Origin of the sequence: Enterocloster sp. 210928-DFI.2.20 (assembly GCF_020554465.1) — a bacterium.
Lineage (GTDB): Bacteria > Bacillota > Clostridia > Lachnospirales > Lachnospiraceae > Enterocloster > Enterocloster bolteae.
On sequence record NZ_JAJCHK010000005.1, the window covers coordinates 1 to 115343 of the forward strand.

The 115343-nt window shown below is 49.2% G+C and carries 103 protein-coding genes and 1 riboswitch (1 of these 104 running past the window's edge); of the genes, 29 read left to right on the plus strand and 74 right to left on the minus strand.

Going from position 1 to position 115343, the window contains the following annotated elements; genetic code table 11:
* Positions 1 to 20: 20 nt before the first annotated feature.
* Positions 21 to 449: a pyridoxamine 5'-phosphate oxidase family protein gene (locus LI015_RS06765; protein ID WP_227124457.1), complete on the minus strand. Its 429-nt coding sequence runs from the start codon at positions 447 to 449 to the stop codon at positions 21 to 23.
* Positions 450 to 691: 242 nt separating this feature from the next.
* Here LI015_RS06765 and LI015_RS06770 point away from each other — a divergent pair, with 242 nt between their 5' ends.
* A complete protein-coding gene (locus tag LI015_RS06770; protein WP_002564863.1) occupies positions 692 to 2674 on the plus strand; it encodes a sodium-translocating pyrophosphatase in 1983 nt (660 codons plus the stop codon).
* A gap of 85 nt (positions 2675 to 2759) precedes the next feature.
* On the opposite strand, the gene LI015_RS06775 is transcribed toward LI015_RS06770, so the two are convergent.
* The 3 genes from LI015_RS06775 to LI015_RS06785 are packed head-to-tail and all read right to left on the minus strand — an operon-like array spanning position 2760 to position 5232.
* Positions 2760 to 3170, minus strand: a complete 411-nt coding sequence (locus tag LI015_RS06775) for a prenylated flavin chaperone LpdD (RefSeq protein WP_002572595.1) — start codon at positions 3168 to 3170, stop codon at positions 2760 to 2762.
* Positions 3155 to 3748 (minus strand): UbiX family flavin prenyltransferase, encoded by a 594-nt coding sequence (locus LI015_RS06780; protein WP_002572596.1) that lies wholly within the window; start codon positions 3746 to 3748, stop codon positions 3155 to 3157. The genes LI015_RS06775 and LI015_RS06780 overlap by 16 nt, the downstream gene beginning before the upstream one ends.
* Positions 3745 to 5232, minus strand: coding sequence for a UbiD family decarboxylase (locus LI015_RS06785; RefSeq protein WP_119204540.1), 1488 nt, complete (start codon positions 5230 to 5232; stop codon positions 3745 to 3747). Before LI015_RS06785 ends, LI015_RS06780 begins: the two co-directional genes overlap by 4 nt.
* Positions 5233 to 5535: 303 nt before the next feature.
* Here LI015_RS06785 and LI015_RS06790 point away from each other — a divergent pair, with 303 nt between their 5' ends.
* A complete protein-coding gene (locus LI015_RS06790) occupies positions 5536 to 6414 on the plus strand; it encodes a LysR family transcriptional regulator (protein WP_119204593.1) in 879 nt (292 codons plus the stop codon).
* Here LI015_RS06790 and LI015_RS06795 read toward each other — a convergent pair.
* From LI015_RS06795 to LI015_RS06810, 4 genes are all read right to left on the minus strand, one after another.
* Entirely contained in the window at positions 6402 to 7169 is a 768-nt protein-coding gene (locus LI015_RS06795) for a cyclase family protein (protein WP_002564876.1), read from the minus strand. The genes LI015_RS06790 and LI015_RS06795 overlap by 13 nt on opposite strands.
* Positions 7170 to 7287: 118 nt before the next feature.
* Positions 7288 to 7878, minus strand: coding sequence for a hypothetical protein (locus tag LI015_RS06800; RefSeq protein ID WP_002572599.1), 591 nt, complete (start codon positions 7876 to 7878; stop codon positions 7288 to 7290).
* Entirely contained in the window at positions 7817 to 9085 is a 1269-nt protein-coding gene (locus LI015_RS06805; RefSeq protein WP_117626165.1) for a glycosyltransferase, read from the minus strand. The genes LI015_RS06800 and LI015_RS06805 overlap by 62 nt, the downstream gene beginning before the upstream one ends.
* 11 nt (positions 9086 to 9096) lie before the next feature.
* The gene (locus LI015_RS06810; RefSeq protein WP_002564879.1) at positions 9097 to 9606 is read right to left on the minus strand and encodes a DedA family protein; all 510 of its coding nucleotides are present in this window, start codon (positions 9604 to 9606) and stop codon (positions 9097 to 9099) included.
* 287 nt (positions 9607 to 9893) lie between these two features.
* On the opposite strand from LI015_RS06810, the gene LI015_RS06815 reads away from it, so the two are divergent.
* On the plus strand, positions 9894 to 11186 hold the full coding sequence (locus LI015_RS06815; RefSeq protein ID WP_227124352.1) for an MFS transporter: 1293 nt from the start codon (positions 9894 to 9896) through the stop codon (positions 11184 to 11186).
* A gap of 33 nt (positions 11187 to 11219) precedes the next feature.
* Here LI015_RS06815 and LI015_RS06820 read toward each other — a convergent pair whose 3' ends face one another.
* On the minus strand, positions 11220 to 12779 hold the full coding sequence (locus LI015_RS06820) for a hypothetical protein (protein WP_117626163.1): 1560 nt from the start codon (positions 12777 to 12779) through the stop codon (positions 11220 to 11222).
* 426 nt (positions 12780 to 13205) lie between these two features.
* Between LI015_RS06820 and LI015_RS06825 the strand changes: the two genes are divergently transcribed.
* Together LI015_RS06825 and hydA are read left to right on the plus strand one after the other, a co-directional pair.
* Positions 13206 to 13940, plus strand: a complete 735-nt coding sequence (locus tag LI015_RS06825; protein WP_002564882.1) for an isochorismatase family protein — start codon at positions 13206 to 13208, stop codon at positions 13938 to 13940.
* A 93-nt stretch (positions 13941 to 14033) separates the two neighbouring features.
* On the plus strand, positions 14034 to 15419 hold the full coding sequence (hydA, locus tag LI015_RS06830) for a dihydropyrimidinase (RefSeq protein ID WP_227124353.1): 1386 nt from the start codon (positions 14034 to 14036) through the stop codon (positions 15417 to 15419).
* Positions 15420 to 15545: 126 nt separating this feature from the next.
* Here hydA and LI015_RS06835 read toward each other — a convergent pair whose 3' ends face one another.
* Positions 15546 to 16097 (minus strand): DUF3795 domain-containing protein, encoded by a 552-nt coding sequence (locus LI015_RS06835; RefSeq protein ID WP_227124354.1) that lies wholly within the window; start codon positions 16095 to 16097, stop codon positions 15546 to 15548.
* A 252-nt stretch (positions 16098 to 16349) separates the two neighbouring features.
* On the opposite strand from LI015_RS06835, the gene LI015_RS06840 reads away from it, so the two are divergent.
* Genes LI015_RS06840 through LI015_RS06850 form a run of 3 tightly spaced genes read left to right on the plus strand, consistent with a single transcriptional unit; the run spans position 16350 to position 19186 of the window.
* Positions 16350 to 17375: a TRAP transporter substrate-binding protein gene (locus LI015_RS06840; RefSeq protein WP_002572603.1), complete on the plus strand. Its 1026-nt coding sequence runs from the start codon at positions 16350 to 16352 to the stop codon at positions 17373 to 17375.
* 3 nt (positions 17376 to 17378) lie between these two features.
* On the plus strand, positions 17379 to 17882 hold the full coding sequence (locus tag LI015_RS06845; RefSeq protein WP_002564886.1) for a TRAP transporter small permease: 504 nt from the start codon (positions 17379 to 17381) through the stop codon (positions 17880 to 17882).
* The gene (locus tag LI015_RS06850) at positions 17879 to 19186 is read left to right on the plus strand and encodes a TRAP transporter large permease (protein WP_002564887.1); all 1308 of its coding nucleotides are present in this window, start codon (positions 17879 to 17881) and stop codon (positions 19184 to 19186) included. The genes LI015_RS06845 and LI015_RS06850 overlap by 4 nt, the downstream gene beginning before the upstream one ends.
* Before the next feature lie 108 nt (positions 19187 to 19294).
* Here LI015_RS06850 and LI015_RS06855 read toward each other — a convergent pair whose 3' ends face one another.
* The 3 genes from LI015_RS06855 to LI015_RS06865 all read right to left on the minus strand — a co-directional run bounded on the left by LI015_RS06855 (position 19295) and on the right by LI015_RS06865 (position 22488).
* Positions 19295 to 20503: a dicarboxylate/amino acid:cation symporter gene (locus tag LI015_RS06855; protein ID WP_002564888.1), complete on the minus strand. Its 1209-nt coding sequence runs from the start codon at positions 20501 to 20503 to the stop codon at positions 19295 to 19297.
* Positions 20504 to 20658: 155 nt separating this feature from the next.
* Positions 20659 to 22080: a hypothetical protein gene (locus LI015_RS06860; protein WP_227124355.1), complete on the minus strand. Its 1422-nt coding sequence runs from the start codon at positions 22078 to 22080 to the stop codon at positions 20659 to 20661.
* Positions 22081 to 22170: 90 nt separating this feature from the next.
* Positions 22171 to 22488, minus strand: coding sequence for a YciI family protein (locus LI015_RS06865; RefSeq protein WP_002572606.1), 318 nt, complete (start codon positions 22486 to 22488; stop codon positions 22171 to 22173).
* Between the two features lie 267 nt (positions 22489 to 22755).
* Between LI015_RS06865 and LI015_RS06870 the strand changes: the two genes are divergently transcribed.
* Complete coding sequence (locus LI015_RS06870) at positions 22756 to 23031, plus strand: CD3324 family protein (RefSeq protein WP_002564891.1); 276 nt, start codon at positions 22756 to 22758, stop codon at positions 23029 to 23031.
* A gap of 181 nt (positions 23032 to 23212) precedes the next feature.
* Positions 23213 to 23806, plus strand: a complete 594-nt coding sequence (locus tag LI015_RS06875; RefSeq protein WP_002572608.1) for a DUF1062 domain-containing protein — start codon at positions 23213 to 23215, stop codon at positions 23804 to 23806.
* Here the strand turns inward: LI015_RS06875 and LI015_RS06880 are convergent.
* The 6 genes from LI015_RS06880 to LI015_RS06905 all read right to left on the minus strand — a co-directional run bounded on the left by LI015_RS06880 (position 23784) and on the right by LI015_RS06905 (position 34149).
* Entirely contained in the window at positions 23784 to 24266 is a 483-nt protein-coding gene (locus tag LI015_RS06880; RefSeq protein WP_195633261.1) for an NADH-quinone oxidoreductase subunit NuoE family protein, read from the minus strand. The two genes, LI015_RS06875 and LI015_RS06880, sit on opposite strands and share 23 nt — an antisense overlap.
* A 100-nt stretch (positions 24267 to 24366) precedes the next feature.
* Positions 24367 to 25914 (minus strand): DUF4454 domain-containing protein, encoded by a 1548-nt coding sequence (locus LI015_RS06885; protein WP_264468355.1) that lies wholly within the window; start codon positions 25912 to 25914, stop codon positions 24367 to 24369.
* Between the two features lie 58 nt (positions 25915 to 25972).
* Positions 25973 to 28390, minus strand: coding sequence for an ATP-binding protein (locus tag LI015_RS06890; RefSeq protein ID WP_227124357.1), 2418 nt, complete (start codon positions 28388 to 28390; stop codon positions 25973 to 25975).
* A gap of 19 nt (positions 28391 to 28409) precedes the next feature.
* A complete protein-coding gene (locus LI015_RS06895; RefSeq protein ID WP_002564896.1) occupies positions 28410 to 28778 on the minus strand; it encodes an Hpt domain-containing protein in 369 nt (122 codons plus the stop codon).
* A gap of 4 nt (positions 28779 to 28782) precedes the next feature.
* Complete coding sequence (locus tag LI015_RS06900; protein ID WP_002572611.1) at positions 28783 to 32010, minus strand: response regulator; 3228 nt, start codon at positions 32008 to 32010, stop codon at positions 28783 to 28785.
* Between the two features lie 3 nt (positions 32011 to 32013).
* The gene (locus LI015_RS06905; RefSeq protein ID WP_319638720.1) at positions 32014 to 34149 is read right to left on the minus strand and encodes an EAL domain-containing protein; all 2136 of its coding nucleotides are present in this window, start codon (positions 34147 to 34149) and stop codon (positions 32014 to 32016) included.
* A 329-nt stretch (positions 34150 to 34478) separates the two neighbouring features.
* Positions 34479 to 34575, plus strand: a riboswitch (purine riboswitch).
* A gap of 67 nt (positions 34576 to 34642) precedes the next feature.
* On the opposite strand from LI015_RS06905, the gene xdhA reads away from it, so the two are divergent.
* The 6 genes from xdhA (at position 34643) to glgD (ending at position 42521) form a co-directional block, all read left to right on the plus strand.
* Entirely contained in the window at positions 34643 to 37069 is a 2427-nt protein-coding gene (xdhA, locus tag LI015_RS06910) for a xanthine dehydrogenase subunit XdhA (RefSeq protein ID WP_002564899.1), read from the plus strand.
* Positions 37070 to 37079: 10 nt separating this feature from the next.
* Positions 37080 to 37970, plus strand: coding sequence for a xanthine dehydrogenase subunit XdhB (xdhB, locus tag LI015_RS06915; RefSeq protein ID WP_002564900.1), 891 nt, complete (start codon positions 37080 to 37082; stop codon positions 37968 to 37970).
* Complete coding sequence (gene xdhC, locus LI015_RS06920; RefSeq protein WP_002564901.1) at positions 37963 to 38463, plus strand: xanthine dehydrogenase subunit XdhC; 501 nt, start codon at positions 37963 to 37965, stop codon at positions 38461 to 38463. The genes xdhB and xdhC overlap by 8 nt, the downstream gene beginning before the upstream one ends.
* Before the next feature lie 26 nt (positions 38464 to 38489).
* On the plus strand, positions 38490 to 39830 hold the full coding sequence (locus LI015_RS06925) for a uracil-xanthine permease family protein (RefSeq protein WP_002564902.1): 1341 nt from the start codon (positions 38490 to 38492) through the stop codon (positions 39828 to 39830).
* Positions 39831 to 40173: 343 nt separating this feature from the next.
* Positions 40174 to 41382, plus strand: a complete 1209-nt coding sequence (locus LI015_RS06930) for a glucose-1-phosphate adenylyltransferase (protein WP_002564903.1) — start codon at positions 40174 to 40176, stop codon at positions 41380 to 41382.
* Positions 41376 to 42521, plus strand: coding sequence for a glucose-1-phosphate adenylyltransferase subunit GlgD (gene glgD / locus LI015_RS06935; protein WP_227124358.1), 1146 nt, complete (start codon positions 41376 to 41378; stop codon positions 42519 to 42521). Before LI015_RS06930 ends, glgD begins: the two co-directional genes overlap by 7 nt.
* 103 nt (positions 42522 to 42624) lie before the next feature.
* Here the strand turns inward: glgD and LI015_RS06940 are convergent, their stop codons facing one another.
* The 7 genes from LI015_RS06940 to LI015_RS06970 form a co-directional block, all read right to left on the minus strand.
* Positions 42625 to 43281: an HAD family hydrolase gene (locus LI015_RS06940; RefSeq protein WP_227124359.1), complete on the minus strand. Its 657-nt coding sequence runs from the start codon at positions 43279 to 43281 to the stop codon at positions 42625 to 42627.
* Between the two features lie 15 nt (positions 43282 to 43296).
* A complete protein-coding gene (locus LI015_RS06945) occupies positions 43297 to 43995 on the minus strand; it encodes a metallophosphoesterase (RefSeq protein WP_002564906.1) in 699 nt (232 codons plus the stop codon).
* Between the two features lie 62 nt (positions 43996 to 44057).
* Positions 44058 to 44729 (minus strand): Crp/Fnr family transcriptional regulator, encoded by a 672-nt coding sequence (locus LI015_RS06950; protein WP_002564907.1) that lies wholly within the window; start codon positions 44727 to 44729, stop codon positions 44058 to 44060.
* 348 nt (positions 44730 to 45077) lie between these two features.
* On the minus strand, positions 45078 to 45521 hold the full coding sequence (locus LI015_RS06955) for a threonine/serine exporter family protein (RefSeq protein ID WP_002564908.1): 444 nt from the start codon (positions 45519 to 45521) through the stop codon (positions 45078 to 45080).
* Positions 45518 to 46372, minus strand: coding sequence for a threonine/serine exporter family protein (locus LI015_RS06960; protein ID WP_002564909.1), 855 nt, complete (start codon positions 46370 to 46372; stop codon positions 45518 to 45520). The genes LI015_RS06955 and LI015_RS06960 overlap by 4 nt, the downstream gene beginning before the upstream one ends.
* A gap of 162 nt (positions 46373 to 46534) precedes the next feature.
* On the minus strand, positions 46535 to 46945 hold the full coding sequence (locus LI015_RS06965; RefSeq protein WP_002564910.1) for a DUF2500 domain-containing protein: 411 nt from the start codon (positions 46943 to 46945) through the stop codon (positions 46535 to 46537).
* A gap of 102 nt (positions 46946 to 47047) precedes the next feature.
* Positions 47048 to 48409: an MATE family efflux transporter gene (locus LI015_RS06970; RefSeq protein WP_227124360.1), complete on the minus strand. Its 1362-nt coding sequence runs from the start codon at positions 48407 to 48409 to the stop codon at positions 47048 to 47050.
* 162 nt (positions 48410 to 48571) lie between these two features.
* On the opposite strand from LI015_RS06970, the gene LI015_RS06975 reads away from it, so the two are divergent.
* Positions 48572 to 49195, plus strand: coding sequence for a TetR/AcrR family transcriptional regulator (locus LI015_RS06975; RefSeq protein WP_117626153.1), 624 nt, complete (start codon positions 48572 to 48574; stop codon positions 49193 to 49195).
* 181 nt (positions 49196 to 49376) lie between these two features.
* Here the strand turns inward: LI015_RS06975 and LI015_RS06980 are convergent, their stop codons facing one another.
* Together LI015_RS06980 and LI015_RS06985 are read right to left on the minus strand one after the other, a co-directional pair.
* The gene (locus tag LI015_RS06980) at positions 49377 to 51977 is read right to left on the minus strand and encodes an EAL domain-containing protein (protein ID WP_002564913.1); all 2601 of its coding nucleotides are present in this window, start codon (positions 51975 to 51977) and stop codon (positions 49377 to 49379) included.
* A gap of 14 nt (positions 51978 to 51991) precedes the next feature.
* Entirely contained in the window at positions 51992 to 53575 is a 1584-nt protein-coding gene (locus tag LI015_RS06985) for a sensor domain-containing diguanylate cyclase (RefSeq protein ID WP_118018073.1), read from the minus strand.
* A 262-nt stretch (positions 53576 to 53837) separates the two neighbouring features.
* Between LI015_RS06985 and LI015_RS06990 the strand changes: the two genes are divergently transcribed.
* Together LI015_RS06990 and LI015_RS06995 are read left to right on the plus strand one after the other, a co-directional pair.
* Positions 53838 to 54611: an acyl-CoA dehydratase activase gene (locus LI015_RS06990; RefSeq protein WP_227124361.1), complete on the plus strand. Its 774-nt coding sequence runs from the start codon at positions 53838 to 53840 to the stop codon at positions 54609 to 54611.
* A gap of 1 nt (position 54612) precedes the next feature.
* Positions 54613 to 55761, plus strand: a complete 1149-nt coding sequence (locus LI015_RS06995; protein ID WP_002564916.1) for a double-cubane-cluster-containing anaerobic reductase — start codon at positions 54613 to 54615, stop codon at positions 55759 to 55761.
* Here LI015_RS06995 and LI015_RS07000 read toward each other — a convergent pair.
* On the minus strand, positions 55756 to 55977 hold the full coding sequence (locus tag LI015_RS07000; protein ID WP_002564917.1) for a PF20097 family protein: 222 nt from the start codon (positions 55975 to 55977) through the stop codon (positions 55756 to 55758). The two genes, LI015_RS06995 and LI015_RS07000, sit on opposite strands and share 6 nt — an antisense overlap.
* 182 nt (positions 55978 to 56159) lie before the next feature.
* Here LI015_RS07000 and LI015_RS07005 point away from each other — a divergent pair, with 182 nt between their 5' ends.
* On the plus strand, positions 56160 to 56942 hold the full coding sequence (locus LI015_RS07005) for a nitroreductase family protein (protein ID WP_002572623.1): 783 nt from the start codon (positions 56160 to 56162) through the stop codon (positions 56940 to 56942).
* 15 nt (positions 56943 to 56957) lie between these two features.
* Here LI015_RS07005 and LI015_RS07010 read toward each other — a convergent pair whose 3' ends face one another.
* The 3 genes from LI015_RS07010 to LI015_RS07020 all read right to left on the minus strand — a co-directional run bounded on the left by LI015_RS07010 (position 56958) and on the right by LI015_RS07020 (position 60023).
* On the minus strand, positions 56958 to 57770 hold the full coding sequence (locus LI015_RS07010) for a sugar phosphate isomerase/epimerase family protein (RefSeq protein ID WP_117626150.1): 813 nt from the start codon (positions 57768 to 57770) through the stop codon (positions 56958 to 56960).
* Positions 57771 to 57970: 200 nt separating this feature from the next.
* The gene (locus tag LI015_RS07015) at positions 57971 to 59122 is read right to left on the minus strand and encodes a metallophosphoesterase (protein WP_002572624.1); all 1152 of its coding nucleotides are present in this window, start codon (positions 59120 to 59122) and stop codon (positions 57971 to 57973) included.
* Position 59123: 1 nt separating this feature from the next.
* Positions 59124 to 60023, minus strand: a complete 900-nt coding sequence (locus LI015_RS07020; RefSeq protein ID WP_002572625.1) for an AraC family transcriptional regulator — start codon at positions 60021 to 60023, stop codon at positions 59124 to 59126.
* A gap of 130 nt (positions 60024 to 60153) precedes the next feature.
* Between LI015_RS07020 and LI015_RS07025 the strand changes: the two genes are divergently transcribed.
* Complete coding sequence (locus tag LI015_RS07025; protein WP_002564922.1) at positions 60154 to 60645, plus strand: VOC family protein; 492 nt, start codon at positions 60154 to 60156, stop codon at positions 60643 to 60645.
* Between the two features lie 66 nt (positions 60646 to 60711).
* Here LI015_RS07025 and LI015_RS07030 read toward each other — a convergent pair whose 3' ends face one another.
* The 13 genes from LI015_RS07030 to LI015_RS07090 all read right to left on the minus strand — a co-directional run bounded on the left by LI015_RS07030 (position 60712) and on the right by LI015_RS07090 (position 76321).
* Positions 60712 to 61878 carry an ROK family transcriptional regulator gene (locus LI015_RS07030; protein ID WP_002564923.1) on the minus strand — a complete coding sequence of 389 codons (1167 nt, stop codon included), beginning with the start codon at positions 61876 to 61878 and terminating at the stop codon, positions 60712 to 60714.
* Positions 61879 to 62016: 138 nt separating this feature from the next.
* Positions 62017 to 63546: an argininosuccinate lyase gene (gene argH, locus LI015_RS07035; RefSeq protein WP_227124362.1), complete on the minus strand. Its 1530-nt coding sequence runs from the start codon at positions 63544 to 63546 to the stop codon at positions 62017 to 62019.
* Positions 63547 to 63585: 39 nt separating this feature from the next.
* The gene (gene dgoD / locus LI015_RS07040) at positions 63586 to 64728 is read right to left on the minus strand and encodes a galactonate dehydratase (protein ID WP_227124363.1); all 1143 of its coding nucleotides are present in this window, start codon (positions 64726 to 64728) and stop codon (positions 63586 to 63588) included.
* An 11-nt stretch (positions 64729 to 64739) separates the two neighbouring features.
* The gene (locus LI015_RS07045) at positions 64740 to 65579 is read right to left on the minus strand and encodes a carbohydrate ABC transporter permease (RefSeq protein ID WP_227124364.1); all 840 of its coding nucleotides are present in this window, start codon (positions 65577 to 65579) and stop codon (positions 64740 to 64742) included.
* Between the two features lie 13 nt (positions 65580 to 65592).
* Complete coding sequence (locus LI015_RS07050; RefSeq protein WP_002564927.1) at positions 65593 to 66495, minus strand: carbohydrate ABC transporter permease; 903 nt, start codon at positions 66493 to 66495, stop codon at positions 65593 to 65595.
* A 72-nt stretch (positions 66496 to 66567) separates the two neighbouring features.
* Entirely contained in the window at positions 66568 to 67968 is a 1401-nt protein-coding gene (locus tag LI015_RS07055) for an ABC transporter substrate-binding protein (protein WP_227124365.1), read from the minus strand.
* Between the two features lie 24 nt (positions 67969 to 67992).
* Complete coding sequence (locus LI015_RS07060) at positions 67993 to 69096, minus strand: mandelate racemase/muconate lactonizing enzyme family protein (RefSeq protein ID WP_002564929.1); 1104 nt, start codon at positions 69094 to 69096, stop codon at positions 67993 to 67995.
* A gap of 278 nt (positions 69097 to 69374) precedes the next feature.
* On the minus strand, positions 69375 to 70475 hold the full coding sequence (locus LI015_RS07065) for an iron-containing alcohol dehydrogenase family protein (RefSeq protein WP_002564930.1): 1101 nt from the start codon (positions 70473 to 70475) through the stop codon (positions 69375 to 69377).
* Between the two features lie 12 nt (positions 70476 to 70487).
* Positions 70488 to 71633 carry an amidohydrolase family protein gene (locus tag LI015_RS07070; protein ID WP_227124366.1) on the minus strand — a complete coding sequence of 382 codons (1146 nt, stop codon included), beginning with the start codon at positions 71631 to 71633 and terminating at the stop codon, positions 70488 to 70490.
* A gap of 19 nt (positions 71634 to 71652) precedes the next feature.
* Complete coding sequence (locus tag LI015_RS07075) at positions 71653 to 73065, minus strand: DASS family sodium-coupled anion symporter (RefSeq protein WP_002564932.1); 1413 nt, start codon at positions 73063 to 73065, stop codon at positions 71653 to 71655.
* A gap of 36 nt (positions 73066 to 73101) precedes the next feature.
* Positions 73102 to 74370 carry a sodium/glutamate symporter gene (locus tag LI015_RS07080; RefSeq protein WP_227124367.1) on the minus strand — a complete coding sequence of 423 codons (1269 nt, stop codon included), beginning with the start codon at positions 74368 to 74370 and terminating at the stop codon, positions 73102 to 73104.
* Positions 74371 to 74499: 129 nt separating this feature from the next.
* Positions 74500 to 75528 (minus strand): hydroxyacid dehydrogenase, encoded by a 1029-nt coding sequence (locus tag LI015_RS07085; RefSeq protein ID WP_002564934.1) that lies wholly within the window; start codon positions 75526 to 75528, stop codon positions 74500 to 74502.
* 91 nt (positions 75529 to 75619) lie between these two features.
* A complete protein-coding gene (locus LI015_RS07090; RefSeq protein ID WP_007038222.1) occupies positions 75620 to 76321 on the minus strand; it encodes an RraA family protein in 702 nt (233 codons plus the stop codon).
* Positions 76322 to 76491: 170 nt separating this feature from the next.
* On the opposite strand from LI015_RS07090, the gene LI015_RS07095 reads away from it, so the two are divergent.
* A complete protein-coding gene (locus LI015_RS07095) occupies positions 76492 to 77472 on the plus strand; it encodes a LysR family transcriptional regulator (RefSeq protein ID WP_002564936.1) in 981 nt (326 codons plus the stop codon).
* A gap of 115 nt (positions 77473 to 77587) precedes the next feature.
* On the opposite strand, the gene LI015_RS07100 is transcribed toward LI015_RS07095, so the two are convergent.
* From LI015_RS07100 to dapA, 17 genes are all read right to left on the minus strand, one after another.
* Positions 77588 to 77884, minus strand: a complete 297-nt coding sequence (locus LI015_RS07100) for a hypothetical protein (RefSeq protein WP_002572633.1) — start codon at positions 77882 to 77884, stop codon at positions 77588 to 77590.
* Between the two features lie 136 nt (positions 77885 to 78020).
* Positions 78021 to 79415, minus strand: coding sequence for an FAD-binding oxidoreductase (locus LI015_RS07105; protein ID WP_002572634.1), 1395 nt, complete (start codon positions 79413 to 79415; stop codon positions 78021 to 78023).
* The gene (locus LI015_RS07110; protein ID WP_002572635.1) at positions 79397 to 80611 is read right to left on the minus strand and encodes an electron transfer flavoprotein subunit alpha/FixB family protein; all 1215 of its coding nucleotides are present in this window, start codon (positions 80609 to 80611) and stop codon (positions 79397 to 79399) included. Before LI015_RS07110 ends, LI015_RS07105 begins: the two co-directional genes overlap by 19 nt.
* 24 nt (positions 80612 to 80635) lie before the next feature.
* Positions 80636 to 81424, minus strand: a complete 789-nt coding sequence (locus tag LI015_RS07115; RefSeq protein WP_227124368.1) for an electron transfer flavoprotein subunit beta/FixA family protein — start codon at positions 81422 to 81424, stop codon at positions 80636 to 80638.
* 9 nt (positions 81425 to 81433) lie between these two features.
* Positions 81434 to 81898 carry a DUF4867 family protein gene (locus tag LI015_RS07120; RefSeq protein WP_227124369.1) on the minus strand — a complete coding sequence of 155 codons (465 nt, stop codon included), beginning with the start codon at positions 81896 to 81898 and terminating at the stop codon, positions 81434 to 81436.
* 16 nt (positions 81899 to 81914) lie between these two features.
* Positions 81915 to 82637, minus strand: a complete 723-nt coding sequence (locus tag LI015_RS07125) for a FadR/GntR family transcriptional regulator (protein WP_002572638.1) — start codon at positions 82635 to 82637, stop codon at positions 81915 to 81917.
* Positions 82591 to 82914 carry a hypothetical protein gene (locus LI015_RS07130; protein WP_227124370.1) on the minus strand — a complete coding sequence of 108 codons (324 nt, stop codon included), beginning with the start codon at positions 82912 to 82914 and terminating at the stop codon, positions 82591 to 82593. The genes LI015_RS07125 and LI015_RS07130 overlap by 47 nt, the downstream gene beginning before the upstream one ends.
* 353 nt (positions 82915 to 83267) lie before the next feature.
* Entirely contained in the window at positions 83268 to 84371 is a 1104-nt protein-coding gene (locus tag LI015_RS07135) for an iron-containing alcohol dehydrogenase family protein (protein ID WP_117626141.1), read from the minus strand.
* A gap of 19 nt (positions 84372 to 84390) precedes the next feature.
* The gene (locus LI015_RS07140) at positions 84391 to 85992 is read right to left on the minus strand and encodes a xylulokinase (protein WP_227124371.1); all 1602 of its coding nucleotides are present in this window, start codon (positions 85990 to 85992) and stop codon (positions 84391 to 84393) included.
* A gap of 10 nt (positions 85993 to 86002) precedes the next feature.
* Positions 86003 to 87799 (minus strand): L-fucose isomerase, encoded by a 1797-nt coding sequence (locus LI015_RS07145; RefSeq protein ID WP_227124373.1) that lies wholly within the window; start codon positions 87797 to 87799, stop codon positions 86003 to 86005.
* Between the two features lie 3 nt (positions 87800 to 87802).
* Positions 87803 to 88591, minus strand: coding sequence for an SDR family NAD(P)-dependent oxidoreductase (locus LI015_RS07150; RefSeq protein WP_002572643.1), 789 nt, complete (start codon positions 88589 to 88591; stop codon positions 87803 to 87805).
* 11 nt (positions 88592 to 88602) lie between these two features.
* On the minus strand, positions 88603 to 89313 hold the full coding sequence (locus LI015_RS07155; RefSeq protein WP_002572644.1) for an ABC transporter ATP-binding protein: 711 nt from the start codon (positions 89311 to 89313) through the stop codon (positions 88603 to 88605).
* Complete coding sequence (locus LI015_RS07160) at positions 89297 to 90118, minus strand: ABC transporter ATP-binding protein (protein ID WP_002572645.1); 822 nt, start codon at positions 90116 to 90118, stop codon at positions 89297 to 89299. The genes LI015_RS07155 and LI015_RS07160 overlap by 17 nt, the downstream gene beginning before the upstream one ends.
* A gap of 3 nt (positions 90119 to 90121) precedes the next feature.
* Complete coding sequence (locus LI015_RS07165; protein ID WP_002572646.1) at positions 90122 to 91099, minus strand: branched-chain amino acid ABC transporter permease; 978 nt, start codon at positions 91097 to 91099, stop codon at positions 90122 to 90124.
* A gap of 11 nt (positions 91100 to 91110) precedes the next feature.
* Positions 91111 to 91986, minus strand: coding sequence for a branched-chain amino acid ABC transporter permease (locus LI015_RS07170; protein ID WP_002572647.1), 876 nt, complete (start codon positions 91984 to 91986; stop codon positions 91111 to 91113).
* Between the two features lie 73 nt (positions 91987 to 92059).
* Positions 92060 to 93301 carry an ABC transporter substrate-binding protein gene (locus LI015_RS07175; protein WP_002572648.1) on the minus strand — a complete coding sequence of 414 codons (1242 nt, stop codon included), beginning with the start codon at positions 93299 to 93301 and terminating at the stop codon, positions 92060 to 92062.
* 32 nt (positions 93302 to 93333) lie between these two features.
* A complete protein-coding gene (dapA, locus tag LI015_RS07180) occupies positions 93334 to 94269 on the minus strand; it encodes a 4-hydroxy-tetrahydrodipicolinate synthase (RefSeq protein ID WP_002572649.1) in 936 nt (311 codons plus the stop codon).
* Between the two features lie 469 nt (positions 94270 to 94738).
* On the opposite strand from dapA, the gene LI015_RS07185 reads away from it, so the two are divergent.
* The 4 genes from LI015_RS07185 (at position 94739) to yedF (ending at position 99522) form a co-directional block, all read left to right on the plus strand.
* Positions 94739 to 95452, plus strand: a complete 714-nt coding sequence (locus tag LI015_RS07185) for a FadR/GntR family transcriptional regulator (RefSeq protein WP_227124375.1) — start codon at positions 94739 to 94741, stop codon at positions 95450 to 95452.
* 469 nt (positions 95453 to 95921) lie between these two features.
* Complete coding sequence (locus LI015_RS07190; protein WP_227124377.1) at positions 95922 to 97643, plus strand: Na/Pi cotransporter family protein; 1722 nt, start codon at positions 95922 to 95924, stop codon at positions 97641 to 97643.
* Between the two features lie 295 nt (positions 97644 to 97938).
* Complete coding sequence (locus LI015_RS07195; RefSeq protein WP_227124379.1) at positions 97939 to 98607, plus strand: cadmium resistance transporter; 669 nt, start codon at positions 97939 to 97941, stop codon at positions 98605 to 98607.
* Positions 98608 to 98898: 291 nt separating this feature from the next.
* Positions 98899 to 99522 (plus strand): sulfurtransferase-like selenium metabolism protein YedF, encoded by a 624-nt coding sequence (yedF, locus tag LI015_RS07200; protein ID WP_002572653.1) that lies wholly within the window; start codon positions 98899 to 98901, stop codon positions 99520 to 99522.
* Positions 99523 to 99647: 125 nt separating this feature from the next.
* On the opposite strand, the gene LI015_RS07205 is transcribed toward yedF, so the two are convergent.
* The 12 genes from LI015_RS07205 to LI015_RS07260 form a co-directional block, all read right to left on the minus strand.
* A complete protein-coding gene (locus LI015_RS07205) occupies positions 99648 to 100637 on the minus strand; it encodes a nucleoside hydrolase (protein WP_227124459.1) in 990 nt (329 codons plus the stop codon).
* 106 nt (positions 100638 to 100743) lie between these two features.
* Entirely contained in the window at positions 100744 to 101784 is a 1041-nt protein-coding gene (locus tag LI015_RS07210; RefSeq protein ID WP_227124380.1) for an ABC transporter ATP-binding protein, read from the minus strand.
* Complete coding sequence (locus LI015_RS07215; RefSeq protein ID WP_227124381.1) at positions 101774 to 102604, minus strand: ABC transporter permease; 831 nt, start codon at positions 102602 to 102604, stop codon at positions 101774 to 101776. Before LI015_RS07215 ends, LI015_RS07210 begins: the two co-directional genes overlap by 11 nt.
* Positions 102605 to 102607: 3 nt before the next feature.
* On the minus strand, positions 102608 to 103474 hold the full coding sequence (locus LI015_RS07220; protein WP_227124460.1) for an ABC transporter permease: 867 nt from the start codon (positions 103472 to 103474) through the stop codon (positions 102608 to 102610).
* A gap of 133 nt (positions 103475 to 103607) precedes the next feature.
* On the minus strand, positions 103608 to 104948 hold the full coding sequence (locus tag LI015_RS07225) for an ABC transporter substrate-binding protein (RefSeq protein ID WP_227124382.1): 1341 nt from the start codon (positions 104946 to 104948) through the stop codon (positions 103608 to 103610).
* A 118-nt stretch (positions 104949 to 105066) separates the two neighbouring features.
* Complete coding sequence (locus LI015_RS07230; protein WP_227124384.1) at positions 105067 to 106014, minus strand: rhodanese-like domain-containing protein; 948 nt, start codon at positions 106012 to 106014, stop codon at positions 105067 to 105069.
* Between the two features lie 234 nt (positions 106015 to 106248).
* Positions 106249 to 107250, minus strand: coding sequence for an aminoglycoside phosphotransferase family protein (locus LI015_RS07235; RefSeq protein ID WP_227124386.1), 1002 nt, complete (start codon positions 107248 to 107250; stop codon positions 106249 to 106251).
* 6 nt (positions 107251 to 107256) lie between these two features.
* Positions 107257 to 108588 carry a TIGR04283 family arsenosugar biosynthesis glycosyltransferase gene (locus LI015_RS07240; protein ID WP_002564958.1) on the minus strand — a complete coding sequence of 444 codons (1332 nt, stop codon included), beginning with the start codon at positions 108586 to 108588 and terminating at the stop codon, positions 107257 to 107259.
* Between the two features lie 172 nt (positions 108589 to 108760).
* Complete coding sequence (locus tag LI015_RS07245) at positions 108761 to 109207, minus strand: hypothetical protein (RefSeq protein WP_118018197.1); 447 nt, start codon at positions 109205 to 109207, stop codon at positions 108761 to 108763.
* 69 nt (positions 109208 to 109276) lie between these two features.
* Positions 109277 to 110419: a sulfurtransferase gene (locus tag LI015_RS07250; protein ID WP_002564960.1), complete on the minus strand. Its 1143-nt coding sequence runs from the start codon at positions 110417 to 110419 to the stop codon at positions 109277 to 109279.
* Positions 110420 to 110719: 300 nt separating this feature from the next.
* Positions 110720 to 112090, minus strand: coding sequence for an MATE family efflux transporter (locus LI015_RS07255; protein ID WP_002572666.1), 1371 nt, complete (start codon positions 112088 to 112090; stop codon positions 110720 to 110722).
* Positions 112091 to 112241: 151 nt separating this feature from the next.
* Complete coding sequence (locus tag LI015_RS07260; RefSeq protein WP_054353863.1) at positions 112242 to 112604, minus strand: hypothetical protein; 363 nt, start codon at positions 112602 to 112604, stop codon at positions 112242 to 112244.
* 181 nt (positions 112605 to 112785) lie between these two features.
* On the opposite strand from LI015_RS07260, the gene LI015_RS07265 reads away from it, so the two are divergent.
* The 3 genes from LI015_RS07265 to gcvPA form a co-directional block, all read left to right on the plus strand.
* Positions 112786 to 113634 carry a MerR family transcriptional regulator gene (locus tag LI015_RS07265; RefSeq protein WP_054353862.1) on the plus strand — a complete coding sequence of 283 codons (849 nt, stop codon included), beginning with the start codon at positions 112786 to 112788 and terminating at the stop codon, positions 113632 to 113634.
* A gap of 204 nt (positions 113635 to 113838) precedes the next feature.
* The gene (locus LI015_RS07270; RefSeq protein ID WP_227124388.1) at positions 113839 to 114987 is read left to right on the plus strand and encodes an ATP-NAD kinase family protein; all 1149 of its coding nucleotides are present in this window, start codon (positions 113839 to 113841) and stop codon (positions 114985 to 114987) included.
* 35 nt (positions 114988 to 115022) lie between these two features.
* Positions 115023 to 115343, plus strand: partial view of an aminomethyl-transferring glycine dehydrogenase subunit GcvPA gene (gene gcvPA, locus LI015_RS07275; protein WP_227124390.1) — the beginning only. 1086 nt of this gene lie beyond the right edge of the window; the window shows 321 of its 1407 coding nt (coding positions 1-321); its start codon is at positions 115023 to 115025; its stop codon lies beyond the right edge, outside the window.

The window sequence follows — 115343 nt, forward strand, 5'->3', positions numbered from 1 at the left end:
CATAGAATTGGGGCGGGATTTTAACAAATCCCACCCCAACTATTGACAAAGAGCCAAAATTCATAAGGCGGGTTGCCGGAAAAATCAGCAATCACACCGTGGGGATTCTCCAGGTAAAAAACAACAAAAATGGGATTGTCGGCTGTATTATACTGGCCTTTCACAATCGGATTAGCCATGCAGGCTTCCTTTACCTCCATATTATCTTCAAAAACCGCCCTGCCGTGGAGACGAAGCCACGCATAAGCGGGATCAGAAACAGATACTTCCACCTCCGGATTAGCCTGCATGTCCTTGTACACATCCTTCTGGTTGTTGGTGCAGAACCACAGCTTTCCATCTTTCTCAAAACAGAACATGAAGGGACGGCACTTTGCTTTCCCATCCCTGCCAACGGTCCCCAGATACTGTACAGGATTTGCCTGTAAAAAATCCACAACTTTATTCATCATAATTCTCATCCTTCCTTTAACTTATTTTTTATACCAGTATTATAAAATGCGTACCGTGCGCCTGCAAGAACGCACTTTTAAGTGGGATAGTCACCTGACAGTGCTATAGTATCTTAAAGATACCATTTGTTTTACAATTATTTTAAGGTATTCTAACATTTTTTGTTGAAAAATCCCAGTAACTCTGTTACAATCCCATTAAGAAGATCTTATCTTAACCAATCATTTAGGAGGGTATTATGGAACAAATGTTATTCTTAGTCCCAGTAGTGGGGCTGCTTGGACTCCTGTTTGCTGTCATTTTAAGACAGCAGGTCGTCAAGGAGGATCCAGGCACTGACAAGATGCGTGAGATTGCTGACGCAATCGCAGAGGGCGCCAATGCATTTCTGGCTTCTGAGTACCGCATACTGGTCGTTTTTGTAGCTGTGTTATTCTTTGTCATCGGTTTCGGAACACGGAACTGGATTACAGCCGGATGTTTCCTTGTGGGAAGCGGATTTTCCACCATGGCCGGTTATCTGGGCATGAACGCCGCCATCCGCGCCAACAGCCGTACCGCTAATGCTGCCCGTACGTCCGGCATGCACCGCGCACTGGCCCTTGCATTCTCCGGCGGAAGCGTTATGGGAATGGCCGTGGTAGGCTTAGGCCTGCTGGGCGTAGGCGTTCTCTACATAATTACAAGAGACGTATCCGTTTTATCAGGCTTCAGCCTGGGCGCTTCTTCCATCGCACTTTTTGCCCGTGTGGGCGGAGGCATTTACACCAAGGCAGCTGACGTTGGCGCTGACCTGGTAGGCAAGGTAGAGGCCGGCATTCCAGAGGACGATCCCCGTAACCCAGCTGTTATCGCAGACAACGTAGGCGACAATGTAGGCGATGTGGCCGGTATGGGTGCCGACCTGTTTGAATCCTATGTGGGTTCCCTGATTTCAGCTCTGACACTGGGACTGGTTTTCTATCAGGAAGCAGGCATTGTTTTTCCGCTGGTGCTGTCAGCATGCGGTATCATTGCCGCAATCATAGGCTCCCTGTTAGTCAAGAGCATCGGCAATTCCGATCCGCACAAGGCATTAAAAACAGGCGAGTACAGCGCAACCGCTTTGGTAGTGGTCTGCTCCCTTATCCTCAGCCGCATATTCTTCGGCAATTTCATGGCTGCCTTTACCATCATTACAGGTTTATTGGTAGGCGTGCTGATTGGAGCTGTCACTGAAATATATACATCCGGCGATTACCGTTTTGTCAAAAAAATTGCCAAGCAGTCTGAAACCGGCTCCGCCACCACCATTATCAGCGGCCTTGCAGTGGGAATGCAGTCAACCGCAGTTCCTATCCTGCTGGTGTGTGTGGGTGTTCTGATTTCCAACAAACTTATGGGCCTTTACGGAATTGCCCTGGCAGCCGTAGGCATGCTGTCCACCACCGGAATCACCGTAGCCATTGACGCTTACGGTCCCATCGCTGACAATGCAGGCGGAATCGCCGAGATGGCCGGTCTGGACAAAAACGTCAGGGATATAACTGACAAGCTGGACTCTGTTGGCAATACAACCGCTGCCATCGGCAAAGGTTTTGCCATCGGTTCTGCTGCCCTTACAGCTCTGGCCCTGTTTGTTTCCTATGCTGAGGCAGTAAAGCTCACCACCATTGACATCCTTAACGCGCATGTTATTGTAGGACTTTTCATCGGCGGAATGCTGACATTCCTCTTCTCTGCCATGACCATGGAATCCGTATCCAAGGCCGCCCATCAGATGATTGAGGAGGTACGCCGCCAGTTCAGGGAAAAACCCGGTATTCTCAAGGGAACTGACCGGCCTGACTACGCTTCCTGCGTATCCATTTCCACCAAAGCCGCCCTTCGCGAGATGTTCCTGCCAGGTCTGATGGCAGTGCTGGCGCCTCTGGCAACCGGTCTCATCCTGGGACCATCTGCCCTTGGCGGACTTCTGACCGGCGCTCTGGTAACCGGTGTGTTAATGGCCATCTTCATGTCCAACTCCGGCGGCGCATGGGATAATGCAAAGAAGTACATCGAGGAAGGAAACCACGGCGGCAAAGGCAGTGATTCTCATAAGGCCGCTGTAGTTGGCGATACAGTTGGCGATCCCTTCAAGGATACCTCAGGTCCTTCCATCAACATTCTTATTAAGCTGATGACGATTGTGTCTCTGGTATTTGCTCCTCTGTTCCTGCAGTTTGGAGGATTAATTTAATCTCAAAGCCAAATTCTCTTTATGGCTATACAACAGTTAATGGGAAGGAAAATCCAAACCACGGATTTTCCTTCCCATTATTTTATTAAAATCCTGTTGATAAGGGGCTGTATCCTGCCCCAGCAATCCCCGACACAATCTCATCCGCCAGCCCGTCCAGAGCCTTCACCACCTCGTCTATCTGCTCCGGCTTCATGTTGTCAATATGGAAGCCTCCGGTGCACACCACCACCCGGCCGGTTTCCCTGCACAGTTTCTCCGCCAGCCTCCGGCACAGGGCCTCGTCCTTGTGGCCTGTCAGGTTCAGTATGGAAGATGTAACGCTTATGGTTCCGTTTCCTGTCAGGGACGGCCTTGGCACTGACTGGACCGTACATCCAATATGCGGCTTGTCTCCTCCTTGTATAAAGGCCAGAATATCCTCCCCTAAAAAAGCAGCGCCTGCCTCCATATAAGAACAGGACAGTTCCTTTCGTCCCCTTATAATCCAGTCCATCTGCGGTACTCCTTTCCCTCGATTCCAAACGGCTCCAGCAGCCTGGAAGCAATATGATATATCATCTCCTCCATATTCTCCGGCCTGTGATAAAAGGTCATCATGGGAGGAATTATTCTCACTCCGGGCATCATGGACAGCTCGTACATATTCCTCAGGTGTATGGGGCTTAAGGGGGTCTCCCTGGCTGCCAGGACCAGCGTCCGCTGCTCCTTGATGGTCACATCCGCTGCCCGCAGAATCAGATTTTCAGCATACCCTCCATGGATTCCGGCAATGGTCTTCATGCTGCAGGGCACAATCAGCATCCCTTCCGCGGCAAAGGATCCGCTGGCAGGCCCGGCTCCAATCTCATCCGGGCCCAGGACATGGTCAGCCAGCCCTTCCACCTGCTCCGCAGACAGGTCCGTCTCCTGGCCTAATGTAAGAACAGCACTGTGGCTCATAATGAGATAGGACTCATATTCCGGCTGTTCCCCTATTAACTCCAGACATTTTACCAGAATGGGCAGCCCGCTGGCTCCTGTAGCCCCTACTATAATCCTCTTACCCCCACGGTTGGCACCCGTGCTTCTCATGAAATCTTCCCCTCATTTTTCTGCTTTACCCATTCGGACGGGTCCAATTCCATGAACCTGGCCCGTACAAAGCGGTCCTTCTGGTCAAATGGGACCGTGCAGTCAAAAATAGTCTTACAAGCAATGCCATGGTCCCTGATGCTCGGTGAAAATGCCGGGTCATTGGACGGGTCCAGAGGATGGCATCTCACCCCCGGAATGGTGATGGTATCCACATCTCCCTGGAACCTTGTGTTCATGGCCCATAGCACATCGTTCATATCAAAACAGTCCACGTCCTCATCTACCAGGAAAATATGCTTCAATTCACTGAAAGCGGAAAAGGCCAGAAGGGCTGCCTGTCTCTGCCTGCCTTCATCACTGGCAACAGACTTCTTAAACTGAAGCACCGCCATGTATTTTCCGCCTCCGGCAGAACAGCAGTATACATTCTGAAGCCGGCCCGGCATGGCTTTTTCCACCATACCGTATATGCTGGCCTCTGTGGGGATTCCAGCCATGGACACGTGTTCCTCGCTGGGCCCGATGCAGGTCTGCATAATGGGATGCACCCTGTGGGTGACCGCTTTGACCTTGATGAGCCAGCACTGGTCGCTGGCCGGCCCTGTATATCCGGGAAATTCCGGCATAGCAAAGCCTGTATGGGTGTTCTGGTCCTCCTTGACTCTCACGTTGGGAACCACCTCTCCCTCAATGACGTACTCCGCATTGGCTATGGCCAGTTCATCCACGGTCAGGCACCGGCACAGTTTTACCGGCTCTCCCCGAAGCGCACCTGCCACCGACAGCTCGTCATACCCCAATGGCGTGGTGGGCGGTTCAAAGCAGGAACCAATCTCAATGGCCGGATCCACTCCGATGCTGATGGAGATGGGAAGCCTGCGGCCCAGCTGCTCCGCCCTCTCCGCCATGGCTCCGATATGTCTGGCACCTGGCGTAAAGAAAATGGACAGCTCATCCCTGCCCTGGATACAGAGCCTGTGGATAGTCACATCATGGGCCCCTGTATCCGGATGGGCGGCATAGCACATGCCCAGAGTAATATATGGGCCGGCGTCATAAGGCGTGTTAGTTGGCGCAGGAACCAGCTTATACAGGTCAAAATCCGGCTCATCAGCCCTGTGCACCACCTGCTGGCAGACCGGTTCCCCCTGGCACATCACAGGTAAAACCGGCTTCTCCACACTGCGGCAGAGCATCTTTCCCAGCTCCTCCGGCTTACAGTCCAAAAGGGCAGCCACACGCTTCCTGCTGGCCAGCACGCCGATGGCAACACTGGCATCGGGATGTCCCTTCACATTGTGAAAAATCATGGCCGGGCCTTCCTTGGTAGGCCGCTTTACCGTACCTCCCGCTCCCACATACCGGTACACCCCGGATAATTGCGCCATTGGCTCAACCTCCACGTCTGTTTCCAGCAGCTGCCCCGGCAGCTCTGCCAATAATTCCAGCGCACTTCTCAAATCCCTGACCTTCTTTGCCATATCATAATCTCCTGTCCGGCGTTTCTTACCATACGCCTGTTATCATTTCTTTTCTCATTGACGGATGTTTCATGCATCGTGCTTCTGTCACACAGCTTCTGTCACACAGCTTTTGTCACACGGCTTATACCTCACATCTTCTATCTCACATCTTAACGGAAAAGGACTGGAGAATCAATTCATCTTATGGTATAATTGTTTCCAAATTGGAATGTATTCACAAAGCAAACCGGAACATATAAAGAACAGGTATGAATCTGAATATGCCCTCTCATATGTCCCAGAAAGAAACGGATGACAGATATGACCTTTGAACAACTGGATTATTTTATTGCGGCCGTTCAATGCGACACCTTTTTGGACGCCGCGGAGACACTTCACATCAGCCAGTCCGCCCTGTCCAAACAAATCATGAAGCTGGAAAAGGAACTGGATATCCAGCTGTGGGACAGAAGCCGGCGCTCCGCCGTCCTGACAGAGGCAGGGCACATGTTCTACGAGGAAGCCCTGAACCTGTCCAAAGAATACCGCAGAACCCTCTTTCGAATCAGCGAATTCAAGGAAAAAGCAGGCCAGAGGCTGTCCATCGGCACCCTCCCCATCCTGTCCCAGTACCATCTCACAGCCATGCTGAAGGATTTTGCAGACAGCCATCCCCTCATCCATGTTTTTCTGGAGGAAGTTGAGGAACACGACCTGCTGCAAGGATTTTCCAACAACGCCTATGACCTCATCATCACCCGCAGCAACATGCTGGACAGTAAAACCCATACCTTCCTTCCATTGGCAGAAGACAGGCTGGTTGCAATCCTGCCTGAAAACCACAGACTGGCAGACAGATCCTGCATCTCCCTGAACGACATTGCCGGAGAGGGCTTCATACTGATGCACAGCTATACATCTATCTACCATTTCTGCATGGACCTGTTCCAGAAGGCTGGAATCCGCCTCCATCTGCTGCGCACAGCCCGCATGGAATCCATTATCAGCGCCGTGGCTGTCCATGAAGGCATCAGCCTGCTGCCGGAGGAAAATTTCAGGCTGTTCCAATATAAAGACATTGTCTCTGTTCCCATAGAGCCCGCCGGCAAACTGTCCATCGGCATAGCCGGAAAAAAGCAGGGACAGGTTTCATCTGCCATGGCCGAATTTCTCCGCTATGCAAAAGGTTATACGCGCTGAACCTGCTCCGGCACCACAGCCCACATACGGACAGGAAGTCCTGTGGCTCCCTCAATAGGAGGGAACACTGCAAACACAATGGCTCCGGCCGCTGGCACCTGGTCCAGATTGCACATGACTTCCACCTGCAGCTTTCCCTTGTCCAGCAGATAGCGCTCACAGGCCAGGTCCCCTGACCGGGCTGCCAGTACCGATGCATCCGTATCCAGCGTTTCGTGTCCGTTGGCAGCCGCGTTCCGCACCTCGTAGATGTATCTCAGTGCCTCCATGGACCACCCTGGAAAATGCTCCCCGCCCTCCTGGTCAAAATTTGAAATAGCGTCCATATCCGGCCACCGCCTGCTCCAACCGGTATAAAGGGCCACAAAAGCCCCATCCGGAATATCCCCGTACGCGGCCTCAAACTCCCTGATGTCCTCAACGGTCACAGCATATTCCACATCTTCTTTCACCTTTTCAGAGATATCAATGACCACCAGGGGAAAGACCATGTCCTTGACGCCGTACTGCTCCGACAATGCCTCCCCCTTGATAAAATGTCCCGGAAAATCAATATGCGTGCCGAACTGCCCCGGAAATTTGAAAGTCTGAATCAGACATTCCAATTCATTCCCCCAGTCATATACGGTTTTTGAAAGTTCCACAGCCCCCTCCGGAATTCCTCCCCAGTACGGGCTGTCGTTGTTGAGCGGGTGGGACAGCTCGACCCAGCGGCACCTCTTAAGCCTCTTTAAATCTTCCCATAATTCATACATATTCCGGTTCCTCCTGTCGTATTTTTGCTTCTTTTGTTAAATTCTAATGACTCCATTATAGCGTGTACGCTGGGTCATTACAAGAAAAATACGCCCACCTTTTATATCACCTTTTATATCATCCCGGAAGCACCGCATTCCTGTCCCCGGTTATACCGCAATCCTTCAGAGATATCTTTATATTGGTAAACGGCAGCGGGATACGGTAATGGTCCCACCGCCAGTTCAGGCAAACAGCCCTGGAATACCCGGCCCGGACTTCAATGAAATTCTTCTTTCCCTTTTCAGCCAGGTAAAATCCCAGGGTTTTCGGAACCCTTCTTGGCCCCAGAGGTCCGTCCATGGCCGCTGCCAGAGTCTTTCCGGGACACCCTGCCTCCTCGATCAGATTTCTCAGAAAATCCCGGCTCCTGCAGCCGTCCGGAACCCTTATGGCCTTTCCATTACAGCGTTCGATTATATTTTCAATGTAATCCCCGCGCCCGTCTGAGGTAACTATGACCGCTATGTCACGTCCCTCCGACAGTCTCCTGAGCAGCAGGTTCATCAAGAAGCTGTCCTCATGCCAGAAACCAATGACAGCGCCCCTGTCAGGCATATCTTTGGTCCATATATCGGGCATCTCCACTTCCAGCCGCACCGTCATCTCAAGCAGCCTTAAATAGCCGTAATATAGACGGCACAAGCATGCCTTTGCCATGTTCTTCATAACCGGCATCCTCCTTCTGTCCTGTCATAAGTCCGTACTGTTCTGCTGCCAGAGCTGCAATCCGTCCGGATTCATACAATTCTGCTGTCTTACGGGCCTCCTCCGACATTCCTGACCAGACCCCCCGTTCCAATACCAGCCGGGCTGCAGCGGCAGCAAAAGCCTCCGGGGCTTCTTCTGTCATATATCCGTTTATTCCCTGTCTGACCACATCCACAACGCCGGAGGCCCTAACGGCTGCTACGGGACAGCCCGCAGCCATGGCTTCCAGCAGCACAATTCCCTGTGTCTCAGACTTGGACGCAAACAGAAAAGCATCTGCCGCATTCAGATAATGCCGCACCCGGGTATTCTCAATCTTCCCCGTAAATACAATCTGGCGGCTGATTCCAAGCATTCGGGCCAACTCCTCCAGATGGCGTCTCTCGGTACCGTCCCCAATTACCATCAGACGGAAGTCCTGCCCCAGTATGTCCCTAAGACGCGCAGTACCCTGAAAAAGAAAATCCAGGTTTTTTTCCTTTTCCAGCCGCGCTGTGGTGGCAAAAAGGTACGGACACCCGTTCCCGTACATATTCCGGATTTCAGAAGAAAGCATCTCATCGTATTGGAACGAAACACGGTCCAGACCTGTGGGCAGTACCGATATTCTGGTTTTTGTACCCTGCTCCAGAAGATGGTCCTTCATCGTGGAGGTTGGGGCAAATACCAGGTCGCACTGATTGGAAAATGCGGTAATTAAGGCCGGAACCAGAATCTCCTTTCCATACCTGGCAATCCGGCTTACCGGATATTCGCCGGAAGCCATAGCCTCATATAACTTAAAATGGTGGAGATATTCCTCATACCGGGTGTGGTAGGTGTAGGCTACCGGTATATTGTATTTCTTTCCCAGATACAGGGCCGTCTGCCCTACCAGCACAGGATGATGGACATGAATCACATCAAAATTCCCCTCCCTGAAAAATGCTTCGATTTTTCTATCAAAACAGTTTCCCAGGATCATCCCTCTGTCCGCCTTTCGGTAAAAAACCTTAAAACGCACCACATCCTTCTCCTGCTCCGCTGACAGCTTCCCTTCCGGTTCAGGAGCAAATACCGTAACCCTATGGCCCAGTGACCTTAATCCTTCCGACAGCCGTTCAATGGAAATCGGCACTCCTCCTATAAATGGTTTGTAATTGTTGGTAAACATTGCAATATTCATGGGGCCTCCTTCTATGATAACAACTGAAACACATGGTCGCCCATCACATATCCGGCTCCAATCAGGAAAAAATTCCAGACAAAAATGCCAAGGGCTGAACTTATGGTATATTTAACAAAATTCATCCGGATGACACCGGCAGGAATAGAGATAATGGTACGAATCATGGGAATCAGCTTGCTGATGAATATTCCGGCTGCTCCCCTGGTCCTGAGCAGTTCGAAGTTCCTTTGGATAACCGGTTCATGTTTGGGAAAACGTTTCAGATAACGGTCCAGAAATAAGTCCCCTCCCATCCGTCCGATTCCATATAAAATCCAGCTTCCCAGAAGTCCGGCCGCCAGGCCAAGGGCCATTACCATGAAAAAACTGATCTGTCCTCTGGCTGCCCATATGCCTGCAAGCGGCATAATGATCCCGGCCGGGAATCCCGGAAGGTTCATATATTCCAGCAGTATGATTACAAATATAAAAACAGCTCCATATCTCAGAAAGTATTGTGTCAGCATCTGAACATCCATATGTGATTCCTCCTAATGGACCATATCATAAATCAGGAATCTAAACTTGCCCTCCAAAAAAAGCAAAAGGATTTCTAAAGAAGTTATAAGTAATTTCCTATACCCCATAAAATTATGGGGATAACTTCTCCATACATTTTCGTGTTAGAATATTTTTAACAAAACACAGCCTGATTTCACAAAAAAATCATGCACTATATACTCTCTCATGGAACCGAAATGAAAAACCCAGAGAAAACATCACAAAAAAACCAATTGCCAGACACTTTAAAAGGAGGATTTTTATTATGGAAGTGAAGAATCAAAACAAAAGTATGTACCATTGGGTAATCCTGGTCTGCTGCATCCTGACCCTGATGTTTGCCTACTCCACACGGTTTGGATTGGCCCAGCTGTTTACCACGCAAATCATTAAAGAGACCGGCTTTGCCACCAGCGCTTATTTCCTTTCAACCACAATTGCCAGTATCATCTGTGTATTTACCGGACCCATCGCCGGAAAACTGTTAAGGGGCAGATATATGCGTCCCACCTTCGTTGTCTGCGTCATCGGTACCATGGGCTTTTATTCCTGCTACGGTTTCTGCCACGAGCTCTGGCAGTTCTATCTGGTGGGCGCCCTTCAGGGATTCTTTGCAATGGGAGCCTGTACCATACCTGTGACCGTCCTGATCACAAACTGGTTTGAAAAGAACCGCGGACTCATGATCAGCATAGCCATGATGGGAATTAGCCTGGGCGGAACCTTTCTCAGTCCGTTTTTGTCCTGGACCATCGGAATGTTTGGCTGGCGCAGGGCCTATTTCATCCTGGGGGCTGTAAGCCTGTGCGTGCTGATACCCATTTCTGCCTTTATTGTCAGACGTTCCCCTGAAGATGTGGGGCTCTTCCCATATGGACATGGAGAAGAAAGTTCCGGTAAACATGGGAAAAACAAAAGCGTTCCGGCAAACAGCTGGAACGCCACACTGAGTGAAGCCAGGAAAACACCGATTCTGTGGATGTTTGCAGCCGGCGGATTCCTGATTTATTTTACATCCTGTATCATGGGACACATGAGCTACTACCTGCAGACCACTGGTTTTGACCCTTCTTCCATCGCAGCCTATATCTCTGTCTATTCCATTGTGGCTCTCGCGGGAAAGCTGGTTCTGGGGCATATGTTTGACCGTTTCGGACCCAAGGGAGGCATTCTCTTTGGCTGCGGCACATTTTTTATCTTCCTCATCTGCTTCATTATGGTTCAGGGAGGTCCCCTCATGCTGTATCTGTCAGCTGTTTTCTATGGATTTGGCACCTGCACGGCTACTGTGGCCATTCCCATCATGACCACCAGTATTTTCGGTTCAAAAAACTACAGTGAGATTTATGGTTTTATCTCCGCCTTCACCATGACCGGCGGCGCCATCGGCAGTTCCGGCATCGGCCTGGCATACGATATCACCGGCTCCTATAAACCTGCTCTGACCATCCTTGCCCTGCTCACTGTCCTGACTATTGTAATCATGTTCATATGCATCAATCTCAGTCAGAAACGCGTGGAAAAGCCGGCAGATAAGTGTGTGCAGATGCCGGCATAGAATCTGCCGTTCCGGCACAGAGTTCATCCCGCCTTATTTCTCCAGTCTTTCAATCAGCCGTTCCAGCACTGCCCTGACAGCCGCCGGGTCCTTTCGTCCCGGCGGTACCCTGCGCCATCCCTGTTCCAGAGTGGTATAGGCCGCGCCGCAGAGTGTGGGTTCCCGGCACAGTCTAAAACCCTCACAGTCCATCTGCACCATCCAGGACGTTCCCCTGCACCAACAGTTCATGGCAGGAAGACGGATGTCGTCAGCATCTGCGGCCAGAAACAGACGGTAGGCCGGAAACGCTTCCAGGCGCAGGGCCAGTTCCCTGAGCCCTCTGGCATAATGGGCCGGTGAAACCACCACCTTTCTTTTCCCCAGAAGGGACAGGCTGGTGCTGATAAAACAGGTGTCTGCCCTGTGTTCCATTTCTCCCAGCTGCAGAATCTGGATAAATTCTCCCTGTCCGCCTGTGAGCTGATTCTCCACCAGGCCCCGCAGCTGTCTGTTGATTTCCCTTAACCGGGAAGCTGCTGCACCTGTTATCTCATTATCCCTGAGAATATCATCAAACAGCTGTTCTCCGGCGCTCATGAAAGCCGGCGCCGGAAGATAGGAAAACAAAGTCTCACCGGCTCGCCCCTGTTCCCGCAGCATCCTGGCCGCCTCTGCACCCAATCCCATGGAAAGGTCTGAAAACATGGGACGGCAGCTGGTGAGAACCATCTCCACCACATTTCTGTGCTGAAGTATGGAATACGCATCCGTGTAGACCGTGGCGGAGGTCTGTTCCGGTGACATGGACATACCTGCAATGCTCATGGCATGCTCCAGAATAAAAAAGGAAAACCAGTAAATGTTCTCATCATAATACTGGTGATAATACCACCGGGCATTGCGATGGAATATAAGGGGACTGCACAGCTGAAAAAATGCCACAAACTTGTCGACCGAAACAGAAAAATGCAGGGCCGCCTTAAAAACAAATCCCCGGTCCAGCAGCCGGACCATCCGTACCACCCATTCCCTGGCATAAGCAGTATCCTCCAGCAGCCATCCGGTCTGCTCCGAATCCACATAAAACAGCTCTCCCGGCGTCTCCATGGCCTCTGCAATCTCCAAAAGATCGGAAATGGCCTGACGCCTTCCCTCTCCGCTGGTATATATGGCAATCTCCGCTGTACAGAGTGCCTCAGCGCGAATGGTAAATGCCTTTGGCACCGTAAAATGCCGGTCATTCAGCACGCGGTAAAGCAGCTCTTCTGTTCCCGACGATCCGCCAGTTCCTGATATACCCTCTGTCCCCCATATCCCCTCCGCCTCTGACAGGCTGCCGTCCCCCCTCTTTCCCCTCTCTCCTTCTTCCCTCTTTGGTTCCTCCAGAGGAACCAGAGAGCGGAGAGCATCCGTCAGGGCCATGGGGTTCTGCTCCAGCAGCATCCTGCATACCTCATCAAAATATACGGACTTAGCGCTGAGCCGTCTGCTGCCGCTGCGCCATTTGCTCACAAGGCTGGCGTCCACATGAAGCCTTCTGGCCAGGGCTGCTGTGGACAGTCCCAGGCGGTCCATCAGATAACCCAGCGTAGATAATTTTCGTTCTGTCATGGAAATCTCCTCCTCTAAAACATCCCTTTCATGGAAGCAGTGTAACCCGCGGGACCACCGGCAGTATCACCCACAATTCCGCAGACACTATTACCGGCAGCATCCCTTACAGTATCACCAGAAGCATCGCTTACAGTATCACCAGAAGCATCGCTTACAGTATCACCGGCAGCATCCCTTACAGTATCACCGGCACCTCCTCTGACAGACAGCTGTCATGGTACCGGCACTGACAAAGAGGCCAAACCCCTTTTCAAACAAAAAATCCCTTGTTATACTATAGACATATCAGCAAATTGCACAAAAGTCAATAAATATTAAGAAAGTTATTGGCCAAAATAACAATCTTTTTTAATAGGTCTGGTCCGGAACAGACCCGTAATCTGAACAACAAAACTGTATATCAAAGAAAGGGGTACGCAATTCATGGCAGAGAATAAGGACTATAAATATGTAGACCACTATGATTTTAATGAGGAACTTCTTAAACAGGCTTTTGCCGAGGCCCGCAGGATTTACAAGGAGCGGGGCTTCATGCGCAAGATGGGCTTTGGAAAGGCTCCCGCCATTACCACCGTAGATATGGCCAGGGCCTGGATGAGTGAGGGACACCCGTTTACCTGCGACCACTCCGAGGAAGTCTGCGCCAATGCATTAAAGGTATTGGAAGCCGGCCGCAAATCGGGCGTTCCCATCTTCCACACCACCACCGGATACATAGGAAAACAGCAGTGGGATCTTCCCCGCTGGGATGAAAAGATACCTATGAGCGCCCTGGATATCAATTCCGAATGGCTGGAAATCGACCCCAAGCTGAAACCGCGCCCTGAGGAGCCGGTTATCCATAAAAAATATGCTTCCAACTTCTTCGGGACCCATCTGGCCCAGACCCTGAATTTCCTGGGTGTGGATACGGTGATTGTCATGGGCGCCACATCCTGTGCCTGCGTAAGGCATACGGTCATGGATTCCACCGGATACGGCTTTAAGACCATTGTTCCGGAGGGAACTGTGGGCGACCGTGTTCCGGGCGTTATTGAGTGGAACCTGTTTGACATGGAAGCCAAGTTTGCCGACGTGGTGCCGGTGGAGGAGGTCGTCAAATATCTGGAAGGAATTGATTCCAACGTCTATACCAAGCATGAGCGTTCACTGGATTAACCGTTAATCCGCCAGGCCAGGTTTTACTAAATATGATGCGCCGGTCCCCATTGTCAGGAATCGGCGTATCCCAGGTCCATGAAAGGAGCTTATATGAGCCTTCTAATAAAAAATGGAACCATTTTGACCGCCGCCAGTGAATTTACAGGTGATATCTATATCGAGGGTGAGACCATCCGCCAGATTGGAACGAATCTGAGCGTAAACGTCAGCCGGACCATTGACGCTTCCGGGAAATACGTAATGCCGGGAGGAGTGGATGAACATGTCCACTACGGTTCCTTTGGCGGACGCCTCTTCGAGACAGCGGAAGCGGCAGCAGCAGGCGGCACCACCACCATTGTGGACTTTGCCCCCCAGGAAAAGGACGTACCGCTTCTGGACGCCATACGGCGGCAGGCAGCCAAGGCAGAACACACTTCCTCTGTGGACTTTGCATTCCATGCTGTCATCATGGACCCAAAGGAATCTGTATTTGAGGAAGTCAGGCATCTGCCGGAGGTGGGCGTGGCCACACTGAAACTTTTTATGGCATACAAGGGCACTGCATTTTACTGTGATGATGAAGCCATACTTAGCGCCATGATGAATGCAAAGGACGCAGGCGTTACCATGATGGTCCACGCTGAGAACGCGGACATCATAACCATTCTGACCCGTTATTACCTCAGCCAGGGCAAGACTGCCCCGGTTTACCACTACTATGCCCGTCCTCCTATTGCAGAGGAGGAAGCCACAGGCAGGGCCATTGCCCTGGCAAAGGCAGCGGACTGCCCCCTTTTCGTGGTTCATGTCAGCATACGGGAAGCCATGGAGGCCATCAGGAATGCTCACAATGACGGCTGGCCCATTTTCGGGGAAACCTGTACCCATTATCTGACTCTGACCACAGACTGCCTGGATAAACCGGGCTTTGAGGGAGCCAAATACATATGTTCCCCGCCGCTGCGTCCCCAGGAGCATGTGGACGCCCTCTGGCAGGCCGTGCGCGAGGGCTGGCTGACCGCAGTTGGTTCTGACCACTGCGCCCTGGACGGAGGATATGAGGGAGCAAAGAAAAAAGGCACCAACTTTTCCAATGTCCCCAACGGCTGTCCCGGAGTACAGGATCGGCTGGCCCTGCTGTGGACCTACGGTGTATGCACCGGAAAAATCACCCGCCGGAAATTCGTGGAGCTTTTTGCCGCCAATCCTGCCAAGGTGGTGGGACTGCCCAACAAGGGAGATCTGCGCATTGGCGCTGACGCTGATGTGGTAATCTTCGACCCTGAATGGAAGGGAATCATCACCAACAAAGACAGCCTTCACGGTATTGACTATGAACCATTTGAAGGATTTGAAATCCAGGGCCGGCCCCAGCAGGTCTTTCTGCGCGGCCGGCTGGTGGCCGAAAACGGCAGGTTCGTAGGCGAACGCGGCATGGGGCGCTGGCAGAAATGCAAGCCCTATGGTCTGTGTTATGACTATTATCACAAATAAGCGTCCCCGCATATATCCATATGCATAAAAGGTGCGGCAGTGTCACATGAAGTTTCCGTGATACTGCCGCACCCTTTTTATCATTCACACCTTGACCCGGCCTCTGGCTTACGCCTTAACCGGACCTCACTTCTTCGGTTTTCTCCGCAACTTTAGTTCAATCCCCTGCTCCCCTGCCCTTTCCAGAAAAAGTGTTTCCGCCCGTTTGGCCTTTTCCTTTAGGGAGAGCCCGTCCCCGGCTTCTGCTGCCAGAACCTTCATTACGTCCCTTATATCCTGCAGCGTTAGCAGATTGACCGCCTGGCAGTATAATGTTTTCTTTCGCCCATCATTATAATTCTCCAACAGCATCTCCAGGTGCCGGGACTTTTCCATCTGCTCCTCATTATAACGCTCCACTCCTATTTCCTCTGCCCGTTTCATGTCTTTGAACCGGTTCCTGTGTGTGATGAAGGAATCATATTCATCAATTCCCTCATATATGTCACAGGGAAACGAACGGCACTGCCAGCAATACTCAACCCCCGGGTGCTGTAAGCTGCACCTTGCCATTACGCATGGCTGGTTGCCCTCCCCGCCCCCGCAGCCAGGACAGTATTTGCCCAGATACATGGTGCAGAGTCCGCAATTAAGCCCGCACAGGGACAGCAGCCTGTTCTCACGTTTAAACCCTTTCATCCCTCTCCTCCTTTTCCCCATTCAACCGTTTTCCCCAATTATACCATTGATTCCATCCGTCTGCCATCCGTCATGTTAATATAGCGCTAAAAATTCGTTAAATTATTGTTAATACAATTTTCGTTATATGACAATAATTTACTCTCAAATATTAAAATTATCCAGTGATTATACACAATTTTGTCGATATAATAAAACCCGGTTACATGTTCTGCAGACATTGACATACATAAATAAAGAGAGGGATTGGAAATGGTGAGTGTTTTAATGAAAAAGCTTGCAATTGCAGCTGTGGCCGGCGCTGTCATGGTATCGGCTTCCGGATGCAGTCTCGTTTCCTCAGGCAAAAGGATTATCCGCGTGTCCCACGCACAGTCGGAAACCCATCCTGAACACCTGGGAATGCTTGCATTTAAGGAATATGTGGAAGAACATCTGGGAGATAAATATGAGGTGCAGATATTTCCCAATGAAATTCTGGGGTCTGCACAGAAGGCAATCGAGCTGACCCAGACAGGAGCAATTGATTTTGTCATTGCAGGTACGGCAAATCTGGAGACATTTGCGGATGTCTATGAGATTTTCAGCATGCCTTACCTTTTTGACTCCGAGGAAGTGTACCGGTCTGTGATGGAAGACACAGACTATATGGAAAATATATACAAGTCCACGGACGAGGCTGGTTTCAGGGTGGTAACCTGGTACAATGCGGGAACCCGTAATTTTTACGCCAAGACTCCCATCAACACGCCGGACGATTTAAAGGGCAAGAAAATACGTGTACAGCAAAGCCCGGCCAGCGTGGACATGGTCAATGCCTTCGGCGCTGCCGCTGCTCCTATGGGATTCGGCGAGGTATATACAGCCATCCAGCAGGGCGTTATAGACGGTGCAGAGAACAACGAGCTGGCCCTGACCAACAATAAGCACGGCGAGGTGGCCAAGTATTATACATACAACAAGCATCAGATGGTACCGGACATGCTGGTTGCCAACCTTAAGTTTCTAAACAGCTTACGTCCTGAGGAACTTCAGGTATTCAAGGAGGCAGCGGCCCTGTCCACAGAGGTGGAATTAGTGGAATGGGATAAAAGCATCAAGGAGGCAAAACAGATCGCAGCCCATGATATGGGCGTAACCTTCATCGAAACAGATGTGGAGGCTTTTAAGGCAAAGGTACTGCCCTTACATCAGAAAATGCTGGAAAACAACCCGAAAATCCGGGACTTTTACCAATATATACAGACCGTCAATGATTCCAGGAAAGGAGACCATTAAACCATGGACACAATGCATAAGTTAAGGGCAGCCATCATGAAGATACTGGGTGTTGTCATTACCCTTCTGTTTATCCTTATGACCCTGGTTGGCACCTATCAAATTGTGACGCGCTATTTCTTCAACCGCCCCAGCACCATATCCGAAGAGCTTCTCACCTACTCCTTTACCTGGATGTCGCTCCTGGCCTCCGCCTATGTATTCGGCAAGCGGGACCACATGAGGATGGGATTCATGGCAGACAAGCTGACCGGACCGGCCCGCCGGTATCTGGAGGTTTTCATCGACGCGCTCAGCTTCTTCTTTGCAGGGGTTGTCATGGTATACGGCGGCATCTCCATCACAAAGCTGACCATGATACAGATTACGGCATCCCTGCGCATCTCCATGGGATGGATCTACATCATTGTTCCCATTGCTGGCCTGCTGATTATGGTATTCAGCGTCATGAACGCAGCAGATATGCTGCACAAAGATTTCAGTGAACCAGGGGAGGCAAAGGTATGAGTATAGCTGTATTTTGTGGTCTTGTGATTTTCGTTCTGCTGGCAGTAATGCTGTTAGCAGGTGTTCCCATCGCCATTGCCCTGGCGGTATCCTCCATCTGTGCCATTCTTCCGGTGCTGAACCTGGGGGCTTCTGTTCTTACGGGCGCTCAGAGAATTTTCTCCGGCATCTCTGTTTTCAGTCTGCTGGCCATTCCCTTTTTCATCCTGGCCGGCAACATTATGAACAAGGGAGGCATTGCCATCCGCCTAATCAACTTTGCCAAGCTGTTCACCGGCAGCATTCCCGGCGCCCTGGCCCACACCAATGCCGTGGCCAACATGCTCTTTGGAGCCATTTCCGGCTCCGGTACAGCGGCTGCTTCTGCCATGGGATCCATCATCGGCCCCATCGAGGAGGAGGAGGGATATGACAGGGACTTTTCTGCGGCAGCCAACATTGCCACAGCTCCCACCGGCCTTCTGATTCCCCCCAGCAATGTAATGATTACCTTTTCCCTGGTCAGCGGCGGCACCTCCGTGGCAGCCCTTTTCATGGCAGGCTATATTCCGGGCATACTCTGGGGACTTGCGTGCATGGTGGTCATTTACTTCTTTGCCAGGAAGAAAGGATACCGCAGCACCAAACGTTATACAGGCTCTGAGAAGGTGAAGGTATTCTTCCAGGCCATCCCGTGTCTGTTCATGATCATCGTTGTCATTGGCGGCATCATTTCCGGCATTTTCACGGCCACCGAAGGAAGCGTGGTAGCCGTGGTATACAGCATGGTCTTGTCCATCTTCTTTTACAAGTCCATCAGGCTGAGGGAGCTGCCTAAGATTTTTCTGGACAGCGCAGAGATGACAGGCATTATCATCTTCCTTATCGGAGTATCCAGCATCATGAGCTGGGTCATGGCCTTTACCGGCATCCCCACCGCTGTATCGGAGGCCATGCTGGGAATCAGCACCAACCGCTATGTGATTCTTTTTATTATCAACATTCTGCTGCTGATTGTGGGAACCTTTATGGACATGACGCCTGCCTGCCTTATCTTCACCCCTATTTTCCTTCCCATCTGCCAGGCGCTGGGCATGAATACCATACACTTTGGAATCATGATGATATTCAACCTCTGCATCGGCACCATCACTCCTCCGGTGGGAACTACACTCTTCGTGGGAGTAAAGGTGGGAAAGACAAAAATAGAACAGGTTATACGTCCTCTGCTCTACTACTTTGGCGCTATCTTTATCGTGCTGATGCTGGTATCCTATATACCGCAGCTGTCGCTGTGGCTTCCGGGACTCATGGGTTATGTATAAAACAGGTTATGCATAAAACATTATATATAACATGTATCAAGGAATGGCCGCGCTGTGAGACATCGCATCACAGCACGGCCATTCCTTTTATTCTTATGAAATTCAGACTTACGCCTTCTTTAACCTCTTATCCTCCAGATGGGAAACAATCACTGCGCAGGCAGCATCTCCTGTAATATTTACCGTGGTACGTCCCATGTCAAACAGACGGTCGATACCGGCCACAAGGGCAATGCCTTCCACAGGAAGCCCTACGCTCTGAAGCACCATGGCCAGCATGATCATACCGGAGCCCGGCACGCCGGCCGTGCCCACGGAAGCCAGAACAGCTGTCAGTATAATGACAATCTGCTGGGACAGGGTCAGGTTGATTCCATAACAGGAAGCGATAAACACAGCGCACACTCCCTGGTAAATAGCGGTTCCGTCCATATTGATGGTAGCGCCCAGCGGAAGTACAAAACTGGCAACCTCTTTTCTGGCCCCCAACTTTTCCGCGCATTCCAGGTTAAGAGGAAGGGCGCCCACAGAGGATGCACTGGAAAACGCCATTATCATGGCCGGAGCCATGCCCTTGAAAAACTTAAGGGGTCCAATGCCCGCAAGAGACTTCACGGTCAGCGAATACACCAATGAGGCATGGAGTATGTACCCGATATAAGCCACCAGAAGCACAAAGGCCAGGCTGCCCAGTATCTGGGGTCCGTTGGCAGCCACAACAGGCGTAATCAGACAGAACACACCGATGGGGCTCAGCTTAATGATGAAGGACATAACCGCGATGGACACATCATTGGCACTCTCCACAAAGTTTCCAAATACCTCTCCCTTCTTTCCCGCCACAATGGTGCCGAAGCCAAAGAGCAGCGCCACCACAATCACCTGAAGCATGGATGCCTCAGCCATAGGCTGGATGATATTGCTTGGGAATATACCAATCAGGGTCTGGATAAAACTGGGCGTTTCCGCTGCCGTATACTCCAGAGAGCTGGTGGACAGCACCGGAAATCCCTTTTTGAACAGGTTCGCAATCAAAAGGCCCAGAGTGACCGCAAAAAAGGTAGTGCACATATAATAGATGACGGTTTTACCTCCAATGCTTCCCACCTTCTTAATATCCTTCATGGAAATAACACCGTTCATGATGGAGAACAAGACAATGGGAACTACGATGAATTTCAGCAGGTTCAGAAACAGGGTGCCAAAGGGCTTGATGTAAATTTCCGCAATGTCCGGCCGGCCCATCAACAACATGCCTGCCACAATACCTAATGCCAATCCAGTAAAAATCCATAGTGCAAGTGGTTTCTTTTTCATACGCATAATTCCCCTTTTTTAGTATTTTTGCATAAATGCAATTATAATTATAACATATTCTTAACATTATTACTACTAAATACCAAAAAAGTAAATATTTAACAATCTCTGATACCATTCCGGCACCGCTTCCTGCTTATTACCTCAAACCGGTTTTACTTGGACGCATAAACCGACATGATTGAGGACCAGCTTCCACGGCCGTAAAAATCCTCGTAGCCGGCCGGATAATGTTCATTTGTCTCATCCGTGCTTATATTTTCTTCCAAATCAGCCAGTTTTTGAAGTCCGCTTCCGTTTGTGCCAACGCTCCAGATGCTCATGCCTCCCTCCTTATCCACGCGTCCAAATACAAGGGCGGAGCCGTCCCCGGTTAGAACAGGGAATTCACTGGAGTATTCTGAATCGTTAGTCAGTTCTGCCACATGACCGTTTTCCATCCGGTAAAGCTGGCGCCATATGGGATATTCCACCTGTTCTCCTGTTTCCAGCTCCTTTGACGCTGCAAAAAATATGCTTTTTCCATCGTATGACACCTGCGGGCTCTGGGGCACCAGACCGGGTGTCTTAAGTTTCTCATGAACCGCGCCCTTTTCAGGCGGTATCTTGACCAGATCCTTGTCTAGCGCCATTTCCCTTCCCGCACCCGCAAGAAGAAACAGGGAATTGTCCTCTCCAAACACCACATTTTCATTATAGGGCAGAACTACTTCCTCCTGTTCTCCCAACGGATCTATCATAGTGCCGGACACCGTATCATAGACAGCCGTACCAATTCCGTCTGCGCGCATGGAACCTGACAGAACATCCTGCCAGATAAAAAGCCTGGACGAATCAGGGGACCACTTAGCCGGCCACAGATATGGGTATGGTTCTCCGTCCGTCTCCTCCATCCGCTCAAAGAAAGGCGGCTCCTCACCGATTATCTGTATGAGGACACTGAGTTTCTTCTCCTTCTCCAGATTCATCTGGAGCATCCAGATTCCCTGGTTCTGTTCAAACAAGGAAAGGCCGGGGTCTTTCCTGCGGTCCACGTACCTGCGCCGGGCAAATGCCAGTTTTTTTCCATCCGGAGACAATGTCAGCTTCTCACACTGTATCCAGCCGCCCTCCACCGGTTCCGGCTTCCAAACTTCCTCCTGTTCCCGGCCCATATGCACCCTCACGATTCCTGTTTCCCTGGAGCTGGCATAAAATCCCTCTTTCCCGTCTGGGACAAAAGACAATGCTCCATTTAAAAGCAGTTCTTCTTTCCCCGTTTCAATACTGCATCCATAGAAACCATCCTGACGCAGATAGCCAGCCGTTCTCCCATCCGAAGAAAATAAGGGGGAAGAAATGTCCTTTCCTTCTGCCAGCCTCTCAGTACTCACTGCCGCATCCGCATCTTCTGCACCATTACGCAAAACCCTAATCAGATAAAGTCCGTCATTGGCCGCATAGAGAACGGAAACTGTTCCCGATGTCTCAATGTCTCCTTTGTTTTCCCGTGCCCCGCTTTCATCCGCGCCTCCTTTACAGCCGGCCAGCAGCACAAGCATTAAAAGGCCGGCCAGACATGCCGCTGTTCGTTTCATCCCGATTCCTCCTCTGCCTGAATTATGATTCTATTTTATATCCTTGCAGGAAGGAAATCCCTCTCTAAAAAGCAAATAATATCTTACGATTTATTCACAGACAATCTCATCCTTCCGGCCAAACCACCCTTCCGGATCTTTATTTACGTAATGAACATCAAATTCAACCACCCTGTACTCCTGTATTCCATGAACAAAAAGCGGCTCATTGTCCAGGTAATCCTGTAATTGGCCTGCATGCTCTGCCCTCATGACAGACAGACCGCCGCTCATATCCGCCTTCAGGCCGGACATAAAAATCATCCCCCGCTCCATGGCTGCCCGGGTGCAGGCCATATGCTCATTCATGATTTCATCCGTCATCCTGCCGGCGTCTTTTATGCTTCCTTCCACCAAAAAATACTTCATATTTTTGTATCTCCTGTTCTGTTTTAATTTATTTTATCCCTGCTCAAACTTGTTTATAAAAAGAAAATAAGGCATACATTTTTTTCCTGATATGGTATACTATAAAAACTACAGTATCTGAAAAGGAGGGTTGCAGGCTTATGCTTAATCCTATCGTTATCGCTGCGTAGCAAAGGCTGCTGCAGCTGTACCATAATCCGGTTATAATGGAACATGGCCTTACATAGCCTTTGCTTTCCCGCTTAAAATAAACCACAGGAGAGCAACATGAGCTATCAAAAAGCGGACCGTATCCTGCCCCGTGAACTGCTGGAGCAGGTACAGGAATACGTGGACGGCGCGCTGATATATATACCGAAGACTGCCGGGCATAAAAAGTGCTGGGGCGAGGGGACCTCCACCCGGCAGGAGCTTCGTCTCCGCAATCAGCAGATTTACAGTGATTATCTGTCCGGCAAGAGTACGGACGAGCTGTCCTCCCTGTACTGTCTGTCGCTTAAAAGCATACAGAGAATCATAGGCCAGGAAAAGAAAAATAAATAATCAAAAAAGACCCGGACCCATGCGAATCTTCCGCATCTGTCCGGGCTTTTTGATCCCATCTGTATGTCTCAACTTTATTTATCAAACAAGAATTAGGTTGGTATCCGCCTGTGAGGATGTTACACTTTTTACTGCCCGCAGACCACGGCTCGTAGCCCGGCAGACAGGAAAGGAACACAACATGAAAGACATCAAATGGACCATACAGTATGACAGGCCGCCTGCTCCTCTGAGACACTGTAAAAAATGCAATATCAGGCAGGAATTCGTAAGCTCCGGACAGTTCCGGGTCAACGCCCAGGGAAAGTACCTGGACATATGGCTGATCTATAAATGCTCCTGCTGCAGCTCCACCTGGAACGCAGCCATCTATTCCCGCGTAAATCCCGGAAGCCTTCCCCCCGGTATGCTCTCACGCTTTCACGCAAATGACACTTCCCTGGCTATGCAGTACGCCATGGACACCAGGTTCCTCCGCCTAAATGGCGCCCAGATACAGCTGCCCTCCTACCACGTGGAAGGACAGGTTTTCCAACTGGCTGACTCACCTGCATCAACTGACCCAGACTCATCCATGGTTCTGCAGATTGACAACCCATACCCGCTTCCCCTGCGGGTACATGCAGTATTAAAAAGTAAACTGAAACTGTCCCAGAAAAGACTGGACCAGCTGACGCAAAGCGGCAGGATCCAATGTGAAGACGGCCGTGAACTGAAGAAAAGCAGGACAGGAAACCATATACGGCTTTACATCACCGGCGTTTTAATTCCCTGAGTATGCCCTCTGCGTCCAGGCCCGAACACAAACGTCCGTCCACCATGACATTGGGCGCCTTCCGGCAGTTCTTCAGACAGTTTCTGGTCTTAAGGCACACGGTCCCGTCCTCTGATATGCCGTTTTTTCCCACTCCCAGCCTTTTTTTCAGTTCATCCATGACAGTAATGCTTCCCTTTGACGCACAGTTCCTTCCGGTGCAGAGGATGATCTCATGGTTATAGGGCGCTGTCTTTAAACTGGGATACCGCTTACATATGGCCTGCACCATGGAGTCCCGTACCCCGGCAGCCTCCGCTGCCTGCTCCAGCATATAAGGGCTGATGCAGCCATGGATGTCCTGCAGTTCCCTCAACATCTCCACAATGGCCTCCTGCGAAGAACGCTCCGGCAGCCCGCGGTAGTAGTCCAGGATTTCCCTGGTCTCATCATCCCGGGCTTCATTTTCATTTATCTGCATATGCTAAACCTCGCTTCCAGTATAGCTTTGGGCCTGCGGGGCGGATTTTATTCACAAAAACCTGTTTTTACCCCATGAATTTTTTACAGCCTCTTTTATATCAATCCCCCAGATAGTATATGGCAGTAAAATGACCCCTGGAATTGTAAGAAAGCCTGTTCCCTGTCACCTGGCCGCAGAAAACCAGTCCTGTTTCCGGGTCCGCAGGATCAGGGAAAATCTCATGCTGATACTGTGATGCCCTTAAAAGCCCGGTATCCGCGCCGGAGACAGCTCCCTTCATGATATAGATATCTCCCTTGTAGACCGTCTTCATCACCGTATCCCAGCTGGTCTGCCACAGGTGGTATTCATCCGTATTGTAATCCGGCCTGATTCCTGTCTCATATCCCTGGCCTGCCGGTTCTTCCCCTGCTTCATAAAGCAGAAAACCATAAAGCGTATCTTCCTGGCCCGGATTCAGCGACAGCATCCGGCTTTCGCCTGTAAGCTCATTCAGAGTCACCCTTACCTGTCCGCCCTCCAAAACTGTCTGAAGCTGCTCCCTGGTAATGGAAGCAGGAACCGATATCTCTCCCGGCACAGCATAGTACGCCCCCATATCCCTGGCCTGGGACAGGTCACCGCTCAGTCCGGTTTCATCATACCTGCCCAGATATTGCAGATAGGGCGCGGGAGGTAGGTCCTCCAGTCCATACTGGTTCCGCCCGTCCAGCTTGTCCCTGTCCGTATCATTTTCCATTTTCTGTATCAGGGAAATATTTCCAGATTCTACATCCGACAGAATGGAATCTGAAAAGGAATCCGGTTCAATGATTCCCCTGTACCATCTTTTTTCTGAGAAATACCGGCTCAGCACATCGGATTTAAACTGCCTTCCGTTGGCTGCATAGATTTCATTCCGAAGAAGCCACAAATTCTCCGTGGGCCAGAGGCATAGATCTGCCCTGGACAGATAGCGCGAAAATACATCCGGAAAGGTCAGACTGTCCTCAAACAGATAATAGTCTCCGGCCAGTCCACCCTCCCCTTTCACTGATATATGAGGATCGGATTCATCATCCATTGCAAATTTAATGGTATATGTAAGCGCCGGGACCCGCGGAACTTCTTCCATGGTCTCCGGTGTTATCTTATATGCCTTTTTGCCCTTCTCAGTCAGAATCTCAGCGGTTCTCATGCTGTCATAATAACTGGTATGCATCTCATCCGGAAGGGTAAATACACATTTCAGCCTGTCTGATTCCCAGCCTTCCCCGGTAAGTTCAAAGGACAGGCCGCACCGTATGTCCCCCGCTTTAAAAAAGCTGCCTGTTATAAGCTGATTGCAGGCTTCCAGGTTTTGCACTGCCCTGACAGCAGTTCCCGGCCTTTCCGGTTCTGCGCCCCCGGCTGGTGCGGCATTTCCGGCAGCCCCGGTACCCCCGGCCGTTCCTGCATTCCCGGCAGCGCTGGCATTCCCTGCACCCACGGCATTTCCCCCGCCCCCGGCTACCGGTTTCCGGGATAGGCCCGGTTCTGTTCCCGGGGCCTCATGTTTTTCAGACTGGCCGCCCGCCTGTTCCTGCTGTTGTGTGACGCCTTCATCCTGGGGATATGTCTGCTTTCTATCCTTCATCCCGCAGGAAGTCAAAACCAGCAGGACCATGGCGGTCCACCCTAACCTGTATATCTGTCTCCTAATCACTGTAACCCCATTCCTTCCATTAATTCGGACCGGATATATCCATCATTTCGTCCCACCTGTTCTTCCTCTTACAATCCAGGCAGCCGGACAGGGCGCCCCGAAGCAGTTCAATGGAAACCGGTTTTGCCAAATGTCCGTTCATGCCTGACAGGCGGGCCCTCTTTACATCCTCAGCAAAGGCGTCGGCCGTCATGGCAATGATGGGAAGCTCCCCTATCCGCTCCATCCCGGAACCGCGTATCTCCCTGGTAGCCTCGTACCCATTCATCACAGGCATCTGCACATCCATGAACACCGCGTCATAATAAAGGGCCGGGTGGGAACACACTGCCTCCACTGCCTCGCGGCCATTTTCAGCCATCTCCACCCTGACTCCCAGAAGTTTCAGCATCTCCGACGCAATCTGCCGGTTGAGCTCATTATCTTCCACCAGAAGGACCCGTAAGCCCCGGCAGACTGCCTCCGGCCCTGAAACAGCAGGCTGGATCGCTTCTCCCGTATTCCCGCACTTATCCAGGCACAGAGTAACGGTAAACCTGGATCCCTTCCCATATTCACTCTCCACACGGATGTCCCCGTCCATCATGGATATCAGATTCTTTACAATGGTCATTCCCAGTCCAGTGCCGGGTACCTTACTGGTTCTGCTGTCATCGGCTCTGCTGAATGGTTCGAATATATGCTCCATATATTCAGGTTTCATGCCAATCCCCGTATCCTCGATGATAAAACGGTAGGTTCCCGTCCGCTGTTCTTCCTTCTTAAACTCGCATACAGAGAAAGTGATTTTTCCCCTCTGGCCGGTATACTTCGAGGCATTTTCAAGGATATTCACCAACACCTGCCTGATACGCCTGGCGTCCCCCATGACCCAGGGATCAAAGGACTCGTCTATATCCACCTGGAACTCCTGCTGGCTGTTTTCCATGGAAATCCGCACCATTTCCGCCGCTTCCCCGGCTAAAGCCCGCAGATTCAGGGGGCTCTCAGACAGCTCCATGACACCGCTTTCAATCTTGCTCACATCCAGGATTTCATTAATCAATCCCAGCAGATGGGCGCCGGAGGAAGCGATTTTGTTCAGGTAATCCCTCTGCTTTTCCTCATCCCCAATGTGCAGCTGCGCCAGCTCAGTCATCCCTATGATGGCATTCATGGGCGTACGGATATCATGGCTCATGCGGGAAAGGAAGTCGCTCTTTGCCTTATTCGCCTTCTCCGCCTTCTTAAGTGCATCCTCCAGCAAAAGCTTTGCCTGCCGTTCTTTTTCCAGGGTCTCCTGCTGCACCCTGCGTTCTTCATCAATATTCCTGGACAGGGTAATCTCAATCAGATCATGGGTATAAGGACTTTCCACCTTCACCACCTGGGTGGAATTCCAGTGATAAATTCCATCCTCGCCTATGTGGGGAACATCCATGGACAGAATGCATTCTCCCCTCTGGAATGCCTCTGTCAGAGCCTTCCTGGTAAACTTGCTGCGAAACTCCTCCCTGTAGTCCGGGTGGACCGCCTCCATCTCAAACTCAATCAGTTCGTCAAAACGGCCCTCCGGATCGGGTGCTTTCACCGGAAACCGCTGGTATTCCACCATGTGATAGGTATTCTGTGTCAGGTTCACCGCTATCAGCATCTGGTATGCAGCCTTGGCTGCCGTGGCCAGCTGGCTAATCTCCACATTCCGTTCCTGTTCCAGTAAAAGTTCATCCTGGACATCCCGAAATACCAGGACGCACCAGCACTCATCCTCCTGGTTTCCTATCCTGGCAGCTGTAAACTCCACCGTGCGGTAGGAACCGTTGTCTGCCCTGCGGCGCAGCCTTCTGGTGATTTGCTTTTTTCCCTCTGTAAACATACAAAGCATGGACTCCCTGGAAAAATTCTCATTAAAACATTCCAGATCGTCCGGATGCAGTGCCTTTTGGGCGTATTTGCGGTTCTCTGAACCGAAATTCCCCTGTTCCGGTATGTCGTCCCACACCACATCCTTCTGGCAGCTCACATAATAATCCCTGGTCAGGTTGGCAATGATGCATTCGTCAAACACAGTCACCAGGCTGCTGGCATACATCTGGCGGATTTTCTGAAATCCCTGCTCCTCCTCAAAGTTCAGGCGGTGGGGCGCTGCGGTAATCACCACAGCCGGTACCCTGCCCTCCCAGTTAATCCGGTTGGCAGTGACATCTACTGTTAATTTAAGGAGCGGGTCATAACAAACCATATGGTTTGACACTCTGTCCCTCAGCATCTTAAGGGGACAGTTGGCGCACAATTCCGGCCATACTTCATCACACCGGATTCCCAGGGCAGCCCTGCCGCGTCCCGTATTCCGGCACCGCTCATTAAAGTATAACAGCCGGTGGGATTCCTCCTCAATGACATATACGCTGGTTTCTGTCAGTGAATCCAGCAGATTCATCAGATTTTCAGCTGTCATGACGCCCTCCCATCTTCCTCTAATCGCTTATCTCAGCCAAATCCGCCCGAAGCTTTTCAGCCCGTTTAAACTGCCTGCAGACATCCTCATACATCTTTGTGTAGTCCTCCCTGTCCTCCCTTGTCCTCAGAGGTTCCACAATTGTGCACACAGCATCGTACAGAGGCGTCAGCCCCATGTTGCCCGTAACACCCTTCAGGGTATGGGCAGCCTCGAAGGCAGACGTCATATCCCCCTGTTCCAGGGCATTTCCAAGTTTACTCAGGTTTTCATCCTGAAACAGCATTCCCAGGAACTTCATATACATTTTCCTGTTTCCCATAAACCGTCCCAGAGTAACCTGGTAATCCGCCCCATAGGCTTCAAATATCCTTTCAAAATCGTCCATCTTCTTATGCTTCCTTTCCATATATGAAATCGTACAGAGTCTGGTACATCCGTTCCGGCTCTATGGGCTTGGCAAGATGGGCATTCATCCCTGCCGCCTTGCTCTTTTCTATATCATCATCAAATGCATTGGCTGTCATGGCAATAATGGGAACGGTTCCTGAGTCGGCATTGCTCAGATGGCGGATGTTGGTGGCGGCTGTCAGTCCGTCCATCAGGGGCATCCGTATATCCATCAGAATTGCGTCATAGTATCCCTTGTCTGATTTGCTGAAAAGTTCCAGGGCACGCAGCCCGTTCTCAGCCGTATCCACCTTGAATCCCTTGCTCTCCAAAAGCATCATGGCCACCTCTGTGTTAATCTGGTTGTCCTCCACCAGCAGCACATGTTTACCGGTAAAATCATAATCATTTACCTCCGGCTGCTGCGCCTGCTGCTCCTTCTCGCCCAGGGCTCTTGAAAAGGCCGAAACAAGGGAGGACTTGAACATGGGCTTGCTCATCAGAAGGTTGACCCCGGCCAGTTTCGCCTCATGTTCAATGGAAATCCAGTCATAGGCAGTCATGATAATGATGGTCACCTCTGCTCCGACTATACCGCGGATTCGTCTGGCTGTCTCTATTCCATCCATTCCCGGCATCTTCCAGTCAATCAGTATCATGTCAAAATACCGGCCTTCATCCCAGAGCTTCTTAACCCGGTCAATTGCCTTCCGGCCGCTGTCCACCCACTCTGCCTTGATTCCCATTTCGTGAAGGGTCACAACCGCGCTCTCGCACACAGCTACATCATCATCCACCACCAGTGTCTTCAGGTGGGAGAAATTGTAATCCTGTTTTTTCTGGTTATGCCTGAGCTTTTCTTCTTCGGTGATTCCCAGCTTGACATCCACTGTAAACTCTGTACCGATTCCCTTAATGGAGCGGACCGTGATTTTGCCGTCCATCATATCCACAATGTTCTTGGATATGGCCAGCCCCAGCCCGGTCCCGCCATACAGGGAGGTGGTCCCTGTGGATTCCTGTGAAAAGGGTTCAAACAGATGCGGAAGGAACTCCTCGTTCATCCCCACCCCCGTATCATTTACAATGAACCGCAGTGATGCATCATTCTTGGTCTTTCTGCGCTGGGAGGCTGAAAAGGTGACCTTGCCTCCCTCCTGGGTAAACTTGATGGCATTGCTCAGGATATTGATGAGCACCTGCTGGAGCTTCATGGCATCACCTATATAGTAATCATCCAGCACCGGGTCCACAATGCACTCATATTCCACCCCCTTGACATCAGCCTGGGAGTAACAGATGGAATTAATGCCGTTGATGAACTCCTCTGTTGGAATCTTCTCGCTCTTGAGCAGCATCTTGCCGCTCTCAATCCGGCTCATATCCAGGATATCATTAATTAACGACAATAGGAACCGGGAGGAAATGCCAATTTTGGAAATACAATCCTCCACCTGCTCGTCATCCCCTATGGACTGGGCCGCTATGGTGCTCATGCCGATGATGGCGTTCATGGGAGTCCTTATTTCATGGCTCATCCGTGAGAGGAAGTCGCTCTTGGCCGCATTGGCCTGCTCTGCCGCCACCAGGGCGGCAGCCAGCTCCTCCTTCTGCCTCTGTTCCTTTAGAACCACGTCCGTCACATCGGTGCGGGCCACGCATACCCGCTCCAGCTCCCTGCTGATATAGAAAACCCGGAAACGCTTGACCCGGGTCGCACCGGTCATATCCCGCATCTCCACAATGAACGTATAAGCGTCGTTATGGGCCAGCTGTGATTTCATGTAATCGTAATCCAGCTTACGGAGATATTCCTCCCTGGCCGCCTCATCCATATAGCGTCCGGAGATGGCGCGTATCTCCGACTGGAACCGGCTGTGGTCCGGCAGCATGGTATCCATATTGGACTCATCCACCAATATGGTCCTGTACGCCATATCCCGCAGGATATCCACTTCTGTTATGCTCTCATAATCCAGCTCCGCGATCCGCTTGAAAAGCTGCTCCTGCATCTTTTTCTCCGTCACATCCTGGGTATAGAAGAAAAGTATGACATGACCAGTCTCAGGATTCTGGCAGGAATGCATGATGGTGCTTTCCCAGAAAATTATGCCGCTGTTGTTTCTGCGCAGGAACTCAAAACGGTAATCCACCTTGCCAACCGCGTAATCAGCCAGCACCCGCTCCCGGTTAAGGCAGTGGCGGATTCCATCCCCATAGACCGGGTCCACGGCAGAGGCTGCCAGGTTCTCGATGGTATCCTCGTAGGCATCACCCACCTTTGCAATGGATGTATCCGCGGTTGACAGGTAGGATTCCAGGCACCCTGTGGTGATATTAAGGCTTCCCTGTATACTCCCGTCGGCTGAGGACTGTTCCGCAAAATAGGAAAGCTCCTCCTCATACATCTCTTTAATCCGGTCACGCATCTGCTTTTCTTCAGTGATATCCATGCATACCGACATGATGGCAGGACGGTTATCCTCAGATGTCACCCTCCTGCCCAGGTCATGTACCCAGATATAGGAACCATCCTTTTTCCTCATCCGGTATTCCACCACATACTCCTCTGACCGTTGCAGCTGGCAGGCCACCAGCTGGTCCACCCTGTTCCTGTCATCCGGATGCATGCAGTTTGTAATCATTCCTTCAATATCGGATACAAACTCCGTCTCGTTCTCATACCCCAGATATTCCAGCATCCTGCGGTTAATGAAATAAAATGGGAAACCATCCTCTATGTATCCTCCCATCATACCGCCCGGCAGAGAATTGTTTAAAAGCTCCTGGCGCAGTCTGCTGGTATGTTCCATGACCAGTGTCCCCGGATAATGCTCCGCGTCCTTCTGGCTGCTGGCCGGCTCTGCCACATGAAAACTCTTGACCAGCCATTCTTCCCCGGACAAAACCAAGGTAAAGAAGGCCCTCAGATACCAGGTGTATTTGGAATTCTTAAGGGTCAAATCCGCTGACATGTTATAGATCCCATCAGCCACAGGCTGTTCATAGATGGGGGAAAGCTCACATTCAAAGGGTTCCGGTATCTCCCGGATATCCTGCGCAAGGTACCCGGCCATCTGCTGCCTTCCGCTGGCCATTTCGTCTGTTCCCGTGCCCACAAACCCCACATCCTCCGTCAGGAATGCAAGGGTTCTTTCTGCGTCACGCTGTACAAACCATGTGCGGCAGAACTCCCGTAATGTTTCACCGGGCGTCATCTGTCTCTTCATATGTTAATCCTCCCCCAAAGTCAATATCTGTCCGGGCCGGGCCGCCCGTTCCCGCGGTGCCTTCGCATGGATGGCCCGCAGCACCCGCCGTCTCAGGCTCTTCTGGGAATGGGGCCTTCCCGCAAAATCATCCGCCCCCAGCTCCATTGCCCGGTCCTCCATAGCCTCGTTCTGCGGTCCTGTGGCAATGACCGGTATATCCGGATCCATCTTTTCCCTCTGAAGTACCTCCAGCACGGAAAAACCATCTGTCCCTGAAAGGGTCAGGCTGAGAATCACAGCGGCAATCCTGCTTTTACTGTCAGCCATACATCTTAAGGCCGCCTTGCCGTCCCCAGCCTCCATCACCTGAAAGCTTCCCTCAAAGGTTTCCCTAACATTCCTGCGGTAACAGGCGTCCTCGTCCGCGACCAGAAGAACAGGAAACGGCTGAGACTCCCGGAGGTTTTCATCGCCCATCCCCTCCTGCTCCATGGCTGTATGTCCGTCTCTGAGCAGTTCCTCGAATTCATTTATGGGCATTGGACGGGCAAAATAATACCCCTGCACATAGTCGCAGTCCGCCTTCTTAAGGCGCTCCAGCTGCTGCCTGGTCTCCACTCCTTCCGCCACCACGCTCAGGTCCATCCACCGGGCCAGCTCCATGATAAAATGGAGGATTCCGCCGTCATCCGGCCCTGCGGCCTCATCCTGGATAAACTTCATGTCCAGCTTAAGGATATCCACTGGCATTTTGCCCAGCATATTGAGGGAGGAATATCCGCTTCCGAAATCATCCATCTCAATGACAAAGCCCAGTTCCCTCAGATAACCCACTGTCTCGATTACCTGCTCAGGGTTTTCGGTGTACGCGCTTTCCGTTATCTCCAGGTGAAGCCGTGACGGCTGCAGCCTGTATCGGCGCACGATTCCAAGCAGCATGTCTGCCAGGTCCTTATGATAGATATCCGCCCTGGATACATTGACGGACACAGGGATGGGAGGATATCCTCTGTTGTCCCATTCCCTGAGGACGGATGCAGCCCGTTCCCACACATACTGGTCCAGCTTTGTGATGAAACCGTTTTGTTCAAACAAGGGAATGAACTCTCCGGGGGACTGGAATCCCCACACCGGATGTCTCCACCGGACCAGGGCCTCTGCCCCTGAAAGCCTGTGGTCTTTAATCCTGTACTTAGGCTGCAGATAAACCTCAAACTGCTTCTTCGCAAGGGCCGGCTCCATGCTGTCCGTTATGGCCTGCTCCCTTAAAAGACGGTTGCGCAGCTGGTCGTCATAGGCCGCGAAATACGTTCCATACCGTCCCTTAATGCTGCGGGCAGCCAAAAGAGCCCGGTCACACATCTGCTCTACAGACACATTCCGGTCAGCCACCTGGTATATTCCCCACTTCATCACCACATTCCTGGCATTTGGAAGGGTATTCACCCTGGCATTGCACCGGATGAACAGCTCATCCGTGTACTCCCACCGCCGTTCCAGAAGGCATGCAAACTGGTCCGCGTGAAAATGACCGCAGATTCCATTCTTCCCGGCCACCTTTTTATAAAGCCTGCCGATCTCATTTAGCAGATGATCCCCGGCAGGAATGCCGAATATATCATTAATCAGTTTGAAATTCACGATATCGGAGCAAATGATATCATACTCCCTGTCAGGATGCTGCATCAGAGTTTCCCTTACCCGCTGGTAAAAAAATTCCTTGCTGTAGAGCCCTGTAAGCCTGTCATACTGAACCAGATTAATCATGGCAGCCGTTTCCCTCAAATGGATGATACTGGCCACCCTGTGCAGAATCACCTGGGACTTGTAGGGCTTCGCAACAAAATCAGCCGCGCCGTGTGACAGCGCCGCAACCTCATCAGATTCGCTGTCGCTCTGGGTTGTTACGATTACCGGAATAGATGAAAAGGAAGAATCCGCTTTGATATGAGAAAGAAATGTATATCCGTCCATAACAGGCATGACGATGTCCAGTAAAATAAGAGAAACCATCTCCCCATATTCACGCAGGACAGACAGTGCTTCCGCTCCATTACCGGCTTCCAGCACTTTATATTGGGGCGACAGGATTTCCCTTAATATCATTCGGTTTATTTCATTGTCTTCCACGACCAAAATTTTCTTCTGTGAAATCATCGTTTCATACCTTTGCCCGGCCTTTACCTGCCGATGATACTGCTTATCCTGCGGCAAAACCAGGCTTCCTCTTCATTTCCTTATAAATATATATCGTGGTTTCACCAAAATAGACGTTCTTTTGACAAATTTCCAATGGTTTAAATATAACAAAAACAGGTAGAAAATGCAATAGGACGCTACAGAAACCAGCTCGTATATGCATGCACCATTTTCATCACTCCGGCACTTTTTTGTGTATATTGCACAATAAAGCATCTTCAATTTTCTCAAATTTTGCCATAGACTAAAACTTTTTTAGGTACTATAATTCTTTTTAAGATAACAATTTAACATTTCTTTTGCCAATATGTATATCCTGGGGATTGGCCCAGAGTCTCTACCAACTACCGCAAAGAGTTGGCTACATATCTTAATGTAGCCAGCTCTTTTTTTCTGTTTGTGTAAAGATTCGCACCAAAATTGGCAGGAAAAGTAAGGAGGAAATCAAAAAATGAATATTGTAGGGCAGCAAGTAAAACGTGTTGATGCTTACGGGAAGGTGACCGGGGAGGCCAAGTACACCGCGGATCTGGAACCGAGAGACATCCTGCACGGTAAGGTCGTGCACTCTACCATTGCCAACGGCCTGGTCAAAAGCTTTGACTTGACAGAGGCCTATCAGGTTCCTGGTGTGGTAAAGATTGTCACATGCTTCGATGTTCCCGACTGCCAGTTTCCCACGGCAGGCCATCCGTGGAGCGTGGAAAAGAAGCATCAGGATATCTGTGACAGGAAAATACTGAACCAGAGGGTCCGCCTTTACGGGGACGATATTGCGGCTGTCATCGCTGAGGATGAGGTGGCCGCGGCCAGGGCAGCCCGCCTGATTAAGGTGGAATATAAAGAATATACTCCTATTGTTACAGTGGAAGCAGCCATGGCAGAGGATGCCACTCCCCTGCACCCGGATCTCAGGAAGGACAATGTGATCGTACACTCCCACATGACCATGGGTGACAGTGAATTCACCTATGAGAGAGGACTTGAGAAAGCCGGGTCCGGTTACGGGCCTGAGGAAATCATTTCCCTGGAAAAGGAATACGATACCCCGAGGATTTCCCACTGCCACATAGAGCTGCCTGTCTCATGGGCCTATGTGGACACCAACGGTAAGATAACCGTGGTATCCTCCACCCAGATTCCCCACATAGTCAGGCGCTGTACAGCCCAGGCCCTGGGGGTTCCAATCGGAAGAGTCCGCATTATAAAGCCTTACATCGGAGGCGGCTTCGGCAACAAGCAGGACGTGCTCTATGAACCCTTAAACGCATTCCTGACCATGTCCGTCGGCGGACGGCCTGTCAGGCTGGAAATCAGCCGGGAGGAAACTATCTCCGGCACCCGTACCCGTCACGCCATCAAAGGAAAATGCAGGGGCCTTGTGACAAAGGACGGCCGCATCCTGGCCAGGAAGCTGGAGGCCTATGCCAACAACGGCGCCTATGCATCCCACGGCCACGCCATCTGCGCCAACTGCGGCAATGTGTTCAAGGACCTTTACAGAGACGAGCTGGGTACCGAGGTGGACTGCTTCACCGTATACACCTCCTCTCCCACGGCCGGCGCCATGAGAGCCTACGGCATTCCCCAGGCAGCATGGTTCGCGGAATGTCTCACCGATGATCTGGCAGACGCCATTGGCATGGACCCCTGTGAATTCAGGCTGAAAAACTGCATGGAGGATGGTTTCGTGGACCCGGCCAACGGCATCACCTTCCATTCTTACGGTCTGAAAAAATGCATCGAGGAAGGGCGACGACACATACGCTGGGACGAGAAATGGAGCGCATACCGCAATCAGACCGGCCCGGTCCGAAAAGGTGTGGGCATGGCTATCTTTTGTTATAAGACAGGTGTGCACCCCATCTCCCTTGAAACAGCTTCCGCCCGCATGATACTCAACCAGGACGGCTCCATGCAGCTGTGCATGGGCGCCACGGAGATCGGCCAGGGAGCCGACACCGTATTCACCCAGATGGCTTCCCAGACAACCGGCATAGCCTTTGACAAGGTCTACATCGTATCCACCCAGGACACGGACGTGACCCCCTTTGACACCGGGGCCTATGCATCCCGCCAGACCTATGTGTCCGGCATGGCCTGCAGGAAATGCGGCGAGGAATTCCGCCTTAAGATACTGGAATACGCTGCTTACATGCTGAGCCACGATGTAAGCGACCTATCCAAAACAGTATACGCTGACCAAGTAAAGGCTGCCGCTGCCCTGCTCAGGGAGACACTGGGACTTAAGGAAGGGGAGCTGGTATCACCGGATATGCTGGACATAGAAAACAGTAAGATTGTGGTAAGCGGCGGGGAGCCCGTGCTCTTCGACCTGTCCGTGGTAGCGGACACCGCCTTCTATTCCCTGGACCGTTCCGTACATATCACAGCCGAGGTCACTAACCAGTGCAAGGACAACACATTTTCCTCCGGCTGCTGCTTTGTGGAAATCGAGGTGGACATTCCCCTTGGTCTGGTAACGGTAAAGGATATCATCAATGTCCATGACTCCGGAATCCTCATCAATCCGCTGACCGCCAGGGCCCAGGTCCACGGCGGCATGAGCATGGGACTGGGATACGGGCTTTCGGAGGAGCTGCTGGTGGATGAAAAGACAGGCAGGCCCTTAAACAATAACCTGCTGGATTACAAGATTCCAACCGCCATGGACACGCCGGACTTAAACGTGGCGTTCATTGAGCTGGAGGACCCCACCGGCCCTTACGGTAACAAATCCCTGGGCGAGCCTCCTGCCATTCCGGTGGCCCCCGCCATCCGCAACGCCATCTTAAACGCCACCGGAGTCCAGATGGATGTGACTCCCATGACCGCTCAGCGGCTCATTGAAAAATTCAAAGAAAAAGGTCTGATATAAGGAGAAGGTTATGTTTGATATCAAATCATTTTATGAGGCCAAGGATGTGGCCGACGCCATAAATGCCCTGGTAAAAAATCCTGACGCTGAAATCATAAGCGGCGGTACAGACGTTCTGATTCGTGTCAGAGAGGGAAAGGATGCCGGAAGATCCGTTGTATCCATTCATAATATAGAAGCATTAAAGGGAGTCCGCCTCCTTGATGACGGAGATCTGTGGATAGGCGCAGGCACTGCATTTTCCCATATCACCAACGATGCCCTGATCCAGAAATACATACCCATGCTTGGGGACGCCGTGGACATGGTAGGCGGTCCGCAGATACGCAATACCGGTACTATCGGCGGCAATATCTGCAATGGAGCCACCTCCGCAGACTCTGCTTCCACCATGTGGACCCTGGAGGCAGATGTGCTGTTAGAGGGTCCTGAGGGCAAACGCAGGGTGCCGGTCTGTGAATTCTATACAGGTCCCGGACGGACGGTCCGCGACCGGACCGAGGTCTGTACCGGTTTCCTGGTACACAGGGACAGCTTCGAGGGCTGGAGCGGCCATTACATCAAGTACGGCAAGAGAAAAGCCATGGAAATTGCCACCCTGGGCTGTGCGGTGCGTGTAAAGCTGAGCCAGGATAAGAAGCGGATTGAGGATGTCAGGCTGGGATACGGCGTGGCTGGTCCCACTCCCCTGCGATGCAGGAAGGCGGAGGATGGTTTAAAGGGTCGCGCAGTTAATGACAGTGAGGCTGTCCTGGCGTTCGGCAAGGCTGCACTGGAAGAAGTGAATCCCCGCTCCTCATGGAGGGCGTCAAAGGAATTCCGTCTGCAGCTCATTGAAGAATTATCCAAACGGGCCCTGGCAGAGGCAATAAAAAAAGCAGGAGGTGCGATCAATGCTTAAGATTGTACACATGAAAGTAAATGGTAAAGAAGTGGAACTGGCTGTGGATGAGAGGGAATCCCTGCTCGATACCCTGCGCCAGCGTCTGGGGCTTACATCCGTGAAAAAGGGCTGCGAGGTCGGGGAATGCGGTGCCTGTACCGTTCTGGTAAACGGAGAAGCCATAGACAGCTGTATCTACATGACCTTATGGGCCGAGGGAAAAAGCATCATGACAGTGGAAGGTTTAAAGGGGCCCAACGGGGAATTGTCACCCATTCAGAAGGCATTTATCGAGGAGGCAGCCGTACAGTGCGGCTTCTGTACTCCCGGCCTTATCATGAGCGCGGTGGAGATTGTGGGAACCGGAAAAAAATACAACCGGGAAGAGCTTAAGAAGCTGATATCCGGGCATCTGTGCAGATGTACCGGCTATGAGAACATTCTCAACGCCATGGAACGGATTGTGGAGGAGGTATATCAGGTCAGCCACAAAACCGGCGGGACCGATTAACTATCATTTTATAGGGGGAACCAATCATGAACAGCAATACCAATTGCAGTATCAACAACATATACAAACTGGAGGGAAGGGTGCCAATCGCCAAAGCCATCCCCTTCGGCCTCCAGCACATCCTGGCCATGTTCGTCTCCAACCTTGCGCCTATTACCATCATAGCAGGAGCGGCACAGCCTGCCCTGAGCCAGGCCCAGACAGCCATTCTGCTCCAGAACGCAATGTTTGTGGCAGGCATCGCCACTATGATTCAGCTGTATCCCATATGGCGGATTGGCTCTAAGCTTCCCGTTGTCATGGGTGTCAGCTTTACCTTCGTCACCGTTCTCAGCACCATTGCAGCCAACTACGGTTATCCCGCTGTGGTGGGAGCCGTGCTCATAGGCGGTATCTTTGAAGGAACCCTGGGACTTCTGGCCAAATACTGGCGCAGAATCATTACCCCAGTGGTGGCTGCCTCTGTGGTTACAGCTATCGGATTTTCCCTTTTCACAGTGGGCGCCAGGTCCTTTGGCGGCGGATATGCAGACGACTTCGGTTCCGCCCAGAACCTGATTCTGGGTACCATCACCCTTCTGACCTGTCTTCTGTGGAACATCTTTGCAAAAGGATACTTAAAACAGCTGTCCGTACTGGCTGGACTGATTGTGGGGTATGTAATCGCCATCTTCCTTGGGAAAGTGGATTTAAGCCTGATTATGTCCGGCGGAATCATTTCCTTCCCTCATCTGCTTCCCTTTATGCCCGAGTTCCATGCAGGGGCCATTATCTCGGCCTGCATCATCTTTCTTGTATCTGCGGCAGAGACCATAGGCGACACCTCGGCCCTGGTTTCAGGCGGCTTAAACCGTGAAATCACGGGAAAGGAAATATCCGGCTCCCTGGCCTGCGACGGCTACGCATCCGCCCTTTCCACTGTATTCGGATGTCCGCCTGTAACCTCATTCTCCCAGAATGTGGGCCTGGTGGCCATGACAAAGGTGGTCAACCGTTTCACAATCATGACAGGGGCGGCCTGCATGATTTTAGCCGGACTCCTTCCGCCTGTGGGAAACTTTTTTGCTTCCCTGCCTCAGGCCGTGCTTGGCGGATGCACCATCATGATGTTCGGCACCATTCTTACCTCCGGCGTACAGATGATTGCCAAATGCGGTTTTTCTCAGAGAAACATAGTCATTGTCTCCCTCTCCCTGGCAGTGGGCATCGGTTTTACCACAGCCAGCGAAATCGGGATCTGGGATATCTTCCCTGAATTGGTCCAGTCTGTATTTTCGGCCAATGTGGTTGCGGTTGTATTTGTGGTCTCCGTATTTTTAAGCCTGGTGCTTCCAAAGGATATGGATATCAAGACCCTGGAAGGGTAAAGATTGTCTGCGGGAGCTGCTGCTCCATAGATGAGTCATCATTTATGGAGCAGCAGCTCCTTTTTTATTTCTGTTTTTCTTTCATCTAAAGTCTTTTAACTATCGTTATTCTTTTTTAAGTATAACGTTATTATACAACACTTTTTATTATATGTCACCTGTTTTTTATATTTTGCTGCTTTGTTCTGCCTATGTCCTGCTCCGGCGAATATACTTGTCATTTTTTTATATTATCCCCACTTTTTCATCACTTTTTCAATTATTTTGCACAAATACCTGTCTTTTTTTTCCAATACATGGTACAATCTGTATAAATATTCAACACCAATCAGGGGGAAATATTATGGCTAAAGAAATGATTGCAATGCTTCTTGCCGGCGGCCAGGGCTCCCGTCTCTACGCGCTGACCCAAAAACTGGCAAAACCCGCGGTTCCTTTTGGCGGTAAATACCGCATCATTGATTTTCCGCTTTCAAACTGCGTAAATTCAGGAATTGATACAGTGGGTATCCTGACCCAGTACCAGCCACTTGTCCTGAATGAGTACATCGGCAACGGACAGCCCTGGGATCTGGACCGCCTGTACGGAGGTGTCCATATACTCCCGCCCTACCAGAAAGCATCCGGTTCAGACTGGTACAAGGGCACGGCCAATGCCATTTATCAGAATATCTCCTTTATTGAACGGTACGACCCGCAGTATGTAATCATCCTTTCAGGAGACCAGATCTGCAAACAGGACTACAGCGATTTTCTTAAATTCCACAAGGAAAAAGGGGCTGAATTCAGTGTGGCTGTCATGGAAGTGCCGTGGGAGGACGCGTCCCGTTTCGGACTCATGGTGGCTGACGGGGATGACCGCATCACCGAATTCCAGGAAAAGCCGAAGAATCCAAAGTCCAACCTGGCTTCCATGGGCATCTACATATTCAACTGGGACATCCTCAGACAGTACCTCATAGAGGATGAAGCTGACCCTGACTCTGAAAATGACTTTGGAAACAACATCATTCCCAATCTGCTGCGTGACGGACGCAGGATGTATGCTTATCATTTCAACGGATACTGGAAAGACGTAGGAACCATCTCCTCCCTCTGGGAGGCCAACATGGAGGTCCTGGATCCGGAACACAGCGGCATCAATCTCTTTGACGAAAACTGGAAGATATACAGCAGAAACAGCGGTATGACCGGCCATAAGATTAGCGGCGATGCCCTGGTGGAAAATTCCATGATTACCGACGGCTGCCGTATAAACGGTCAGGTCAGGCATTCCATCCTCTTCTCCGGCGTAAAGGTGGAGGCCGGGGCGCAGGTGGAGGACGCTGTTGTCATGGGCAGCACCACCATCAAATCAGGCGCCGTGGTAAAACATTGTATTGTGGCTGAGAACGTGGTAATCGGAGAAAACGCAGTGGTAGGGGCCATGCCCTCTGACAGTGAAAAAGGCGTGGCCACCATTGGTCCCGGCATTGAAATCGGGCCCGGCGCCAAGATTGGCCCCAGTGCCATGGTAAAGAATAATGTAAAAGGCGGTGAAGAACAATGGTAAATTCCAATGCAAATGCCCTGGGCATCCTTTTCCCCAACAGCTATGATTCCCTGGTTCCCGATCTGGTCAGCGAGCGCCTGATGGCCTCCATTCCTTTTGCCAGCCGTTACCGTCTGGTGGATTTCATCCTTTCCAGCATGGCCAACTGTGGAATTGACAATATTTCCCTGATTGTCCGCAGAAATTATCACTCCCTGATGGACCACCTGGGCTCAGGCCGCGAATGGGACCTGACGCGAAAAAACGGCGGACTCAACCTGGTTCCGCCTTATGCAGAAAAGACAGTGAGCATCTACAACGGCCGCGTGGAAGCATTGGCCGGTATCCTGGATTTCCTGAAGGAACAAAAGGAAAAGTATGTGGTTATGGCCGATACAAACCTGGCTGTCAACTTTGATTTCAACGCACTGATTGAAGCCCATATGGCCAGTCATGCCGATGTTACCGTGGCTTACAAGGCGGAACCTCTTCCCATTGACCTCATCGAACACCGTGACATCGGAAAAAGCCTCTACTATACCCTGGCCATTGACAACGGCCGTGTTACCAAGATGTACATGAACTCCTCGGAACCGGGAATGCAGAATATCTCCATGAACATCTACATCATTGACCGGGAGCTCCTGATTAGCCAGATAAACACTGCCTATGTGCGCGGACAGGTATACTTTGAGCGCGATATCCTGGCGCCCCAGTTAGAAAGGCTGAATGTACAGGCATTTCGCTATGACGGATATGTGGCGCGAATCAGCAGCATGAAGAGCTATTTTAACGAGAACATGAAGATGTTAGACGATGTCAATGTGGACGCGCTCTTTTCCGCCGGCAATCCCATCTATACCAAGATTCGCGACGACAATCCGGCCCGGTATATCAACGGCTCAAAGGTCAGCAACATCATGGCTGCCGACGGCTGCATCATCGAGGGTGAGGTGGAAAACAGCATCCTGTTCCGCGGTGTCAAGGTAGGAAAGGGCGCCTGGGTAAAGAACTGTGTGCTCATGCAGGATACGGTGATAGAAGCAGACGCCGGCGTAGAGTATGTTGTGACTGATAAGAATGCGACCATTACAAGGGGCAAAATTATAAAAGGCACTGTTACGTTCCCGGTGTACGTGGCAAAGTATCAGATTGTATAGAAAGCAGCTGAATGGGCTGAAAAAGGAGGGTGTCCGCCCGGGTGGGGACATCCTCCTTTTATCTGTTTCTCCTGTTATCTGTTTCTCCTGTTATCTGTTTCTTCTATTTCTCCTGCGTCAAAGCATTCATCAGCTCCGCCAAATCCCTGACAATACATATATGGTTAAAGGGTTCAAAATCCCGGAATGACGTTGTTCCGGTCAATACGCCGGCAAAATCCACACCGGCTCCGGCCGCTGTCTTTGCGTCCACCACGCTGTCCCCTGTATAAAGGACTTCCTTCCGGTCCGCCCCCAGCTGCTCCATGGCATAAAGCAGTCCCTCAGGGCTTGGCTTCTCAGCCTTTACATCCTCAGCCCCCACTATCACGTCCACCAGGCCTGCTATCTGGAATTTGTCCAGTATCTGGTCAATCCTGTAATGATATTTTGTAGTCACAATTCCAATCCTGCACCCCTGCCTGCGAAGCTCCTCAAACGCTGGTCCGACCGCGGGATAGAGCCTTGTATGCTCCACCATCACCTGGTCAGATTTTTCTTTAAAATAGATACTGAACCGCTGTGCCTCCTCCTGGTCCCGGCTCCCTGTGAGACAGGCGAAGGTTTCTTTTAAGGACAGGCCTATGGTCTTTCTGATATCCTCCATTTCCCCGGCCTCATATCCCATTTTCTTAAGCCCGTGGTTCACACTGGCCGCAATGCCCTCTGTGCAGTCTCCCAGGGTGTAATCAAAATCAAATATCACTGCCTTGTACTTCACTTTTGCTCCTCCTCATCACCTCAAAATCTTCTCCGGCCGGAATCTGAGATAATCCGATGAAACCAGCTTATACTCAATCCCGTCCACCTCTCCCAGAAAGCTGTCCTGATATCTGGCTTCCCCGTGGCAGTGGGAATACACCACCTGCTCTGCCCCGTACTCCTTTGCCATCTCAGTAAACCCGCTTTCCATCTCTCCGATACTGGTAGGAGGATAATGTAAGAACATGATGAATTGGCTGCAGCCGTCCGCAGCGGCCAGCTCAAAGGAGATGCGAAGCCGCTCCAGCTCCCTTTTCACCAGCTTCTCAAAATGTTCCGGTGAATCCTTTCCCTCATAGCAGTACCCCTTTGTCCCCACCAGGGCGTATTCCTTGTAGGCATAATAATTATTCTGAAGAAAGGATAGCCGCCCCTGAAACATCTCATTCAGACGGTATGTTTTCTTTGCATCCCAGAACATGTCATGATTTCCCCTCAGCAGAATTTTTCGTCCCGGCAGGGACTGGATGAAATCCAAATCAGCCAGGGCCTCCTCCAGATTCCGTCCCCAGGAATGGTCGCCTGTGATGACCACCGTGTCCTCTGCGCCAATCCTTCCCCTCCAGTTCTTCTCTATCTTCCTCACATGGTCTTTCCATTCCCTTCCAAATACATCCATGGGTTTATTGGCAGTAAAGGATAAATGCAAATCTCCAATGGCATACAAACTCATATTCACAACTCCCCGCTTATTTTCTCGTAAACCAGCAGCGTCCGGCTCAGGGGAAATCTGTTCTAAACCAGCTCCTCCAGTTTTTTCTTATCCCAATCCTGCATCTCATGTCCCCTAATACGGAAATATCCCTCCTTCTCCATCAGCTTCAGCTCCTGGTTCAGGGAGGACCTGCTGACATGAAGCATATTGGCCAGCATCAGCTGGGAGCCGGGCATGCGGATGGTCTCCGCGGGAGCGATGTTATGCATTCCCACAATCCAGTAAGCGATCCGCTCACGGATGGTCTGGTAATTGAGGCAGTTGAGATAAAGCTGGTTTTTAAGCCCCCGCTGGGAGACATACAGCAGCAGCGCATAGAGAAGCTGCCTGTCTTTCTCCAGCATTTCTTCCATCACCTGGACCGGCACCCACAACACCGTGGACCGCTTTTCAGCGGCCAGAGTATAACTGTACTCCTTTTCACCGGAAAAATACAGGAATTCCGGAAAAATATCCCTGGCCTCAAAATAAGCATGGCACATTTCCGCATCTTTTCTGGTGTGATCCACTGCTTTCAGAATTCCTGTCTCCACGATGCCGAAGCTGGTAATCTTTGTCCCCTGGGGATGGATGCACTGGGAAGCATCGTAGGTCTTTCTTATAAAATAGGTCCTGAATTCACTGTTTCTCCTGCAAAGGTCTGCAAAGGGAATCCTGCAGGACTCTCCGGGAATTGAAAAATGTTCATACATATGCCGCCTCCAAAAAACATGAAAGAGGGGCTGCGAAAAACAGCTCCTCTTTTTTTGATACAGTCTATGCCGGCGGCCGGTCCGGTATGTCACCAAAATCATCGTAATACTTTTCACCGTTAAACCGTAGGCTCCTCCCTGTTTACGGCATCTGTCTCATCGTCCGCGGCCGCGCAGAGTGCTATACCATCATAATACGGCAAAGTGCCGGCAACATCAACTACTTTTTTCTCCGAAGGGCCGTCTATATACTCCAAGCGTTCAAATTCCCACACAAACAAGTGATAGTTAAAACATACCGCTTCCAGAAGGGATCCATGTGTGAAAGCGCCCGCAGCGGGGCGGACTTTATGGAATTTTAACGAATGCTTTCGCCATCCACCGGAACACACCCTGGGGCAGCTCAAACACAAATACAATCCCCAGCACAATGGCCACCGCGGCCTTCACAGCCTCATACCCCGTATACACAGCCAGCCCCAGCTGTTCCGTCACCAGGTAATAGACGGTCCAGTAAATTCCTGCTCCAGGCACCAGGGGAAATATGCCTGATATGAGAAAAATAGTGACAGGACAACGGTTTACCACTGCGGCTGCCCTGGACAGGAATATGACCACCACTGTGGCGGCAAAGGAGGCGCCTGCCCCGCTGACATAACCGGAAGCCAGCACATATACAGCCCACCCGGCTCCTCCTATCAGGCCGCACCAGATATAATATTTTCTCGGCACTCCAAAGAGCAGTGAAAATGCAATGGTGCCCATCATGGCTGCACAGACCTGTGGTATCATAACAATGTACCTCCCGTCACCCATCCTGCCAGTGAAAATCCCACGCCCACGCCAATGGCTATACAGAAAAATATCAGCAGCGCATCCATCATCCGCACTGATCCGGAAATGTAATCACTGTCCGCGATTTCCCGTATGGCATTGGTAAAGGGCACTCCGGGTATAAGGGGCATAATGGATCCGATTACCATGTAATTCAGATGCTGTCCCATTCCGGCCAGATACATGGTGCTGCACAGGATCGTCACCAGGGCACCCCCGCTTATGTTTCCCACTATTTTCGACAGATGGGGGGCGCTGACATAAAGCACGTAGATGTACAAAATGATACCGGTCATAAGCGCCACAGAGCTGTCCCATATACTGCCCCCGAACAGATAGCAGAAGGCAGCGCTGCCGCAACCGGATGCCAGCACCTGCATGTATTTAGGCTTTCCTGGCATGCTCTTTATACATTCCAGCCTTTCAGCCACCTCTCTGACCGTATACATGCCTGCCTCTATCTCCCTGGAGAGCTGGTTCACAGCCGCCACACGGTCCAGATGAGTCCCACTCACCGGAATGTGCTCCACCTTGGCAAAATCAGGCTCATTCCTGCTCCCCACTGTGACGAAGATACCGTTAGTGAGCACAAATGCATTGCCGGAACAGACGCCGTAATAGCGGCATATCCGTTCGATGGTTTCCTCCACCCGGGAAATCTCAGCTCCATTCTCCAGGAGCAGATGCCCCGCCTGAAGGGAAACCTCCATGACTTCCTTCTCTCTGTTATCCTGTTTGAAACTATTCTGTTCAGCATTCTGTCTTTGACTATTCTGTTCCTGCCCGTATATAACTTGATTCCCCTGCATTACCTGCTCCTGCCTGCTTCTCTTTTTTGGCCTGTTTTCTCTTTGTTCTGGCTTATATTGTTTCGTTTCCTCTCTCATTTTATCATTCCCTGGAAATGCTTACAACCCAGGAGTATAATAAGACAAAAATATTCAGGAACGTGCATGCGCAGCAAGTATAGATCAAACCGGCTCTACATTCCCCAGCCGCTCAAATCCCAGATAGCGCGTTCCCTGGAAGGTCAGTTTTCCCCGGTCCCCCTCTGCCAGCAGCCCATATTCAGTCCCTGTCACGGAGAGCTCCATCCGGTCACCGCTCTCCACCTGGAACGTCGCGTAATAGCTGGTGGATGTAGTGGAATGGAAACCATGGGCTCCTGTGGCATCCCCTGCATTGGGATGGCTGTGGCGGCTGACATTGGTCCTTTTGGAGACCACGGAAGCTGTTACCGACAGCCTGGGGCAATGATTGTTCTTGTTCCACTGGCTCAGTCCCTTTACCGCCGTAACCACAAATATTCCTATGATGAGCACAAATACCAGTGTAAACATGATTTCAAAGCCGCCTCCCCAGAAAAAGGAATCCATATACATAAATCCACACCTCTCTTTCCCGTTGTATATCTCCATATTATCATATATACAGCCCGGTAATCTTACAATTTACTTAATATAACCTAAAAAATAGACTATTGTTTAGTTCACCAGATTTACGCCTAGTTCCTGCGAATGAATTATGCAGACTTCCTGCCGAACAAAAATTGCAGTCACAATCAGGGAAATAAAATCTGCTGTGGGCGTTGCTATCCATATTCCTGTGACCTCAAAAACTGTCGGTAATAGGATTGCAAACGGTATCAGCAGTAATAACTGCCGAAGCGCACTTAGAACAACAGACTGTTTTACTTTACCAATATACTGAAAATAATTTGCACTTATCATCTGAAATCCCACAGCAGGAAGCAGCAAAGTAAAAATGCGGATACCCGGCACAGCCATATCCATGAGCGCCTTGTTACCGGCCCCGCCAAAGGTGCTTATGATTTGACTGCTAAATAGCTCTATCACCAAAAACATTCCTGCTGCAAAAATAGTGGCACAGGTTATAGAGTATTTTAGTGTGCTCCTTACCCGCGTATAATTCCCCGCGCTATAATTAAATCCAAAGATAGGCTGTATTCCCTGGCCTAATCCAATAATCGGCATATAGACTAACATGGTTGTGTTATACATGATTCCATAGGCTGCAACCCCTACGTTTCCCCCATAAAATGCAGCAACATGATTAAATGTCAGAGAAACCAGGCTTAATGCGAACTGAGTAATAGAAGCAGGAGCACCTGTCGACATAATTTTTTTGCTGGCACTTAGATTTATATTACTTGGCTTTAGATTCCCTGCGGACTTTTTAGAGCATAAAAACTGCATTGCCAAAAGCATACAAACACAGTTACCAATGACCGTTGATAAAGCTGCTCCAAAAACACCCCACTTAAAAACAAATATAAAAACAGCGTCTAAAATTGTGTTTGTAACTACACTGGATAGAGAGTTCAAAAAAGCTCTTTTGGCATATCCCATACCTTTCACACAGTTGTTCATTGATTGGGCGGTGACAAAGAAAAAGGAACCACTTAGTATAACTGTGATATATTCTTTAGCATACACCATGTTATCAGCGTTTGCTCCGTATAGGGAAAGCAATGGCTTAATTGTCAGCAACCCGATGATTGTAATGGCCGCTGAAAACAGGATTGAAAGCATACAAGCGCTTCCAATAATTTTCTCCGCGCCCTGTTTATCGGATTTTCCCATTTTAAGAGAAATGGAGGCAGATGCCCCTGCTGCAATCAGAAGCGACAGCGCCTGAATAATGAGAATAACACCAAATGATACTGTTACCGCCGACAAGGCCGTTATCCCTGCGCTTTTAGCTACGAATATACCGTCTATAGCTGTGTTTAGTGCATTCAACAACAACGAGAGCACAGCCGGTGCTGATAATGCCCAAATCAGTTTTGGGATTGGTTGTGTTTTGATTTTTTCTGCTACTTCCATAAGCGGACTCCTCCAATTCAATCTTTACATGAGTTTTTACTCGCGTTTATAATCTGAGTATATGCTCGTATTTGTCGTTTGTCAATGATTATGTGAGTTTTAACTCACTTTTATTGACAAACCCATCCTCCTATACTAAAATAGTAATCAGGAGTTGATAAAATGGAAAACAAAAAATCTGTACGTCGTCCACAGCAAAAGAGAAGTATTCAGATGAAAGAAACTATACTTGAGGTTTCAAAGTCATTGTTCTGTGAGAACGGCTATTACAATACAACTACAAATGAAATTGCGAAAACCGCCGGTATATCTATTGGAAGTCTATACTCTTATTTCCCTGATAAAGACGCTATACTCACAGAATTGTTGGAGCGCAGCAACCAATACCACTTTTCAAATGTGTTTGAAAAGCTGCGCCCTGAATCAAGTGCGCAGCTTTATTTAAAGGAACCGAAAAAATGGCTTTATGACCTCGTAAATACTCTGATTCAGTTACATGAAGCAGAAAAGGATTTCTTACGGGAATTAAACGTACTTTATTTTGCAAAACCAGAAGTTAAGGCGATAAAAGATTCACAGTCGGAAAAAGTGCAGATGGCAACATATGAATATATCAGGCTGTATCAAAGCGAGCTGCCGTATGAAGATTTAGAGGCTGTATCCGTTGTAATAGTAGATTTCATTACAGCACTTGTTGATCGGATTATTTTTAAAGAAGCAAGATTAGAAAAGGAAAGGTTATTAAATGCGGGGATAGAAGCCTTATATCGGATTATCTCCAAATAATTCAGGCCGCTTTTACGGCTGCCCTGCAGTTTGTGGGTCACATTCTCACCCGCAGTCCGGAAAGGGCTCCGGATAATTCACCCGGAACCCTCTTAGGCATAAACATGAATTCACTCTTATTACCAATTGCCGTAAATCCTACTATAATATATTTATGGGCAAAGCACACGGCCGCCTTATTTTATGGATATTCATACCCGTCTTCCCACATACAGCAGCCGCCCTTATTTTCAGCCTTGGCGCGATACAGGGCCTGGTCCGCATACTCCAGTATGGCCGGCAGAGGTTTCCTGGTGTCCCAAATGACGACACCGGCGGAACAACAGGCCCGGACATTGTCGGCAAAGGGATACTCACAGATGCTCCTGCATATGTCCTCCCCTTTTTTGACAGCGCTTTCCCCTGATTTCATCTGTTTCATAATAACCACGAATTCGTCACCGCCAAACCTGGAAAGTATATCACTTTCCCTTGTCTGTTCCCTCAGCAGTTCTGCAAAAGCCGATATGGTCTGGTCTCCCCTCATATGGCCAAATGTATCATTGATGTGTTTTAAGTTATCCAAATCAAAGAGATACACAGCCAACGGCATGTCTTTCCCATCCAGAGCATCCGCGGCAGCCTCCAGGCCTCTGCGGTTTAACAGTCCGGTCAGATAATCCTGACAGGCTTCCCCCTCAAGCATGCGCTCCCGTTCCCTGGAGGCCGCCGACCTCATGGCCCTCACGGCACGCCTTTCCAGGACGGCTGCAGTGTGCGGCTTGCGCAGGAATTCATCTGCTTCCATATCCAAAGCCTGTTCCTCCTGGCTTCCGTCCCATGAAGTGGCTATGACAGGTATATTCCATACTGCCCGTTCCCTCCGAAGCATTTCCAATATCTGAAATCCATCCGGTTCTGACAGGGTAAGGCTGATGATAGCTGCCCCAATCTTATTCTCATAGCTGGCAATGCAGGCAAGGGCCTTCTCTCCGTCCGATGCCTCCACAATCTGATACCGGGACTCAAATATCCTGCGCACCTGCCTGCAATAGGCATCATCCTCGTCCGCAATCAGAAGTACAGGCCGCTGTTTTCCGTGAAAAGAAACATCCTCCATGGACGATTCCATGGCAGCCTCCTCCGGCTGTTCCCTTATCAGCTTCTCAAACTCCCCGCAGGGCATGGGTTTGGCAAAATAATATCCCTGAACATAATCACAGCCGATTTCCCTCAGCTGTTCAAACTGCTCCCTGGTCTCCACGCCTTCCGCCACCACACTCAGATCCATCCAACGGGCAAGACCCATGGTAAAACGAAGGATTCCCTGGCTGGCCTGCTTTTCCGTTTCATTCTGGATAAACTTCATATCCAGCTTCAGAATGTCAATGGGCATCTTATTGAGCATGTTCAGGGAGGAATAACCGCTGCCGAAATCGTCCATCTCTATGATAAAGCCCAATTCCCGCAGCCGCCCCGCCACTTCAATGATCTGAGACGGGTTTTCCGTATACGCGCTTTCTGTTATTTCCAGATGGAGCCGGGATGGGGGAAGCCCGTATTTTTGGACTGTCTCTGTCAAAATTTCAGGAAGATCCACGTTATAAATATCCGCCCTGGACACATTGACGGAAACAGGTATACATGGATATCCCATTTGCTCCCACCTTTGCAGGATGGCGCATGTCTGGTCCCACACATACTGGTCCAGCTGGGTGATGAAACCATTCTGTTCAAAAAGAGGAATGAACTGTCCCGGCGACTGAAGGCCCCATTCAGGATGATTCCACCGTATCAGGGATTCCGCCCCAGAAAGCCGTTCCTCCTTTACGCTGTATTTGGGTTGGAGATAAATTTCAAACTGCCCCTCTCTCAGTGCAGATTCCATGCATTCCGTTATAGCCTGTTCCCGCAGCAGCCTGCTGCGCAGCCGGTCATCATATATGGCAAAATATTTTCCGTACTGCCCCTTGATGCCGCAGGCAGCCAGAAGAGCCCTGTCGCACATCTGGTCCACCGGAATAGTGCGGTCCTCAATGGAATAAATGCCCCATTTCACCAGCACATTTTTTGCATTGGGAAGGGCATTGACCCGTGCCGTTGCCTCCATGAACATCTCATCGGTATACTTACACCTGCGCTCCATCAGTATGGCAAACTGGTCTCCGTTAAAATGACCGCATATCCCCTTGTCCCCTACCTGGGACTGGTAAAAATCAGCCACCTCCCGCAGCAGCCTGTCTCCCGCCGGAAGACCGAATACATCATTGACTAATTTAAAATTCTCAATATCAGAACAAATGATATCGTATTCCCGTTCCGGATGCCGGGCCAGTTCCTCCTTCACCTTCTGGAAGAAAAATTCCTTACTGTAAAGCCCGGTCAGCCGGTCATATTTTAACTGGTTGACCATGGCTGCATTTTCACGCAGATTAATGATGCTTGCCACTCTGTGCAGGATGATTTGTGGCTTGTAGGGTTTAGCAACAAAATCCGAAGCACCGTGGGAAAGGGCAGCCACCTCGTCCGATTCGCTGTCGCTCTGGGTGGTTACGATAACCGGAATAGAAGAAAACACAGGGTCTTTTTTCACAATGGAAAGAAAGGTATATCCATCCATAACAGGCATGGTTATGTCCAGCAGAATCAGTGAAATCACATCCCCGCGCTCCTTTAGGACGGACAGGGCCTCCAGACCGTTTTCAGCCTCCACGACCTGATAGTCCGCAGAAAGTATCTCTCCCAGCAGCATACGGTTAATTTCATTATCTTCCACAATCAGAATTTGTTTTTGTGATATCATGTCCTAATCCCCTTTTATCTGTATACGCAGTATCTGGACCGGCCGGCCTTCTTTGCCTGGTAAAGGGCCTGGTCACTGCGCTGGAGAAGCGCATCAATGTCCACCATGGAATCGCTGCTCTGAGCGATTCCCACGCTGGCTGACAAAGAAACGGTCTGTTCCGCTGCCAGAAACGCTGTCCTCATTTCTTTCAAAAAGGCCTCTGCCTCCTGCTCCATCTGGTCCATGCTGCACTTTCCCAGACGGACCACCAGGAATTCGTCCCCGCCCAGCCGGGCCACGAAGTCGTCCCGGAACAATCGTCTGAGTACATCCGCCGTATGCACCAGCACGGCATCTCCCACCTTATGGCCATATGTGTCATTGACTTCCTTAAACCGGTCCAGGTCAATGTACATCAGGCTGACCGTCCTGCCGCCACGGTTGTTATGTATGTACTGGTAAAAACATCTGCGGTTATAAAGTCCTGTAAGGAAATCTGTATTAGAGCTGTGGCGGATTTGTTTCTCCAGATCCCGCTCCACTGTCACATCCCTGAAAATGCAAAGCTTACCGGCCACATGATTGAATACATCATAGACGGAATTTTCGTGAATCTCCAGCATCTTACCTGACCCATCCCTCCGGGATACACGCGCTTCCATGTATCCTTCGCTGTTAATGGTGCGCTGTTCCTCGAAGGCCCCTGTTATCCACGCATCATAGTCCTGCCCGATTACTGCTTCTTTGGGAAGCTTAAAATACTCCTCAAATTTTCTGTTGGCATTAAGTATCTTCCCGTTGTTATCCCACAAAAGGATGGCATAGGGCATACTCTGCAGCAAAATTTCTATCTCAGCGCTCATGTTTACCAGGTCCGTCACATCATGGCCGATACCCACAGTTCCAAGAACCGTGACACCGTCCCTGTCCACTATAGGGGACTTATAGGTGCGCAGCTGGCGCATGCCGTGGGATGCCTTGACAGACTCCGTAAACTGCAGGGTACGCCGCTCCTTTATAACCGCATCCTCCGACTCCCGGCATGAGGCCTCCCCATTTTCATAATCATCCGGGGATACCCCCCATATATAGCAGTGGTTCCGCCCCGTCACATCCTCCCTGGTCTTTCCCACCACAGAGCAGAACGCCTTATTCACCTTGACGTGAATCCCGTCCAGTGTCTTAAACCAGAGCATGTCCGGTATACTGTCTATGGCCGTATCCAGGTAGGTCCGGGTCATGTAATAATCGTAGCCCAGCTTAATCTGTTCCATCATGCGTTTCAGGCGTACCTTAATATAATCCCTGACAAGGGGCGTCTCCCAAAACTCATCCGCAGCCCCAAATTCTTCCGGAGGCAGCGCGCCTATGCACTGGCGGCTGCCGCAGAATATGAGCGAGGCTTCCGCTGCACACTGGGAGCGCAGCTTAGAGGGCGGCACAGAGTCGTCCAGATTCCATATGAGAAGCCTGCTCTCCCTCATAATTTCCTGATTTGCCTCAGGCGCCACTGTGATTTCATGTGTAAAATGCTCCAATGGTTCGAGAGAACGGACCAGCTCAGAGAGCATGGTATCCTTGCTGAAAATCGCTATCTTCATCCTGCATCGGTACATATGATTTCCTCCCCGCGGAACATCAGCTTTTACCAAATGTATATTATTTAATTGTAGCATAAGCAAAATCTTTAATCAACAATATTTACCAAATTGCGGGGCAATTGAAAGGCAATCCATCCCTTCAATCCAAATGACATTCAATTTCCCTATATATATTTTCAATCTCAAATCAAAACTCATTCAGAATATCAATTGGACTATTTTTTCTCAGCTATTTATACTCAAATAGGTATAAAAGCGAAAAAACAAGGGAGTTTATATGTTTAGTTTAGGGATTGATTCAGGCTCAACCATGACCAAAGGGGTCCTGTTCGACGGAATAAATGTGGTAGGATGCCACATGCTTCCCACATCCATGCGGCCGGGCCAGATTCTGAGGGACATTTACGACCGGCTTTACACGGAGGAAACCGGGTTCGTGGTGAGCACCGGGTATGGCCGTGAACTTTTAAAGGAGGCGGACGCCAAAATCACGGAAATCACCTGTCATGGTGCGGGCGCTTCCTATCTGGCCCCTGGTTGTGATACTGTCATTGATATCGGGGGACAGGACTGCAAGGTCATTACCCTTGACAGCCATGGGCAGGTAAATGATTTTTTAATGAACGACAAATGCGCGGCCGGCACCGGGCGCTTCATGGAAATGATTATGGCCCGGGTAGGAAGCGACATCTCACATCTGGACGACTTCGTGCAGGGCTGCCGGCCCGTGCCTATTAACAGCATGTGCGCTGTCTTTGCGGAAAGCGAGATAGTAGGACTGATGGCCCAGGAGACGCCTCCCGGCGACATTGTACTTGGATGCGTCCACTCCATCTGCCACAGGACCGCCATCTTTGCCCAGCGTCTGACAGGCGGACATCCCCATATTTTCTTCTCGGGAGGTCTGGCACAGTCAGAGATTATGCGATCCGTGCTGGGAGAATATATGAACACCTCCCATATAACCACTCACCCGCTCTCTCAGTATACCGGGGCCGTAGGAGCAGCCGTACTGGGATATGAAAAACTAAAGAAAAGGAGCCGAAACTGATATGGAATTGAAGAAAGAACTGCCCGAAATATTTGAAGAATTTGCAGATGCAAGGAAAAATTCGTTTCTTGCCATAAAAGAATTAAAGGAGGAAGGCATACCTGTGGTCGGTGTCTTTTGTACCTATCTTCCAAGGGAAATCCCTCACGCCATGGGTGCCTCTGTTGTGGGACTCTGTTCTGTGACTGATGAAACCATACCTGACGCTGAAAAGGATCTGCCCAGAAACCTCTGTCCCCTCATCAAATCCAGCTACGGCTTTGCCAAGACAGACAAATGTCCTTTCTTTTATTTCTCTGATCTGATTGTAGGCGAGACGACCTGCGACGGAAAAAAGAAAATGTACGAGATGCTGGCTGAATTCAAGCCGGTCCATGTCATTGAACTGCCCAACTGCCAGACAGAAGCCGGAATAGGACTTTACCGCCAGGAACTGATACGGTTTAAGGAGGTGCTGGAGAAGAAATTCGGCACTGTCATCACTGAGGATGCCATCCGCTGCCAGATACATAACAGAAACCAGATTCTTGCGGCCCTTAACCGCCTTCAGTATGTGATGGCCCTGGACCCGGCACCGGCTCTTGGACTGGATATCGTCAACATTGTTTACGGCACGGGATTTAAGATGAAAATTGATACACTGGCAGAAGAAGTGAATGCCATCACGGATAAGATTGAGGCTGAATACGCCCAGGGCAGGAATATTGGAAAGAGGGCCAGAATCCTGGTGACCGGTTCTCCCTCCGGCGGTGCCGCCCTCAAGGTAGTGCGCGCCATTGAAGATAACGGCGGCGTGGTGGTCTGCTTTGAAAACTGCTCCGGCATGAAGCCCTTAGACCCCATTGATGAGGATAACCCCGACGTATATGACGCCCTGGCCAGAAAGTACCTGAACATCGGCTGTTCCTGCATGTCCCCCAACCCCAGGCGTATGGAGCTGTTAGACAGGCTTATTGACGATTTCCATGTGGACGGCGTGGTGGATTTGGTTCTGCAGGCATGCCACACCTACAATGTGGAGACCTCCCTGGTGCGCAGGCTGGTAAAGGAGAAGAAGGGTCTTCCCTATACCGTTGTGGAGACAGACTATTCCCAGGCCGACGTGGGCCAGCTGAACACAAGGATGGCTGCCTTCATCGAGATGCTATAAGGAATAATCTATCACGATTTTCCTGCATGCTGCGCAGCAATAGGCGTTTTCCACTACCGCTGCCCCCAGTGTCTTTCTGGCTAACTGTACGCCGCTGTTCCTGTCATTACGGGAAACCAGACCGGGCTCATGGCGCTCCCTTCTCCATGCAATGCAGCGGGCGTCTGATGTGAGGAATCCTGCTTCCATCTCTTGATTGCAATAAGGACATTTCATTTCTTCCACTGCCTCCTTGTTTTTCTTCTCATTGAGCATAGCACAGAGAAGAAAAAAACACAATAAGCTCCCGCATGGGCCAGGAATTGGACGGCTGGTTTCAGGAACCGGTGTTGCAGTGTCATTTTCCCTGGGTTATAATATTTAGTATGTCGGACAAAGAATCAAAGGAGGAGATACATATGGTAGAAATAAACAGAAACGCCTGCACCGGCTGCGGGCAGTGTATGAGTGATTGTATCGCAAACAACCTGTTTCTGAGGGAAGGAAAAGCAGAGGTGTCCGGAAACTGTATCCTCTGCGGCCACTGTGTTGCTGTCTGTCCTTTAAACGCCGTGTCCATACCGGAATACGATATGGGGGATGTGGAGGAGCTGAGTCAGGAACAGGCCGGACTGGATTCAGACCGGCTTCTCAAGGCAATCAAGTTCCGGCGCAGCGTGCGAAGGTTCAAACAGAAGCCTGTCAGCTCCGGGGACCTGGATATGCTGTTGCAGGCCGGACGGTATACAGCCACAGCCAAGAATATGCAGGACTGCCGCTTTATCTTTGTCCAGAAGGAGCTGGAAATCTTAAAAACTCTTATCTGGGACGGAATCGGCCGTATTCTGGACAGCCCTGCTCCGGGGCCGGCCCAGGCATACCGGGGCTTTTATGAGGCCCATATGGCTGATTCAAAACAGGACTATCTCTTCCGCAACGCGCCTGCCGTCCTGTTCATTGCTTCTGAGGCAAATATAGACGCAGGGCTGGCTGCCCAGAACATGGAACTGATGGGTGTCTCACTGGGGCTTGGATTCCTCTATAACGGCTATCTGAGAAGGGCAGCTGAAATGAATCCCCAGGTTTTAGACTGGCTGGGAGTGGGAGAAAAAAAGATAGAGGCCTGCGCCCTTCTGGGCTATCCTGATATTACATATAAAAGAACAGCTCCCAGAAGGGCGGCGGATGTGATTTTCCGTTGAAATCACGGTTTTCCTCTACATCCGCCTCATAAAAGCAATATCTGCTCCGGCTGATGCAGGATTCATCTCCTCCCGGAGCAGATACATGTCCGGTTTGTTTTCATGAAGCCAGCGGCTGATTTCTGCATACCGCAGGATGCCTTCCCCCAGCTGTTTTGGCTGGTATGCGCGGTCTTTCCCCAGACTGTAGTCTTTTATGTGCATCACGTCAATATACGTCCCGACGGACGCAAGCCACTGGTTCCAGTAAGCATCCTGATCCGTGGTCTCCGGGAATTCCAACAGATTGGAGGCGTCGAATATCAGCCGCAGGTGATCCGGGTCACCCACCATCCGGATTGTCTTAAGCGTGGTCTCCAGGTCCGCAAGAGGATGCCAGTACACGGGTTCGATTGCCAGCTTCATGTCAATGCGCTGCGCCTCCTCCATGACCCGCATAAGGCTGTCCATCATGTACGGACACCAGGCAGCCCTTTCCTCCCTGCTCAAACGTGGATATGCTGTCTCGGTTCCCACCACGCCGGCTCCCATTTCCTTTGCGTAAAGCAGGCAGTTTTTCAAAGTCTCCACCGCATACTCCCTTACACTGCGGTCGGGATTGCCCAGGTCCATGTAGCATCCCATCACCGGAATCTCCACCCGGTTCTTCTCAAATGCCCTTCTGATTCGCTCAATGTGGGACAGCCGGATATCCTCATAGCTGTCAATCTCCTCAAATACCTTGGGAAGCGCCAGCTGGGCCCCATCATAGCCTTCTTCACGCAGCAGGGATGCCAGCCCTTCTATACTGTGTTTACCGTAATCGTGTGCGCGTACGCCTATTTTCATCTTGTATCCCTCTCTGTTTGTATTAATGTCTGTTTGTATTAATCCCTGTTTGTATTAATCCCTGTCTGTATTAATCTCTGTCTGTAGTCTGAAAAACAGCCCATCATCTATCATCATACAGAAATACCGTCTGAAAACAAGAACGTGGTTCGCCAAAGAATGTGTCCTTATTTGTATCTTTATGCCTTCTTCAGCTGCCCTTACTGTCTTACAGGAAGCATCACCAGTATCTCCGCCACTTCATTGTCCGTGGCAACCCGCTGGGGAGGCCCCCAGGTTCCTGCGCCTGAGGTGACGATAACCTGGGGCGAATCAACGGATGCCCGGTAATATCCATAATCCACATCAAAAACCGCATCCGTAATCAGATTAAAGGGGAACATCTGTCCCTTATGGGTATGCCCGCAGAGAATCAGGTCTGTCTCTTCCCCATAGTCCCGGATATTTCCCGGCTGATGGTCCATCACAATCACAGGCAGATCCTCTGTCCTTTCAGGCAGTTCCAGGCTCCCCCGCCGCTCTCCCTGCCCGCCGATAGGAAATGAGTCCTTTCTTCCTGCCAGTACAAAACGGCTGTCTATCACAACGGCCTCGTCCTGCAGTACCCGGACACCTGCCTCTGAGAGGAATTCCGTCATCCGGTCATAGCTGGGGCCGGCATCATGGTTTCCGAGGCAGGCATAAACACCGTAAACCGATTCTATTTTCAAAAACAGTTCCTTAAGAGTCCCGGCATCAGCCAGGGCCGTGGCATCGCCGTCAAATATATCTCCGGCAATACAGACCAAATCCGGCTTTGTGGAGTTTACCGCGTTAATGACCTTTTCAAGGTGATGTTCTCCTATGACATACCCCAGATGCAGGTCGCTGATTAGGGCAATCCGAAGAGGCGCCTTCTCTTGTGTCTGGCCCCCAATCTGGATTTCATAGGGTTTTATCTGTATCACAGCGCCATGGACTGCCCCATACACAGAAAGGGCCGCCGAAAGAAGCAGCGGTATGGCTCCCGCGGCAACGCCGGCCCTGCATGACAGCGGCGCCGGCAAGAGACGAAGCAGTCCCGCCAGGAACATAAACAATCCTGCCAGATTAACCAGCATTACCATGTAGACAATAAACCCCAGAAGATAGTGGCAGACATAAAAAACAGGCGCAAATATGCCGTTTCCTGGAACACGGCTCACAATAAAAGCGCCCAGAATCCCGGTGACAGCCAGACCGTAGGCAATTCCATAGGGCAAGGGTCCTATACACGGAAAAAGAGGCCCCAGCCACTGGAACAATTTCCGTCCGGCATTGGCGAACAATCCGATCACAGCCGCAAGTGCGGCAAACAGGCTTATCAGTTTCATCCTATACTCCATCTCTCTTCCTGTAATGAAGAGGCGTGCATCCCATGTACCTGGTAAATGTATTGGAAAAATGGCTGCTTCCCGAAAACCCGGCTGCCAGCGCAATTTCAAGAATGCTCTTACCCGTGTGGGTCAGCAGATACTCTCCCATGCGCACCCGGTAGGAAATAAGATAATCCACCGGGGACTGGCCCAGTATCTCCTTAAAATCCCTGCAGCATTCACTTGTGCTGACACTGGCTGCCCTGGCAATATCCTCCAGCCGTATCTTCCTGGCATACTCCTGGTGGATAAACGTAAGGCAGGAACGGACCCGCCTGTATGGGACATCGGAATAGGAAGTGTGCTTTTCCCGTTTTAAGTCCATGTTTTCGTACAGCGTAAGCCCTGTCTGCTGAAGCAGAATCTGGAGACGCCACAGGTACCCCGGAGGCCGTCTGCAGTCGCACAGATACATGTCATGTATGCAGGACAATGCCTCCTTATGCCATGGACATGTATTGTCCAACAGAAAAAAATCCACATCGGCCCCTGTAATAAAGGAGGCGCACTGTGCCTCTACCAATCCGCCCGAAAGGCCGTGAAGCAGATAAGGGTCCGCCAGCACGGCGCAGTAGGCGCTGCCGCGCTGATGGTGATAGGGAGCGACCATGTGCAGCATATTAGGAGGCAGAAGCCCGCCCTGCCCGCTGGAAAGCACGTAAGAACGGACCCCGGTCTGAAACTCGATGGCGCCTCTCAGCACGTAGACCAATTCCAATTCCTTATGCCAATGCCATGGGATACTGCGGTTCGGGTACAAATCCAGATCATCCAGATACACCTCCATGGGAAATGCAGGCGTGCCGTGGCAGGTTACTTCCTCCAAATTTCCATTTACTTCCAGATAGTTTAACTGCATCTAAAGTCTCCTCCAGCTCAAGACAGGATTTTGTTATTTTTAGCCGCTATATTATTACAAATTTTTCTATAGCTCCATTATAATGAAAAAAAAGGACATATGCAAGAGATTCTGTTTCAAAGGAGTGATTATGGAGATGAAGTTAACTTATATTGCCATCCATACTGCAAAACCGGAGAGAATGAAGGATTTTTATGTGAAATATTTAGGTGCGGTCGCGGATGAGCCGCGCCCTGCCGGCAAAGATGGCCAGGAAGCGGATACCGGCCTGGCAGACAGCACATTCGGCGGGACCGTGTACAACCTGTCCTTTGAGGGCGGAGTGAAAATCAGGCTCATACCGGAACGGCCTGTTATTTGTGATGCCTTATCTTCCGTATCTTTTGCCTCAGCACTCATATCCTCCGCTCCATCCTCCATATCCCCTGCCATGCAGGCCCGCCCCTCCTATGCGGTATGTCTGACCTTCACGGTTGGCAGCAGGAAACGTGTCAACGAACTCACCGGCCAGCTGATAATGGAAGGTTATGATGTTATCTGTGAGCCGGGGTTTTATGGGGTGGAGCATTACAGCAGCAGCGTTTTTGACCCGGAGGGAAATGTAATTGAATTGGTGGCGTAAAAAACAACTGCGGGCAGCCGGATAGAGCCATCCGGTGCCTGTCAAAAAATGAGCCTTCAAAGGGATTTATCCCTCCAGAAGACTCATGTGTTCTTTATCCAGGACCAGAAGGCATCCACCCAGGCCGAACCCGCTTTCTGCCAATAATCCTTCTCTGATTTTCACCTCTCTGCGTATGGTGTTCATCTTCCTGACATCCAGCGCGTACTGCGCATTCCTGAGAATATATGAAACGTCAAAGGACGCAGAGACCACCACTTCGGATATATCGAATAAATTGGCCACATTCACGATTCCGATACCCAGATACCTGCCGCAGGTCTCAAAAACCTGCAGGGCTGCCTTGTCCCCGCTCTCTGCCAAAGGCACCAAATCTCCTGCCTGCTTTATCTCTTTCCCTGTAAGCTCGCTATATATCCGCATCATTGCCTTCTCGCTTGTATAGAGTCCCAGGCACCCGCGGCTGCCGCATTTGCATTCCAGTCCATTTTTATCAACCGTCATATGGCCGATACGGCCTGAATTTCCCATCTCCCCCTGCATCAGGCTGCCGTCTGTCCAGATGGCCATGCCTATCCCTGAACGGATAACAATATAGAGCATATTCTGCACATCCTCAAGATGGGCCGCTTTTCTCTCCGCCCAGGAAAGAAGGTTTACATCATTGCATATATAGACCGGCTTACCCACATATCTCTGTATGATATCTCCAATGGGTACGTTCTCCCATCCCTCGATCCGTTCAAACAGCACCGAATGGTTCTGTTTATAGTCAATCACTCCCGGAATGCCCATTCCAACCCCTAAAAGCCGGCTTCTGTCAATACCTGAATCCTGAATCAAGTCATCCATCTGCTGTTTCAGCAGACGTATCATCTGGTCTTTATCTGAGTCCCTGGGATAGACACGGACGGAAAAGCAGATATTCTCACATTCCAGATTGCTGATAGCCATACGCACTTTAGGAAACTCCAGGTCGATTCCCATGGCATAGGCCGCACCAGCATTTGCGTGGTAAAGCACGGGATTTCTGCCGCCGTTGGATGTGCCGTAACCGCTTTTAACCACCAGGTTGTCCGCTGTCATTTCCTGTACCAGGCTGGTTACGGTCGGACGGCTGAGATGGGTCATATATGCTATATCTGTCATGGTGACTGCCTTATGGGACCAGATACATTCGTATACCACCTGCCTGTTGGCTTTCTTCACATCACTGAGATTATTCCCCTTCATATTCCCCCTCCTGTAACGGCCCAATGCTTTTTACATTTTTCCGTATTACCATCATCATTATATCTTGCCCCTGCTTCCAGTGTCAATAGATAAAAGGCAGCCGTTTCCTCTGTATAAAACGGCTGCCCAATATCATAATTAGAATTTGTCCAGCTTCTTTTGAATCACCTGTTTTCTCGTCTCCGCGGCCTCACGCAGCTGCTTTTTGTGCTCCTGTATCCATAACAGGTTTGCCTCAACCTCTTTTTTTGCCCTGTCAATCATGGACTTCATGGCCTTATCACCGGTTCCTCCTCTGACCTCTCTGCATTTTACAAAATGCCAGGGATTGATACACTGGGCGATGGGCATAAAATCAAAAGCAAAAGGCTCTCCAAAGAACTCATGATAGGCAGATGAAAAGAATTCTTCAGATATATTTTTTAAATTGTAATTCATGGTTCCTGCCTTTTTAACAAGAAAACTAACAAAGGAATGGGCCTTCCTGAATGGTATCTTATAAGAGCGGTACATTTGGTCGGCAATATCAGTAACCACGGAAAAACTTTCATAGGCCCTGCTCTCAAGCAATTCTTTGTTTACCTCCAGCGTACTGATAACTGCGCGGAACAACTGCACATTTTTTTGGAACAGCTCCAGGCAGCCAAATACACTATCCTCGATGTCTTCATAATCAGAAATATCCCCGTACGGGCTTTTCAGAAACCCGGTCAGTACCGTATCCGCCATTCCCTTCAGAACAGACAGAGAGGACCGCAGATGTTCCAATGCAATGGGATTTCTTTTCTGAGGCATAATGGAGCTTATGGAAATGTAGCCGTCCGCCACATGAATCATATTCATTTCCTGTGTTGCCCAGAGAAGCAAATCCGTAACAATCCTGCCCATATCCAAAGCACACAATCCCAACGCACTGGCTGTCTGCGTCAAATAGTCGCTGTTTCCAATGGCATCGTATGCATTCTCAATCATGCCTGAAAAACCAGCCAGCTCTGCCACCCGTTCTCTGGAAACAGGAAAACCAGTGGTCGTCACTGCGGCAGCGCCCATGGGCGACTGGTTCACTGCATCATAAGCTCTGCACAGACGTTTAAAATCACGTTCCAGCATATCCGCGGCTCCGAGAAAATAATGTCCCAATAATCCGGGCTGCGCATGCTGTGTATGGGTATGAATTACATACAAGGTGTCTTTATGCTCCTCTGCAAACAATACAATGGCATTTTTCAGATACAGGAACTGTTCCATGGCCTGCAAAAGGCCATCCCGCACCGCCATGTGGGACCATGCCACGCACATGTCATTGCGGCTCCTGGCCAGATGCAGATTGCCCGCAATACCGTCTGTCGCCTCTATCAGCTTGCTTTCCATATAAAAATACAGGTCTTCATACCGCCCATCATACACCGTATTTTTATAGAACTCCTGATCCAGTTCCCCAAGAGCCTTTAGAATAACGTTTCCACTGTTTTCATCCACAATCCCCTGTTCCATCAGCATAATCAGATGGGCTTCATTTATTGCCTGAATATAGGGAAGCATCCGGTTTTTAGCTCTCTCATAGCCAGGTTCCAGCTCCATGGCAACCAGTGCCTTCCCTGGGTATTTCATCCCTTCCTGTTCCAGCGTCTGCTTTCTTAATTCCGTATATGTCTCTGGCAGCCTCATGCCCCTTATGCCCTCCTCTTTCATCTTTTCATAATATACCTACTGGTCTGCCACAGCTCCGTCCTCCCGCAGCTTTGTCACATATAAACGCGGCTTGTACGGATAGTCATTCATGGCCGATTCATTTAGCTCTATTCCGATTCCAGGTCCCTCCGGCACGGTCAGATAGCCGTCCTTCAGAGTAAGAGTGGATTTTACTATCCTATTTTTAGGTACACTGTCCTCGCCCAGCGGATATTCCTGAATCGCAAAGTTTGGTATGGCCGCAGCCAATTGGATGCAGGCCGCCGTACTGACCGGACTCAGGGGGTTATGGGGCACCACCAGAACTCCCCTGGCTTCCGCCAGGGCCGCAATCTTTTTGGCCTGTGTTATTCCGCCGCACAGGCATACATCCGGGCGTATGTACTGGCATGCATTACGTGAAAGAAGCATTCCAAATTCCTCTAAAGTGTGGAGCCTTTCACCTGTGGCGATGGGAATATGTATTTTATCAGCTACTTTTTCCATATCATCAAAATTGTCAGGTCTCACCGGATCTTCAAAAAACATGGGTCTGGCCTGTTCTATTTCCCTTCCCAGCGCAATTGCTTCCGGCACATTTAACTGTCTGTGTATTTCAATACAAAGGTCTACCTCATTTCCCACCGCCTCCCTGTATTGATAGACGCGTTCAGACGCATTGCTTATTTTAGCGGCAAAGCTTTCAAGAGGCATGATTTCCCTGCGGTCCGAATCCACAAAGGGCGTCAGATGCCCTACTGCTGTAAATCCGCGGGCTTTGGCATTCCTGCATCCCCGGATCAGTTCTTCTCCGGTGGATCCGAATACATGATAATAGACCCTGGCTTTATGCCGTACTTTTCCCCCCAACAGCTCATAGCATGGGACACCGTAATATTTGCCCTTTATGTCCCACAGGGCAATATCAATTGCTGACAGCGCTCCCATGATGGCAGCTCCCCTAAAGTGGTAACACCGGTACATATACTGCCAGTGGTGCTCTATCAAAAGAGGATTCTGTCCTATCAGATACCGTTTGAAGGTCTCCACCACTGCCTCTGAGGCTTCTAAGAAGGCCCATGCCCCGGATTCGCCCACACCCGATATGCCCTCATCCGTATCCACCCGTACAAACATATATTGATCAATCAACCGCGTGCTTACATCTGTTATCTTCATCCTTACTCCTCCTATCCTTTTACGGAACCGCTGGTAAGACCTCCCACCAGATACTTCTGGGCAAACAGCGCAAACAAAAAGGAAGGTATGCATACAATCATGGAGGCTGCCAGCACATCCCCCTGCAGCATGCTGTCTCTGGAACTAAAGTCCGCGATTACCACTGGCAATGTTTTCTTTGACTCATCAATTAACAGCGTGTTGGCCAGCAGGAAGTTATTCCAGATGCCGATAAACGTCATGATGCCGCTGGCCGCAAGCCCTGGCAATGCCACAGGAAGGAATATATGCCAGAGTGTCTGGATTTTTGCCAGACCATCTATCTCCGCTGCTTCAATCAGGTCTGACGGGATGGTTTCAAAATAGGACTGCATGGTCCATATACAGATAGGCAGTTCAAATGCAATGTAACACAGAATCAGCCCTTTGTATGTGTTAATCAATCCCATCTTGGACATCATCAGATAAATAGGTATGATAATTAAGATCTGCGGAAACATATATACAAATAATACCATTTTGCTGAATGTCTCTTTCATCCGGTACTCATATGCCTTATAGCTGAATGCGGCCAGGCATGCAACTGCCAGTGTAAGAATGGTGGAAACCACCGTAATAAAAATACTGTTCCACAGGAAACGGGCAATTCCAAATTCCGTAAATACCTTCTTCACAAAATACAGGGAATATGTTTGAGGAAGGATGGAAGGCGGAAGCTTGGTTACGGTCTGAGGACTTTGCAGTGCCGAAACCACCAGCCAGTATACGGGAAATATAATTGGTATTACCACTGCCACTGCCAGAATATGTATTCCAATCAGTTTCAGAAGCTTGCTGTTTTTTCTGTTCACATGTCCACCCCCATTAGCCATACAGCTTATCCTGCCGCTTTTTCAGTATGAAATAAATTGCTGCAAATATTATTAGAATCACAAATAGAATCATGGTTATGGCAGAGCCCTCTCCCATTCTGTAACTGCTGAACGCTCTCCTGTATGCATAAATAGGAGTTGTCTGCGTGGCCTCAGCCGGTCCGCCTCCTGTCATGACCCATGGCAAATCATAGAAATTAAATGTCCATATGAATCTCAGGATTCCTGATACCATGACAACAGGCATCAAAAGCGGCAATGTGATCTTACAAAACCGGTTCCAGCCATTTGCCCCGTCAATCTGTCCCGCTTCATATAAGTCAGAAGGAATCCCCTGAAGGCCCGCAAGGAACATGGTTATAAGCATTGGCACGCCGCGCCAGACATTGGCCAGTATAAGGATAAACATGGCTGTGTGTTCATTGGCGATCCACGCTACGGGTTCTTTTAACACATGCAGATCTATTAATATATAATTCATGATCCCGTAAATGTCATGAAACATCCACCTGAATATCATGGCAACCGCTACCGTGGGCACCAGCCACGGCATTATCACCAGTCCTCTGAACAGCCCCTTAAAACGCAGGTCCGGATGATTCAAAAGGATGGCAATGGCCAGCCCTAATACAACCTGCGGTATAAGTGAGCCAAAGGTAAAGATAAGCGACCGTCCCACTGCCTGCCAGAATGAGGCATCTTGTAATATCTTTATATAGTTTGCTATCCCGACAAAGTTCATGACCGGTTTTCTGACGCTGTAGCCTGTAAAACTCATTACAAGAGCATAGAGCATCGGATATACCACAATTCCAAATATAATCAGAATAGCCGGCATATAAAGCAAGGTTCCCTGAGTACTCGTCCTGTTTTTCTTTTTCCTGTTACCGGACATCCGGTATCCACCCCCTTTTAGACAGAGTGGATATTCTGCTGTGTCTGCTCAGAATATCCACTCCCAAAATGATTATAACAGTTTCTCCAGTTCGCCCACAATATAATCCACTGCCTGGTCCGCACTATACCCATCTGAAAGCATCTTAATCAGGCCATTGCCCAGAATACACTGGGATTCAAACTCGCCGGCGCCCGGGAACGGTCCATTGACCATGCCTAAACCATTGGATGTTGACAGAATATCAAGCGCCATATCCGGTACCATTTCTTTCAGATTGTCAGGAAGATTTTCCTGATATTTGGTGTTCTGGAAGAGATCTTCCTTGGCTGGGAACATGGCATATGGATAGCTGAGATAAAAGTCAACCATGTTATCACCTGTAAACATATATCTCACAAAATCCTTTGCCAGTCCTGTATTGCCGTCGGAAGAAATACTCAATCCAACCCATCCCTGTCCGGAACCTGTCTTTTTTCTTCCGGGTATTTTAAAATAAGATACATCATCCATGTCATCAGGGGCAACGGACTGCAGTGTATAGTAAATTTCAGGTGTGTCGATTCGGCTCATCACAGTACCGCCTGCCACCATTTCCCTGACATTTGTCTGTGTATAACCCACGGTTCCCTCCGGCGCGCAGTCCTTCACTAATTTGTAGAGGTAGTCATATGTTTCCACCATGGCGGCCCGGCTTTCATCGTCCAGGTCAATATACCACTCACCATTTTCATCCACATTTAAAAGGTCCACATCATTGGCCTGCAGGAAACTCCAAATCGTTTTCCAGGCGTGGAGGTCTCCCAAAGGCAGGGCAAAACCATATCTGTCCTTGGATGGGTCTGTCACGGCCTTACACATATCGTAATACTCTTCCCAGGTTGTGGGCAGAGTCTCGATACCGGCCTCTTTCAGCCAGCTGTCCCTGTAATAAGCCACATAAGGAGTGATATAAAGAGGAACAGAATATAATCCATCCTCATATGCCCCCTGAACAGTTAACGATGTACTTAAAAACGCATCCTTTCCCCCTATTTCCTCCACAAGGTCAGATAGCTCCAGCAGGCCTCCCGTACCAGCCAAGGACTGGGGATACCCCGTTCCTGTCACCATAATATCCGGTGCGTTTCCTGCCATAATAGCTGATACAATTTTGTCCATGGCCCCGCTCCATGGCATGACTGTAATGTTAATCTGTGTTCCCGGATTCTGTTCCATATAAGAATCGGCCAGCTTCTGCAGTTCATCGGCCCTCTCCTGCTGTGTCAGCATGGACCACATCTCAATGGTTCCTGTCGCTTCCTCTGCAGATTCTGCCTGGGCGGAATCTACATTCTCCGCGTTGTTTTCTGATACCTTTACCTCTTGTGCATCCTTTGTACCGGAGTCAGCGCTCTGTCCGCATCCTGCCGCAGCCATCATGACGGCTGCTCCCATAATAACCCCCAGTATCCGTTTCCCTTTCTTTGTCATTTTTGTACCTCCCATCATTTTTTATTATTTATCATCAGAAGAATACGTACAGTATGGACGTATTCTCTCATATTCAATCTCCACCCCTAACCCCGGCGCCTGGGGGACCATGATCTGCCCCAATTCGTTCAGCCTGATAGGTTCCGGAAACATATCTTTTAGCAGTGCGTTTGTATTATTGTCGTAATATTCCGCAATCAGGCCGTTGGGAACAGAAGCCACCAGATGTGCGTGTATCTCCTGGTCTCCGTGAGGTGCCAGCAGCACATGGGACGACATAGCTAAATCAGCTACCTTCTTCCACTCTGTAATGCCGCCCAGCACCTGGGCATCTGCATTCAGCACCTGGGCTGCATTTGCCTCTATTAACTGTTTAAATCCCCATCTGGTATACTCATTCTCTCCAATGGCAATGGGTATGTCCAGTTTTCTTTGAAGCTCAGCACAGCCTTCAATATCATCCGGTGATAAAGGCTCCTCAAACCAGTATATGTTCCTGCGCTCCAGCTCCCTTCCCATTTTCAGAGCATCTATCCGGTTATATGCATTATTCGCATCTACCAGTAAATGTATATCCGGCCCAACCGCATCCCGTACCGCGTCCACGCGTTCCAAATCTTCCTTAATAGATACGCCTCCTATTTTCATCTTTACGGCCTTTGCTCCCCGCTTCAGGTTTTCCTTCATTTCGCTCTGGAGCATATCCCATCCTTTTCCCTCTTCATAATAACCGCCTGCTATGTAAGCCGGTATCCGGTCGGCATATCCTCCCATCATCTGGCAAACGCTTCTGCCCGCCACCTTACCTTTTATGTCCCAAAGGGCTATGTCGATGCCGCTGATTGCCCGAGTAGCAAGCCCCTTTCTTCCATATACTTTAGGAAGATACATCCGTTCCCAAATCCGCTCTACGTTAAAGGGATCCTGGCCTATGACCCTGTCTTTTAAACTCAGCATTGCCTTTATCACCATATCAGAGCCATGGACCCATCCAACACCGTTTACCCCCTCATCCGTTACTACCTCGCATATTACGATTTCAGTTGCAGGATATGTATATTTGCCGTTCCGAATCGGATTTTTGTAGGCAGCGGAATATGCGTGAATCCTGATATCTGTAATTATCATTTCGGACCTCCCATTTATTATGCATTTTGTATGTTTTACTATTCTTATTCCTTTTTCTATTAACACTATATCACTACGCCACACTTTATGTCAATAACTTTTGTAAAATTTATTTACAAAATTATTTTAAATAACTTTTACAGTCAAAAATGGCAATTGTCCCTGGGTTTATGCTCTGCTTCGTGTTGTTATTGGGCGGCTGTTCCAATGTACAGGGGAAAACACAAAAAAATACCGGGAAGTTCAGAATCTTCCCGGTACGTTTAAATATTATATTTTCATTCAGACAGTTTCCTTATGCTTTCATGCAGCATCCCCAGCCCCTTTTCCGTCCTCTCCACATACGGCGAATCAGCAAGATACTGTTCCAGTATCAGAAGGTTAGCCTCCGTTGCCTCCACCCCCAGTTCCCTTAAGGACAGAGGCATATCCAGATGTCTCATGAACTCCTTCAAGTTCTCCATCTCCCCTCCCAGGCCATTATAGTGAAGCTGGACAAACAATCCCACTGCCACTATTTCCCCGTGAAGGGCCTGCCTTGCCTCCCTGGTAAAACAGGTTCTGATTCCGTAGTATATCATATGGGCCAGGGCCGACTGGTTAAAGCTCCTTGTAATGTTAGAGATAATGCCTGTGACCGCAATGTTGATGTAGGTGACATACTCCACTGCCTTTGTCACCGTCCCCCGCCTTATATCCTCTATGGCCTGGTGTCCATACCGCTCCAGCAAATCATAGGCAAATTCAGACATCCTGTACGCTGTATATAAATCAAAGGCAGCCGTATCCGGCTCCATGGCAGGCCTGCCGTTAAGCATCTCTATCTTCTTTGCCATGGCGTCCAGTATTCCGGCCGCCGCGTAGCGGCAGGGGCACCCGGAGATCACATCCAGGTCCACATATACCCCGTCTGTTTCATATTCATATCTCCAATTGTCCTTCATGGCTCCCTGGGGCGTATACATGACGCTCATGGCTGTAAAGGCGGCGCAGGTGGCAATGGAGGTAGGGATATTGATAACGCCCACTCCCGCTTTTCCAGCCACTGCCTTTGACAAGTCCATGATGACGCCGCCTCCAATGCCCACCACTTCGTCGCATCCCGCGTCCAGACATTTTTTACCGAGGGCTTCCGCCGCCTCATAACTGCATACGCCGTCATAAATCTCAGCAACAAACTCCACTCCGGCCTCTGTAAGACCGGGAAGCAGCCGGTCCTTTACAGCGTCAAAAGCCCTGGGACCGGACACAATGTAAGCCTTTTTTCCAAACCGCCTTATCTCCTGTCCGCAGTGTTCCAGTACGCCTCTGCCCTGGCGATACCTTCCTGCACCGAATTTGACAGCGCTGTCCATCCCATTGTTTATCCCGTTTCCCATCACAGTATCCACTTATACCCAATCCTCATAAATATAATCCGGGGCACAATACATGATTTGCCCGTCCTTTACCGTCATCTCGGGCTTCAGCAGTTTATCCGCGGTAAAGGCAGTCCCCTTCCAGTCCTTATAGGTCTGTTTGAAATCCATCCACCGGAAGATGGCCACATCCGCCCTGGCCCCTTCCGACAGGCATCCAATCTCTCCCTGCATTTTCATCAGTCCGGCCGGGCGCTCTGTGGCCATGCTGACCACCTGGCTCATGGGGATTCCCATACAGATATACCGGGACATCAGGTTTGGCAGTGAAAAAATGGGGCGTCTGAACATACTTCCCAACACCAGGTCCGTACTGCACATATCCGCAATAAATCCCTGTTCCTTGGCCTTAAGCATGACGTCAAAATCACCGTGCTTCCTTCCCTCTGCCGTGTCAAAGATAATTCCCCGTTTCCTGGCTTCCCTGACACAGTCGTACAATTTGCCGTTTTCATCAATGATCGTGTTCTTCACTCCCTGGTATACATGTTCAAAGATATCTCCGGGACGCAGAACCTTAAGCACCTCACTGGTGGGTACCGGGATGTTGGTGCAGTGAACCTCCACCGGACAGCCTGCCATGCCGGCTATACGTACCGTTTCCTTTAACGGCTCAATGCCCAGTCCCTCTGCCAGTTCTTCACTCTGGCGTATTTTAAGCCCCAGGATATTGTCCTGATTGTCATGGTACATACGGACAATCTTTTCCGGGTTGAAAAATTTCGGATTGATACACTCATGATAGCTGGTTGTGGTCAGCCCTGCGGAACACACCTGAAGGAAGCTCTTGATGGTAACCCTGCTCCTGGCAATCACTGCCGACCTGAAGATTGGATAATTGGCAACGCCGGCCGAAAAATCTATGGCAGACGTGACTCCTGTTGGCAGATAGGCCACATCCGGATATATGCCGATCTCCGTGCCTTCCTGGAACATATGGGCATGGGCGTCAATCAGTCCGGGAAACACATATTTTCCCGCGGCGTCCACCACATGCCTTGCCGGCTCCCCTTCCTCATATCTGGTAATTCTGCCGTTATAAATCGCTATGTTTCCTACCTGATCGGTCCGGTTGGCCGGGTCAATCACATGTCCGTTCTTAATCAATAAATCTAACATTCTACCACCTCCGGGTATCTTACCAAAGACCAATGAGTTTCCAATAAGGAAGGCCAATCAAAAAGAAAATAACAAGGGCCATTGCCACCATGATGGTGCCCACTCTCCAGAAGTCCTTCTGGGGCACATAGTCCGACGCAAAGGTTATAAGGCCGGCTCCGTTTCCATAATGGGTAAGGAGGGCTCCAAAGCTGGCGAAAAATGCAAGCAGCAGTCCCACCACCATAGGGTTTGCCTTTGTATTCACTGCAAGGGAGAACAGCACCGGATAAAAGGATGCCACAAACGCGCTGTTGGAGACAAAGAAATAGCGCACCGCCAGACTGACCAGCACCAGAATCACGGTTACTGCCATGCCGTTCATCTGGGAAAGATCCAGCACAACACCCAGCTGGTCTGCCAGCCATGTATAAAATCCGGCTGATGACAGGGCTGAGGCAATGCCATAGAAAGCGCCGTACCAGATAAAGATACTCCAGGCCCCTTTGGCAGCCATTACATCATTCCAGTCCAGCACATCCAGAAGCAGAACAAGTGCCAGGAACACAAAGCCCACCACCTGCATGCTCAGGTTGACAACCGGAAGCTTCGGTCCGAACATCCATCCCAGAATGGCAAGGAGGAACAGGACAAACAGTTTCTTCTCAGCAGACGTAACAGCTCCCAGCTCCTTTAACCCCTTTTGCGCAAGCGGCTTGATGTCATCCAGGGATTTGAGTTCCGGCGGATAGATTTTGTAAATCACATAGGGAGCCAGCAGCAAAAACAGGCCTACCGGTACAATGGATGCCAGAAACCAGGTTCCCCAGGTAAGGGTAATTCCCAACATCTCGGTAATCAGGGACACGGTTATGGCATTAGTGGCCATACCGGTCAGGAACAGGGCTGATGTTCCCTGAGAGCTTGCGTACATGAGTACGGTCAGATAGGCGCCCAGCTTTCTGGGTGCATTCTTGGCGCTTGAACCAGTGCCCTCCGCAATATTCTGGAAAATAGGATAAATAATGCTTGTCCTGGAAGAGTTGGAACCGGTTGCCGGGCTTAATACAAGGTCTGTAAATACCATAATGTAGCCCAGACTCAGGGTATTCTTGCCGGACTTAAGCAGCAGGTTATAGGCAATACGCCTGCCCAGCCCCGTCTTTACAAACGCAGTACAGACAATGGTTACCATAGCGATAAACCATGCCATATTATTCCCATATCCCTTTAGCAGGATGGATGTATCCATGAACATGGCTGCAATGCCCACGATAATCAGAGTAATGATCGGCTCTGAAAATGGTTTGATTACCAGTCCCAGCAGCAGCCCCAGGTACAGCGCCACAATATGCCAGGTCTCCACTTCCAATCCGGCCGGCGCCGGTATGTTCCAGATAGCAATTGTTACGGCAGCTATGAGGAATAGTTTTAAAAACCGTTTCTTTTCCATATATATCCTCCATATGTTCCAATCAGCCGGCAGTTTCTACCGGCGTTTCCTTCTGTTAAAAAACACAAAACCAGTCACGGCAAACCCAATCATCATGACAAAACCCACTCCGAATGTCAGTGCGATTCCATTCATGAGCCACACAGGCGTCAGGCCCACGTATATATCCTTCCATGACATGATGGTGGAATAGACACCATGGGTATCTCCCGCCCCTGACTGGGAGTCCGGATCGATTGCGCGCACCAGGGCCAGCCCGGTGGATGTGTTGCCGGTGGCAGCCCCAAAGGCCATACATGCCTTTTCAAACCATTCATCCTTACAGAAACGGTAAGACAAGTAAAAAATCAGGGGGACCGTCAATCCGCAGATAGTAACCGTATATATCAGGACAGGCGCTATATAGGTAGAGACAAACTCCAGATTCAGTGTTGCCATGGCTGTAAACACCACGATTTCCAGAAAGAATCCACTGAGCATCTTAACTGTCTTTATGTCCACATACCGGTCCAGCTTCGTCATCTTAAGTATCTTCCACAGGATGGCTCCTCCAAACACGCCGTGGAGCACACCCGGTAATTTTGTAAAAAAGGGAATGCAGGTTCCAAGGAAATGGAAAATGGTCCTTCCCAGAAACAGTGCTGCCAGCAGCCATGATATCTGAAGCGCCAGATGGTTGATGCTGATGGCGGTTGTCACTGTATGGCCGGAAGCAGCCCGTTTTTCCTGGGGCAGAGTCCCGCCGTAAAAATAGGAAGGCTGTTTCTTTGGCTCCTTTACATATGTACCCCATCCTTTTCTGATCCCATAATTGACCATGGCCATTCCCACAACCATGGCAAATATAAGGCCAAAGGTAGACAGCACCATTCCCACTGCCATGTTGCCGTCCACGCCCAGCTTCTGAAAAGCAGACGCCGCGGCAGCGGCTGTTCCGTGGCCTCCATGGAATGAGAAAACGCCCATGACGCCCCATCCCTGGGGAAGTCCGGTCCATATCTTTGACAGAACCCAGCCCAGGCCTACACCCAGGCACATCTGCATCCCGTAGGAGGTCATGGTAACACAGGAGTAATCCAGATAGGAACTGATCTTCTCCCGGTTGAAATTAACCCCGAACACAAGGGACGCCATGACAATGTCAATGAGCACACCGGGCAGTTCATGGAAGCTTTCCGGCACCGCAATGATACCCATGGCCTGATGGCCCAGGAGAAGCAGAAGCAGTCCGCCAATCAGGGACGAGGGCAGGAACAGCTTCTGTACCGGCTTAAAGATCTCCCGGATGAAAAAACCAGCCAGCATAAAAACCGCCAATATTAACATATCATTGCATAAAGATGACACTGTCATGATAAATCCCCCGTTTTTCTTTTCTGTCTTCTCCTGTAATTTCAAGCTTTATTATAGCATGAAACTCTGTCCTGCCATGATTTAAAAGTCAAACATACCGGAACTTTTCTTATTTGGCTTTTTCGTGTCTGTATAAGTCGGCGCAGTCACATAATCAATATCATTGATTGGCCAGGTAGGTTCCTTCCCCTCATAGACCTCCTGTACTCCCATGGCCGCAAAATAGGACGCCCTGTGCGCTGCCTCCATTGTGTTTCCTCCAATGTGTGGGTAAATGATTACATTGTCCAGGGTCAGAAGAGGATTGGCAGGATCCACCGGCTCCTTCTGGATGGCATCCAGTCCCGCACCTGCAATGGTTTTATTCTTACATGCCTCGTACAGATCCTGCTCCACAACACAGCCGCCCCTTGCCGTATTAATCAGGAAAGCGGTCGGCTTCATCATTTCCAGACGCTCCTTGTTTACCATACCGCGGGTAATTGGGGTATTCGGCACATGCAGGGAAACGTAATCGCTCTCCTTGAAAATCCGATCCAGGTCCCTTACCACCTCAACTCCCTCCGGGAATTCATCCGCTTTCTTATATGGGTCATAGGCCAGGACATTCATTTCCATGCCAAGCGCTCGCACGGCCAGACGGCTTCCGATATTTCCGCATCCGATGATACCCACTGTCTTGCCGTTTACTGTAGTCTTTCTGGTCTTAAGCTTTGCCTTGTAGTAATCCTGAACCCATATTTTCCTCAGTTCAATCACATTGCGGCTGCATTCCAGCATCAGAAGCATGGCTGTCTCTGCCACTGAGGTGCTGTTTGCCACCGGCGCGTACAGGGTCTGTACCCCGTTGTCATGGCATGCCTTTACATCCAGTGCGTCAAATCCTGCACCGTGGCGTACCACCACCTTCAGGTTGGGGTTGGCCTCGATTACTTCCCTGGTGATTGGCGTAATACGCACAATCATTGCATCCGGCCGGTGCTCCTTCATATCAGCCAGCACGTCCTCTGTCTCAAAGCCGCGTCCCCTAATCAGGGTATGTCCTGCATCCACTAATAACTGCTCACCTTCATCCATGATTTCCTGTGGTAATAAAATCTTCCATCCCATGTTCTTATCTCTCCCTGTGAATTTTCTTTTATAATATGTGATTTACATTTATATACGTAAGGTTTGGGGCACCAAATCAATTTACGATTGATTATGGCCTGTAAACATCGTCAATAATTTCAAATCCCTTTGCCTCCAGCGCCTTGTCCACCCACTCACGTTTGGCTGTGCCGTTTTTGGAAGCTTCCAGCTTGGCCTCATCTGCTGCCTGGAATTTCCTGGCTTCCTCCAGAATGACCGCTGCGTCCTTGCGCGGAATGACGATTACACCGTCCGGATCTGCCAGGATGATGTCGCCCGGGTTCACACTGATTCCTCCGCAGGCTATTGGTACATTGACCTCGCCCGGTCCCTCCTTGTAAGGACCGCCCGGGGTGGTTCCCGTACAGTAAACCGGAAAATCCCATTTGCCAATCTCGTCGATGTCGCGGATTGGACCGTCCAGAACAATGCCCGCCACCTTCTTTGTATACCGCAGATATGCCATCATGACCTCGCCAATCAGGGCTCTTGTACTGTCCTCCTCATTGGAAACCACAATCACATCCCCCTCATTGCACATGCTGAGGGCTGCGTGCAGGGCCAGATTGTCACCCGCCCTGCATTTAACCGTGTAGGCAGGTCCCACCATCATCTGCGCCTTTGGACTGCTGACCAGGCGGATGCGCGGGTTCATGGCACAGCTCCTTCCCATGACATCCGCTGTGTTGGAGGCCGGTATGGACTTAAACTGGTTCATTACCTCCATGTCCGGCATCTCTCTTTTTAGATAAATACGTTTCCCTACTGACATAACATTACCTTCCTTTCTTACCAAACACTTGACTCCTTGCGAGTTTTTTGTTGTAATTTTCCTTAAAACCATTTGCTTTCCTGATAGTTTTATTGTAATATATAGCTAATCACAAATCAAACAATGTATTTTCAAGTTTTTAACAAAATAAATTTGTGGAGGTTGAAATCATGGATACACTAAGCCTGTATTACTTCTCGGAGCTTGCCAAGGATCTGCACATCACCCGCACTGCCAACCGTTTATTTATATCCCAGCAGACACTGAGCAACCATATCATGAGACTGGAGGAATATTACGGGGTAAAGCTGCTGAACCGTAAGCCCTCCCTCTCCCTTACATATGCCGGAGAGTATGTACTGTCATTTGCAGAGACCATGAACCGTGAAAACGCAAACCTTATGGATATTCTGGCAGATATACAGAAGCAGAAACGGGGCCTTATCCTGTTCGGCGCCAGCACCCTGCGCATGAGCGCCAGCCTGCCTGATATCCTGCCTGAGTTCTCATCCCGGTATCCCAATGTGGAAATCCGTATCACCGACATGAACTCCAAGCGGCTGGAACAGTTGATTCTGAGCGGAGACCTGGACCTGGCCATCGTCATATCCGGGGGCGAACATCCCAGTATAGAGGAAAAACCCCTGATGTCCGACCAGATTTACCTTTGTGCTGCCGATACACTGCTTCGGAAATATTATGGCGACGGGACAGAGGATTTAAAACGAAAGGCCCGAAACATGGCGGATGTAAAAGATTTCTCCAGGCTGCCTTTTTGTATTCTCAATAACCGCATGGGTCAGAATATCCAGAAATGCTTTGACGAGGCCGGATTTGTCCCCAACATTTACACCACCAGCGCCTATGTGCAGATCAGCACATCCATCGGCCTAAAAGGCCTTGCCGCATGCTTCGCCACCCGCAACAGCATATTGAACCAGAAGGGTGAAATCTCTGAGGATATCAATGTATTTCCGCTGTACTGCAAGGGAGAGCCCCTCCTTCAGCAGATATCCGTGATTCATCACAAGGACCGCTATCTCTCCACCTATACGCAGTATTTTCAGGAACTGATACTAAAATATTTCCATGAGGTTGAGCAGATTCCGATTGAGGAACTGGTAAACTCGTCCTCTATTTCACTGCAGTAAAAACACCAGGCGTTTCCCTGCTCAGTTTGAACCGGGAAATGCCTGGCGCTTTATCTGCTTTATATCTGTCTCATCAAAACAGGCGCATCGTATCTTCAAATGTGATGGCCTGTGTTTATCCTATTACGGTCATTCTATTATCTTTGGCCGCCTCTTCAATCAATTGTTCGGATATCCAAAATCGGCTCAGATCCGCTGTATCTCTCAGCCATACAATCCGTCCGTTTCGGCTGGCATCACGTCGTACACATGTTTGCAGGCAAAAACGCAGAGCCGAATCATCCGTAAGCATGACAACAGGCAGCTTTGCGCCTGCAGTGATTGCAACTGTTTGTCCTGCCTGTATAGTTCCAAATTCCGGTATTTCCACCTCAGACAACAGCTGCTCAAAAGCATTCTTCTCATTGCTCACACCATACCCCCACTACTCTTCATGTTTTCCCCAGCCCTCCAATTAAACAATGTTAAAACCAGCTTCTCTCCATCCAGCTACTTGTCATATTTTAAAAGGTCCGGCACAAGAACCGGACCATATGAAACAATTATATCTATACAATTTTTCCAGGATTCAAAATTCCCTTTGGATCGAACACACTTTTGATTCCCGACATCAGCCCCATCTGTTCCTCACCCAGCTGATGTTTCAGGTACTCTCTCTTTGCAAAGCCAATTCCATGCTCACCAGATACAAGCCCTCCATATTCTTCCGACTTTCTGTACATCCGTTCAAAGGCCTCCTGCTTTTTTTTCCTCCATGTATCTTCATCCATTTGGTCCCGGCAGAGATACACATGGAGGTTACCATCTCCGGCATGGCCAAAGCTTGGAATCCTCATATTCAATTCTGCTGCAGTCTGATGCGTAAATTTAATAAAATCTGCCACATAGCTTCTGGGAACCACCACATCGCATTCATCCATCTCCGTTGTAGACGCCTTAATCGCCTCCAGAAAAGCCCCTCTTGCAGACCATACACTTTGTTTTCGCTCATCTGTATCTACCAAAAACACATCTTTTGCCCCATTATTGAGACATAAATCAGCCGCCCTGCTATAATTATGTTCCACCTCGTCTCTGCCGTTTCCGTCAAATGTCAACAAAATGTAGGCGTCACTGGAGGTATCAGGAAACTTTTTTCCCAAATAATCTTCTGCGAAAAGAATCGTCGTTCTTTCCATAAATTCGATGGCTACAGCCTGGACCTGGGACTCTATGATTTTAGGTACAGTCTCAATTGCATCAGAAATAGTATGAAATGGTATCAGCAGACTGACTGTTTTTTGCGGAAGCGGCAAAAGTTTTAAAATGGCTTTTGTGATAATTCCCAGTGTTCCCTCTGAGCCGATTATCAAATTCATCAGACTGTATCCAGAACTGTTTTTTACCACCTTGCCTCCCAGTTCCAGAATATTTCCTGCCGCTGTAACCAACGTCAGTCCTCTCACATAGTCCCTGGTGACCCCATACTTTACCGCCCGCATTCCGCCTGCATTTGTGCTGATATTGCCCCCTATGGTGGCTGACTTCTCTCCTGGATCTGGCGGATAGAACAGCCCCTGTCCTTCCACATATTCTGCCAGTTCCATCAAAAGTACTCCCGGTTCAACCGTAACGGTCAAGTTCTCACGATCCAGCTCTAAAATATGATTCATTCCCGTGGTTTCTATCATGATACCGCCATGAGTGGCTACTGCTCCTCCCACCAAACCAGTACCTGCCCCTCTCACTACTACCGGAATGTCACGGCCGGAAGCATACTTCATGATATTTGCTATTTCCTCTGTACTAACTGCTTTTATGAGAATCTCAGGCATTGAAAATACATCCCCCAATTCATCGTGCCCGTAGTCCTCACTGATTTCTTCTCCAATCAGCACTCGTTCCGGCGGAAACATGGCCTTAATATCATCTATACATTCCTGATTCATCCGATTCTTGTCCATATCTCCCCCTCCTTCATCCAATTGGCCAGCTCCGGTAAGATTTCGTACCAATCACCGACGAGTCCATAATTGGCAATATCAAATATTGGTGCTTTTTTATCCTTATTAATAGCTATGATGCAGTCAGATCCTTTCATCCCCGCAGCAAACTGAACGGCTCCGGAAATACCTATGGTAATAATCAGTTTGGGTTTTACGGTTCTTCCGCTAAGCCCTATCTGTTGTCTTGCATCAAACCATCCATTCTCAATCAATGGTCTGGTACTGGCCATCTGAGCCCCTAACCGGTCAGCAAACACTTTTATAATTTCTAAATCCGCCTTGGTTCTCACGCCTCTTCCCACAGCCACGATAGTTTCCGCATCTGATATATCTGCCTGCCGTGTCTTTTCTTCATTTGAAAGGACCTGAACAGATGCATCAAAAAAACCATCACTTATCTCCATGTCTACTACAGAACCACTGGGGAACTGGTTTCGCTCTGCCTGAGAAAACACCTTATATCTCACTGTACAGAACTGCGGCCGATGTCTGGGTGTCACTATCTGAGCCATAATATTGCCACCAAATGCCGGTCTTATCTGAACCAAATCCGAATTATCCTTCATCTCTAAAACCGTACAGTCTGCTGTCAGACCTGTCCTAAAACGCGCGGCCACCCTTGGTGCCAATGACCTGCCTTCGCTGGTGGCTCCCACCAATATGGACGAAGGCTTCGCATTCTCGATAAAATCAGAGAATACATTTGCATATGTCATAATGTTAAAATCGTTCAGTTCCTGATGATTGTACAGGAATACCCGTTCGATCCCATAATACAGCAATTCCTCAGCCTTTTCTTTTACACGATTTCCAATAAGCAGACAGTAAACAGGGGCCTGTATCACTGATGCCAGTTCTTTTGCTTTTCCTATTAACTCCAGTGATACCGGATGAATTCTATCTCCATCCATCTGAATATATACAGCAATCCCCTTCCATTTTTCTTTCTCGACAGCACAATCTCCCAAGTCCTCATCAATCCACTCCACTACTCCGGCCGGCCCTTTTTTCACACATATGCGGCACATTCTGCATCCGGATGATATAGATAATATACCGTTCTCTTCCGAAATCGCTCCAAAAGGGCAGAGTTCTTCTAATTGTTTTGCTATATCCTTCGTGACTCTGTCCTGATTGACTTTTATTTTCGCCATACGTTTCTCCTTCCCGGTCAGTAGCTACAGAAATTTTTTCTCTTGAAGAATATGAATCAAATATCGGGCTAATTTCTGTCCGTTTTCTTCTACTATTTCTTTATCTTTTTTCTTTTCTGGTGGAAAAATCCGTTCTACCTGGGTGGGAGAACCATCAAGCCCATAATGTTTACTGTCCTGATCACTAAGTTCCTTTAACGATACCGTCTTAAGACAATCCAATGACATGTTCAGTTTTCTCTTATAAGAAGGCAGCCTGGGTGTGTTTGCATCCTTCTCCACAGTCAAAAGACACGGCATTTTCATCCGCTGAGTCTGTATTCTATGTTCCAGGTTCATTCGTATGGTAATTTCATTTTCACCTATATCAGTTATATCCATCACATTTGCACCATGGGGAATCCCCATAAATTCAGCGATTTCCGGTCCCACCTGGGCTGTATCCCCATCCGTGGTCTGTTTTCCGCAAAGAATGACATCAAATGTCCCTGCCTTTTGTATTCCCTGACAGAGCGTATAACTGGTAGCACAGACATCTGCGCCTGCAAAGCACCTGTCAGAAACCAACACTCCTGATTCCGCTCCCATATAAACAGCCTCTTTCAGCACTTCCATCGCCTGCATGGGGCCCATGGTAATCACAGTTACTCGTGCATTCTCTTTTTCTGCCATTTCAAATCCCATTTCCAGTGCAAAAAGGTCATATGGATTTAACTTTGATTCCACTCCATCCCTTTTCAGCACGCCGGTAACTGAATCCACCTCAACATCAGCAGTTCCCGGCACCTGCTTAATACAAACAAGAATTTCCATAGGCACACCTCAGCTTTTCAAAAAACCGTTCACAGATTCACGTACAGGCACCCTGGGTGAATCCATTTTAGGAGATACCACCACAATTTTTACTTTCCCCGGTCCCTCAGCTACCGGAACAAAATGTAGTTTTCCCGCGTCTATAATCAATTGTGTGCCTTCTGGAATACGCACAATCTGTATAGACGCCTCATCCACCTTACCTTCTGAATCAAAATTTGCAAAGGGCATCAAAGCTGTACCCTGGACAAAGTAAAAAAACTCCTTGTCTTTATGATATTCAAACTCCTGGAACTGCGGTTCTGCCGTCTGACAAGACAATATTCCCCCGCTGATTTGGGATGACTGAAAACTGGCAATAAGGGGCGAAGCAGCCCACTCAAAATAGTTCTCTCTGTATGGCTCTGTTTCCTCTATCAATACTGTCACTCCCTCTATTTTCGTGTCTTTTATATCTGTAACCGCTATCTCCATCCTAAACTCTCCCTTCTTAATTCTTTTCCTGTACCATCTTCATATCCGCCAGAGAATCCGCCAAATGCTCATTAATCGTTTCCTCCGCTGCACTTACATCTCCGCTCTGTATGGCTTCAATGATAGCGCAGTGAGACCGGTAGGCCCTTTCAATATTTTCATCTAACATAAACACCTTATTTCTATAATCAGCCAGGCAGTCTGTAATGGTTTTTTCAATGCATATCAGCAGTGGGTTCTTACTTACCGATGTGATTTTCTGATGAAATTCCTCGTCATAAAGCGTCATAAGCACACCTCTGTTCTGCCTGGTGTGACCACCCGCCAAGAGTTCCTTTGTCTTTTCTGAAATCACGTTAAGATGCTCAATCCACTTTTTATCTCCCTTTTTCATTGCCATCCTGACAGCCATCAGCTCAACAGCATTGCGGACCTCCATATAATTTTCTATATTCTCGCTGTTCTCCCTGAACCAATCTGCAATTTCACTTCGCTCAACCTGCGGCTTCTCCTGCTTTCTGAAAAAGACTCCCTTTCCTCTTACAGACTCTGTTATCTTTAATGCCTGCATCATCCGATAAGCTTCCCTGACCGTTGACCTGCCGATTCCGCACATATTGCAGACCTCCTGCTCTGTAGGCATACGGTCCCCCTCCTTCAGCTGATTTTCTTCAATATATTCTTTCAGCCAATCAATCGTCTGGTCCACCACAGAAATTTTCTCTATCTTCATTTTCATAGGTCTTTCCCCGATTCTCAAATTTGTTTACTGCCTTTAGAATGTATGTATGAAAGCCTCCGATTAACGGCCCCAAACCAAATGTCAACAACACTGTCCCGGCACCTATTTCTCCGCCCAGGCAGAACGCCATGGCTGCGCATATCAAATCCATTACCAGTTTCACATTCCCCAGTCCCAGTCCTTTCCGGTGAAATGCCACCACCAGGTCATCGGTAGGTCCGGGAGGAAGATCTCCTTCCATATAAGCCGCTGCGCAGAAAGCCACTATTATCATTCCTCCCGCAAACAGCAGATATGGATGTAGTGTACTAATCCCGCTATTCAAACATATCCTCTGCCACAGGTCTGTAAAAACACCTAATAGAAAAGAAGTAATAAATGTGGTAAATCGTGGTATCCTGCGCCGGATTACCGCGGTCAGCAATATAACACACACAGAGGAAATATAAATCCCTGAAGAAACCGGCTGGCCCAACAGACCGGCCAGGGCAAAATTCCAGGCATCATAACCCCCCGCCCCCAGCCCGGACATAATTGTCATCACCACACCCACAGGCATGAGTATAATTCCTATCAAATACAGGACCAGATTAACACAACAGCTATGTCTTATCCGGACATTCTTCTTCATATTTCACAAACAGCCCTGATAGAGTTCATCAGTTTTTCCCGGTTTTCCTCTGTGTCCTCTACAAATGCCGTACTGTGCAAATACTCAAATATCTTCTGGATATTCTTCCCTGTTTCCGGAATACCAAGTTCTTTAAGAGTAACCGGCATCTCCATCCGCTTCATGAAATTCCGAAATTCCGGAATTTTCTCCGGCGTTCCATTGTAATACAATTGGAGTATCAATGAGGTTCCGACGATTTCCCCATGAAGATAGGACAAGGAGTCATTGGTAAAGAACATTCTGGCACAGTAATACATTTCATGGGCAAGCGCTGTCTGCCCAAATGCTTTGGAAACCCCACTGATGACGCTGGTCAGCGCAAAATTAATAAACAGGAAATCATGAACCTCCTTTGTCAGCCGGTGTTCCCGAATATCATCATATACTTTTAAACATGTCTCCTTAAGAATATCATAAGTATATTTTGATAAATAGTAGGCCGTGTATAATTCAATATTAAAATCATTAAATGGCATAGAGGCATGACCATGCTGTACCTCAATAAACTTCGCCATGGCATCCAGTATCCCGGATGCAGCATATCTGGGAGGCTGATGAATCATGACCGTCTCATCAATGATTACCGCGGATACTTCGTAATCATGGTAAAAATTACCGCCCACTGTACCGTATGCTGCCCCCTCCTCAGTATACATAACACTCATGGGTGTATATGCCGCGCATGTGGCTGCCTGGGTCGGAATATTCACTACCGGAAGCTCAGCCATATGGGCAATGCTTTTTGCTAAGTCCATGATCTTCCCGCCCCCGACTCCAACCACTACATCAAAGCTGTTTTTTTTACAATATGCGGCATAATGGTTTACCGCCTCTCTGGTATTGTAACCGGGGTAAACCACAAATTCATGAGTGACACAGGCATCACACAAACTCCTCCTCAGCGGCTCTCCGGCAATATCGAGAGCCGTAGGACCTCCAATCACCAGTGCATGATGACCAAACCTTCCAATCTCACCTCCGGCCAATTTAAGGGCATCTGGTTCCTGTATATATCTTCCCGCACCAAATTTAAATGCCACATCTAATTTTGTACCCATTTTATGTAAGCCTCCTTCTCTAAACCTTAAGATATTTCACAGCAGCCCGTTCAATGTAAAGTCCCTCTCTGAACCTTGCCATAAACTGTTCAAATCCCAAATGCCCTTCTTTATCCGGTACCTCAGTTAACGTCCCTGTGTCCTGGAATACATGTCCGTTCAAATATTTTGCAAGGCCCAGATTATGATTATCCCTTCTGAAGGATGCCAGGATTGCCATTCCCCAGGCTCCGCCTTCTCCCGCTGTTTCCATCACTGTTACAGGAACATTAAGTGCGTCTGACATCATCTTCTGGCCAACACCCTGGGTTTTGAAAAAACCTCCGTGCCCCAACATACGCGCCAGGCAGATACCTTCCTTTTGTACCAGAATATCCATTCCCATCCGAAGTGTGGCCATAGACGCATACATCTGCACTCTCATGAAATCGGACAAATGAAGCTCACTGTCCGGAGTCCTGGCAAAGAGCGGCCTCCCCGCCTCCATTCCGGTAATATGTTCTCCCGAAAGATAGCAATACGACAGCAGGCCTTTACAATCCGTTTTACTCTCCATTGCCTTGCGAAAGAGCCGTCCGTATAGTTCATCGGCAGTTACCTCGCATCCGAACAGTTCAGCTGCCTCTCTGAACATATTAACCCAGGCATTTAAATCTGACGTGCAATTATTGCAGTGCACCATGGCTACCGGCTCCCCTTCCGGAGTTGTTACCAAGTCCAGTTCCGGGTAAACACCGGAGAGCGGATGCTCCAAAACCATCATGGAAAATATGGATGTACCGGCTGATACATTTCCGGTTCCCGGCTCAACACTGTTGGTCGCCACCATTCCAGTGCCCGCATCTCCTTCCGGCGGACACATGGGAATTCCGGCCCTGAGATCTCCATCCGGGTCCAAAAAAGCAGCTCCTTCTTCTGTCAATGTTCCCGCCGGCACTCCAGCCGTCCGTACCTCCGGAAGAATGTCCAGGACCTTCCATGGATATTTTTTATCAGCAACCAACTGGTCGAAGCGCTCTGCCAGGTCTTTTCTGTAATCCTTTTGTTCTGTGTCTATGGGGAACATTCCGGAGGCCTGCCCGATTCCAATTACCTTTTGTCCGGTCAGCTTCCAGTGAATATATCCGTCCAATGTGGTCAGATAACGAATCTGGTCAACGTGTTTTTCTCCGTTTAAAATTGCCTGATACAGATGCGCTATACTCCATCGCTGGGGAATTGGAAAGTGAAAAATTTCTGTCAGTTTTTGGGAAGCCGCCGCTGTCATGGTGTTTCTCCAAGTCCTGAATGGTACCAGAAGTTTTTGATTCTGGTCAAACGCCATATAGCCATGCATCATGGCCGAAACTCCCATGGCGCCTATAGTATGCAGTGTAATATCATATTTCTTATTCACATCCTCTTTTAAGGACCGGAAGCAGGAGATAAGCCCCGTCTGGGCATCTGCCAGACGATAGGTCCATATTCCCTCTTCAAACCGGTTTTCCCAGTCATAACTGCCCTGTGCAATAGGCTTATTCTTTCCATCTACCAGCACTGCCTTAATTCTGGTAGAGCCAAATTCGATTCCCAGAGCCGTATTTCCCTGTTCTATCGCATTCCTTATCTGATCCCTGTCCATACCGTCCATCCTATCTGTACATTGGGCCATACGCCTGACATGCTCTGTAATCCTGGGCTTCCTTGTCCATTCCGAATGCATTCCAGCATGCTGGACGGAATATTCTCTCTTCTTCCACATTGTGCATACATACCGGTATTCTCAGCATGGAGCAAAGTGTGATTACATCTGCGCCCACATGACCATAACTTATAGCACCATGATTAGCTCCCCAATGATTCATCACATCATAAGCGCTAGCAAAAATGCCATGTCCTGTCACTCTGGGAGTGAACCAGGTACAGGGCCATGTATAATCGGTCCTCTTCCAAAGCTGGTCCGATATGGATTCCGGAAGATGCACACTCCATCCTTCCACCAGCTGCACAACAGGGCCCACTCCCTTTACCAGATTCAGGCGTATCATGGTCATGGGCATCTCAGCTTTTGTCTCAAACCGTGATGAATAACCACCTCCGCGGAAATACCCCAAATCCGCCTCACACCATGTTGTAGCATTCAGACAGTTTTTCACATCTGTCTGCGTCATTTCCCACCAAGGTTTAATGGCTGGCTTCCCTTCATTATCCCGTGCTTCCGCACAGGCATCCAGGCAGCATGCGCCGGAATTTATCAGATGAATAAAACCGCCGGCCTCTTTGGCTTTACCTTCCAGACAATAGCCGGTTACGCGTTTTACCGCATCTTCTGACCAACAAGTCCTGACATCCGCAAACATCTGAGCACGATTGGTGAGAAGCTTAAGAAGCAGCATGCTTACACCGTTGAGTGTATCATTCTCCGTAGCCAGAATATAAGGTTCTCTGGGGCCGTTCCAATCAAAAGATGTATTTAAAATCGCCTCAGGAAAATCCGTGTTGGGATAGTGGTCCGTCCATTGCCTCTGTCCTTGAAAACCAGCCGCAAGAGCATTGTGCCCCAATGTTTCCTCGCGGTGTTCATCTGAAAATGTCGGGTTGCCGTTCATTAAATCCTTGATAATAAGAGCGCATTTCACTGTAAATTCCCAGTTCTTATCCTTCTTTTCCCTGCTGTGTCTGGCAAATTCCGGATTCTTGTCCAGCCCCTCTTTACAGTTCTCTCTGGTCCAGTGCAGGGCCCTTTCATATTCGTTATGATTATAGATACCCTTATCAATTCTCCTGAGAATTTCCACTTCATCGACTGACTCCACCCTCATTCCCAGATATTCCTCAAAAAAATCAGGGTCAATACCGGAACCGGATATCCCCATACACATGGAGCCAATCTGCAAATAGGATTTTCCCCGCATGGATGCAGCTGCAATGGACGCTCTTGCAAAACGGAGTAGTTTTTCCTTCACATCTTCCGGGATCTCAGGGTCATCTGCTTCCTGCACATGTCTGCCATATATCCCGAAAGCCGGAAGTCCTTTCCTGGCATGGGCTGCCAATACAGAAGCCAGATATACGGCACCCGGACGCTCTGTGGCATTCAGTCCCCACACTCCCTTAATTGTCATAGGGTCCATGTCCATAGTCTCAGAACCATAACACCAGCACGGAGTGACTGAAAGAGTGATATCTACTCCCAGCTTTTTAAACTTATGTGCGCAGGCCGCTGCTTCGGCAACACGTCCTATGGTACCGTCCGCCAGCACTGTCTGAACCGGCTGACCGTTCGAGTACCGCACGTTCTGCTCAAACAGTTCTTTGACTGCTCTGGCCATATTCATGGTCTGCTCCTCCAGTGACCCTCTAACATCCAGCATGCCCTGTCTCGCATCAATAATGGGTCTGATTCCAATAATTGGATACCCCCCTATATATCTGTTCGTATACTCCATTCTCTATTCCTCCTTTAAATTCCAAGCCCACCTGGTATTCTGTACGGCAAATTTTCCGCCTGTTACCTCCAAATCAAAACCTGTCATATATTCCGCCTGTTCAGATGCCAGAAATACAATGGGGCCTGCCAGGTCTTCTGCTGCGCCCAGACGTCCCAGAGACACATTCTGAACCAGTTGCTCCCCATTCTCTTTTATATTGGCTTTGCTTATTTCCGTATCAATCATCCCGGGCACAACACCCAAAACGCGGATATGATAAGGTGCCAGTTCGGCTGCCAGTGTTCTGGTAAGACTGGAAACTCCCGACTTAGCCGCCCCATATATGGCTCCTCCGGCGCTGGGAATCTTTGCCGCGAAGCTGGATATATTGATAATTACGCCACGTTCCTGCTTCATCATAATGGGCGCCACCAGACGTATGCAATCCCATACCGCCTTAAGGTCTGTATTCATGATGGTGTCCCATTCATCTTCTGTATACTCTAAAAATGGCTTATCTATGGCAATACCGGCATTATTAATCCACACGTCCACAGTTCCGAACTTTCGGCACACCTTTTCCGTAAACCAGCGTACCCCCTCTTTGTCCGCCACATCCAGAACTTCTCCATAGAAATTGTCATACCCCAGTCCGCGCATCTCCCGGCAGAAGTCATCCACCTTTTCTTCCGTTCTCGCAAAGACAGCTACAGCTGCCCCTTCCTTCAGGAATCCCCTTGCAGCCTCTTTTCCGATTCCCCCGGCCCCGCCGGTAATGACTACTGTTTTACCCTCCAGACCTAATCTCATCGCTGCCTCCATCATCCGCCCAGGTATGCCTTTTTGATCTCCGGACTATCCAGAAGTACCGAACTTTTTCCATGATTAACCACATGCCCTACTTCCAGTACATAAGTTCTGTTGGAAATTCCCATAGCCATAAAGGCATTCTGCTCTGCAATTACAATCGGGGTCTTTTTCATCTCATTGATATGTATAATGGCCCGGAACATTTCATCCACAATGACCGGAGCCAGTCCCAGGGAAGGTTCATCAAACATAAGAAGTTTAGGATTGCTCATCATACCTCTTCCTATGGCTAACATCTGCTGTTCGCCGCCGCTCATGGTTCCTGCTGCCTGTTTAGACCGTTCCTTTAGTCTGGGAAACAGGTCGTACACTTCAGCCACATGGTCTGCCATCTCCCCTTTTGAATACTTTTTGCTGAAAGCGCCCATCTCCAGATTCTCCAGCACCGTCATCTGAGGAAATACCTCCCGTCCCTCAGGCACATACACAATTCCATCATAAATGGATTTATGGGGCTTTTGGTTATGGATTGCCCTTCCGTTATATTCAATGGAACCCTGCGCGGTGCGGTTGATACCCACAATGGTTTTCATCAATGTGGTCTTTCCTGCTCCGTTTGCCCCAATCAGGGACACAATCTCATCATCACCCACCTCAAAGGAAACGTTGAACAATGCCTCTACTTTTCCGTAATATACGTTGATATTATTTACCTTCAGCATGTGCCAACACCTCCTCCTTAATATGCATGATAGGCTTATAACGGTCACCAAGATACGCTTTGATTACCTCATCATTATTCTGTATTTCATCCGGAGTCCCCTCCGCAATTTTCGCTCCGAAATTTAACACCGTGATATTGGTACAAATATTCATGACCACATCCATGTTGTGTTCAATCAGGAAAATGTCCACCCCTGAATCAAAGGTTTTGAGTATAATATCCACAAACTCCTTCCGTTCTGTTGGATTCAGTCCGGCGGCCGGCTCATCTAAAATAAGCGTATCCGGTTTCAGCATCAAAGCCCGTCCAAACTCTGTCATTTTCTGTTTTCCGTAAGGAAGGTTTTTTACATTTACATCCCGTATATCCTCCAGGCCTATATATTCCAGCACTTCCTCTGCCCTTTCCCTAAGTAACTGCTCCTCTTTTCCAGCTTCCCTGAAATGGTAAAGAAACTTAAGAATACCTAATTTTGTCATCTGATGGCCTCCAACCATCAGATTTTCCATGACTGTCATGGACTGGAATAACTTTAAATTCTGGAACGTCCGGCTTATGCCCAAACGCGCTATCTGGTACGGCTGCATAAGGGTTGTACATGTATTCTTATAATATATCTCCCCTTCTGTAGGTGCATATGTACCGGTAATCTGATTAACCGTGGTTGTCTTTCCTGATCCGTTTGGCCCAATCAGGGCGTGTATGGTTCTTTTTTTCATTTCAAGGGACAAATCATTCACTGCAACAAGGCCGGAGAATCTTTTTGTAATGTGATCCAGCTTTAAAATTGTATCTTCACTCATTATCTATTCTCCCTCCTTTTTGCACAGATGTTTTATCAGACCAAATTTTCCAAACGGACCAGTATGGGTAAACAGGGAGACAATGCCATTGGGCAGGAAAATCGCAAACAACAGGGCGATTACACTGAATACCAACCAGTAATAACTTTCCATGAAACGCAGGAACTCCGGCAAAATCGTGATAACCGCACCGCCAATCACATTTCCTCCCACGGTACCGATACCTCCAATCATCATCATAGCAAGATAGTTAGCCGATAAATCCTGAACAAAGGTGGTTGGGTTGATATATCCCATCATATGTGTATACATGGCTCCCCCAAAACATCCCAATATGGTGGCCAGGGTAAAAGCAAGTATCTTCATCTCAGCAATATTGATACCGCTGGCCTCAACTGCCTCCACATTGTCCCGTATCGCCTTAAATACCCTCCCCCATTTGGAATGAACGATTCGGTATGCCATGATAGTGATGACTATTACAATAGCTAGATAAAAATAATAGATTCTGAAGGATGTATTTAGCTCTATTCCAAAAAGATTAATCCACGGTATGTTTTGTACGCCCATTGTTCCCCCGGTCAACCCCACCCAATTCGTAAGAATAAGCCGGGTTATCTCGCTGAAACCAATGGTAGTAAGGGAAAGATATACGCCTTTTAAGCGCAGACTGGGATATCCCAGACCCTTTCCAATCAGGATACCCATTACGATGGCAACTATAAACCCCACCACAACCGGCATCTGAAATTTAGCGCTGCATAAGGCAGCAGAGTAAGCTCCCAGTGCCATAATTCCAGCCGTACCCATATTCATCTGTCCGGTCAGTCCGGTTATAAAATTCAATCCGGTAACCACCACAATATTGACCAGCGTCTGGCACAGTACGATGTGATGGTAGGTATTCTTGTCAACAATCGGAATGAGGACCAGCAGGAAGATTCCAAAAAGAATTCCTATTATCTTTGTCGATTTATTCATGTGTACCTCCATCATTTTTTTCTGTGTCCCAGAAGACCGGTAGGCCGTATAAGGAGACATGCGATTAAAAGTACAAAAGCTACACAGTCTTTATACAGTGTGGGAATCACAAGTGTGCTCAGATTCTCCAGTATTCCTATTACCACGCCTCCCAAAATCGCTCCCGGTAAATATCCAAAACCGCCAAACACGCCGGCCGCAAATCCCTTTAGTCCAATCATGTTAGCTATGGTTAAATCCACAGTAAATAAAGGAATCACCATAATGCCTATGACTGCACAGATTGCCGCACTGAGGGCAATTGTTAAATTTATATTTCTGGTGACGTTAATTCCCATCAAGGTGGCCGCTGTCTTGTTCTGCTGTACGCATCTCATGGCCTTTCCTGTTTTCGTGAAATTAAAAAACAACTGTAAAAGAATGACAATTGCTATGGAGACTACAATAACAGTGATGTTTGCTACCGTAATCACAATATCCCCAAGCTTTACCGTTCCTTTTAAAAAACCGGGAACTGTAAAAGGGGTGGCACCCCAGATAATTCTGGCCAGTTCATTGAGAATCCTTCCCAAAAACACCGTACCCATAACAGCAAAGATTGGGGACGTCATATTACGAAGAGGATTAAAGATCCCGGTGGCCACCAGAACACCAAATATAAACATGGTAAGAACCGTGGCCAGGACTCCTGCCACCGGATTAGTTCCCATCCTCATAAGGAATTGAGCTGCAAAGATATAAGCACCCAGCATAATGAATTTATCATGGCTGAAATTTAACAGACCAGTAGAATTGAAAATCAATGTATACTCAATTGCCACCAGCGCATAAATAAATCCAAGAGCAAGACCGCTTACAATAAGCTGGATAATAATGCTGTAAGTCATTGGCGACCTCCCATCTCTTAGTTTAAAATGGATGCAAACCGCATTCCTGTCTGCATCCATTTTTCAACGACTGCTACTCTACCGTCACATAATCTACCATGCCAGGAATCTTCTCCTTAATCTGCGCAATAACACAGCCATGGACCATATTTCCTTCTTCATCACATGAGAACACTCCTTCCGGAAGTTTTATATCCTTTGTTTCCGCCAGAGCATCCCTGACAGCCTGAGGTTCGGTTGACCCGGCTCTTTCTATTGCGTCTGCCAGTACATAAGCCGCGCTATAATATGTAGATGCATAAAGTTCAGGAGCATATCCATATTTTGCTTTAAAATCCTCCACGAATTGCTTTACAGTGTCGTCATCATTCGTTGAGACAAAATCAGTTACAGCATACCATCCTTCCACATACTCCGGCTCCAGCAGATTTAACACCTGGTCCATAACAACACCTGCGGAAGCAATTACCGGGACATCAAATCCGAGTTCATACAGCTGCCTGGCGGTTAATGCCACCTCAGCATCATCTGTCCATGAAATAATACAGTCAACGCCTGCACTCTTTAGCTGCATCATCTGTCCTGTTAAATCCTTATCGCCTGCATTATGTCCGACTGCCACATACTCGATGCCGTCTGCTTCCAATATTGGAATGATAACATCTCTTCCACCGGTTCCAAAGTCATTATTATTGTAGGAAATTCCAATCTTCTTAGCTCCAAGCGTATCAATTGCATATCTTGCTGCCACCTGTCCGTTGATTGTGTCCGAAGGCCTTACTCGGAAGAAATAAGGGTTATCCAATTCCGCTAATTTGGGGCTGGAACCGCCAGTCATAAATGGTATCTGGGCATTTTTATACAAATCACTGGTAGCTGCTGCATTTCCGGAGGTATGTGGTCCAATCACGGCACATACGTTCTCATTTAATAATCTGGTTACTACATTTACCGCCGTTGTCTGCGTATTTTGATCGTCCTCCGCTACATATACCAGTTTCTTGCCCAAAACGCCTCCATTGGCATTAATCTGCTCCAAGGCCAGGTCAATTCCCTCCTTCGTTCTCTGACCTGCCAACGGAAAGTTGCCAGTAATTGCGCAGCTGACACCAAACGTAATTTCCCCATCCAATTCTGCTGATGTCTCAGTGTTTTCCTTTTCAGAGCTGCCTGCCTCCGTCTTTTCTTCCTGCGTCTGTCCTGAATCAGTCGATGCAGATGCATTTGTTCCTCCTGTTGTTCCTCCCCCTGAGCATGCTGTCAACCCCAGAATCATGACTGCCGCCAAACTTACTGCCCATCGTTTTTTCATCATACCAAAATACCCTTCCTTTCATCATTCGTTGGTTATCCGTTTACTTTAATTCCAATGGAACCCATAGTGTCCACCAGAATTTTTCTCTCCTCCTCAGTAATAGGCGCCAGAGGCCCTCTGCACGGTCCGATCGGAATGCCTGTTACCATCTCAATCGCCGGTCTCATAATCGAATTCGGAAGAATTCTTCCATTCTGTCCGCATGCTTTACAAAATCTGTAAAGCGGTACGAACAGTTCCTTTGCCTTATCATGATCCCCCTCCGCAAATGCTTTTAAAATTGTACGGATTTCATGTCCAAAGATATGGGCTCCTCCGCTTACAACACCCATGGCTCCCTGGACTACCGTGGGTAGAAGCATGATATCATCTCCGTTAAAGATTACGAATTCCGAATTAATATCTTCTGTTGCTAATATAAAGTCCGTAATCTGTGTGGGGTTAATGCCTGCCTCATCTTTGATTCCGATGATATTCTCAATTTTTGAAAGCTCTCTTACCGTTGGGGCATCCACGTTTACACCCACGAAAATCGGAATATTATAAAGGAGGATATTAATATGTACGCTATTGGCAACTGCCTTGTAATGGTTATAGATGCCATCCTGGGTAGGCTTGTTATAATAGGGGGCAACCACCATACAGAGCTCAATGCCTAAATCCTCAGCCTTTCTCGTAAGAGCAATCGTTTCCTTTGTAGAGGCGCATCCTGTACCGGCTATAACAGGTTTCCTGCCAGCCGAAGCCTTAAGAGCTGTTTCCATTAATCTGACTCTTTCATCAAATGTAAGCAGGGATGCCTCTCCCGTTGTTCCTGTCACGATTAATGAATCACAAAGGTCATTTTGAATCAAATATTCGATTAAGTCTTCATAGGCCTTGTAATTAACCTCTTCATTGGTATCATACGGTGTTACCAGGGGGCATAAAATCTGTCCATACTTCTGCGTAAACTCATTTCTTGTCATTTGATGTTCTCCTTTGCACTTTTAATATTGGTCTAATCTTATATGTTTTGCGGTTATCATGTTGTCTGATAACATGATAACTATTTTTTCATAATATGTCAATAGATTTTTATATTACAGTATATTTTTATGCATTATGTATATGATACCGACGTTTTTTTAGAGAAAACAGCATTTCCCTAATTCCATGCATTTTACAATTGACATGTTGTCTGATAACATGATATGCTATATTTAATACAACTATTTAATTAGTGCCATATACATTCATATACGCTCCGCTGGCCCCGCTATCCTAATGAAAAAGCCAGGTCGATGTCAGATATACTGGAACTATTGCATTTTACAGAAATATAAATATCCCCCCCATTTCGGTAATAGCACTTGTAAATTCTGGTAAACGTTGATAAAATATAAACCAACCGGCACGGGAATGACTGAGAGAATATAAGCAAAGAAGGGGAAACGAATGAATAAACCTCTGAAAAGTATTGCAAGGATTTCTGTTGTGGATCAGGCAATTCAGAATCTCCAAAATTACATAACGGATAATAATTTGCAGCCAGGTGACAAACTGCCTACAGAAAAAGAAGTCTGTGAAATGATGGGAATAGGCCGCTCCACTGCCCGAGAAGCTTACCGAATGTTAAAAGCAATGGATTATGTAACTGCGATTCAGGGAAAGGGCATTTTTTTAAGTGACAAGTACAGAAAAAATGATTCCAATGAGATGGCGCTTGAATGGTTTCGTGAAAATGGCAGAAGTATGATTGAGTTCATGGAAGTGCGGATGGCCATAGAACCTATGGCTGTACGTCTGGCTATTCCAAGGGCAACGGATTCCGATATTGAGGCATTAGAAAAAACGCATTTTCTTTTCCAACAGGCTCTTAATGACAAAAACACAGTCAAACTGCTCTCCTATGATGAACTTTTCCACAATCAAGTTATGGAATTTACTGATAATCAGCTGATGATTCGTATTAGTCAGAATATCACTGAATGCTTCCGCAGTTACCGCTCCAAAGCCTTTGCTGTGGATAAAATTATGGGAAATGCAGTTACGCCGCATGCAAAAATTATAGATGCTTTCCATAAACGCGATACCCAGCTTGGTTATAATCTCATGATTGAGCACCTGGAGATTTCTCTGGAGGATATACTGAAATATTCGACACCTTAAATATCCATTTCCAACAATTGACCGCTGTACCCCATCTTTGGAGGAATACAGCGGTTTTATTCTCTCACCTTTGCACGATAATCACATTTCCGGCACTACGCCAGCTGCAACTCCCTATCTTCCCTATGATACGCACCCGGCCAACTGCAGATATCCTGCTGGTTCCCAATGAGATGATTAGATGCATCCGCATTAAAGTATCGTTAATATTCCTCCCATCCCGTTGACATTGTCCCTTTATCCTCATATAATTCCAGCAGGACAGGATATTTCCATATACAAAACATCAGAAGGGAAATGACATACATATGGACGCCACCGTCAACGACGATGACCAAATTTTCACCCAAAAACCACGCTTCATATGTTTAAAAGAAAAGGCATGACCCGCATTCATACACATGGATGCGGGCAATGCCTTTTTCTTTTGAAATAATACTGCCAAACAGATAAAAGAGGAGGAATCATTGTGAGTATTCATTCGTTTTTCAGTCTATTAGGAGGACTGGCATTATTTTTGTACGGCATGCAGATGATGAGCACCAATCTGGAAGCCGCAGCCGGAAGCCGCATGAAGCAGATTCTGGAGCGGCTGACTGCCAACCGGTTTTTAGGCGTGTTCGTGGGAGCCGGAATCACTGCTATCATCCAGTCCTCATCCGCCACAACCGTCATGGTGGTAGGCTTCGTCAACTCCCAGCTCATGACGCTCAAACAGGCTGTCTGGATCATCATGGGCGCCAATATCGGGACCACCGTGACCGGCCAGCTCATAGCCCTGGACATCGGGGCCATCGCGCCGTTGATTGCATTTGCAGGTGTTGCCCTGATTCTTTTTGTCAAACAGAAAAAGGTCCAGTTTGCCGGTGGTATTATTGCAGGTCTGGGTATCCTCTTTCTCGGCATGGGAATGATGAGCGCGGCAATGATACCGCTGCGCGATTCCCAGCATTTTGTCAATTTGATGACAAAGTTTTCCAATCCCTTTCTGGGTATTCTGGCCGGAGCAGCTTTTACTGCTATCATACAGTCCTCTTCTGCATCTGTTGGTATCCTTCAGGCTTTGGCTGTAAGCGGATTAATCGGACTGGACAGCGCGGTCTTTGTCCTGTTCGGCCAGAATATCGGCACCTGCATCACCGCAGTCCTGGCCTCTATTGGGGCAAACCGCGACGCGAAACGGACCACCCTGATTCACCTGATATTCAATGTCATTGGCACAACTGTGTTTACCCTGATCTGCCTGGTGTCCCCCTTTACACAGTGGATGGCCTCGTTCACACCGGACAATCCCGCGGCGCAGATTGCCAATGTACATACACTGTTTAACATTGTCACAACCCTGCTTCTGCTGCCTTTCGGCACACAGCTTGCGCGGATATCCGAAAAGCTTCTGCCTGATAAGCCGCAGAAAACAACGGATGAGGAGCGCTGGTTTGAGGATTTGCTGGCCTCCGAACATGTACTTGGCGTATCAGTCATAGCAAGGAAGCAGCTGAATGAGGACATCAGCCGGATGCTTGCTCTGGCGGCCTCCAATGTTGAAACCAGTTTTCTGGCTTTTGAGCACAGGGATGAATACGAATTGGAGCAGATTCAAAAACGTGAGGAAGAGATTGATCTTTACAATGCCCAGTTATCCAGAAGGATTTCCAGGGTCCTTGCAGTGGAAAATTCCCCGTCTGAAGTAAATGCGCTTAACCGCATGTTCTCCATCATCGGAAATGTGGAGCGCATCGGCGACCATGCAACAAATATTGCCGGCTATGCCCGGACCATGATGGAGCGCAGGCTGGAGCTTTCTTCCCAGGCATCGGTTGAACTGGCCGATATGAGGACCTCCTGCATGCGCGCCGTAAACCTGATTTGCAGCGCCTGCTGCGTTGATTTCACTTTTGCTCCAGAGCAGAAATCTCCAGATAAACGCGGCTCTCTGACGGAACATGACGCTCCGGCAGAACATATATCCTTACCGCAGCACGCCTCCCTTCTGGAACAGGCCCTGCTGCTGGAACAAGACATTGACAGCCGGACCGCCCGGTACCGCTCCAACCAGATTGAGCGCATGCGAAAGGGGAAATGCCATGTGGAGACTTCCATCCTGTATTCGGAAATCCTGACCGATTATGAGCGCATTGGCGACCATGCGTTCAACATTGCCCAGGCACTTGACAAGCTGGATGAAAATTAACATGCAGATTCGTTTCCCGCAGCATCACTAAGCTTTCGGCAGCAATGCCTGCTTCTTCCGGCGTTTTTTATGTTCCTGAAGATAAAATGATTGAACGCAGGACAACGAACAAAGTCATTGTAAGAAAACGTATTGCTATGCTATAATCAAAGCATCCGTATAGGGCGGGGGCAGTTCATACCATCAGGTATAAAAGTCAATCAGAATATAACTGGTTAGAACTGGAATAGTAAGCCTATACACACTTAAAATGTGTGCATGGGCTTTTATATTTTGCAGAAAGGCGTTACAAACAATGATCAGCATAGTAACTACATCTATTGTTTCATTTATCAGTACCAACATAGATAATATTTTTGTCATGATGGTGCTCTATGCCAGGGTTGACGAAACTTTTAAAAAGAAATATGTTGTCATTGGGCAATATCTTGCTATTGGCATACTGACAGCAATAAGCCTGTCAGCCGCTTTCGGCCTCAACTTTGTTCCGCAAAAATACGTCGGTCTGCTCGGTTTTATACCGATTGCTTTAGGCGTCAAGGAATGGATATCATACAAACGACCTGCCCAAAACAAAGCCAATCGTAAAGAATTTCCGTTGGAAACAGAAGAAACCGAAGCTGCCCACCCCAACAAGCTGCAGAATATATTGCGGTATGTAACATCTATGGCCAGTAAAATCGTAAAGCCTGAAATTTTAAGCGTTGCTCTCGTAGGCGTGGCAAATGGAGCTGATAATATTGGCGTTTATATTCCATTGTTTACTGGCTATTCATCAATACAGGTCATTATAACTATCATAGTGTTTGTTTTAATGATGGCGGTTTGGTGCTTCCTGGGAGAAAAGATAACCGATTTCCCCAAGATAAAAGCAATCATTCAAACGTATAAGTATTTTGCCGTACCGGCTGTCTTTGTTGGACTTGGTATATACATCATTATCAAAAGCGTGTTAATAGCGTGATATAAACAGCTTTATACCTGATTGTAAAATAACGGTTCCGGACGGAGAAGCTCCGGTTAAGACTTACCGGGATAAACTGTACAAAAAACAGGAAACGGCTCCGCATCCGTATAGATAAAAAAAATAGCCGGCTGTTTCCTTATAGAAAAAATAAATGCCGGGCCTGCAAAGGGGCAAAAGCGTTTGCATACATTTTCAAACCTGCTATAATTAGAGACATGTGATGATAATTTCAAAGCACACTTCCGGGAATAGGAAGAATCAGATACATGTTTAAGGAGGATACGAACTATGAAATTAGATGAACGCGGAAAACAGTGCCCCAAGCCTGTCATTGACACTAAGAAAGCGTTGGAATCCTGCAATCCGGGAGAGACGGTTGAGGTATTGGTAGACAATGAGATTGCGGTCCAGAACCTGAGCAAGATGGCTGCCAGCAAAGGCCTTTCAGCTGTTTCCAAGAAAATAAGCGACAATGAATTTTCCGTAAAAATCCCAGTTGGCCAGGGAGTAACCCCTGATTCCGATGCACCGGATGATTCTGAGGAACCGGCGGTCTGCCAGCCTGACAGCCGCAAAAAGGGCATGGCAGTGGTTCTGTCCTCCAACCTTATGGGCCACGGTGACCCTGAACTTGGAAAGGCTCTCATGAAAGGGTTTGTCTACGCCCTTACACAGCAGGATGTCCTGCCGGAAACCATTCTTCTGTATAACAGTGGCGCCTATCTTTCCTGCGAAGGCTCTGATAACCTGGAGGATTTAAAATCCATGGAATCCCAGGGCGTGGAGATTCTCACCTGCGGAACCTGCCTGAATTTTTATGGATTGAGCGAGAAGCTTCAGGTCGGCAGCGTCACCAATATGTATGAGATTGTGGAACGCATGACAGCCGCCAAACTTTTGGTGCGTCCTTAAGCTTTCCTGACAGCCGGACTGACAAAAAGATTATAATACCGCAAAAGGACCCCTACATCTCATTTCAGGGTCCTTTTTCATATGCTTACCTGCTCAGACCTGATTCATACCTGTTCAAGGCATCTTCAGACATCAGACAGGATTCCGGTCACACTCAGCCAACTCCAATAAATATTGTCCTTAAACACCGCCCCATCCCTGATGAGCGGCAGATTGCATATACACCTCCCGTCTGCTGTCCGGGACTCCGTTCCATCTCTCATTGCACCTCTCATAGCACCTCTCATTCCGGCTTTCATCCCAGCTTTGATTCCGGCTTTCCATCCCCCGTTCATCTCATCCTCCTCCATTCTCAGATATCCTGTCTCCAGGTCCTGGTCCGACACACGCAGGCCTTTCACATTATCCGCAAACAATTCCGGATGCATAAGATAAGCCGCTGCCGTCACATCCCAGTTATAGAAACCGTGAATGCCGTAGCCCTCATCATTATATCTGAACCAATCATCTGTTTTTTCCATAATATACGCTGCCGCCCTGTTTTCCGTTCCCGATAACCGTTCCCTGTATTCCTGTTTTGTAAATAAAACTTTAAGGCAGTTGTTACCTGTTATCACGGAAACATTCCGGCCCTTTGTGAGGACGGTCCTGGCAGCCGGCGGGTCACAGGAAAAATTCAGTTCCTCCATCACCTTCTTTTCAAATACAAGGGGGCTTGTGATTCCGCCCATTAAGACAATTTCTTTTACCTTTTCAAAGAAATGACTGTCCCTCTCATATGCGCCTTTCAGGTTTGTCAGGGAACCCGTGGCAAGAATCGACAGCTCCCCCGGATGGCGGTCCGCCATTTCCGCCAGAAAGACGGCAGCCTCGCTCTGGTAACAGCCCCTCTTCTCCCCGCCTCTTTTTACAGGAATATCCCTGCGCCCCAATTCTTCCAGCATCCGCAGATTCACTGCCTGCACCACATCCAGGCTGCTGTTTCCATAGGTGGACGTAATTCCCAGAAGTTGGGCCTCCCTGTTTCCCAGCAAATACATCAGGGCCAGCCCGTCATCCACATCGCAGTCCTTTACTCCAAAGGTATTGTCACAGTCAAATACGATTTTCTTCATCTGCATCTCCTCCCGTCCATGTTTTCCCGGTACAGTCCCCACCTGGACACAGTCCCCGCCACAGCACATAACCTGCCACCACATACCGTTTCCGGCCCCTTTTCCCTCATTCCATATCATGCCTGAACAGCACTGCCCCTTCCGTTTCCACGGCCAGTCCGGCCTTCATTCCTGCCCGTAATTTTACCGGCCGGCCGGGGCCTTCCATTCTCTGGCACAGGATGCTTCCGCCGGGAGCCATTTTCTCAGGCACCCTCACCCTTATCTCTGTCATCTCCCCCATGAAGGTAACTTCCTCCACTGTATAATCGCCCTCCTCTTTCAGCTGCACTGAGTTCGGACGAATCATGGCATCATAGACCCCATCCGGCAAATCCGTTCTTTTTTCAAACAAAGGGCTGACAAACCAGCCTCCTGCCACTGACCCGGAAATATAATTTACCTTTCCAAAGTACTCTGCCACCTTTTTTGTTCCCGGATGGCAGAACATCTGCTCCGGTGTTCCGTACTGAAGAATCTTCCCATCCTCCATCAATGCTATGCGGTCGGACAAGCGAAGGGCCTCAGCCTTGTCGTGAGTGACGAGAATAGTTGTGATTTTCCACGCCTCATGAAGTTTTCTTACCAGCCGCGCCATCTCTGTCCTCAGCCCCTCGTCCAGGCCGGAAAAGGGTTCGTCCAGAAGCAGCACCCTGGGTTCTGCTGCCAAAGCCCTGGCCAGGGCCACTCTCTGCATCTGGCCCCCTGACATCTCCTTCATCCTTCTCTTCTCAAATCCGGGAAGCTGAACCGCCCGCAGCAGTGCCTCCACCCGCTCCTTCTGCTCTTTTTTCGGCACCTTTCTGAGTTCCATGGGAAAGGCAATATTTTTCTCCGCCGTCATATGGGGAAACAGCCGCAAATCCTGAAACACGATTACCGTTCCCCTCTCTTTTGGCTGCTGGTCCATCACAGATGCTCCCTGTATCCGTATATCCCCGCTCTCCTGCTCCAAAAGACCTGCTATGCATTTTAACAGAGTGGTCTTTCCGCAGCCGGATTTTCCCAAGAGAGATACAAACTCTCCCTCCTGTATTTCCAGGTCGATTCCATGCAGTATCTTCTTTTTCTGAAGGGATACCCTCAGATTTTCTATGTTAAGACTCATAATATCCTCCAACTATCTGTCCTGTCCAATACCCCGCAATCCGTTCAAACACAGCAAATACCAGCAAAGTGATGCCCATGAACAAAATGCTGTAAATACAGGCAATATTCCGGCTGCCGCTCTGTAAGTAGGGAACCATCACAACCGCAAAGGTCTTTACCCTGCCGCCTCCAAGAAGCAGTGTCAGAAAATACTGGCTGAAGGATACAATGTAGGACATGCTGACTGCCGACAGTATCACCGGAACCAGCATTGGCAGTGTGGTCCTTCTAAATGCCTGAAAGGAACCGGCCCCCAGCACCCGGGCCTGCTCCTCCAGCGCAATGCCCACTGCCCGGGTGCCGTCCATAATGAGGCACACCGCGTAGGGCAGGGAATAAATCAGGTGTGCCAGAATGACCCCCGCCACTGTATTGTTAAGTCCCAACCGGATAAACGTAATCTGTATCCCCATGGCAAACACAGTCCCAGGTACCATGAGAGGAAGCACGGTAAAAAATGACATCAAATCCTTCCCCCTGAACCGGTACAGGACAAGGGCCCTGGATGTCAGTATCCCGATGACGGCCGACAGGACGGCCACCACAGAAGAAATCATGACGCTGGATGCCATGAGTGAGACCAGTTCTCCCTTTCTTCTGACAATTTCCATGACTGCCCGGTTCGAGAGCACCTGGGGAAACAGATCTGGCCAGGCCCACCGTTCCGTAAATACCCATACAACCAGACTGGCCGCGGGAATCAGAATGGATGCACACAGCAGGGCCAGAATCATATTTGTGATAAACGATTTTCTCTTCTTCATCTCCATCCGCTCCATCTTCTACTGTTCTGTCAGTGCCTTCATATTTTTACGCATGATGAAATAATACATCCAGGCGCTGAGCACGGAGAGAACGATAATGATTCCATTTAACGCCATGGAATAAGGCCGGTTTCTCAAATCCGGATGGATATACTGCTGGTATGCCAGCACCGGAAGGGCCTTTGGGGAGGTTGCGCCCAGGAGAAAGGGAAGCTCATAGGCGCCCAGGGCAAATACAAATATAATCAGGAACCCGCTGATTACCGCATCCTTACAAAGCGGCAGGGTGATTTTACAAAAAGCAGTCCACCGGCCCGCCCCCAGGTTTATGGCTGCCTCCCCCAGTTTCTCATTGATATTTGCCATCAAAGCAATAACAAAATAAATTATAAAGGGAATCTCCTTCCACAGATATGCCAGGATGACTCCCACTCCCTTTGTGTCATAAATGAGCATGGGAAACTGCTGCTGTTCCTGTAATACTCCAAGGGCGAAACCAATTCTGGCCAGCAAACCATTCTGAGAAAAGATGTTGACCATAAAAATGGCTACCACCACATGGGGAACAATGATGGGCAGCTGTATCACCCGCATCATAGGCCCCTTTGTCCTTTTGTGCATCACACACACAGCACTTAAACCCACACCTGCCGCAGTGGCAACACCCGCAGACAGAAATGCCACCTTAAGGCTGTACAGCACGGACTTTAGCATTTCCGGCCTGGCCAGCACTTCCCGGTAGTATTTTAAGGTTGGTTCCCTCAATCCAAAAGCTGGAATTACCCCAAGACTTTGGGTAATTCCAGTTGTCAATCCTATGATAAAAAACAGGGTTAATATGATTTGGGGGACCAGAAGTAAGTACGGAATCAGATTTTTTCTCATTTTTTTCCTTCTCATATCTTTCCCACCACTCCGTTCCCACCCATTCTGTTCCCTCTCCATCCGTCCCCTCTTATGCTGTTCCCTTGCATTACGTTCCCTTCCACTCCGATTCCACCCATCCGATTCTCCCCCGTTATTTACCCACTACTTCCTCAGTCCAGATTTCCTCGATAATGGGAACCAGCTGTGCGGGCATTTCGGGAAGGCGTTTAGAGAGAAGTTCATCCTGGGGGATTGTACCTTTGCCCAGATCCACCCTGTCAAAGGCCGCTTTCTGCTCACCGGACAGCTTTTCGTTGTCCAGAACCGGAATGACCCTCAGCTTTTCATAGCGGTCTGCCTGGATCTCCGGCGATATCATCTCGTTAATTGCCACCATAGCCCCGGCCTTATTGCCGGAATTAGCCGCAATTGCCATAAAATTGGTATTACCGATGGTTCCCTTTTCAAACTGGAAGGCTGCCGTGGTATCTGTATATTTTCCGTCCTCAATGTTCAGAGCCACGTCATAGGCTCCGTACGTCATGCTCATCACCAGTTCCCCGTCCGCAAACATGTTGTCCGCGGTAGTGGAGGAATCCGGGAAGGCAGCGCCCTGATTCCAAAGGTATGGATTCAGCTCCCTTAAGTACTCCATGGCCGGCGCCACTGCCGCCCGGACAGTTTCCTTATCAGCCGCCATATCCATAAACTGCTCGTAGCCGCAGATTTCATAGATAATATTTCTCACAAACGCGCTGCCCGTAAAATCAGGAAGCGCGGGATATGTCACCTTGCCCGGATATTTTTCCACGAATTCCTTTAGCTCTCCGGCGCTCTTTGGCACATCCGGCGTCACTGCCAGGTCTGCCACCATGACCAGCTGGGCCTTACCGTAGGGCGCCTCATACCCTTCGATGGGATAAGCAAAGTCCACGGTCACGTCCTCGCTTTCCCCATCCACATAGTCACTAAAATTGGGCAGCTTGTCTGTAAAGGGGCCGTACAGCATATTGTTTTCCTTTGCCGACTGGAAGTTCTCCCCGTTAATCCAAATCATATCAATACTTCCGTCCTTCTCTCCCGCCTGAATCTCCCCGGTGAGCTGGCTTAAAACCTGGTCGATATCCATGGGGACACGTTCCATTGTGATATCGTATTTTTCCTTCATGACCCGCGCAAATTCATCGTCCAGCCAACGGTTCAGTTTTTCATCCCCGCCCCAGCCGTAGAAGGTGACCGTTGTTCCCTTTGCCTCCTCCTTCATCTGGTCAAAGGTCATATTCTCCAGTCCGGACCGGCGGCTGTCTGTATCCCCGGCCTGGCTGCTTCCGGTATCCCCGGCCTGGCTGCTTCCGGCATCCTCAGCCTGACTGCTTCCGGCATCCTCAGCCTGATTGCTTCCGGCGCCCTGTGTCTGTCCGCTGCCCGAACACGCTCCAAGGGACAACGTCATTGCGGCAGCCAGTACCGCTGCCATGATTCTTTTCTTCATACTTTCTCCTCCGCTGTTTTCCTTAAAAATAATAACCCTGTCTGATGAATCTATGATTCCCCCTGCCGTAATCTTATGCAGTACGGACAGGAGAAATCACATCACCGGAAGGGTTATCCTATTCTGTCACAAATGCAGCCTGGATATCCTTATCCTTTGCGCCATTTTCAATGATAAACAGATTATCAACATCGAATCCGGCATCCTTCATAACGGAAATACCAGTTTTGGCACACTTGTTGCCGCTGTAGCAAAGCAGGTATACAGGTTTGGACGGATCCATCTCCTCCTTTGCCATCTTGTACATGGCAGTCTGTGCGGCCGGGTCCTCGATTTCCTTTAAGGAGCTCTGGAGGGATCCCTTTAAATGACCTTCTGCATATGTATCATTGTCTCGGACATCCAGGATTTGAACATCGCTTCCACCCACTGCCTTTAAGGCATCTGCCGCCGCAACCGTCTTCCAGTCAATATCCTCCTCAGCGCGGTTGGTGGTAAGGGCGCCTTTCTCAGACTCCAGGGCTTTGGCACCGCCCTCCACAGTATAAATCAGGGAACCGTCAATGCCGGCCTCCTTAAGAACACCGGTTGCCTTCTCAGCGCCTCTCTTGCCGCTGTTGCAGATGATATAGATTTTCTGTCCGTCGCTTAAGTTCTCCTTTGCATATGTACCCATGGCCTCTGCCAGGGAATCATCCTCCAGCGGGAAAATAGGGCACCACATGGAATCAGCCACTCTTCCCTTCACATAGTTATCCCATTCCCTTACATCCAGCACATGGGCGCTCTTATCTTTTGCCGCCGCCACAGCCTCCTTTGGGGATACATACTGATAACTGCCATCTGACTGTGCTGCCGCCGCTGTCTCACTTCCTGCCCCATCCGCTCCTGTTGTATCTGGGGCTGCTGTGTCCGCCGCTGTGGTGTCTGCGGCTGCGGTATCTGCCGCCGTACTCTCAGCCGCTACCTGGGCTGTTGTTTCATTTCCTGCTTTCTGGCCGCATCCGGCCGCCACTGTCATGGACAGCGCCATCATAATTCCTAATGTTACGAATTTCTTTTTCATTTCTTCCTCCTTGTTTTTCCTTGTTTTTCTATATATATTTTCCTTACCATGACAACAAAGGCAGATAAGGCAAATAATATCATTAAGCCGGCGGCAAACATGACCACGATTTTGTTCATCATATTTTTTACAGATGGTATGCACATATAGCTCAGTATGGACATGGCTATGCATGCGGCCACCACGGTTTTCCATATCCATTCACTCTGTTTTTTCTCTATTTATATTCCTTTCCTACAGCCTGTCCATTTTCTCTAAAAATTCCATGTCCAGATACTGCCCCAGCTTTTGGAACGTGGACTGGTTAAACAGCAGCTTATCCGGCTGCTGGTACTGCACCCAGGCCATGGCGCACCAGGTAATGCCGCGCAGGCAGGTGATGGGAATATAGGCAAGGGTACGCTCCATCAGCCCCTTTGTGTCAAATCTGCCGTCCACCTTCTGGATATACAGATGTATGAAGTCCTCCATCTCCTCCGGGGTCAGAATCACATCTGTTTTCCAGAAGGTGGTGGTTGGCGCAAGAAAATGGCCCAGATCCTGGGCAGGTTCCCCATAGACAGGCTTCTCCCAGTCCACCAGGTAGTTTCCCTTTTCCTCTCCGTTGATGAGAAAATTGGTGGAATTAAGCTCCGTGTTGATGCAGCATTCATAGCCTTTGCAGGCTGCTGCTTCCCGGCAGCGCTTCCAGCCCCGGTCCAGCATCTGTCTTATTTTCATTTTGATGCCCTGGTCCCCCAGGTCTGAATCCATGTATGTCCTGACCATGGCCTCGCATTCTGTCAGGATTGCCTCCAAGGGATCCTCTGGCCTGACCAGATGGCTGCCGCTTCCCACCCTGACACTGTGGATATCCGCCAGACACTCCGCCCCAAAGGACAGCTCTGTCCTGTAATCCATGGCGTGACCCGGCAGGAATTCCATTACCATGATGCCATGAGGAATTTTCTCCAGACTCCCGTCCGCATAAAAAGGCCGCGGTGTCCTGCCCGACTGCCAGAGCAGCTTTAATGTTTCATATTCGTACTGTATCTGATGTTCCAAATGCATCTGGCTGCCGCAGTTTACCCGGAGCACCAGCTTTCTTCCGGTAACAGGGTGGGTAAACAGATAATTCCTGTTGTACTCCCCCTGGGCCAGCATACGGTATTCCTCCGTCACCTGGTCCGGCAGTCCCAGCGCGCTGCGGTACTGCTTCCAGGCCACATATTCCTTTAACCCGGCTATCCGTTCCATTTCATCTCACCTCACATCCCGGTACATCCGGTCAATCTGTTCAATGGGCACCCGATCCCGGTACATCTTACGCAGCCGGTTCATTTTCCACATCAGCTTAAGCTTGGGCAGGGTTCCTTTTGGAAAACGTCTGTCCGATGTGTAGATGCGCCGCCCTGTCATGCCCAGCTTTACTCCCCTCTCTTTAAGCGTAAGGGAAAACTGGTAATCCTCCATCACAGGAATCTCCGGGAACATGCCTGCATCAAAAAACAGGCTGCGGTCCACAAAGATGCCCTGGTCCCCAAACATGATCCTGCGGTCCTTAATCCGGTGGTTTGATATTACACGGCAGGTAAACATGAAGAAATTGGACGAATGAAAGGCAATTCCAAAGCATCCCGCGCTGTGGTCCTTCATCACCCTGCGTATCTCGGCCAGCGGGCGGGGAGGCAGTTCACTGTCGCAGTGGAGGAAAAACAGGATGTCCCCATGACTTTCCATGGCTCCCGTATTCATCTGCCTGGCCCGTCCCTTTTCCGAATGTATGACTTTAACCCAGGGGCGAATCCGTTCCATGGTTCTGTCCGTGCTGCCGCCGTCTACAAACAGTATTTCACATTTTCCCCTCAGCGGCTCCAGCTGGTCCTGCATCTGTACAATGGTCTTCTCCTCATTGTAAACAGGTACGATGATGGAAATACGGCTGGTTTTGGCCAGATACCGTCCCGTGGACGTCTCCTGCAGCCTCTTATCCTCCCGCATTCTCTGCCGGTATCCCTGAAGATCCTGGTAAACGTCCATATCCCACAGGGTTTCGGTTAATCCCACCCTGCAGCCAGCCGTCTTAAGCCGGTACATGGTATCCCGAAGCACGGAGCCCTGTCCATACCCTTCCACATCAAACACGTCCCGCTGCGGTTTCTTCATACCCACCAGATAATACCCCCCATCCCTGGTAGGCCCCAATACCACATCGTTTTGCTCAAGCAGGCCAAACGCCCGTTCCAGATACTCCGATCTCACTTCAGGTACATCGGTTCCCATGAGGATGCATGCCTCATAACCCCGGCCCAGCACCTCCCGGATGGCCTGATACATCCGTTCTCCCAGGCCGCTGCCTCTCTGGGAAATGTAATGCTCCCCTCTGCCAAAAACCGGATATAAACGTTCTCTGCCATCATCCGGTGTAAAGCATACAAAAAGCTGTCCCTCCACCTTCCCGCATTCCCTTTTTATATCTTCCAGGAAACAGGTGTGGAGGCGGGCGCAGCCCTTGGCGCTGAGCGCAGGCATCATCCTGGTCTTTGTCTGTCCGGGTTCAGGTACCCTTGTAAAAATAATAATCGCGCGTTTCATCTATACGATTCTCTCCATTTTCTGTCTTGTCAAACCTTCACCAAAACTTTGTAAGCATCCTGTTGACCATTGATTTCCCCATATCCGGCTTCTCATCACATTCCGGAATCCCAGGCATATTCCCCAGAAATAGGCACAGCCGCTGCCCCCGCTGTTTTCTCTCCCTGTCAGGTCATGGAAGGAACAGCGCCCCGCTGCCTTCCTGCCGGCACCCCAGCATTCCAATCCATGTTTTGATACACTGTATCAGAGACACAGCCCCCAATATTGCGCTGATGAAATAATATGCCCGAAATTCATTTGTTGAATTCATCCATGTAAATACCGCATATCCAGATGTCAGAAGCACCATACCGGCGCTCATAACCCACAGCGCTTTTGTCAGGTTCCTTCTCCGGCGCAGGAAACAGAGAAGAAGCATGGCGGTCAGGAGGACCATCACAAGCGCGGCCCCTTTTGCCAGCAGTTCCATGGGATATCTGGACTCCCATCCCCTGTTTTTATATACAACATACCGGGCCATTCCCATTTTTGTGCGGGTAAAGAACTGTACGGCCCAGGCCCCTGCCAGGCACAGGATTTCCAGAATTGTCGCAGATATATATGCCACTTTCTTCATTATCATTTTCCCTTTTACATTTAATAAGCGTTGGCTCAATCAAGACGCAACGCTTATTTTTATCAGTCTTTATTTTTTTGCTTTGTCTGTGGACAGCTCACCCACCGTGGTAAACTGGCAGCTGCTTTCCGCGGGATCCCCCACCTGTACCGGAAGAGAATCATCCATCTGCCATTGGTACCACCCTCCGTCATATACGGTCATATTGGTCATTCCGTTTTCATAGCAAATCAGAAACGGAATAGTAGCCCTCCATCCTGTGCCGCAATAAAAGGACAGCTCATTGTCAAGGGAAGCGCCAGATTCCTCCAGATAGCCCTTCAATACATCCAGGCCTGCTGTGGTTCCGTCCTCATTATGATAGGAACCGTCATCCGTATCATGTCCCCATACAGCACCTTCCGGTTCGCCTGCCCTGTCAATATATCCGTATCCGCTTGTTCCGCCCAGGAACTCGTCCCTGCTGCGGATGCTGACCAGCTTAAAGTTATCGTCTCCTGCCAGCTTGTCCTTAACCTCGTCAATGGACAGGATGTATTCAGGATGAACCGGGATATCCGCGCCAAACTCCCTGTCAGAGGGCTGCGGGGTATTAACGGTTTTCTCTGTTCCGTATCCGCTCTTAAGCCAGGCTTCATAACCGCCGTCCAGGCATTTTACATTCTCCACCCCTGCCCATAAAAGGGTAAATGCCACGCGGTCGTCCGCTGAATTCGTGCCCTTATCACTGTAGCAGATAACCGTTGTATCTTTTGTGATTCCGTATTCAGCCATCAGATCCTTTATCTCTTCCGGAGTCCGGATATTCCAGTACTCCTCCGATTCAATATCATCCGTATTCATATGGTAGGCGCCTTTAATGTGGCCTTCCTTATAAGCCGCCGCATCCTGGACTGTACCCCAGGCACATTCCAGAACCATATAATCCTCTGATTCCTCCTGATTGCCGTCCAGAACGCTCTGAACCCAGTCTGGCGACACATAGACCTTCTTCTTTTCAACCGGATCTGCCTTTACCGCAGATGCTTCTGCGGCCGTCCCGCCTGCTTCTGACTTTGCCGCAGCCGTATCAGCGGTTGTCTCAGATGCCTTGCCGGCAGCCGTGCCGGTATCAGACTCATCCGCGGCCCTTGACACATCCGTACCTGAGGAACATCCTGCTGCCAATAATGCGGCGGCGCAAATCGCAATGCCTAACCATCTTCTTTTCATAATCCTTCTCCACTCCCAAATTTATATTGATGTATCTGTTATGCTGCACATTCTATATTACCTTGATAATTATAAAAACACCTGCTTGTTTTGTCCAATCGGTGAAATATATGCATTGAATGTTATGTATAGTTTTTTTCTATATCAAACTTCATGATTGCTGTTCCGCTATATTCTATTACTTCCCAATATAAACGGATTTTATAATAACATAAAAAACCGTCCTTTCCCGTACCGCAAAAATCCCCTGGCCCGTACTCCAAACCAGAGGATTTTATTAACACATATAATTTCAGCATATCAGGAAGATGCTCCGTCCTCCCTCTGCATCCTTCTAAAAATACGGGCCAGCATAATAACAGATGCAATGGAAAGCACCAGCTCCGCCACCAGCTGGGCATAGGAAAGACCGTACAGCGGGAACAGGAGGTTTAACAGGTACAGGGCCGGAATCTCCAGCACGATTTTACGCAGTATGGCAAAGCTCAGTGCTGCCTTTCCCATGCCCACTGCCTGAAATACCCCTACTGCCAGAAAATCCATGCACAGGAACGGAAGTCCCAGGCAGAACCCCCGGAGGAACCTTGTGCCGTAAGCCACAATCGCTTCATTGTCCATAAACGCCCTTGTAAGCAAGCCCGCCCCGGCAAAATACCCCAGGGATACCACCACCAGGAACGGCAGCAAGGTCTTGATGGTAAAGAATATGGTTTCCTTCATTCTCCTGTGGTTGCCGCTGGCATAGTTGTAGCTGATAAGGGGCATGATTCCCTGGGAAAAGCCCATGGCTACCTGCAGGGGAACCATGTTGATTTTCTGGGTAATGCCCATGGCAGCCACTGCCTGGGCGCCGTAGGAGGATGTAAAATTGTTCAGTATGGTCATACCTGTCACATTCAGAAGATTCTGGATTGCCGCCGGTATGCCCACGGCGCACACTCCCAGCACAATGTACTTCTGAAGCGAAAACTTCTCTGGATTGATACAGACAAAGGTTGTTTTCCTTCTGACCCGGAGCAGCACAAAAAAATAGACACAGGCAACGCAGTTGGAAAGAAACGTGGCAAGGCCGGCTCCCGCCGCTCCCATATCAAACCCCCACGGCAGAATAAAGATAGGATCCAAAATGATATTCAACAGACAGCCGCTCATGGTTCCGATGCTGGCATGAAGGGATGAACCTTCAGCTCGGACCATGTATGCCATTACCACATTCAGGATAGCCGGAGCAGCTCCAAAGAGCACAGTCCATTTCAGATATCCAGCCGTTGCATCCATTGTGTTGGCATCCGCCCCCAGAAGAATCAGCAGAGGATTCAGGCCAACCGTGCACAGAACTGAAAAAAGAAGGCCGAAAAACAGGGCACAGTAAAACCCGAACGCGCTGCTGCGCCGGACCGACTCATAATCGCGGCGCCCCAATGCCCGGCTCATCATGCTGGAGCTTCCCACGCCGAACAGGTTGTTGACCGCATTGAAGGCCAGGAGTACAGGCGCCGCCAGCGTCACCGCGGCATTCTGCACAGGGTTGTTCATCATCCCCACAAAGTATGTATCCGCCAGGTTGTAAATCACCATGACCAGCGAGCTCAGGATAGTGGGTACTGCCAGCTGCATCACGGCCTTTGGAACTGGTGTCTTTTCGAATAAAATGGTCTTGTCATCCATCATATGTAAATTGCCTCCTTGCCCCGCACAGACAGACTGTGCAGGCTTCTTTTGATTCTACCACGGGAAGGATTACAAAACAAGCTCTTCATCTCCCTTCAAACCGGTCCTGGCAATGCGGCAAGACCGCCGCCTTCGCCCTCCGGGGAAATTTTCAACACAAAATTCCAACGCAAAAGGCGGGTCCGGCCACTGCCGGTACCCGCCCTCCTGTTTTATCGGTTGATAGGACGCCAATTCCGCCTTCCGTCTTCAAATCCCACTCTGTATCCTTCGTTAAAACCTGCGCGGTAAGCCTGGCGCCTCTCGCCTGCACACGGGTCCCATACCGGCCACCAGTTATTATCCCAGTCATTCTGGTTGGAGCCCCAGCACCTGCAGCATCTGCAGCACCGGCAGCATCTGCAGTTGCCACCGCAGCCATTACCGCAGTTACCACCACAGTTATTACCGCAATTATTGCCACAATTACAACATCTACAACACCTACAGCAGCATCTATTACAACACATATCAAAACCTCCTCTAATAAATATGATTATGGTATATTGTATGGGACAGGTGGACAATGTGTTACTCTTTCCAAGGGCTTTTCCTTTTTGTGTACTTGCTGTGTAAATATTTACAAACCCCTTTCAATGGACTATACTTATTTTGGAACATCGTGGGTAACATCTTATGAAACGGGGGAAGGGGTCGTGTCTGAAATCAAGGATAAGTATTCCGTGGGGGAAGCTGCCAGACTGAGCAATGTGAGCACAAAAACACTGCGGTATTACGATGAAATTCAGCTTATCAAACCTGATATTGATGAGAACAATAATTACCGTTATTATACAAAAGACCAGATTCAGGATATTATCACCACAAAAAAATTAAAGAATGCAGGCTTGAAATTAAATGAAATCCGGGATTACCTGCAAAAGAACCAGAGACAGGATAAGGTCAAATTGCTCAACCGAAAGATTGAGGACTGCTCCAGGGAGCTTACGCGCCTGCGCAAAAGCATACTGCGCCTCAGCGATTTCCGCGACCGCCTGTCAGACCAGTTTTATGATAATCTGTCCTCCACTGCCGGACAGGTGAAACGTGAAATCTATTCTCCCGGACTCATTGCCTTTTCCAATCATTACAGCAGCGCCTATGTCAGCAACCTCTTTCTGGAGTATGAAATAGAGCTGGAAAATTATATGGACACGCGCCACCTGGAGATTGCCGGTAAACTGACTGCATTCTTTTATGACCATTTCAGCCACCAGTTTTTTGATATTCCCACCCACTTTCAGATTTTTTATCCTATTAAAGAAACCCAGGTCAGAGACAGCCAAATCAAGGTCATGCCGGAATACCCGTGTCTCACCACCATACACCTTGGCAGCTATAAGGAAATCATGGAGGCCTACCACCGGACTCTGGCCTATGCAAAGAAAAACGGAATCATATTGACAGGCCAGTCTTTTGAAAGCTATTTCATCGGACCCAATCTGATTAAAAACGCAGATGAGTTTGTCACAAAAATTCACATGGTCATCTGCCAAAATCCATAGCGCTTTGTTTTTCTGCAACCTTCCCCCTAAGAGGAAGGTTTTTCTTTTTCAATTCGGTTTTATTCCAAAATATTTCTTGACAATCCCTTATAGAGCATACCTTATAATGACATTAGTTAATTTTTAAACATATTATCAGATTATTATTTCATAAAGAAAGGAGATTACTTAAATCATCAGCAACGGATTAAGTACATAAATAATATGAAAAAAATAGGATTTATCGTAAATCCTGTGGCTGGTATCGGAGGAAAAGTAGGATTAAAGGGTTCGGACGGAACACAGACCCTGAAAAAAGCCCTGGAGCTTGGCGCTGTTCCTGAAGCAGGCGCAAAGGCTCTGGGCACCATGAAGCTTTTAAAGCCAATAGAACAACAGCTGGAAATCCATACCTGCCCAGGCAATATGGGTGAGGACATCTGCAAACAGGCCGGGTTAAACTACCGCTTAGCTGAGGGGACCAAAGCCTGGAGCCAGTGCTCCCCCTCTTCCCGGAACACTACCCCTAAAGACACCATGGACGCTGCCGGAATGCTCTGCAATGAAGGAGTGGACCTGATTCTGTTTGCCGGCGGCGACGGAACCGCGCGCAACATCCTGGATGCAGTGGGAACCTCTATTCCGGTCCTGGGCATCCCGGCAGGATGTAAGATACATTCTGCAGTCTATGCCCGCACCCCCAGGGCAGCCGGCGAACTGATGGTCCGGTATGCAGAGGGCAGGGTCATGGAATACAGGGAAGCAGAAGTCATGGATATTGACGAAAATCTGTTCCGCCAGGGCATCTGCGACGCCAGGCTGTACGGATACCTGAAGGTCCCCAATGAAAAGAAATTTGTCCAGAATTTAAAAAGCGGCAGGGGCTGCTCAGAGGACGCGTCCATCCAGTCCATGTGCATGTACGTCAGCCGGCTCATAGAACAGGAGCCGGAATATCTCTACATTGTGGGAACCGGATCCACCACGGCCCGGCTGATGAACTATATGGGTAAGCCCAACACCCTGTTAGGGGTGGATCTCCTTTTCCAGGGCCAGGTCATAGGCTCAGACTGCACGGAGCAGGATATCCTGGCAGCGCTTAAGAAGTATCCCAGGGCCAAAATCATAGTCACTGTGATTGGAGGACAGGGATATATTTTCGGCAGGGGAAACCAGCAGATCTCCGCCGAAGTCATACGCAGGGTGGGGACGAAAAACATCATGGTCATTGCCTCCAGGGACAAAATCTTTTCTCTGGGCGGAAACCCTCTTCTGATTGACACGGGCGATGAGGAGGTAAACCGCATGCTCACCGGTTATATCCCGGTCACCACCGGGTACAAGGACGTAATCATGGCAAACGTAATTTATTAAATCCACAAATAAAATCAAAAATCAGGAGGTAAGAAATGGACAGCAAAAAAACAGTATACCCCTACATCCCTAACTCCGCGCCGGATGTACAGGCTGAGATGATGGCTGAGGTGGGAATCAGTGATGTAATGGAGCTCTACGAAGAAATACCGGAGGCCATCCGCTACCAGGGTGCTTTAAATCTGCCGGAGGCCATTCCGGATGAACAGGGAATCAAACGCCATATCGAACGAATCCTGTCAAAAAACAAAAACTGCAATGAATTCTCCAACTTCATGGGAGCCGGCTGCGCCCAGCACTATGTGCCGGCTGTCTGCGATGAAATTGCATCCAGGGGAGAGCTTCTGACCACTTAC

Excerpts from the sequence above, each read along its gene's own strand:
- LI015_RS06825 (WP_002564882.1), top strand. The coding sequence starts at position 13,206 with ATGGCAGAGAATAAGGACTATAAATATGTAGACCACTATGATTTTAAT.
- LI015_RS07150 (WP_002572643.1), bottom strand. The coding sequence starts at position 88,591 with ATGAGATTAGGTCTGGAGGGTAAAACAGTAGTCATTACCGGCGGGGCC.
- argH (WP_227124362.1), bottom strand. The coding sequence starts at position 63,546 with ATGAGGCTGCCAGAGACATATACGGAATTAAGAAAGCAGACGCTGGAA.
- LI015_RS07010 (WP_117626150.1), bottom strand. The coding sequence starts at position 57,770 with ATGAAAATAGGCGTACGCGCACACGATTACGGTAAACACAGTATAGAA.
- LI015_RS07185 (WP_227124375.1), top strand. The coding sequence starts at position 94,739 with ATGAATAAACCTCTGAAAAGTATTGCAAGGATTTCTGTTGTGGATCAG.
- LI015_RS06995 (WP_002564916.1), top strand. The coding sequence starts at position 54,613 with ATGGAATTGAAGAAAGAACTGCCCGAAATATTTGAAGAATTTGCAGAT.
- LI015_RS07095 (WP_002564936.1), top strand. The coding sequence starts at position 76,492 with ATGGATACACTAAGCCTGTATTACTTCTCGGAGCTTGCCAAGGATCTG.
- xdhC (WP_002564901.1), top strand. The coding sequence starts at position 37,963 with ATGCTTAAGATTGTACACATGAAAGTAAATGGTAAAGAAGTGGAACTG.
- LI015_RS06955 (WP_002564908.1), bottom strand. The coding sequence starts at position 45,521 with ATGATACCACAGGTCTGTGCAGCCATGATGGGCACCATTGCATTTTCA.
- LI015_RS07055 (WP_227124365.1), bottom strand. The coding sequence starts at position 67,968 with ATGACAAAGAAAGGGAAACGGATACTGGGGGTTATTATGGGAGCAGCC.
- dgoD (WP_227124363.1), bottom strand. The coding sequence starts at position 64,728 with ATGAAGATAACAGATGTAAGCACGCGGTTGATTGATCAATATATGTTT.
- LI015_RS06800 (WP_002572599.1), bottom strand. The coding sequence starts at position 7,878 with ATGAAGAACATGGCAAAGGCATGCTTGTGCCGTCTATATTACGGCTAT.
- LI015_RS07270 (WP_227124388.1), top strand. The coding sequence starts at position 113,839 with ATGAAAAAAATAGGATTTATCGTAAATCCTGTGGCTGGTATCGGAGGA.
- LI015_RS07080 (WP_227124367.1), bottom strand. The coding sequence starts at position 74,370 with ATGCTGGCTGGTTTTTTCATCCGGGAGATCTTTAAGCCGGTACAGAAG.
- LI015_RS06860 (WP_227124355.1), bottom strand. The coding sequence starts at position 22,080 with ATGAAACGAACAGCGGCATGTCTGGCCGGCCTTTTAATGCTTGTGCTG.
- LI015_RS06785 (WP_119204540.1), bottom strand. The coding sequence starts at position 5,232 with ATGGCAAAGAAGGTCAGGGATTTGAGAAGTGCGCTGGAATTATTGGCA.
- LI015_RS07030 (WP_002564923.1), bottom strand. The coding sequence starts at position 61,878 with ATGAAGGGGAATAATCTCAGTGATGTGAAGAAAGCCAACAGGCAGGTG.
- LI015_RS07000 (WP_002564917.1), bottom strand. The coding sequence starts at position 55,977 with ATGAAATGTCCTTATTGCAATCAAGAGATGGAAGCAGGATTCCTCACA.
- LI015_RS06870 (WP_002564891.1), top strand. The coding sequence starts at position 22,756 with ATGAGCTATCAAAAAGCGGACCGTATCCTGCCCCGTGAACTGCTGGAG.
- hydA (WP_227124353.1), top strand. The coding sequence starts at position 14,034 with ATGAGCCTTCTAATAAAAAATGGAACCATTTTGACCGCCGCCAGTGAA.
- yedF (WP_002572653.1), top strand. The coding sequence starts at position 98,899 with ATGAAATTAGATGAACGCGGAAAACAGTGCCCCAAGCCTGTCATTGAC.
- LI015_RS06905 (WP_319638720.1), bottom strand. The coding sequence starts at position 34,149 with ATGATTTCACAGAAGAAAATTTTGGTCGTGGAAGACAATGAAATAAAC.
- LI015_RS07210 (WP_227124380.1), bottom strand. The coding sequence starts at position 101,784 with ATGAGTCTTAACATAGAAAATCTGAGGGTATCCCTTCAGAAAAAGAAG.
- LI015_RS06850 (WP_002564887.1), top strand. The coding sequence starts at position 17,879 with ATGAGTATAGCTGTATTTTGTGGTCTTGTGATTTTCGTTCTGCTGGCA.
- glgD (WP_227124358.1), top strand. The coding sequence starts at position 41,376 with ATGGTAAATTCCAATGCAAATGCCCTGGGCATCCTTTTCCCCAACAGC.
- LI015_RS07025 (WP_002564922.1), top strand. The coding sequence starts at position 60,154 with ATGGAGATGAAGTTAACTTATATTGCCATCCATACTGCAAAACCGGAG.
- LI015_RS07255 (WP_002572666.1), bottom strand. The coding sequence starts at position 112,090 with ATGATGGATGACAAGACCATTTTATTCGAAAAGACACCAGTTCCAAAG.
- LI015_RS06810 (WP_002564879.1), bottom strand. The coding sequence starts at position 9,606 with ATGGATGTTCAGATGCTGACACAATACTTTCTGAGATATGGAGCTGTT.
- LI015_RS06890 (WP_227124357.1), bottom strand. The coding sequence starts at position 28,390 with ATGACAGCTGAAAATCTGATGAATCTGCTGGATTCACTGACAGAAACC.
- LI015_RS07240 (WP_002564958.1), bottom strand. The coding sequence starts at position 108,588 with ATGAAACGCGCGATTATTATTTTTACAAGGGTACCTGAACCCGGACAG.
- LI015_RS07165 (WP_002572646.1), bottom strand. The coding sequence starts at position 91,099 with ATGAATAAATCGACAAAGATAATAGGAATTCTTTTTGGAATCTTCCTG.
- LI015_RS07110 (WP_002572635.1), bottom strand. The coding sequence starts at position 80,611 with ATGGCGAAAATAAAAGTCAATCAGGACAGAGTCACGAAGGATATAGCA.
- LI015_RS06790 (WP_119204593.1), top strand. The coding sequence starts at position 5,536 with ATGACCTTTGAACAACTGGATTATTTTATTGCGGCCGTTCAATGCGAC.
- xdhB (WP_002564900.1), top strand. The coding sequence starts at position 37,080 with ATGTTTGATATCAAATCATTTTATGAGGCCAAGGATGTGGCCGACGCC.
- LI015_RS07130 (WP_227124370.1), bottom strand. The coding sequence starts at position 82,914 with ATGATAATAGTGGCTTTCTGCGCAGCGGCTTATATGGAAGGAGATCTT.
- xdhA (WP_002564899.1), top strand. The coding sequence starts at position 34,643 with ATGAATATTGTAGGGCAGCAAGTAAAACGTGTTGATGCTTACGGGAAG.
- LI015_RS07005 (WP_002572623.1), top strand. The coding sequence starts at position 56,160 with ATGGTAGAAATAAACAGAAACGCCTGCACCGGCTGCGGGCAGTGTATG.
- LI015_RS07120 (WP_227124369.1), bottom strand. The coding sequence starts at position 81,898 with ATGGAGATAGCGGTTACAGATATAAAAGACACGAAAATAGAGGGAGTG.
- LI015_RS07060 (WP_002564929.1), bottom strand. The coding sequence starts at position 69,096 with ATGATAATTACAGATATCAGGATTCACGCATATTCCGCTGCCTACAAA.
- LI015_RS07065 (WP_002564930.1), bottom strand. The coding sequence starts at position 70,475 with ATGGGAAACGGGATAAACAATGGGATGGACAGCGCTGTCAAATTCGGT.
- LI015_RS07155 (WP_002572644.1), bottom strand. The coding sequence starts at position 89,313 with ATGCTGAAGGTAAATAATATCAACGTATATTACGGAAAAGTAGAGGCA.
- LI015_RS07020 (WP_002572625.1), bottom strand. The coding sequence starts at position 60,023 with ATGCAGTTAAACTATCTGGAAGTAAATGGAAATTTGGAGGAAGTAACC.
- LI015_RS06950 (WP_002564907.1), bottom strand. The coding sequence starts at position 44,729 with ATGTATGAACATTTTTCAATTCCCGGAGAGTCCTGCAGGATTCCCTTT.
- LI015_RS07145 (WP_227124373.1), bottom strand. The coding sequence starts at position 87,799 with ATGGAGTATACGAACAGATATATAGGGGGGTATCCAATTATTGGAATC.
- LI015_RS07170 (WP_002572647.1), bottom strand. The coding sequence starts at position 91,986 with ATGACTTACAGCATTATTATCCAGCTTATTGTAAGCGGTCTTGCTCTT.
- LI015_RS06965 (WP_002564910.1), bottom strand. The coding sequence starts at position 46,945 with ATGTATATGGATTCCTTTTTCTGGGGAGGCGGCTTTGAAATCATGTTT.
- LI015_RS07160 (WP_002572645.1), bottom strand. The coding sequence starts at position 90,118 with ATGAGTGAAGATACAATTTTAAAGCTGGATCACATTACAAAAAGATTC.
- LI015_RS06770 (WP_002564863.1), top strand. The coding sequence starts at position 692 with ATGGAACAAATGTTATTCTTAGTCCCAGTAGTGGGGCTGCTTGGACTC.
- LI015_RS07195 (WP_227124379.1), top strand. The coding sequence starts at position 97,939 with ATGATCAGCATAGTAACTACATCTATTGTTTCATTTATCAGTACCAAC.
- LI015_RS07090 (WP_007038222.1), bottom strand. The coding sequence starts at position 76,321 with ATGTCAGTAGGGAAACGTATTTATCTAAAAAGAGAGATGCCGGACATG.
- LI015_RS06895 (WP_002564896.1), bottom strand. The coding sequence starts at position 28,778 with ATGGACGATTTTGAAAGGATATTTGAAGCCTATGGGGCGGATTACCAG.
- LI015_RS07115 (WP_227124368.1), bottom strand. The coding sequence starts at position 81,424 with ATGGAAATTCTTGTTTGTATTAAGCAGGTGCCGGGAACTGCTGATGTT.
- LI015_RS06885 (WP_264468355.1), bottom strand. The coding sequence starts at position 25,914 with ATGGTCCTGCTGGTTTTGACTTCCTGCGGGATGAAGGATAGAAAGCAG.
- LI015_RS07205 (WP_227124459.1), bottom strand. The coding sequence starts at position 100,637 with ATGAAGAAAATCGTATTTGACTGTGACAATACCTTTGGAGTAAAGGAC.
- LI015_RS07220 (WP_227124460.1), bottom strand. The coding sequence starts at position 103,474 with ATGAGAAAAAATCTGATTCCGTACTTACTTCTGGTCCCCCAAATCATA.
- LI015_RS06795 (WP_002564876.1), bottom strand. The coding sequence starts at position 7,169 with ATGTATGAATTATGGGAAGATTTAAAGAGGCTTAAGAGGTGCCGCTGG.
- LI015_RS06765 (WP_227124457.1), bottom strand. The coding sequence starts at position 449 with ATGAATAAAGTTGTGGATTTTTTACAGGCAAATCCTGTACAGTATCTG.
- LI015_RS07175 (WP_002572648.1), bottom strand. The coding sequence starts at position 93,301 with ATGATGAAAAAACGATGGGCAGTAAGTTTGGCGGCAGTCATGATTCTG.
- LI015_RS06925 (WP_002564902.1), top strand. The coding sequence starts at position 38,490 with ATGAACAGCAATACCAATTGCAGTATCAACAACATATACAAACTGGAG.
- LI015_RS06865 (WP_002572606.1), bottom strand. The coding sequence starts at position 22,488 with ATGAAGTATTTTTTGGTGGAAGGAAGCATAAAAGACGCCGGCAGGATG.
- LI015_RS06815 (WP_227124352.1), top strand. The coding sequence starts at position 9,894 with ATGGAAGTGAAGAATCAAAACAAAAGTATGTACCATTGGGTAATCCTG.
- LI015_RS06880 (WP_195633261.1), bottom strand. The coding sequence starts at position 24,266 with ATGCAGATAAATGAAAATGAAGCCCGGGATGATGAGACCAGGGAAATC.
- LI015_RS07085 (WP_002564934.1), bottom strand. The coding sequence starts at position 75,528 with ATGGGATGGAAGATTTTATTACCACAGGAAATCATGGATGAAGGTGAG.
- LI015_RS06990 (WP_227124361.1), top strand. The coding sequence starts at position 53,838 with ATGTTTAGTTTAGGGATTGATTCAGGCTCAACCATGACCAAAGGGGTC.
- dapA (WP_002572649.1), bottom strand. The coding sequence starts at position 94,269 with ATGACAAGAAATGAGTTTACGCAGAAGTATGGACAGATTTTATGCCCC.
- LI015_RS06845 (WP_002564886.1), top strand. The coding sequence starts at position 17,379 with ATGGACACAATGCATAAGTTAAGGGCAGCCATCATGAAGATACTGGGT.
- LI015_RS06805 (WP_117626165.1), bottom strand. The coding sequence starts at position 9,085 with ATGAATATTGCAATGTTTACCAACAATTACAAACCATTTATAGGAGGA.
- LI015_RS06975 (WP_117626153.1), top strand. The coding sequence starts at position 48,572 with ATGGAAAACAAAAAATCTGTACGTCGTCCACAGCAAAAGAGAAGTATT.
- LI015_RS06820 (WP_117626163.1), bottom strand. The coding sequence starts at position 12,779 with ATGACAGAACGAAAATTATCTACGCTGGGTTATCTGATGGACCGCCTG.
- LI015_RS07125 (WP_002572638.1), bottom strand. The coding sequence starts at position 82,637 with ATGAAAATGAAGATAGAGAAAATTTCTGTGGTGGACCAGACGATTGAT.
- LI015_RS07215 (WP_227124381.1), bottom strand. The coding sequence starts at position 102,604 with ATGGAGCGGATGGAGATGAAGAAGAGAAAATCGTTTATCACAAATATG.
- LI015_RS06780 (WP_002572596.1), bottom strand. The coding sequence starts at position 3,748 with ATGAGAAGCACGGGTGCCAACCGTGGGGGTAAGAGGATTATAGTAGGG.
- LI015_RS06875 (WP_002572608.1), top strand. The coding sequence starts at position 23,213 with ATGAAAGACATCAAATGGACCATACAGTATGACAGGCCGCCTGCTCCT.
- LI015_RS06970 (WP_227124360.1), bottom strand. The coding sequence starts at position 48,409 with ATGGAAGTAGCAGAAAAAATCAAAACACAACCAATCCCAAAACTGATT.
- LI015_RS07140 (WP_227124371.1), bottom strand. The coding sequence starts at position 85,992 with ATGGACAGGGATCAGATAAGGAATGCGATAGAACAGGGAAATACGGCT.
- LI015_RS06945 (WP_002564906.1), bottom strand. The coding sequence starts at position 43,995 with ATGAGTTTGTATGCCATTGGAGATTTGCATTTATCCTTTACTGCCAAT.
- LI015_RS06980 (WP_002564913.1), bottom strand. The coding sequence starts at position 51,977 with ATGATATCACAAAAACAAATTCTGATTGTGGAAGATAATGAAATTAAC.
- LI015_RS07070 (WP_227124366.1), bottom strand. The coding sequence starts at position 71,633 with ATGTTAGATTTATTGATTAAGAACGGACATGTGATTGACCCGGCCAAC.
- LI015_RS06930 (WP_002564903.1), top strand. The coding sequence starts at position 40,174 with ATGGCTAAAGAAATGATTGCAATGCTTCTTGCCGGCGGCCAGGGCTCC.
- LI015_RS07135 (WP_117626141.1), bottom strand. The coding sequence starts at position 84,371 with ATGGGTACAAAATTAGATGTGGCATTTAAATTTGGTGCGGGAAGATAT.
- LI015_RS07105 (WP_002572634.1), bottom strand. The coding sequence starts at position 79,415 with ATGGACAAGAATCGGATGAATCAGGAATGTATAGATGATATTAAGGCC.
- LI015_RS07050 (WP_002564927.1), bottom strand. The coding sequence starts at position 66,495 with ATGTCCGGTAACAGGAAAAAGAAAAACAGGACGAGTACTCAGGGAACC.
- LI015_RS07245 (WP_118018197.1), bottom strand. The coding sequence starts at position 109,207 with ATGAAGAAAGTGGCATATATATCTGCGACAATTCTGGAAATCCTGTGC.
- LI015_RS07015 (WP_002572624.1), bottom strand. The coding sequence starts at position 59,122 with ATGAAACTGATAAGCCTGTTTGCCGCACTTGCGGCTGTGATCGGATTG.
- LI015_RS06960 (WP_002564909.1), bottom strand. The coding sequence starts at position 46,372 with ATGCAGGGGAATCAAGTTATATACGGGCAGGAACAGAATAGTCAAAGA.
- LI015_RS06835 (WP_227124354.1), bottom strand. The coding sequence starts at position 16,097 with ATGAAAGGGTTTAAACGTGAGAACAGGCTGCTGTCCCTGTGCGGGCTT.
- LI015_RS06855 (WP_002564888.1), bottom strand. The coding sequence starts at position 20,503 with ATGAAAAAGAAACCACTTGCACTATGGATTTTTACTGGATTGGCATTA.
- LI015_RS07225 (WP_227124382.1), bottom strand. The coding sequence starts at position 104,948 with ATGAAGAAAAGAATCATGGCAGCGGTACTGGCTGCCGCAATGACGTTG.
- LI015_RS07075 (WP_002564932.1), bottom strand. The coding sequence starts at position 73,065 with ATGGAAAAGAAACGGTTTTTAAAACTATTCCTCATAGCTGCCGTAACA.
- LI015_RS06985 (WP_118018073.1), bottom strand. The coding sequence starts at position 53,575 with ATGTACCGATGCAGGATGAAGATAGCGATTTTCAGCAAGGATACCATG.
- LI015_RS07235 (WP_227124386.1), bottom strand. The coding sequence starts at position 107,250 with ATGGAACGGATAGCCGGGTTAAAGGAATATGTGGCCTGGAAGCAGTAC.
- LI015_RS07250 (WP_002564960.1), bottom strand. The coding sequence starts at position 110,419 with ATGAAAAGAAGATGGTTAGGCATTGCGATTTGCGCCGCCGCATTATTG.
- LI015_RS06840 (WP_002572603.1), top strand. The coding sequence starts at position 16,350 with ATGGTGAGTGTTTTAATGAAAAAGCTTGCAATTGCAGCTGTGGCCGGC.
- LI015_RS06775 (WP_002572595.1), bottom strand. The coding sequence starts at position 3,170 with ATGGACTGGATTATAAGGGGACGAAAGGAACTGTCCTGTTCTTATATG.
- LI015_RS07230 (WP_227124384.1), bottom strand. The coding sequence starts at position 106,014 with ATGAAAAAGAAATTCGTAACATTAGGAATTATGATGGCGCTGTCCATG.
- LI015_RS06900 (WP_002572611.1), bottom strand. The coding sequence starts at position 32,010 with ATGAAGAGACAGATGACGCCCGGTGAAACATTACGGGAGTTCTGCCGC.